Annotated in this window: 112 protein-coding genes, 2 tRNA genes and 1 pseudogene (2 of these 115 running past the window's edge); 70 read left to right on the top strand and 45 right to left on the bottom strand. The window is 59.8% G+C overall.

The genetic code is table 11. From position 1 onward, the window contains the following. Positions 1–337, bottom strand: partial view of a YchJ family protein gene (locus ACYQ6M_RS25155; RefSeq protein ID WP_023002792.1) — the 5' portion only. 62 nt of this gene lie to the left of the window's left edge; 337 of the gene's 399 nt are visible here — the first part of the coding sequence; its start codon is at positions 335–337; the stop codon falls past the left edge of the window. Between the two features lie 109 nt (positions 338–446). On the opposite strand from ACYQ6M_RS25155, the gene ACYQ6M_RS25150 reads away from it, so the two are divergent. After that, on the top strand, positions 447–1,418 hold the full coding sequence (locus tag ACYQ6M_RS25150) for an endonuclease/exonuclease/phosphatase family protein (RefSeq protein WP_228870919.1): 972 nt from the start codon (positions 447–449) through the stop codon (positions 1,416–1,418). A 119-nt stretch (positions 1,419–1,537) separates the two neighbouring features. On the opposite strand, the gene ACYQ6M_RS25145 is transcribed toward ACYQ6M_RS25150, so the two are convergent. Next, positions 1,538–1,903: a c-type cytochrome gene (locus tag ACYQ6M_RS25145; protein WP_023002790.1), complete on the bottom strand. Its 366-nt coding sequence runs from the start codon at positions 1,901–1,903 to the stop codon at positions 1,538–1,540. 188 nt (positions 1,904–2,091) lie between these two features. Here ACYQ6M_RS25145 and ggt point away from each other — a divergent pair, with 188 nt between their 5' ends. Continuing rightward, positions 2,092–3,837 carry a gamma-glutamyltransferase gene (ggt, locus tag ACYQ6M_RS25140; RefSeq protein ID WP_062486562.1) on the top strand — a complete coding sequence of 582 codons (1,746 nt, stop codon included), beginning with the start codon at positions 2,092–2,094 and terminating at the stop codon, positions 3,835–3,837. A 74-nt stretch (positions 3,838–3,911) separates the two neighbouring features. Here the strand turns inward: ggt and ACYQ6M_RS25135 are convergent, their stop codons facing one another. The 3 genes and pseudogenes from ACYQ6M_RS25135 to ACYQ6M_RS25125 form a co-directional block, all read right to left on the bottom strand. Continuing rightward, positions 3,912–4,301: a hypothetical protein gene (locus tag ACYQ6M_RS25135; RefSeq protein ID WP_228932394.1), complete on the bottom strand. Its 390-nt coding sequence runs from the start codon at positions 4,299–4,301 to the stop codon at positions 3,912–3,914. A gap of 12 nt (positions 4,302–4,313) precedes the next feature. Next, positions 4,314–4,427: pseudogene (locus tag ACYQ6M_RS25130) on the bottom strand (TetR family transcriptional regulator); the annotation flags it as partial. Positions 4,428–4,470: 43 nt separating this feature from the next. Beyond that, positions 4,471–4,851 (bottom strand): hypothetical protein, encoded by a 381-nt coding sequence (locus ACYQ6M_RS25125; RefSeq protein WP_152505303.1) that lies wholly within the window; start codon positions 4,849–4,851, stop codon positions 4,471–4,473. Positions 4,852–5,216: 365 nt separating this feature from the next. Between ACYQ6M_RS25125 and ACYQ6M_RS25120 the strand changes: the two genes are divergently transcribed. Both ACYQ6M_RS25120 and ACYQ6M_RS25115 read left to right on the top strand, forming a co-directional pair. Continuing rightward, positions 5,217–6,002, top strand: coding sequence for a ThuA domain-containing protein (locus ACYQ6M_RS25120; RefSeq protein ID WP_023002786.1), 786 nt, complete (start codon positions 5,217–5,219; stop codon positions 6,000–6,002). 70 nt (positions 6,003–6,072) lie between these two features. Continuing rightward, positions 6,073–7,140, top strand: coding sequence for a Gfo/Idh/MocA family protein (locus tag ACYQ6M_RS25115; RefSeq protein WP_460076247.1), 1,068 nt, complete (start codon positions 6,073–6,075; stop codon positions 7,138–7,140). Positions 7,141–7,372: 232 nt separating this feature from the next. Here the strand turns inward: ACYQ6M_RS25115 and ACYQ6M_RS25110 are convergent, their stop codons facing one another. From ACYQ6M_RS25110 to ACYQ6M_RS25100, 3 genes are all read right to left on the bottom strand, one after another. Next, positions 7,373–8,431 carry an urea transporter gene (locus ACYQ6M_RS25110; protein ID WP_460076245.1) on the bottom strand — a complete coding sequence of 353 codons (1,059 nt, stop codon included), beginning with the start codon at positions 8,429–8,431 and terminating at the stop codon, positions 7,373–7,375. 460 nt (positions 8,432–8,891) lie between these two features. Further along, the gene (locus ACYQ6M_RS25105) at positions 8,892–9,110 is read right to left on the bottom strand and encodes an excalibur calcium-binding domain-containing protein (RefSeq protein WP_209171105.1); all 219 of its coding nucleotides are present in this window, start codon (positions 9,108–9,110) and stop codon (positions 8,892–8,894) included. 354 nt (positions 9,111–9,464) lie between these two features. Further along, a tRNA-Gly gene (locus tag ACYQ6M_RS25100) sits at positions 9,465–9,539 on the bottom strand. A gap of 244 nt (positions 9,540–9,783) precedes the next feature. On the opposite strand from ACYQ6M_RS25100, the gene ACYQ6M_RS25095 reads away from it, so the two are divergent. The 5 genes from ACYQ6M_RS25095 to ACYQ6M_RS25075 all read left to right on the top strand — a co-directional run bounded on the left by ACYQ6M_RS25095 (position 9,784) and on the right by ACYQ6M_RS25075 (position 14,256). Then, the gene (locus ACYQ6M_RS25095) at positions 9,784–10,305 is read left to right on the top strand and encodes a prolyl-tRNA synthetase associated domain-containing protein (protein WP_023002782.1); all 522 of its coding nucleotides are present in this window, start codon (positions 9,784–9,786) and stop codon (positions 10,303–10,305) included. A gap of 139 nt (positions 10,306–10,444) precedes the next feature. Then, on the top strand, positions 10,445–11,446 hold the full coding sequence (gene trxA, locus ACYQ6M_RS25090) for a thioredoxin (RefSeq protein WP_205838627.1): 1,002 nt from the start codon (positions 10,445–10,447) through the stop codon (positions 11,444–11,446). An 84-nt stretch (positions 11,447–11,530) separates the two neighbouring features. After that, complete coding sequence (locus ACYQ6M_RS25085) at positions 11,531–12,208, top strand: LON peptidase substrate-binding domain-containing protein (RefSeq protein WP_023002780.1); 678 nt, start codon at positions 11,531–11,533, stop codon at positions 12,206–12,208. 41 nt (positions 12,209–12,249) lie between these two features. Next, a complete protein-coding gene (locus tag ACYQ6M_RS25080; RefSeq protein WP_031270137.1) occupies positions 12,250–12,441 on the top strand; it encodes a Trm112 family protein in 192 nt (63 codons plus the stop codon). 435 nt (positions 12,442–12,876) lie between these two features. Then, positions 12,877–14,256, top strand: a complete 1,380-nt coding sequence (locus ACYQ6M_RS25075) for a DUF5624 domain-containing protein (protein ID WP_460076242.1) — start codon at positions 12,877–12,879, stop codon at positions 14,254–14,256. Positions 14,257–14,641: 385 nt separating this feature from the next. Here ACYQ6M_RS25075 and ACYQ6M_RS25070 read toward each other — a convergent pair whose 3' ends face one another. The 3 genes from ACYQ6M_RS25070 to tmpA are packed head-to-tail and all read right to left on the bottom strand — an operon-like array spanning position 14,642 to position 17,222. Beyond that, positions 14,642–15,487, bottom strand: a complete 846-nt coding sequence (locus tag ACYQ6M_RS25070; protein ID WP_055659861.1) for an alkaline phosphatase family protein — start codon at positions 15,485–15,487, stop codon at positions 14,642–14,644. Beyond that, entirely contained in the window at positions 15,484–16,077 is a 594-nt protein-coding gene (tmpB, locus tag ACYQ6M_RS25065) for a (R)-1-hydroxy-2-trimethylaminoethylphosphonate oxygenase (protein WP_055659863.1), read from the bottom strand. The genes ACYQ6M_RS25070 and tmpB overlap by 4 nt, the downstream gene beginning before the upstream one ends. Continuing rightward, complete coding sequence (gene tmpA / locus ACYQ6M_RS25060) at positions 16,074–17,222, bottom strand: 2-trimethylaminoethylphosphonate dioxygenase (protein WP_023000310.1); 1,149 nt, start codon at positions 17,220–17,222, stop codon at positions 16,074–16,076. Before tmpA ends, tmpB begins: the two co-directional genes overlap by 4 nt. Positions 17,223–17,320: 98 nt before the next feature. On the opposite strand from tmpA, the gene ACYQ6M_RS25055 reads away from it, so the two are divergent. Then, entirely contained in the window at positions 17,321–18,175 is an 855-nt protein-coding gene (locus ACYQ6M_RS25055) for a LysR family transcriptional regulator (protein WP_055659865.1), read from the top strand. Between the two features lie 332 nt (positions 18,176–18,507). Here ACYQ6M_RS25055 and ACYQ6M_RS25050 read toward each other — a convergent pair whose 3' ends face one another. Next, positions 18,508–18,804 (bottom strand): YggT family protein, encoded by a 297-nt coding sequence (locus ACYQ6M_RS25050; RefSeq protein WP_023002770.1) that lies wholly within the window; start codon positions 18,802–18,804, stop codon positions 18,508–18,510. A 228-nt stretch (positions 18,805–19,032) separates the two neighbouring features. On the opposite strand from ACYQ6M_RS25050, the gene ACYQ6M_RS25045 reads away from it, so the two are divergent. After that, the gene (locus ACYQ6M_RS25045) at positions 19,033–19,833 is read left to right on the top strand and encodes a MipA/OmpV family protein (RefSeq protein ID WP_023002769.1); all 801 of its coding nucleotides are present in this window, start codon (positions 19,033–19,035) and stop codon (positions 19,831–19,833) included. A gap of 259 nt (positions 19,834–20,092) precedes the next feature. On the opposite strand, the gene ACYQ6M_RS25040 is transcribed toward ACYQ6M_RS25045, so the two are convergent. From ACYQ6M_RS25040 to ACYQ6M_RS25020, 5 genes are all read right to left on the bottom strand, one after another. Continuing rightward, positions 20,093–20,923, bottom strand: coding sequence for a pentapeptide repeat-containing protein (locus ACYQ6M_RS25040; RefSeq protein ID WP_023002768.1), 831 nt, complete (start codon positions 20,921–20,923; stop codon positions 20,093–20,095). A 439-nt stretch (positions 20,924–21,362) separates the two neighbouring features. Then, positions 21,363–22,376, bottom strand: a complete 1,014-nt coding sequence (locus ACYQ6M_RS25035) for a patatin-like phospholipase family protein (RefSeq protein ID WP_031270129.1) — start codon at positions 22,374–22,376, stop codon at positions 21,363–21,365. A 72-nt stretch (positions 22,377–22,448) separates the two neighbouring features. After that, positions 22,449–23,231 (bottom strand): 3-hydroxybutyrate dehydrogenase, encoded by a 783-nt coding sequence (locus tag ACYQ6M_RS25030; RefSeq protein ID WP_023002766.1) that lies wholly within the window; start codon positions 23,229–23,231, stop codon positions 22,449–22,451. Between the two features lie 198 nt (positions 23,232–23,429). Continuing rightward, positions 23,430–24,317: a 4-hydroxy-3-methylbut-2-en-1-yl diphosphate synthase gene (locus ACYQ6M_RS25025; RefSeq protein WP_460076238.1), complete on the bottom strand. Its 888-nt coding sequence runs from the start codon at positions 24,315–24,317 to the stop codon at positions 23,430–23,432. Positions 24,318–24,358: 41 nt separating this feature from the next. Beyond that, the gene (locus ACYQ6M_RS25020; RefSeq protein WP_460076236.1) at positions 24,359–25,144 is read right to left on the bottom strand and encodes a hypothetical protein; all 786 of its coding nucleotides are present in this window, start codon (positions 25,142–25,144) and stop codon (positions 24,359–24,361) included. A gap of 223 nt (positions 25,145–25,367) precedes the next feature. Between ACYQ6M_RS25020 and ispG the strand changes: the two genes are divergently transcribed. Genes ispG through ACYQ6M_RS25005 form a run of 3 tightly spaced genes read left to right on the top strand, consistent with a single transcriptional unit; the run spans position 25,368 to position 28,275 of the window. Further along, the gene (gene ispG, locus ACYQ6M_RS25015) at positions 25,368–26,627 is read left to right on the top strand and encodes a flavodoxin-dependent (E)-4-hydroxy-3-methylbut-2-enyl-diphosphate synthase (protein ID WP_075284112.1); all 1,260 of its coding nucleotides are present in this window, start codon (positions 25,368–25,370) and stop codon (positions 26,625–26,627) included. 21 nt (positions 26,628–26,648) lie between these two features. Next, positions 26,649–27,545: a pyridoxal kinase gene (gene pdxY, locus ACYQ6M_RS25010; RefSeq protein WP_460076234.1), complete on the top strand. Its 897-nt coding sequence runs from the start codon at positions 26,649–26,651 to the stop codon at positions 27,543–27,545. Next, a complete protein-coding gene (locus ACYQ6M_RS25005; protein WP_460076231.1) occupies positions 27,538–28,275 on the top strand; it encodes a DUF429 domain-containing protein in 738 nt (245 codons plus the stop codon). The genes pdxY and ACYQ6M_RS25005 overlap by 8 nt, the downstream gene beginning before the upstream one ends. Before the next feature lie 26 nt (positions 28,276–28,301). On the opposite strand, the gene ACYQ6M_RS25000 is transcribed toward ACYQ6M_RS25005, so the two are convergent. Then, positions 28,302–30,113 carry a hypothetical protein gene (locus ACYQ6M_RS25000; protein WP_460076229.1) on the bottom strand — a complete coding sequence of 604 codons (1,812 nt, stop codon included), beginning with the start codon at positions 30,111–30,113 and terminating at the stop codon, positions 28,302–28,304. A gap of 247 nt (positions 30,114–30,360) precedes the next feature. On the opposite strand from ACYQ6M_RS25000, the gene queC reads away from it, so the two are divergent. The 4 genes from queC to queF all read left to right on the top strand — a co-directional run bounded on the left by queC (position 30,361) and on the right by queF (position 32,998). After that, positions 30,361–31,050, top strand: a complete 690-nt coding sequence (queC, locus tag ACYQ6M_RS24995; RefSeq protein ID WP_077291507.1) for a 7-cyano-7-deazaguanine synthase QueC — start codon at positions 30,361–30,363, stop codon at positions 31,048–31,050. Beyond that, the gene (gene queD / locus ACYQ6M_RS24990; protein ID WP_023002759.1) at positions 31,043–31,426 is read left to right on the top strand and encodes a 6-carboxytetrahydropterin synthase QueD; all 384 of its coding nucleotides are present in this window, start codon (positions 31,043–31,045) and stop codon (positions 31,424–31,426) included. Before queC ends, queD begins: the two co-directional genes overlap by 8 nt. Next, positions 31,423–32,151, top strand: a complete 729-nt coding sequence (gene queE / locus ACYQ6M_RS24985; protein WP_152509195.1) for a 7-carboxy-7-deazaguanine synthase QueE — start codon at positions 31,423–31,425, stop codon at positions 32,149–32,151. The genes queD and queE overlap by 4 nt, the downstream gene beginning before the upstream one ends. A gap of 379 nt (positions 32,152–32,530) precedes the next feature. Beyond that, on the top strand, positions 32,531–32,998 hold the full coding sequence (queF, locus tag ACYQ6M_RS24980) for a preQ(1) synthase (RefSeq protein ID WP_006937960.1): 468 nt from the start codon (positions 32,531–32,533) through the stop codon (positions 32,996–32,998). A 361-nt stretch (positions 32,999–33,359) separates the two neighbouring features. Here the strand turns inward: queF and ACYQ6M_RS24975 are convergent, their stop codons facing one another. Then, entirely contained in the window at positions 33,360–33,959 is a 600-nt protein-coding gene (locus tag ACYQ6M_RS24975; RefSeq protein ID WP_460076225.1) for a hypothetical protein, read from the bottom strand. Positions 33,960–34,159: 200 nt separating this feature from the next. Then, positions 34,160–36,952 carry a bifunctional aconitate hydratase 2/2-methylisocitrate dehydratase gene (locus ACYQ6M_RS24970; RefSeq protein ID WP_460076223.1) on the bottom strand — a complete coding sequence of 931 codons (2,793 nt, stop codon included), beginning with the start codon at positions 36,950–36,952 and terminating at the stop codon, positions 34,160–34,162. A gap of 489 nt (positions 36,953–37,441) precedes the next feature. On the opposite strand from ACYQ6M_RS24970, the gene acnA reads away from it, so the two are divergent. The 23 genes from acnA (at position 37,442) to ACYQ6M_RS24855 (ending at position 60,983) form a co-directional block, all read left to right on the top strand. Then, positions 37,442–40,117: an aconitate hydratase AcnA gene (acnA, locus tag ACYQ6M_RS24965; protein ID WP_023002755.1), complete on the top strand. Its 2,676-nt coding sequence runs from the start codon at positions 37,442–37,444 to the stop codon at positions 40,115–40,117. A 368-nt stretch (positions 40,118–40,485) separates the two neighbouring features. After that, positions 40,486–40,875, top strand: a complete 390-nt coding sequence (locus tag ACYQ6M_RS24960) for a bleomycin resistance protein (protein ID WP_460076220.1) — start codon at positions 40,486–40,488, stop codon at positions 40,873–40,875. Between the two features lie 142 nt (positions 40,876–41,017). Then, positions 41,018–41,674: a DUF4129 domain-containing protein gene (locus tag ACYQ6M_RS24955; protein WP_062486494.1), complete on the top strand. Its 657-nt coding sequence runs from the start codon at positions 41,018–41,020 to the stop codon at positions 41,672–41,674. Continuing rightward, positions 41,671–42,993 carry a hypothetical protein gene (locus tag ACYQ6M_RS24950; protein WP_460076217.1) on the top strand — a complete coding sequence of 441 codons (1,323 nt, stop codon included), beginning with the start codon at positions 41,671–41,673 and terminating at the stop codon, positions 42,991–42,993. The genes ACYQ6M_RS24955 and ACYQ6M_RS24950 overlap by 4 nt, the downstream gene beginning before the upstream one ends. Further along, positions 42,983–43,939: an AAA family ATPase gene (locus ACYQ6M_RS24945; RefSeq protein ID WP_023002751.1), complete on the top strand. Its 957-nt coding sequence runs from the start codon at positions 42,983–42,985 to the stop codon at positions 43,937–43,939. The genes ACYQ6M_RS24950 and ACYQ6M_RS24945 overlap by 11 nt, the downstream gene beginning before the upstream one ends. Before the next feature lie 53 nt (positions 43,940–43,992). After that, a complete protein-coding gene (locus ACYQ6M_RS24940) occupies positions 43,993–45,234 on the top strand; it encodes a DUF58 domain-containing protein (RefSeq protein ID WP_460076215.1) in 1,242 nt (413 codons plus the stop codon). Continuing rightward, the gene (locus tag ACYQ6M_RS24935; RefSeq protein WP_023002749.1) at positions 45,234–46,229 is read left to right on the top strand and encodes a stage II sporulation protein M; all 996 of its coding nucleotides are present in this window, start codon (positions 45,234–45,236) and stop codon (positions 46,227–46,229) included. Before ACYQ6M_RS24940 ends, ACYQ6M_RS24935 begins: the two co-directional genes overlap by 1 nt. A gap of 2 nt (positions 46,230–46,231) precedes the next feature. Next, on the top strand, positions 46,232–47,149 hold the full coding sequence (locus ACYQ6M_RS24930; protein ID WP_460076213.1) for an RDD family protein: 918 nt from the start codon (positions 46,232–46,234) through the stop codon (positions 47,147–47,149). Positions 47,150–47,194: 45 nt separating this feature from the next. Next, entirely contained in the window at positions 47,195–48,085 is an 891-nt protein-coding gene (locus ACYQ6M_RS24925) for a hypothetical protein (protein WP_460076211.1), read from the top strand. A gap of 267 nt (positions 48,086–48,352) precedes the next feature. After that, on the top strand, positions 48,353–49,135 hold the full coding sequence (locus tag ACYQ6M_RS24920; protein WP_023002746.1) for a hypothetical protein: 783 nt from the start codon (positions 48,353–48,355) through the stop codon (positions 49,133–49,135). 190 nt (positions 49,136–49,325) lie between these two features. Beyond that, positions 49,326–49,988: a heme ABC exporter ATP-binding protein CcmA gene (ccmA, locus tag ACYQ6M_RS24915; RefSeq protein ID WP_460076452.1), complete on the top strand. Its 663-nt coding sequence runs from the start codon at positions 49,326–49,328 to the stop codon at positions 49,986–49,988. Beyond that, positions 49,985–50,656 (top strand): heme exporter protein CcmB, encoded by a 672-nt coding sequence (gene ccmB, locus ACYQ6M_RS24910; RefSeq protein ID WP_023002744.1) that lies wholly within the window; start codon positions 49,985–49,987, stop codon positions 50,654–50,656. Before ccmA ends, ccmB begins: the two co-directional genes overlap by 4 nt. Positions 50,657–50,736: 80 nt before the next feature. Then, positions 50,737–51,504, top strand: a complete 768-nt coding sequence (locus ACYQ6M_RS24905) for a heme ABC transporter permease (RefSeq protein WP_023002743.1) — start codon at positions 50,737–50,739, stop codon at positions 51,502–51,504. Between the two features lie 5 nt (positions 51,505–51,509). Next, positions 51,510–51,692, top strand: a complete 183-nt coding sequence (gene ccmD, locus ACYQ6M_RS24900) for a heme exporter protein CcmD (RefSeq protein WP_023002742.1) — start codon at positions 51,510–51,512, stop codon at positions 51,690–51,692. Next, positions 51,689–52,309: a DsbE family thiol:disulfide interchange protein gene (locus ACYQ6M_RS24895; RefSeq protein ID WP_460076207.1), complete on the top strand. Its 621-nt coding sequence runs from the start codon at positions 51,689–51,691 to the stop codon at positions 52,307–52,309. The genes ccmD and ACYQ6M_RS24895 overlap by 4 nt, the downstream gene beginning before the upstream one ends. Before the next feature lie 163 nt (positions 52,310–52,472). Beyond that, positions 52,473–53,393 (top strand): NAD-dependent epimerase/dehydratase family protein, encoded by a 921-nt coding sequence (locus tag ACYQ6M_RS24890; protein WP_370199277.1) that lies wholly within the window; start codon positions 52,473–52,475, stop codon positions 53,391–53,393. A gap of 158 nt (positions 53,394–53,551) precedes the next feature. Next, positions 53,552–54,670 carry an acyltransferase family protein gene (locus ACYQ6M_RS24885; RefSeq protein WP_055659908.1) on the top strand — a complete coding sequence of 373 codons (1,119 nt, stop codon included), beginning with the start codon at positions 53,552–53,554 and terminating at the stop codon, positions 54,668–54,670. A 142-nt stretch (positions 54,671–54,812) separates the two neighbouring features. Beyond that, positions 54,813–55,442, top strand: coding sequence for a DUF6962 family protein (locus tag ACYQ6M_RS24880; protein ID WP_139314085.1), 630 nt, complete (start codon positions 54,813–54,815; stop codon positions 55,440–55,442). 9 nt (positions 55,443–55,451) lie between these two features. Then, complete coding sequence (locus ACYQ6M_RS24875) at positions 55,452–56,591, top strand: cyclic nucleotide-binding domain-containing protein (RefSeq protein WP_460076206.1); 1,140 nt, start codon at positions 55,452–55,454, stop codon at positions 56,589–56,591. A 57-nt stretch (positions 56,592–56,648) separates the two neighbouring features. Continuing rightward, on the top strand, positions 56,649–57,584 hold the full coding sequence (locus tag ACYQ6M_RS24870) for a fatty acid desaturase family protein (protein ID WP_055659916.1): 936 nt from the start codon (positions 56,649–56,651) through the stop codon (positions 57,582–57,584). Between the two features lie 16 nt (positions 57,585–57,600). Next, on the top strand, positions 57,601–58,833 hold the full coding sequence (locus ACYQ6M_RS24865) for an SAM-dependent methyltransferase (RefSeq protein ID WP_023002735.1): 1,233 nt from the start codon (positions 57,601–57,603) through the stop codon (positions 58,831–58,833). Beyond that, entirely contained in the window at positions 58,830–60,047 is a 1,218-nt protein-coding gene (locus ACYQ6M_RS24860) for a glycosyltransferase (RefSeq protein WP_460076203.1), read from the top strand. The genes ACYQ6M_RS24865 and ACYQ6M_RS24860 overlap by 4 nt, the downstream gene beginning before the upstream one ends. 3 nt (positions 60,048–60,050) lie before the next feature. After that, positions 60,051–60,983 (top strand): diacylglycerol/lipid kinase family protein, encoded by a 933-nt coding sequence (locus tag ACYQ6M_RS24855; protein ID WP_460076201.1) that lies wholly within the window; start codon positions 60,051–60,053, stop codon positions 60,981–60,983. A gap of 15 nt (positions 60,984–60,998) precedes the next feature. Here the strand turns inward: ACYQ6M_RS24855 and ACYQ6M_RS24850 are convergent, their stop codons facing one another. Continuing rightward, positions 60,999–62,165: a hypothetical protein gene (locus tag ACYQ6M_RS24850; protein WP_460076199.1), complete on the bottom strand. Its 1,167-nt coding sequence runs from the start codon at positions 62,163–62,165 to the stop codon at positions 60,999–61,001. 327 nt (positions 62,166–62,492) lie between these two features. On the opposite strand from ACYQ6M_RS24850, the gene ACYQ6M_RS24845 reads away from it, so the two are divergent. Continuing rightward, on the top strand, positions 62,493–63,266 hold the full coding sequence (locus tag ACYQ6M_RS24845; RefSeq protein ID WP_023002731.1) for a DUF1223 domain-containing protein: 774 nt from the start codon (positions 62,493–62,495) through the stop codon (positions 63,264–63,266). A 228-nt stretch (positions 63,267–63,494) separates the two neighbouring features. Next, on the top strand, positions 63,495–64,382 hold the full coding sequence (locus tag ACYQ6M_RS24840; RefSeq protein WP_035907938.1) for a cation diffusion facilitator family transporter: 888 nt from the start codon (positions 63,495–63,497) through the stop codon (positions 64,380–64,382). 23 nt (positions 64,383–64,405) lie between these two features. On the opposite strand, the gene ACYQ6M_RS24835 is transcribed toward ACYQ6M_RS24840, so the two are convergent. Beyond that, on the bottom strand, positions 64,406–64,891 hold the full coding sequence (locus ACYQ6M_RS24835; protein ID WP_023002729.1) for a hypothetical protein: 486 nt from the start codon (positions 64,889–64,891) through the stop codon (positions 64,406–64,408). 445 nt (positions 64,892–65,336) lie between these two features. On the opposite strand from ACYQ6M_RS24835, the gene ACYQ6M_RS24830 reads away from it, so the two are divergent. After that, positions 65,337–66,161, top strand: coding sequence for a carbohydrate ABC transporter permease (locus tag ACYQ6M_RS24830; RefSeq protein WP_023002728.1), 825 nt, complete (start codon positions 65,337–65,339; stop codon positions 66,159–66,161). A 70-nt stretch (positions 66,162–66,231) separates the two neighbouring features. Further along, entirely contained in the window at positions 66,232–66,915 is a 684-nt protein-coding gene (locus ACYQ6M_RS24825) for an HAD family hydrolase (RefSeq protein ID WP_055659927.1), read from the top strand. An 88-nt stretch (positions 66,916–67,003) separates the two neighbouring features. Here the strand turns inward: ACYQ6M_RS24825 and ACYQ6M_RS24820 are convergent, their stop codons facing one another. From ACYQ6M_RS24820 to ACYQ6M_RS24810, 3 genes are all read right to left on the bottom strand, one after another. Beyond that, complete coding sequence (locus ACYQ6M_RS24820; RefSeq protein WP_055660490.1) at positions 67,004–68,224, bottom strand: ammonium transporter; 1,221 nt, start codon at positions 68,222–68,224, stop codon at positions 67,004–67,006. 307 nt (positions 68,225–68,531) lie between these two features. Then, the gene (locus tag ACYQ6M_RS24815) at positions 68,532–69,896 is read right to left on the bottom strand and encodes an ammonium transporter family protein (RefSeq protein ID WP_055659930.1); all 1,365 of its coding nucleotides are present in this window, start codon (positions 69,894–69,896) and stop codon (positions 68,532–68,534) included. A gap of 20 nt (positions 69,897–69,916) precedes the next feature. After that, positions 69,917–70,255 carry a P-II family nitrogen regulator gene (locus ACYQ6M_RS24810; RefSeq protein ID WP_006938248.1) on the bottom strand — a complete coding sequence of 113 codons (339 nt, stop codon included), beginning with the start codon at positions 70,253–70,255 and terminating at the stop codon, positions 69,917–69,919. Positions 70,256–70,933: 678 nt separating this feature from the next. Between ACYQ6M_RS24810 and ACYQ6M_RS24805 the strand changes: the two genes are divergently transcribed. Further along, on the top strand, positions 70,934–71,536 hold the full coding sequence (locus ACYQ6M_RS24805) for an amidohydrolase family protein (RefSeq protein WP_460076193.1): 603 nt from the start codon (positions 70,934–70,936) through the stop codon (positions 71,534–71,536). Positions 71,537–71,636: 100 nt separating this feature from the next. Here ACYQ6M_RS24805 and ACYQ6M_RS24800 read toward each other — a convergent pair whose 3' ends face one another. Both ACYQ6M_RS24800 and ACYQ6M_RS24795 read right to left on the bottom strand, forming a co-directional pair. Next, positions 71,637–72,188 carry a DUF924 family protein gene (locus ACYQ6M_RS24800; protein WP_077291489.1) on the bottom strand — a complete coding sequence of 184 codons (552 nt, stop codon included), beginning with the start codon at positions 72,186–72,188 and terminating at the stop codon, positions 71,637–71,639. 56 nt (positions 72,189–72,244) lie between these two features. Next, positions 72,245–73,042: a substrate-binding periplasmic protein gene (locus ACYQ6M_RS24795; RefSeq protein WP_460076190.1), complete on the bottom strand. Its 798-nt coding sequence runs from the start codon at positions 73,040–73,042 to the stop codon at positions 72,245–72,247. Between the two features lie 286 nt (positions 73,043–73,328). Between ACYQ6M_RS24795 and ACYQ6M_RS24790 the strand changes: the two genes are divergently transcribed. Further along, positions 73,329–73,562 (top strand): sulfurtransferase TusA family protein, encoded by a 234-nt coding sequence (locus tag ACYQ6M_RS24790; RefSeq protein ID WP_055660494.1) that lies wholly within the window; start codon positions 73,329–73,331, stop codon positions 73,560–73,562. A gap of 32 nt (positions 73,563–73,594) precedes the next feature. On the opposite strand, the gene ACYQ6M_RS24785 is transcribed toward ACYQ6M_RS24790, so the two are convergent. After that, entirely contained in the window at positions 73,595–73,894 is a 300-nt protein-coding gene (locus tag ACYQ6M_RS24785) for a 4a-hydroxytetrahydrobiopterin dehydratase (RefSeq protein WP_023002719.1), read from the bottom strand. Positions 73,895–74,028: 134 nt separating this feature from the next. Between ACYQ6M_RS24785 and ACYQ6M_RS24780 the strand changes: the two genes are divergently transcribed. Together ACYQ6M_RS24780 and ACYQ6M_RS24775 are read left to right on the top strand one after the other, a co-directional pair. Further along, positions 74,029–74,487 (top strand): low molecular weight protein-tyrosine-phosphatase, encoded by a 459-nt coding sequence (locus ACYQ6M_RS24780; protein WP_168687393.1) that lies wholly within the window; start codon positions 74,029–74,031, stop codon positions 74,485–74,487. A gap of 120 nt (positions 74,488–74,607) precedes the next feature. Beyond that, positions 74,608–74,868 carry a hypothetical protein gene (locus ACYQ6M_RS24775; RefSeq protein ID WP_023002717.1) on the top strand — a complete coding sequence of 87 codons (261 nt, stop codon included), beginning with the start codon at positions 74,608–74,610 and terminating at the stop codon, positions 74,866–74,868. An 8-nt stretch (positions 74,869–74,876) separates the two neighbouring features. On the opposite strand, the gene ACYQ6M_RS24770 is transcribed toward ACYQ6M_RS24775, so the two are convergent. Further along, positions 74,877–75,737 carry a phosphatase PAP2 family protein gene (locus ACYQ6M_RS24770; protein ID WP_460076186.1) on the bottom strand — a complete coding sequence of 287 codons (861 nt, stop codon included), beginning with the start codon at positions 75,735–75,737 and terminating at the stop codon, positions 74,877–74,879. Between the two features lie 81 nt (positions 75,738–75,818). Here ACYQ6M_RS24770 and ACYQ6M_RS24765 point away from each other — a divergent pair, with 81 nt between their 5' ends. The 3 genes from ACYQ6M_RS24765 (at position 75,819) to map (ending at position 77,592) form a co-directional block, all read left to right on the top strand. Then, positions 75,819–76,496: a DsbA family protein gene (locus ACYQ6M_RS24765; protein ID WP_460076185.1), complete on the top strand. Its 678-nt coding sequence runs from the start codon at positions 75,819–75,821 to the stop codon at positions 76,494–76,496. 117 nt (positions 76,497–76,613) lie between these two features. Beyond that, the gene (locus tag ACYQ6M_RS24760) at positions 76,614–76,820 is read left to right on the top strand and encodes a ParD-like family protein (RefSeq protein WP_055659940.1); all 207 of its coding nucleotides are present in this window, start codon (positions 76,614–76,616) and stop codon (positions 76,818–76,820) included. A 1-nt stretch (position 76,821) separates the two neighbouring features. Further along, positions 76,822–77,592 (top strand): type I methionyl aminopeptidase, encoded by a 771-nt coding sequence (gene map, locus ACYQ6M_RS24755; protein WP_055659942.1) that lies wholly within the window; start codon positions 76,822–76,824, stop codon positions 77,590–77,592. 19 nt (positions 77,593–77,611) lie between these two features. Here the strand turns inward: map and ACYQ6M_RS24750 are convergent, their stop codons facing one another. After that, entirely contained in the window at positions 77,612–78,775 is a 1,164-nt protein-coding gene (locus ACYQ6M_RS24750; protein WP_460076183.1) for a hybrid sensor histidine kinase/response regulator, read from the bottom strand. Between the two features lie 176 nt (positions 78,776–78,951). Here ACYQ6M_RS24750 and ACYQ6M_RS24745 point away from each other — a divergent pair, with 176 nt between their 5' ends. Beyond that, positions 78,952–79,926, top strand: a complete 975-nt coding sequence (locus tag ACYQ6M_RS24745; RefSeq protein WP_023002711.1) for an AEC family transporter — start codon at positions 78,952–78,954, stop codon at positions 79,924–79,926. A gap of 12 nt (positions 79,927–79,938) precedes the next feature. Here ACYQ6M_RS24745 and gluQRS read toward each other — a convergent pair whose 3' ends face one another. After that, complete coding sequence (gluQRS, locus tag ACYQ6M_RS24740; protein WP_460076181.1) at positions 79,939–80,823, bottom strand: tRNA glutamyl-Q(34) synthetase GluQRS; 885 nt, start codon at positions 80,821–80,823, stop codon at positions 79,939–79,941. Between the two features lie 127 nt (positions 80,824–80,950). Here gluQRS and ACYQ6M_RS24735 point away from each other — a divergent pair, with 127 nt between their 5' ends. Further along, positions 80,951–81,592, top strand: coding sequence for a DNA-3-methyladenine glycosylase family protein (locus tag ACYQ6M_RS24735; protein WP_460076179.1), 642 nt, complete (start codon positions 80,951–80,953; stop codon positions 81,590–81,592). A gap of 10 nt (positions 81,593–81,602) precedes the next feature. Here the strand turns inward: ACYQ6M_RS24735 and ACYQ6M_RS24730 are convergent, their stop codons facing one another. After that, positions 81,603–82,388, bottom strand: coding sequence for an alpha/beta hydrolase (locus tag ACYQ6M_RS24730; RefSeq protein WP_460076177.1), 786 nt, complete (start codon positions 82,386–82,388; stop codon positions 81,603–81,605). An 86-nt stretch (positions 82,389–82,474) separates the two neighbouring features. On the opposite strand from ACYQ6M_RS24730, the gene ACYQ6M_RS24725 reads away from it, so the two are divergent. Further along, positions 82,475–83,650: a glycosyltransferase family 4 protein gene (locus ACYQ6M_RS24725; protein WP_460076175.1), complete on the top strand. Its 1,176-nt coding sequence runs from the start codon at positions 82,475–82,477 to the stop codon at positions 83,648–83,650. 2 nt (positions 83,651–83,652) lie between these two features. Here the strand turns inward: ACYQ6M_RS24725 and ACYQ6M_RS24720 are convergent, their stop codons facing one another. From ACYQ6M_RS24720 to ACYQ6M_RS24705, 4 genes are all read right to left on the bottom strand, one after another. After that, entirely contained in the window at positions 83,653–85,617 is a 1,965-nt protein-coding gene (locus ACYQ6M_RS24720) for a methyl-accepting chemotaxis protein (protein WP_370197366.1), read from the bottom strand. 431 nt (positions 85,618–86,048) lie between these two features. Next, positions 86,049–86,585, bottom strand: a complete 537-nt coding sequence (gene thpR, locus ACYQ6M_RS24715; protein WP_023002705.1) for an RNA 2',3'-cyclic phosphodiesterase — start codon at positions 86,583–86,585, stop codon at positions 86,049–86,051. 200 nt (positions 86,586–86,785) lie between these two features. Then, positions 86,786–87,838, bottom strand: coding sequence for an NADP(H)-dependent aldo-keto reductase (locus tag ACYQ6M_RS24710; protein WP_460076172.1), 1,053 nt, complete (start codon positions 87,836–87,838; stop codon positions 86,786–86,788). A 78-nt stretch (positions 87,839–87,916) separates the two neighbouring features. Then, complete coding sequence (locus tag ACYQ6M_RS24705) at positions 87,917–88,543, bottom strand: arylesterase (protein ID WP_460076170.1); 627 nt, start codon at positions 88,541–88,543, stop codon at positions 87,917–87,919. A gap of 123 nt (positions 88,544–88,666) precedes the next feature. On the opposite strand from ACYQ6M_RS24705, the gene ACYQ6M_RS24700 reads away from it, so the two are divergent. From ACYQ6M_RS24700 to ACYQ6M_RS24685, 4 genes are all read left to right on the top strand, one after another. Beyond that, positions 88,667–89,377, top strand: a complete 711-nt coding sequence (locus ACYQ6M_RS24700; RefSeq protein WP_023002702.1) for an ABC transporter ATP-binding protein — start codon at positions 88,667–88,669, stop codon at positions 89,375–89,377. After that, positions 89,374–91,956, top strand: a complete 2,583-nt coding sequence (locus ACYQ6M_RS24695) for an ABC transporter permease (RefSeq protein ID WP_460076168.1) — start codon at positions 89,374–89,376, stop codon at positions 91,954–91,956. Before ACYQ6M_RS24700 ends, ACYQ6M_RS24695 begins: the two co-directional genes overlap by 4 nt. Before the next feature lie 329 nt (positions 91,957–92,285). Then, positions 92,286–93,059, top strand: a complete 774-nt coding sequence (locus ACYQ6M_RS24690; protein ID WP_228870837.1) for a hypothetical protein — start codon at positions 92,286–92,288, stop codon at positions 93,057–93,059. Between the two features lie 182 nt (positions 93,060–93,241). Continuing rightward, a complete protein-coding gene (locus ACYQ6M_RS24685) occupies positions 93,242–94,024 on the top strand; it encodes a Bax inhibitor-1/YccA family protein (protein ID WP_023002698.1) in 783 nt (260 codons plus the stop codon). 315 nt (positions 94,025–94,339) lie between these two features. Here the strand turns inward: ACYQ6M_RS24685 and ACYQ6M_RS24680 are convergent, their stop codons facing one another. Together ACYQ6M_RS24680 and ACYQ6M_RS24675 are read right to left on the bottom strand one after the other, a co-directional pair. Then, positions 94,340–94,729 carry a DUF2794 domain-containing protein gene (locus tag ACYQ6M_RS24680; RefSeq protein ID WP_023002696.1) on the bottom strand — a complete coding sequence of 130 codons (390 nt, stop codon included), beginning with the start codon at positions 94,727–94,729 and terminating at the stop codon, positions 94,340–94,342. 464 nt (positions 94,730–95,193) lie between these two features. Beyond that, positions 95,194–96,591, bottom strand: a complete 1,398-nt coding sequence (locus ACYQ6M_RS24675) for an aminotransferase-like domain-containing protein (RefSeq protein WP_023002694.1) — start codon at positions 96,589–96,591, stop codon at positions 95,194–95,196. Positions 96,592–96,718: 127 nt separating this feature from the next. Between ACYQ6M_RS24675 and dctP the strand changes: the two genes are divergently transcribed. From dctP to ACYQ6M_RS24650, 5 genes are all read left to right on the top strand, one after another. Beyond that, positions 96,719–97,750, top strand: coding sequence for a TRAP transporter substrate-binding protein DctP (gene dctP / locus ACYQ6M_RS24670; protein WP_023002693.1), 1,032 nt, complete (start codon positions 96,719–96,721; stop codon positions 97,748–97,750). 83 nt (positions 97,751–97,833) lie between these two features. Further along, a complete protein-coding gene (locus tag ACYQ6M_RS24665; RefSeq protein WP_460076164.1) occupies positions 97,834–98,340 on the top strand; it encodes a TRAP transporter small permease subunit in 507 nt (168 codons plus the stop codon). Continuing rightward, entirely contained in the window at positions 98,337–99,650 is a 1,314-nt protein-coding gene (locus tag ACYQ6M_RS24660) for a TRAP transporter large permease (protein ID WP_075282177.1), read from the top strand. The genes ACYQ6M_RS24665 and ACYQ6M_RS24660 overlap by 4 nt, the downstream gene beginning before the upstream one ends. Before the next feature lie 17 nt (positions 99,651–99,667). Continuing rightward, positions 99,668–100,951, top strand: a complete 1,284-nt coding sequence (locus ACYQ6M_RS24655) for a hydroxymethylglutaryl-CoA reductase, degradative (RefSeq protein ID WP_023002690.1) — start codon at positions 99,668–99,670, stop codon at positions 100,949–100,951. A gap of 148 nt (positions 100,952–101,099) precedes the next feature. Then, a complete protein-coding gene (locus ACYQ6M_RS24650; protein ID WP_208992223.1) occupies positions 101,100–101,636 on the top strand; it encodes a GNAT family N-acetyltransferase in 537 nt (178 codons plus the stop codon). Positions 101,637–101,652: 16 nt separating this feature from the next. Here the strand turns inward: ACYQ6M_RS24650 and ACYQ6M_RS24645 are convergent, their stop codons facing one another. Next, complete coding sequence (locus ACYQ6M_RS24645; RefSeq protein WP_023002688.1) at positions 101,653–102,219, bottom strand: hypothetical protein; 567 nt, start codon at positions 102,217–102,219, stop codon at positions 101,653–101,655. A gap of 134 nt (positions 102,220–102,353) precedes the next feature. Here ACYQ6M_RS24645 and ppa point away from each other — a divergent pair, with 134 nt between their 5' ends. Beyond that, entirely contained in the window at positions 102,354–102,893 is a 540-nt protein-coding gene (ppa, locus tag ACYQ6M_RS24640; RefSeq protein WP_023002687.1) for an inorganic diphosphatase, read from the top strand. 81 nt (positions 102,894–102,974) lie between these two features. On the opposite strand, the gene ACYQ6M_RS24635 is transcribed toward ppa, so the two are convergent. Genes ACYQ6M_RS24635 through ACYQ6M_RS24620 form a run of 4 tightly spaced genes read right to left on the bottom strand, consistent with a single transcriptional unit; the run spans position 102,975 to position 104,818 of the window. After that, positions 102,975–103,409 (bottom strand): metallopeptidase family protein, encoded by a 435-nt coding sequence (locus ACYQ6M_RS24635; RefSeq protein WP_031270101.1) that lies wholly within the window; start codon positions 103,407–103,409, stop codon positions 102,975–102,977. Between the two features lie 27 nt (positions 103,410–103,436). Next, positions 103,437–103,703, bottom strand: a complete 267-nt coding sequence (locus tag ACYQ6M_RS24630) for a hypothetical protein (RefSeq protein ID WP_447239200.1) — start codon at positions 103,701–103,703, stop codon at positions 103,437–103,439. Further along, the gene (locus ACYQ6M_RS24625; protein ID WP_460076160.1) at positions 103,700–104,224 is read right to left on the bottom strand and encodes a disulfide bond formation protein B; all 525 of its coding nucleotides are present in this window, start codon (positions 104,222–104,224) and stop codon (positions 103,700–103,702) included. Before ACYQ6M_RS24625 ends, ACYQ6M_RS24630 begins: the two co-directional genes overlap by 4 nt. A gap of 15 nt (positions 104,225–104,239) precedes the next feature. Then, a complete protein-coding gene (locus ACYQ6M_RS24620) occupies positions 104,240–104,818 on the bottom strand; it encodes a YqaA family protein (protein WP_023002683.1) in 579 nt (192 codons plus the stop codon). Positions 104,819–105,027: 209 nt separating this feature from the next. Here ACYQ6M_RS24620 and ACYQ6M_RS24615 point away from each other — a divergent pair, with 209 nt between their 5' ends. Beyond that, positions 105,028–105,705, top strand: a complete 678-nt coding sequence (locus tag ACYQ6M_RS24615) for a hypothetical protein (RefSeq protein WP_460076158.1) — start codon at positions 105,028–105,030, stop codon at positions 105,703–105,705. A gap of 76 nt (positions 105,706–105,781) precedes the next feature. Here the strand turns inward: ACYQ6M_RS24615 and ACYQ6M_RS24610 are convergent. Then, positions 105,782–105,866, bottom strand: a tRNA-Leu gene (locus ACYQ6M_RS24610). Positions 105,867–106,122: 256 nt separating this feature from the next. On the opposite strand from ACYQ6M_RS24610, the gene ACYQ6M_RS24605 reads away from it, so the two are divergent. Both ACYQ6M_RS24605 and ACYQ6M_RS24600 read left to right on the top strand, forming a co-directional pair. Next, complete coding sequence (locus ACYQ6M_RS24605) at positions 106,123–106,617, top strand: cupin domain-containing protein (protein WP_055659979.1); 495 nt, start codon at positions 106,123–106,125, stop codon at positions 106,615–106,617. A 144-nt stretch (positions 106,618–106,761) separates the two neighbouring features. Continuing rightward, positions 106,762–108,327 carry a CYTH and CHAD domain-containing protein gene (locus tag ACYQ6M_RS24600; RefSeq protein WP_460076155.1) on the top strand — a complete coding sequence of 522 codons (1,566 nt, stop codon included), beginning with the start codon at positions 106,762–106,764 and terminating at the stop codon, positions 108,325–108,327. A 6-nt stretch (positions 108,328–108,333) separates the two neighbouring features. On the opposite strand, the gene ACYQ6M_RS24595 is transcribed toward ACYQ6M_RS24600, so the two are convergent. Further along, the gene (locus ACYQ6M_RS24595) at positions 108,334–109,074 is read right to left on the bottom strand and encodes a helix-turn-helix domain-containing protein (RefSeq protein WP_023002679.1); all 741 of its coding nucleotides are present in this window, start codon (positions 109,072–109,074) and stop codon (positions 108,334–108,336) included. Positions 109,075–109,194: 120 nt separating this feature from the next. On the opposite strand from ACYQ6M_RS24595, the gene ACYQ6M_RS24590 reads away from it, so the two are divergent. Together ACYQ6M_RS24590 and ACYQ6M_RS24585 are read left to right on the top strand one after the other, a co-directional pair. Continuing rightward, on the top strand, positions 109,195–110,040 hold the full coding sequence (locus ACYQ6M_RS24590; protein ID WP_460076153.1) for a YncE family protein: 846 nt from the start codon (positions 109,195–109,197) through the stop codon (positions 110,038–110,040). A 245-nt stretch (positions 110,041–110,285) separates the two neighbouring features. Further along, positions 110,286–110,413 carry the 5' portion of a pyridoxamine 5'-phosphate oxidase family protein gene (locus ACYQ6M_RS24585; RefSeq protein WP_460076151.1) on the top strand. Its footprint extends 520 nt past the window's final position, so 128 of the gene's 648 nt are visible here — the first part of the coding sequence; it begins with the start codon at positions 110,286–110,288; its stop codon lies off the right edge, out of view.

Genomic DNA, 110,413 nt, shown 5'->3' with positions numbered 1-110,413 from the left:
CGCGGTGCACGTGAAGCTTGCCGGCGGACAGGTATTTTGCCTCGAAAAGAACGGTGCCGTCCCTGTCGGCAGGCCCGCCCTTGTCGGTGGCCAACACACTGAGGCCCGTCCAGTGGCTTTCCGCTGCCCAGCGCGCCGTGCCTTGCGCATCGAAACTCGGCTGATACTTCGGCCAGAGCGTTTCCTTCAGATACGGAATGAGTTGCCGGACGTAAGCACTGTAACGCGAGCGCATCAAGGCCTCTGCGGTTTCGGGCAGGGCCTTTCCGGCAAGATAAGGTTCACAGCACAGATCGAACCCCTTGCCGCTGCCACAGGGGCATCCCTCTCCGCTCATTTGCCTCTCCCCGTCTTTGGTCGGCTCATTCCTGCATCTGCGCTCTCTACCACTTGGCCCGATGCGCGGCTATGGTTTCAGGTACGCTTTCCAGCTTCGGGCCTGCTGAATGAGACTTGCCACTTTCAACATGGAATCCTTTGGTGCGGACCGGCATGATCCGGACGCACTGACACCCCGGCTGGACGCGCTTCGGCCAAAGATTCTGGAGCTTGAGGCCGACATCCTTTGTCTGCAGGAAGTCAACGCGCAGAAACGGAAAGGTGTCTCAGCACGGCAGTTCCAGGCGCTGGAACTTCTTCTGGAGGGAACGCCGTACGAGAAATTTCACCGGGCAACCAGCGAACGACCTTCGGGGAAAGGTCCCGGCGACCGCCATAACCTGGTGGTTCTCTCGCGCTTTCCGATAACCAGGTGCTTAAGTCTTTACCAGGCACATGCCCACCCGCCGCACTGGCAGCCCAAAACCGCTGTACCGGCCTATCGCAGCCCGCAGACGATCCTGTTCGACAGGCCCGTTCTGCAGGTGGAAATCGACATCGGCACCGGCCGCCCCCTGCACGTCTTCTGCGTTCATTTGCGGGCGCCTATCGCCGCGATGATACGCGGTGGCAAGGCAGAGGACCGCACGTGGACATCCGTTTCCGCATGGGCGGAAGGGTATCAGCTATCAGTGTTGAAACAGACCGCCCAGGCACTCGAACTGCGCCTTGCGGTGGAAGACCTTTTCGATGCAAACGAGGATAGCCAGATCGTCCTGGCGGGTGATTTCAACGCGACCGGGGAAACCGGAACCTTGAGGCTGCTGCGCGCCGACCCGGACGACACCTGTTCGCCGCAACTTGCCGCGCGCCGCCTCTACCAGCTGGACGCTTCATTGCCGCCGGAAAAGCGCCAGACCGTCATTCACAAGGGCAAGGGACAGGCTCTGGACCACATTCTGGCCAGCGCATCCGTCGCCCACCGAACGGTTGACTTCAAGGTGTTCAATGTCGGTCTTCCGGATGAAGTCTTCGACGCGGATGAAGACGCCTATGCCGGATCCTTCCACGCCGCGATGCTGGCCGAGTTCGAGTTTTAAGGGACCAGTGGCAAATCTTGCGGTGCCCTTAGACCACGTCCTGACGAGGCACGAGTGTGCAGTCTCGAAGGACGGGCTTCGTGCCCCCCTCGCAACGAGGTCTGGTGTAGCGAAGAACCTCAGGGCGCCAGGGATTCGATGTAGCTGGCGAGATTGGCGATTTCGATGTTGCCGAGGGTCATGTTCGGCATTTGCGGATGGGGATCGGCAAGGAAGGTCGCAAGTTTTTCTTCCGTCCAGCCGGGATCCTTCGCAATGTCATAAAAGCTTGGCAGCGACGCGCTGGAGGCGCGATCCTGGTCTTCAGACACGAGGTGGCAGGCAGAGCACCATTGCAGCGCCAGCGCTTTGCCGGCAGCAGCATCGCCCGCCTCGGCAGCACTCGCACCGGAGAGGGCGGCGACGGCCATCAGGGTGACCCCACCCAGGAATGATCGCACACCCGAATGGAGACGCGGTTTCGAAACGGCAATTGCCTTGCTCATGAATCCTCCTTCAACCAGTCGCGTTCTGGCCCACGTGCAGCTTGTCCCTTCAAGACTGCAGCCTATCTCATCATCTAGCCTTGCGCTGAATCAAGAACGACTTAAAGTTGTCGGACAGAGCGCCACGCCCGTTGCGCGTCCTGCCCTCCACTTGCCAACTCCCGCCATCCAGGCGACCGGAGAGACACATGAAACATCTTCTCAAATCCAGCTTTGCCGCGGTTTCCCTGGCGACCGCCCTTGTTGTCGGCATCGCGGCACCTCTCGCCGCGCAGGATTCGCCGATCTATTCGCTGAAAGACCGCTTCCAGCCTGAAACGGCGCAGAACGGCATGGTTGCCAGCCAGGAAGCCGTCGCAAGCCGCGTCGGTGTCGACATCCTGAAGAAAGGTGGCAACGCAGTCGATGCCGCCATAGCCACCGGCTTCGCGCTTGCCGTCACGCTGCCGCGCGCCGGCAACCTGGGGGGCGGTGGTTTCATGATGATCCACCTGGCGGACAGCGGCGACACCAAGGCGCTCGACTATCGGGAAATGGCACCTGCCGCAGCCTTCAAGGATATGTTCCTGGGAGAAGACGGCGAACCCGATAACCAGAAATCCCGCTTTTCCGGTCTTGCTGTCGGTGTGCCGGGCACGGTCGCCGGCTTTGCCGAAGCCTTTGAAAAACACGGCAGCGGCAAGCTGACCTGGGCAGAGTTGGTCGCACCTGCCATTGACCTTGCGGAAAACGGCATCGAAGTGACACCGGATCTCGCGGCATCGCTGACCGCATCCGCAAAGCGCCTTCTTCAGGACCCGGCCACCGCCGCGATCTTCTACAAGACCGGCGGCCTGCCGTTCGTACCGGGCGAGACACTCAAGCAGACGGATCTTGCCGCAACGCTGAAACTGATCGCCGACAAGGGGGCAGCCGGGTTCTACACCGGTGAAGTTGCCGAAAAGATCGCACAGAAGGTGACTGCCTCCGGAGGCGGCATGACCACGGAAGACCTGGCCGGATACAAACCGGTCTGGCGCGACCCCGTCGTGGGCAGCTACCACGGCTATGAAATCGCATCGATGCCCCCACCGTCTTCCGGCGGCGTGCACATCGTGCAGATCCTCAACATGCTGCAGGGCTATCCGCTTGCCGAATATGGTCCGAACTCTGCAGACAGCATCCACGTGATGGCCGAAACCATGCGGCGCGCCTACGCGGACCGCTCCAAGTATCTGGGCGACCCGGATTTTGTCGATGTTCCGGTAAAGGGTTTGACCGATCCGGCTTATGCCGCTGAACTGGTGAAATCCATCAAGATGGATGTGGCAACGCCTTCCGAAGAGGTGAAGCCCGGCGATCCTTTCCCCTATGAAAGCAACCAGACCACGCATTATTCCGTTGTCGACAAGGACGGCAATGCGGTCTCCAACACCTACACGCTGAACTTCTCCTACGGCGTCGGCCTGACCGCCGATGGTACGGGGGTCTTGCTCAACAATGAACTGGACGACTTTTCCGCAAAGCCCGGCGTGCCCAACGCCTATGGCCTCATCGGCGGAACGGCCAACGCGGTTGAGGGCGGCAAGCGGCCACTTTCGTCCATGAGCCCGACGTTGGTGTTCAAGGACGGCAAGCTGTTCCTTGCCACCGGTTCGCCAGGCGGCAGCCGTATCATCACCACCACGCTGCAGATCATCCTCAACGTTGTCGATCACGGCATGAACATCGCCGAGGCGACGGCTGCTCCGCGCATCCACAATCAGTGGCTGCCGGATGAAATCCGCATCGAGGAAGGTCTTTCTCCGGACACGATCCGCTTGCTGGAAGCCCGTGGGCACAAGGTGGAAGTCAAGAACGCCATGGGGTCGACCCAGTCGATCATGCTCGTTGACGGTGTTCTGGCGGGGGCTTCCGACCCGCGGCGCCCCGGCGCGCTTTCCGCCGGCTACTGAGGCACCAACAGCCTCCACATTACCCCGGGCGCGCTAGGAGCGCCCGGATTTTTTTATGGCTCTCCGGTCGAGGATTACTTTCTCGACCCTGTTTCTGTCGCCATTGCAACCAGCTGCGCAAAGCGCCGATCGAGGGCAACACGCTCATCTGCCGGCATATCCGGCCAGACAATCTGGCTGCCGACAAAAGCCGCGTATTCGATTTTGGCAACATCTGCTGCAAGCGCAGGCTCCATCCCTCCGGCTTCGTAAAGCCGCGCGACAAACCCGGTTCGCAAATCATCGACGTCTCGGACGATCTCCTGCGCCCGAAGGTCTGATTGCGCGAATTGGCGCACGGCCTGCTCCAGCCGGTGGTCCAGACGATTGGCGAGATCCGACAGCTTCTGCGCCCGCAGATCCCCTTTTTCGGCCAGCGCCTGTTCGGCAATGTCGAGCGTGTGCCGCTGTTTCCAGGCAAGCATCAGGGCTTCGACGAAAGCCCCGTGATCCTGAAAATGGTGATAGAACGAGCCGCGCGTGCGGTCTGCTGCGGTGCAGAGAGCCTCGATGGTCAGTCCCGCCGGCCCATCCTTTGCAAGCTGTGTCAGACCGAGATCAAGCCAGTCCGATTTTCCGAAACGCTTCCTCAGATCAACTCACTCCGCCCAGAATACCAAGACCACCCAGCAGGACAATCGGCAGAAACAGCCAGCCCTGCGGCATCTGGCTGTATTTCTGCTTCTTCAGCGGTGGCACTGCAAGGCCCAGCAGACAGAAAGAAGCTGTCAACACGGTCGCCACCAAGCCGAGATCGAGGCTTTCAGCCCGCACACCCGCGACGGCAAACATGACGGCAATCATTGCCAGAACGATTGTCACGATATGCCAGCAGTAATAGGCGACATATTTCGGCACCGGGTGGAGATCCGACGCTTTCAGCAGCGGTACGGCGATCGTCCGCCCCCCTGCGAATGTATGCAGCAGACAGACGGCAGCCGAAAGACCCGCGGCTGCAAGCAATAGACCATTCATTTCACCACTCCTCCAAAACAAACCATAACATATGGTATGTTTTCATGAACTGACCTGACTGGAAATGCGGCGGTGGGTCACAGCCCCAGGCTTCTCGTTCCGATCGGCTCCTTCTTTGCCTCGGCAGTGTCCGCCCCTGAGGCCCCGCCCTGAACGACGGACATCTGTCGACGACGCGGAGCGTACCGGCCGGAGAGCAACCGGCGAGAACTGTGATCGAATATTACAGCCCCTCCGATTGACAGCACAAAACCTCGGTGCTAGCGCTATCCAAAGCGCTTTGGAGGAACTTTTCAAAAGAAAGCGCTTTCTATCCTTAGCTCGCCAACAATTCTGCCAACATCTGAAGAACGGGAGAGGCTGAAATGCCGATCAGAGCCGTGGTCTGGGGCGAAAACGTCCATGAACAGCACAACAAGATCGTCGCGGGTGTCTATCCGGACGGCATGCACCAGTGCATTGCCGATACGCTGAACACCGATCCCGAAATCACCGCCACCACCGCTACCTTGCAGGAACCCGAACACGGTTTGACGAAGGAACGCCTTGCCGAAACGGATGTGCTGTTGTGGTGGGGTCACGCCGCCCATGGCGACGTTTCCGATGAAGTGGTGGAGCGCGTCTGCGACGCCGTCTGGTCCGGCATGGGCATGGTGTTTCTGCATTCGGCCCATTTCGCCAAGCCGTTCAAACGCTTGATGGGCAGCCCGTGCAATCTCACCTGGCGCGAGGCCGGGGAGCGCGAGCGCCTGTGGGTGACCAGCCGCAACCATCCGATCACCAACGGTCTTCCCGACAGCTTCGAGCTGGAGATGGAAGAAATGTACGGTGAGCCCTTCGGTGTGCCGGAACCGCTGGAGACGGTCTTCATCAGCTGGTTCCAGGGCGGCGAGGTCTTCCGCTCGGGCCTCACCTACAAGCGCGGCGCGGGCAACGTCTTCTACTTCCGCCCGGGGCACGAAACCTATCCGACCTATCACAATACCCATGTGCAGACGGTGCTGAAGAACGGCGTCAAATGGGCGTTCAACCCGATGGCCCGGATCGCCGATCCGAACATTGCACCCAATGTTCCGGTGGAAGCGGCTCCCGAAAAGATCGAGGAACGCGGCCCGAAGCTGCACGCCGACGGCGAAGAAGGTTTCCGCTGATCCACTTTCCCTTCCGGACCGGCAGACTTTCGCCGGTCCGTCCTGCCCTCAAACGCTGAGGAAGATCCCCGTGACCTCTGCTGCACACCCTCTCCGGATCCTGATAGTCGGCACCGGCAACATGGCGCGTACCCATGCGGATGCCTTTTCAACGATCGACGGCGTTGAAATCGTCGGCGGCGTCGACCAGCGCCCGGACGTGCTCACCCAGTTCTGCGACACCTTTGCCATTCCGAACCGCTTCGCAACGCTGGAAGAGGCAATTGCCTGGGGCGAATTTGACGCTGCGGCAAACGTGACGCCGGACGCGGCGCACCATCCGACCACGATGGCCCTGATGACCGCGGGCAAGCACGTTTTGTGTGAAAAGCCGCTGGCGACCAACGCTGCCGACGCCCGGGAGATGGCGGATCTCGCCCACGCGAAGAAGCTGATCGGCATGGTCAACCTGAGCTATCGCAATGTTGCCGTGCTGCAAAAGGCCGCCGAGCTGGTTGCGGGTGGCGCCATCGGTGCGCTTCGTCACTTCGAGGCTTCCTACCTGCAAAGCTGGCTGACGCAGCCGGCGTGGGGGGACTGGAAGACCGAGAGCCAGTGGCTCTGGCGCCTGTCGAGCGCGCACGGTTCCAAGGGCGTTCTCGGCGATGTCGGCATCCATATCCTCGACTTCGTCATCTTCGCCGCCGGCAGCCCGGTGAGCGAACTTTCCTGCCGGCTGAAGACCTTTGACAAGGCAGAGGGCGGCAGGATCGGCGAATACACGCTCGATGCCAACGACAGCGCCACCCTGCAGGCCGAGCTTGAAAACGGCGCGCTCGGCACGATCAGCGCCACCAGGTTTGCCTCCGGCCATCTGAACGACCTGCGCCTGCGCCTTTATGGCGACAAGGGCGGCCTGGAAGTGCGTTTCGAGAAGGGCATCGAAGGCCTGCGCATCTGCCAGGGCGAAGATCTTTCTTCTGCGACCTGGACTGACATCGAGGTTGGCGCTGTTCCGACAGTCTACCAGCGGTTTGCCGCCGCTATCCTGACCGGAGCCCCGGCCGACCCCGATTTCGACCACGGCGCCCGGCTTCAGGTCGCCCTCGACCTTGCCGAACGCTCCCACACGGAGAACGGCTGTTTTCTGAAAGTCTGAGGCTGACGTCATGAGAAATGTGAGCGGAGCCACTCAATAAAGCCCCGCTCACACGCCTCCCTCTCGATCGTCATCCCGGACGCAGCGACGCGAATTTTCGGGATCGGAGAGCCCCAAATAGGCAGCATCAAGAAACTGGAGGGGCTAGAGAAGGATGACAGGCTGGTCGGAGGTATCAACCTATCCAAGCCCAGCCCTCTCGGCCTGCATGGAGCCTGACCTGTCTGCCGGTTCAGCCTTCCCGCAACCCCTTAAAATAACGCCTGCGGTTGGCCTCTGGCGTAACGGCGTCAGCCGGAGCAACTGGAACAAGGGCCGCAAATCCGTTGACGCCGATCAGCATCAGCCAGGTCACGATCACGAAGGTCGAGGTGAGCACCGGCATGCCGATGGGCTCCAGAAAGATCGCGACGGACGCCCAGAGCCAGGTCGACACAACAACGCCAAACAGCGTGTAGAGGGCAGAGGCTGGCGTCAGCACCAGAAAGAAGCCCCCGAGCGCGATCGCCGTCAGGGCCGCGTTATAGCCGAAGAGACCGTCACTGATCGCCCCTTCCGGCGCACCGTAAACAACGGCAACAAAGGCTGCCACATTGGCCCCGAGCAGCGCCATGATCGCGCTGATGCGCGAATTCAACGCAATGCCGAGCACGATCAGATATCCGCTGATCCAGTTGTCCTGAAAGAAGATCTGGCCGATGGCATTACCGATGCCCTTGTACCAGGTCGCGAGAGTGTACTGGACCGTGCCGTCATACTGGGTGGGCGAGACGGGCTTGGCGAGTGGGCCGGCATCGATGCTGTGGAACTTCAGGACGGCAAACAGGAACAGCCAGCCGACCAGCACGAACGGCATTGTCAGCGGCGCGACCCTATGCGGGCCAAGCAGGTTTGCAAGACTGGTGAAGACCATGGCCGTCATGGCGGAACCGAACGCGATATAGACCGTCAGATAAACGGACGGAACAGCGCCGTAGTGAAAATCCTCGCTTGTAAACGCAATCAGCGCCAGCGCGACAAGCGCTCCGTTGAAGCCGAACAGCCCGTCGCGGATCAGCCCCTTGTCCGCCTGCAGCAGAACCGCCGTCGCGGTGGAGATGACCACTCCGAAAACGGCAATGGCGCCATAGATCGGCGAATTGAAGAAAAGCGCGCCCAGGATGATCAGGCCCGAGACCGGATTGTTCTGAAACACGACCTGCCCGATGCCACGCAGGCACCAGTCGACAAAACCGAAAACCGGATGTTCCTTCAATGCGTTCAATGCCTTCCCCCCGACTGCAAGCGGCATCCGGGCACGGTAACACGGCCGGGCAGAAGGCGCGGAACTATTGACCGCGGTGCGATCATTTTTTTGAAACGCGACCAGACGTGCCGGACAGCCGGTTCCGGGCGTGTCTCTTTGGGCCCGAAAAGCTTCGGGTGTGCCAGGCAGGATCTGGATGGATCGGCGCGAGACGCCAAGCGCTGGCAGGCACTGGAACTGCAGCGGAACCGAATGGTTCCACTGCAGCCAAGTTGGGTACTTGAGGCAAAGCAAAAGACGGAGACAACCGGTATCCGGCTTCTCCGCATAATGCTCGCTGACATTACTCCCTGGCCCCTGCAACATCGTTCAGGTTGGGAGCCGGGTTTGTATCAATGTTTAGACGAACCTTGAAATACTGCCGAAAAACATGGACTTTTGCCGCGACAGGGACTGAATTTGACTATGACAGCAAGCCCCAAAAAACCTTGAACTGCCTCGACATCTAACGCGGCCATGGTTCACAAGCGATCCCGTCATTGTCAGCATCGTGTTTCGGCCAATACCCAGGTTCGCCACGATTTGCCGGTGCCAAGCCAACTGAACGTGCTGCAACGCAATTCGGAGCAGATGCAAGATGCAGCAAGGTAACGCTTCGGGACCAGGGACTGAAGAATGGCAGAGCCCAATATGTGAGCGAAAGAAACGCCAGAACAAATGCCATTGCCAACAAGGGGGTCCAGGCTCTGAAAGCCTCCGAAGAACGACCCCGAAAGCTTTTGGACGACACTTCACGGAACCGATTTTTAAGCCGCAAAGCTTTTTCGTCTGCCGTGTTGCGGTCGGCCACTCGCATGTTGCGCAAGATCTTGCTCATGTCACATCGAATTTGTTTTCGACAACATCAACATACTAGGTAGAATATGATTTAGTTCCGATTGAGCTTTTCGTTCGATTTTTAGCGGATCCGGGTCGCAGGTCCGATGATCTGACGGCTGCACGGAAATTCATTTAGGATCAAGAAACAAAAAAACCAGCATTCTTTCGATTGCTGGTTTCCTGGACCTTTCGGTCGAATTGGAGCGGGCGATGGGATTCGAACCCACGACCCCAACCTTGGCAAGGTTGTGCTCTACCCCTGAGCTACGCCCGCATAGCGTCCCTGGTCCGTGGCGGTGACCGCCTCGGCGTCGGTGGCGCAGTATATGAACTATGCTGAGACGGATTGCAACACCGAAATTGAAGAAATTTTTTTAGCCGTCGATTTGTGGATTTCCTGTGAAATCAAAGCCGGAAAATCGCAGATTTCTGCCGCTTTTTCTACCCTTCACCTCTTGTGGCCGGCAGCCAAATCGCGTTAGACAGCGCAAAAGCTCTCAAAATTCTCAGGAAAACCCATGCCGGCAACACGCGACGACCTACTGGCCTATTTCGAGGAACTCGGGATCCCTGTCACGACGGTGGATCACGAGCCCGTCTTTACAGTTGCCGAGTCCGGCGACCTGCATGACCGCATTCCCGGTGGCCACACCAAGAACCTGTTCGTGAAGGACAAGAAGGGACGGCTGTTTCTGATCGTTGCCCTGCACGACGCGGAAATCGACCTGAAGAAAGTGCACCAGATCATCGGCGCTCAAGGGCGCGTATCTTTCGGCAATGCCGATCTTCTGATGGAGGTGCTGGGCGTGGAACCGGGTTCGGTGACCCCCTTCTCGCTGATCAACGACCGCGAAGCCCAAAGGGTCACGCCCGTGTTCGACGCAGCCATGATGCAACATGAAGTGCTGAATTATCACCCGTTGAAGAACAACGCGACGACGGCGATCTCCGCAGCCGACCTTCTGAAATTCGCCTCTGCTTGCGGCCACACGGCGCAGGTTCTGGCGGTCAGCGAAGAGGCCAAGGCAGCCGGCCTGTAACGGTCACCTACTTTCGGCAGGCGAAGGCGTTTGTATTTCGCGCGCAGTGGCTCCATGTTATGGGCCAAATCAACCCTTCAACGGCATTCACTTTGAGCCGGCAGGCCCCAGGCACCGGCAGGAAAATTCGAGGCGGCACATGAGCAACGGCAATTACAGCATCGGCGGCCAGGTCGGCGGCGGCTTTGGCGCCAGCATGGGTGGCGGTTATGGCGGCCAAATGGGCGGTGGCGGCATGGGCGGCGGCAACGGTGGTGGCGACGCCCCTGCAGGCGACCTCATTTTTGACGTCACGACGCAGACCTTCATGGCCGATGTCATGGAAGCTTCCCGCCAGCAACCGGTTCTGGTTGATTTCTGGGCACCCTGGTGCGGTCCGTGCAAGCAGCTCACACCGATCATCGAAGCTGCGGTGAAAGCCGCTGGCGGCCGCGTAAAGCTGGCCAAGATGAACATTGACGACCATCCGGAAATTGCCGGCCAGATGGGTATCCAGTCGATCCCGGCCGTGGTGGCCTTCAAGGATGGCCAGCCGGTGGACGGTTTCATGGGCGCACAGCCTGAAAGCCAGATCCAGGCATTTATCGAGCGCGTTGCCGGCCCTGCACCGGTCAGCCAGACCGACACCTTCCTGGAGCAGGGCGCAGAGCTACTGCTGGCCAAGGATTATGGTCAGGCTGCCCAGCTTTTCGGCGCCGTGATGCAGATGGAACCGGACAACGTGACCGCGATTGCCGGCCTGGCACAGTGTTATATCGGTGCTGACGATCTGGAGCGGGCCAAGCAGGCATTGGAACTGGTTCCGGAAGAAAAACACTCCGACGAAGCCTATGTCGCCGCCAAGGCCGCGGTGGAGCTGGCCGAACAGGCAGCATCCCTCGGCGACCTTGCCGAGCTTCAGGATCGCATTGCCAAGGATCCGCTTGATCTGCAGGCCCGCTTCGACCTGGCTCTTGGCCTCAACGGCAAGGGCAACAAGGAAGGCGCAGTCGACGAACTGATCGAGATCGTTCGCCGCGACCGCGAGTGGAACGAGGACGGCGCGCGCAAGCAGCTGCTGCAATTCTTCGAAGCCTGGGGCTTCAAGGATCCGGCCAGCGCCTACGGCCGTCGCAAGCTTTCCTCCGTGCTGTTTTCTTGACGACCGCCGCAACTGACACACATTTAGGAAACAGCACGAAGCTGGCAGTCATGCTGCGATAACGAAAACAAAGAAGGCATTGGAATGCAGGCGGGAAATGCCATTTACGAGACCATCGCGGATCTGCCGCCGGTCCTGCCCGTGTTTCCGCTTGCCGGTGCGTTGCTGTTGCCCCGCACACAGCTGCCGCTGAACATCTTCGAGCAGCGCTATATCGACATGGTGGATGCCGCATTGGCCGGCAACCGCCTGATCGGCATGGTGCAGCCTTCACCCGACCGTCATTCGGACGATCCGGACAATCCGGCTCTTGCCAGCGTCGGCTGCGTCGGAAGGCTCACCAGCTTTCAGGAAACCGGCGACGGGCGATACCTGATCACGCTGCAGGGCATCACCAGGTTTGCCGTTGGGCGCGAGCTTGAGGACTACAGCAGGTTCCGCCAGATCGAGTGCGATTTCTCCGCCTTTGCACATGACCTCAAGTGCGGCCAGGGCGAGGAGGAAGTCGACCGGACGAGCCTTCTGAGAACCTTGCGCGACTATCTGGACGCCAACAACCTGGAAGCCGACTGGCAAAGCGTGTCGGAAGCCGAAACCGAGGTGCTGGTCAACGCCCTGTGCATGATGTGCCCCTACGGCCCGCAGGAAAAGCAGGCCCTTCTGGAAGCCCGCGACCTGAAGACCCGTGCCGAAACCCTGATTGCCATCACCGAGATGGACATAGCCCGCTCGCAGAATGACGGCGGCACCACCTTGCAGTGAGTGCTCCGAACATGGCGCTCCAACCTGAAAGACACTCCCAGATGACAGAACCGACCGAACGCCCGGTTGACCGCAAGCTGCTGGAACTGCTGGTCTGCCCCGTGACCAAGACCACGCTGGAATATGACGCGGACGCCAAGGAGCTGATTTCGCGCACCGCCAAGCTTGCCTACCCGATCCGCAACGGCATCCCGATCATGCTGCCCGATGAGGCGCGCAAGCTGGAAGGCTGAAGCCACCGGCCAGCAATAAAGCCCGGGCGACTGACTCCGGCCCCTAACCCAAAAGTGGGCTTAGACGAAAAGCTTAAGCCGAACCCCTTGGTCCAGCAGGGCTTTCAGGGTTCGGACATGCTTTGAAAATCTGAAACAAGCAAGAAACTGCGACTTGTCCGGCCCTGCGCTGGCAGGAACGCAAATCGCCCGCTTCGCGCCAGCAAATTGGTCATTCACCAGCGCCCGGCCTTGTCCTGAAAACCGCCGTTCGTTGCACGGGAACCGGACTTTCGTCGCGACATGAACGAACGGCAGCAGAGCTGGACAAAGCGGACCTGGGGTCAGAACGCAAGCAAGCCTGATGTGAAGTCAACATAAGGGAACGACTGGGTTTACCATACTCCGGAGACAACTTTGTGTGGTCTTCCCATGCCAACTCAATCTTGAGTGTGTATGATTACGCGCATAGTCAGCCAAAGGGGTTTTGATATGCGTCTGTATTCGGTTCCCGTGCTCGCTCTCGTTTTAATCCTTGGCCTGGCCCTGCCGCTCAGGGCGCAAAGCACCGATCCTTGTGCCGCTCCGCCAAGCGTGGATTCCACGTTCACCTGCCTTTTCAACATCTTCCCTCGCAGCCAAGGCAGTGCAGACAGCCCCAGCATCGGCTGGGCATTGGCGCAGGTGGTGGCCAAGAACGGCGGGGCAGGCCCTATTGCCTCCGATGGTCCCTTGGTCATCGTGAATGGCTACGGTGTATTTGTTTATGACGGCAAACAGGCCTCCGCTGGCAAGCTGCTGGACCATGTGCTCACCCGCAACGACCCGGCCACAGGTTTCGTGCAGGCGACGGCGCTGTCGCACATTGGCCCCGCCCTGGCCTATCTTGCGGCGCTGAAGGCCGACAACTCTCCGCTCTTTGAAAAGTTGTTGTCGGACCTGGAGTCCCGCATCGCCCATGCTGCATCGCAGCTGAAGCTTAACCCTGACTGGATCAGCAAGCTGGAGGCGCCCTCCTGGAAGGAACGCCCGGACGAGATCAACGCCATGATGACCTATGGGATGTGGATGGCGCTGGATTATGTCCAACGTGTCCGTGCCGGGAAGGTGAAGAATTTTGACGCCAAGTCGGTCGCGGAAGATTTCTACAATGGCGGTGACAAGCGCTATGAAGTGCCGTTCAACAACGTGATGATCGGCACCTTCATGCTGGCGGCACTCAACAGTGTCCAGGAGTTGCAAATGATGATCGCCAACAACACCGACACAATCAACTGGGCTGACGCCCGTGTTGTGGTGCACATGCCCATCGGCACCAATTATGGGGCGGGGCTGACCTTGTCGACCAACCAGCTTGCGGCGGCCCTGCCTGTCTTGAGCGACGGCAAGATCGGGTCAGAGAACATCCTGATCATGCCCTATGCGGTGGCCCCCTGCACGAAGGTTTCGGTGATCACACAGTGCCCGCTTGAAGTGTTTACCAGTGATCTCAATGCTGCGACTTATGGCTTTTATTCGCAGACCGCTTGGCTGGGTGTCTACAATCGCACCCAGATCGCGCGGAATGCGTTCTACAACGTCGACGACATTGAAACGGTGTTATCGAAGCAAATCCCCGGAGATTACCCGTTGACCTCGGCGGATGACATCGATGCCTTCATGATGCGGCTCAAGTATTCGCTGATCAACGGTGACCAGCTGCTGTCCAACTCGGTTGGGTTCTGGCTGCCGGGCGCGCTGAAAGCCAACGGGTGGGACACCAGCACGCTGAAAATTCCCGGCGTGAACGCGGGGTTCCCGAAGGGTGTCAAGCGATACCCCAAGCCGAAAAGCTAGAGCATCCTGCGGTCAAGGGAACTGCGGTGAATGCCATAACCGTCATCGCTGCAGTCGATTTGTATCGGTCTGCAGTACCGCGCAGACTGCACCGCCGATCTTGATCCTCCAATTGCCGTACGGAGTGGTTTCAGCATAACAGGGAGCCGTGGACTAATAAATCCACTCCGAAGCCCTTGAATGGCAACTGAGCGGACTTTGTTGCCTTTCGACTACGTTGCCTCAGTGTCCGCTGTCAGTCCTTTTTTGGTCGCGCTGAAAAGCAGCAATTACTAGCAGCGGATGTTCGCCGCGTTTGCCAAAAAGCCCAGGCAATCTGCGACGACCGCGGCTCGTCTTATTGGAACGGATGCGAAAAAAATTTGATCGGGACAAGTTTGGGAAGTCACTTGGTATGTGGTAGTGGCATGAGAAAAGCATTGCCCATGCCCTCCCCTGGCGTGATACCGATAAGCGCCAGAACCGAGGCAGCGATGCCCAGTTGGGACAGCTCCTCTCCCTGTTCAGGGCCTTCAGCGTCAGAAAACAAATAGAACGGAACTTCGGTTGCGGCCAGTGCCGTTCCACCGTGCCAGTGGTCTGATGTCATGCCGTGGTCTGCGGTGACGATGACATCGTAGCCAAGATCGCGCCACACTGGGATCGATCGCGACAGCGCATTGTCGATTTGCCAAATCTGGCGGCGATATTCTTTGCTGTCACCGCCAAACGTATGTCCCAGCGTGTCGGCGGAGCAGGAATGCAGCAGCATGTAGTCGGGAGCATGCCATTCCATCATCAGCGTCGCCTGTGCGCAAAGATCGATTTCGGCGGGGGCACAGGCGTTCATCGGGCCGTAGCCCTCCATCGAATAAAACCGGGCGGCTTGGATATCCGCATTCTTATCCAGATGCTCGATGGAGCGCAAAGGATCCCACGGTTGTCCGACGTAGAGATGGTGAAAGTAGGCTTGCGCCACCGCGCCCGTGCGCTTGCCGGCCGCGCGGGTCAGAGAAAAAACGTTGGGTGAGGAGGATGCGCGCATCCCGTCATTAGAGACGATACCATGCTGATGCGGCCAGAGGCCGGTGTGAATGGTTTCGTACATTGGCCCCGAAAGACTGGGCAGCGCTGTGCGCATCTTCCACCGGCGTGCCTGCCCAAGCGCGACAGCCCCTTCGAGCCAGCCGCATTCGGAAAGGGCCGCGTCGTAGCCAGCACCGTCCATGATGACAAGTAGAACGCGGGTCATGCACCGCGCCCGCAACGTATGTCGACCAGCCGCTGCACCATGGGTGCGAAATGCCAGAAGTCGGGTGTTTCCATCCCCGCGACCTTCCCAGCCTCGTCGAGATATCGAACGGCGATGATCTGCTTGAGGTTCGGGTTCTTCTCGAACTCGGCCACTTCCTCGCGCGACATCGGGCCGCCCTGCAGATTCAGCGAATGGATCGAGGCCTCGGACAAGCGCTTGAAATACTCGGGGCGCGTCGCGCAGAGGTAACGCTTTGCCGCGACGTGGTAGCGGCAGCAATCGGTCACGACGGACGGAAAGAACCGCTCGAGCACCTCGGCGCCTGCGTCTTCGTGGTGCCGGTCCTCGGTATCGTCCATGGTGAAGGTGCCGAACTCGCTGGTGAAATGGCCGATGTCGTGCAGCAGCGCGCCGACGATGATTTCTTCGGGCTGACCGTTACGTTCGGCGATCGTGGCGCCTTGCAGCATGTGTTCGCCCATTGTCACGGGCTCGCCCAGGTATTCCTCACCGCCGCGCCGATCGAAGATGGAGCCGATGAAGGCGACAATTGTCTCGGCCGTCAAAGTGTCGATATCTGGCCTCATTCCGCGGCCTCCAGCACACCTTCACGGCACATCGCGTCATGAGCGGACCGCAGCCCGTCCTTGTCGGCGTAGCAGCCTTGCAGCCAGCGCGTCCCTTCACCGGAATAGCCTTTGCGCGCGTGCAGCACGCGGGTGTTGTCGACGACAAAGGCTTCGCCCGGCTCCAACCGGAACGTCAGCTCCATGGCCGTGTCGTCGATGATCTCGCCCAGACGGCGATAGGCGGCGTAATAGGCCTCCATCTTGTCGAAGGGTACCTCCGTGATGGCCGCGCATGAGCGGTTGTTGAAACGGATGCCGGTCAGCTCGCCGTCAGGTGCCAGTTCGATCATCGGCCGACGCGAGGTCAGGCAAACGCCCGCCTCGCCGGCATATTCGAACCGTGCGCAATGATCGGCCAGCAGGTCGAACTCCTCGGGGTTTTCCTCGCGCAGGCGCAAGGCCGCAGCGAACCCGTCGACCACCATGTTCTCGCCCCCCGCAGCAGAGCTCTCGAGGCAGTAGAGAACCTGGATCGTCGGCACCGGGTCGCGATAGGGATTGTCGGTATGCGCCTGAAGCCCAAGACCGGTGAAGGCGAGGTTGGTCGGGTTCACCTCGGTCCGAACCTCAAAGTGGCGGCCATAGTTCGTCTCGCGCACAAAGCCGAAAAGATCGACGATCCGGAACAGCGCCCCGGGTTCGACCGGCGCGTTCACCACCTTGGCAAACCCAAAGCGGACGATCTGGCCCAGCCAGTCGCGCAAAGGGGCTCCGCCTTGTTGCAACTGGGCAAAATCACCGCAGGGCACGGCAGCCATCAGCCCTGCATCCCACGCCTGGATCCCGTCAGGCAGCCAGCCGCGCGCGGTTGGTGCCGCATGGTCATAGGCATGCGCTGCAAGCCATGCGGGATCAAAACGAACGGTCTTGTCCTCCGGCATGAAACGCACCTGAAGCGCGCCATCCGGGGCGATCTCGGCCGCCGCTATCCGGGTGTCGGCCGGGATGTCGCGCAGGGCGATCAACCGCTGCCCGTTGCCCGGGGCGCGTGTTTCGGCATCCTGCGCGTTGTCCCGCAGCCAGATCGCATGAAACCGCTGCGGGCCAGCGGTGGATTCCAGCGTCAGAAAGGTTCCGGACGGATCGAGTGTGACGGACAGCATGAGATTTCCCAAGAGTTGATTGCGACTTGGCTGGAGTTTCGCAAGCGCAATGGATAACTTCAAATCAGGAATTTATGGCCTGAGGCATCGTTTGACTTATGAAAAGGGATCGTCTTCCTCCGCTCGAATGGATCCGCGCCTTTGAGGCAGCGGCGCGGCTTGGCAGCTTTACCGCCGCCGCCGAAGATGTCGGCCTGACGCAGGCCGCGGTCAGCCAGCGGATCGGACAGTTGGAGAAACACCTCGGCACACCCCTGTTCGACCGTCGGGCGCGGGCCATCTCTCTGACCGTCGAGGGCGAGGCCTGGTTGCCCCACGTCCGCCTTGCGCTGGAAGGGCTGCGCGACAGCACCGAAGCGGTTTTCGGCACCGGACACCGACACCTGACACTGTCCGCCAGCCAGACCATCATCGACCTGTGGTTGCTCCCCAGGCTGGGTCATCTGCAAACCCTGACAAAAGCCGAACTCTCGATTCAGTCGATGGTTGTCGGCACACATGACGCCCCGCAGGATGACGTCATTCGCATCCGTTATGGGACAGGCGACTGGCCGCACCCTTATCGCGCCCGGCTCTATGCCGAACAAATCGCCCCGGTGGCGGCGCCCTCTCTGGTTGCCCGCCCGGAGCATTGGACAACGTTACCACGCATCGCTTGCGCCGGTCAGCGACCCGGCTGGCACGCCTGGGCAGCCGCGTTCGGCATCCCGACCACCCCATTGCCCGACCTGCGCTTTGATACCCATCTGTCGGCACTTGGCGCGGCCAAGGCGGGGTTGGGCGTTTTTCTGGCATCGCTGCCTTTGTGCGCGGAGGCCTTATCAACGGGAGCGTTGGTGCGCTTGGACCCCGGGTCTCTTTCTCATCACCAAAGCTATTGGCTGCTCGCCAGCCCACAAGCGGTGTCGCGGGACCAATGGCAGGCGATTACAACGGCAATCATCGATATCTGATTGGGAAATCTTGGTAGAGCAGACATTCGTCGGAACATCAGTATCGAGTGGTTTGGCCTCCAGGCAGACCTTCGCAGTAGACTGATCGAACGTCCCGTTGGGCCGGAAAGCGCCTGCGAGCCTATCTGGCGCGAATGTCTGCTTCGCCAAACGCTGGAGCCGTTTTACTTGCAACCACACTTAGGCTTAGAGGCCCGGCGATTGCCCCGGGCTTTTTTATAACCTGTTGCGACCCGCCATCCCGATGCAAATGCCCGAAGCATTTGGGACGAGGAAGCCGGAGCAACCGTTTGAAGCCCGGCAAATCGGCCGGGCCCTTCATGGTGAGGGCGTCAGTAGCCGCGGAACATCGGCAGGATGTTCAGGATGATCAGCTGGCGGACAAAGATGATCGCCAGCAGCAGGATCACCGGAGAAATGTCGACACCGCCGAGATCGGGCAGGAACCGCCGGATCGGCCTGAGCGCGGGCTCCGTCAGATTGTAGAGAACCCGGCCAATGGAATTGATGATCTGATTGCTCGAATTGACGATGTTGAAGGCATAGAGCCAGGAGAAGATCGCGCTGGCGATGATCACATACGTGTAGAGTTCCAGGGCGAGCAGTATCACGTTGAAGAGTGCGGTCATGGTCCGGTCCGTTGCCGTTCGAAATCTGGTCTTGCCCTCATGTAGCTTCCTGACAGCCCTGCTGCAAGACGGCAGCGTCACCGACATTTGATTGTGCTTAAGCTTCGCACCAGCCACAGGGCGGTGCGGAAATGCAACAGTCCGGCAAAACCCTCTCAGCTTAGGGTTTGTGTAAGCCCTTCTCGTGCTATCTTCCTGCCAACGGAATTCCTTGTCGGATGGGGTTGAATGTTCAAGTTGATGACGCGCGCCGCGCTGGCGCTTGCTCTAAGCGCTGTGTCTGGAGCCGCTCTGGCGCAGAGTGGAGACCTGTCTGAGCAGGATGCGAACCGCCAGTTCGTGGTTGACCTCGGTGTCGGCGCCATTGTCCAGCCGCGTTACGAGGCTGCAGACTCCTATCTGGTCTACCCCTTCCCGATCGTTTCGGTCGGCCGCTTCTACTTCCCCGGCCTTGGCCAGGTTGTCGACGGCCGCCGCAAGTCCGGTGTGTTCTTCTACCCGTCGTTCAACTTCATCGGCGAGCGCAAGGCCAGCGACAGCACCGATCTGACCGGCACCAACACCATCGACTGGGCGCTTGAACTCGGTCTCGGCGGTGGTTTCCGCACCGAGCATTTCCGCGCTTTCGCCGAACTGCGTCAGGGCATCAACGGGCACACGGGCCAGGTTGGTCAGCTCGGCCTCGACGGCATCGTCTATCCCGCTGAAAAGTGGGAAGTCAGCTTCGGTCCGCGTGCGGGCTTTGCTTCTGACGAATACATGGACACCTATTTCGGCGTGAGCTCGACCGAAGCAGCCAACAGTGGTGGCCGCCTGACGAAGTTCAACCCGAGCGCCGGCTTCAAGAGTGTCGGCCTGGCGGCCCGCGCCAGCTATGATTTCAACGACGACGTCCGCCTGCACCTGCAAGGTGGCTATGACCGGCTGGTTGGCGACGCGGCGGACAGCCCGATCGCCAAGAACGGCAGCGAAAACCAGTTCAGCATCGGTGCCGGCGTCACCTACCGTTTCGCCTTCGACCTGTTCTAGGAAACCCGTTTCCGCAATGTTCAAGATGCTGCCGCACCACGTGTGGCAGCATTTTTTGTTTCTGGTCGACCGACACGCCGGTTGATCCGCCTGTTCGGGACATACATCCCGGGAGCGCATGGAAGTTCTTCAGTTCAAGCCGGCTTGACCTGTCCTGCAGGCACGATCATTGCGCAACCCGTGCACGCGTTTCGGCAAAGCCGAAACGCTCACTTTGCGAAGTGGCAAGTCGGATGGACGGAGAACCGCTCGGACGCACTTAGTAGGCGCAGGGGACGAGCTTGATGCCGTTCGGCAGCTTGGTGTTCTCGTCGCCGCAAGCACCGAGGATGCGGCTGGGGTCGAGATTATAGGCACCCGACAGATCCGCCCCGGCGAGACGCGTACGGCGCAGAAGAGCACCATCGAAATCAACACCCTTCAGATTTGCGCCCGTCAGGTCCGAACTGACCAGCCGCACGCCTGTGAAATCCGCCCCTGAAAAATTGGCGTTATGAGCCTTGACCCTGTCGAGCTTGGCCTGGCGCATGCGGGCATCCTGGAAGTTGGCGCCATTCAGGTCCACGCGCTCCAGGTTGGCATCATCCATCTTGGCACCCTTGAAGGAAGCCGCGTCCGCAATCGACCGGGTCAACAGGACATTGCGCATGTCCGCGCCGTCGAAAACGGCTCCATTTGCCTCAACCGTGTTCAGGTCCGCGTCCCGAAGGTCCGCATCCTGGAAATTCGATTTGTTCAGATTGGCTTTTTCAAGATCGACGGAGCGCATGTTCGCACCGGAAAAATCGCTGCCGGAGAAATCCGCCCGCTCGGCTTCCGTCCGCCGGAAATCGGAGCCCTTGAAATTCGCGTCTTTCAACAGGGCTTCCTTGAGGTCGACTTCCCGCAGATTGGCACGGCCAAAATCACCGTTTTCAAGAACCAGACCACGAAGTTCCGCCAGCCGAAGATCGCAACCGGGGCAACCGCCCTTTTCCTTGATCTCGGCCATGCGCTCTTGATCACTGCCAGCCTGTGCTCCACCGGCTGCCACCAGCAGGGCCATGGCGCCAACGCAGCCTGCAAGAACCCGGGTCACCCTGTTTTTCATCGCGAATCCCTTTGCCAATCTCCACCTAAAGATAGGTCGCACTTGTGGCGGTTGAAGGACTGTATCCGATCAGAAGATTGAAAAAGTGAGAAAATGAGGCAGATCCGCTTCACATCGTGGCGATCCTTTGCCGCAGGGCGGGCATCATCGCCGGGAAGCAAGGGAGGGAGGGAAGAAGCAGGCGGGGTCGCGAGTGCCCACTCCTTCCGTCCATCTAAGCGCTGACGACGCACTACCTGACAATCAGCGTGCCAATCAAAACGCAAAAGCCTTGCCAATTTGTTTTCAAAGCCATTCAAACCAGATCTGGTTCAGCTAAAATCGCCTGACACAAGATGCTGATTCCGTTTAGACTTTCTTCACATCTGCTGCATTGCAAATTGCAACGCCACCTGCAAACACGGCTAACAAAAGGTTAAGAAATTGAGCTGTCCTTCCGTCAGGAAATCTCTTCCTTGACGTCGATGGTCGAGCGCTTGCCGATGTCGTCATAGTGCCGCTCGAGCCATTCCTGCGCGGTCTTGCGCCCAAGGTCCTTGAGATCGGTGAGAAACGCCCATTCGGCGTTGAGTTTCGATGAGGCCTGCAGCGGCTTCAGCTCCCCGGCGGAGATCCTGTGCATGTTGACCTTCATGTATTCCTCGCTCGACAGCTTGCCTTCCTCGATCAGGCGCGTGACGAAGTCGATGGCCCGGAGTTCGCGAAGGAGCGTGGAATTGAAGGTAATCTCGTTGAGCCGGTTGACGATCTCCCGCGCGGTCTTCGGTACCTTGCGCCGTTCGATCGGGTTGATCTGGATGAGCATCACATCCGGCGTGTCGGTGTCGTAGAACAGCGGATAGAGCGGCGGATTGCCCATGTAGCCGCCATCCCAATATGGCTCGCCCTCGATTTCCACTGCCTGGAACACCTGCGGCAGACACGCGGATGCCATCACCGCATCCAGCGTGACTTCCTTTTCGCTGAACACCCGGATCTTGCCGGTGAAGACGTTGGTTGCCGAAACGAAGATCTTCATGTGTTCGCATTGGTGAACACGGTCGAAATCGACGGTTTTTTCCAGAACATCGCGCAGCGGATTGGCGTTGAGCGGATTGAATTCGTAAGGCGACGCAAACCGCGTCAGCACATCGAAGAACAGATAGCTGGGGGAATGATCAAGGCTCCACTCCCCCAGGAACACGTCCAGCGGCGAACGCTGGATCGGGCTGTATTTGGCCTGTCGGCTGACCTCGTACCAGAAAGCTTCAAGGCGCTCTCTCGCACCGTCTTCGCCGCCGTCCTGCATGCCGCCGGCAAGCACCACCGCATTCATGGCACCGGCCGACGTGCCGCTGATGGCGTCGATCTTCAGCCGCTTGTCTTCCAGGAACCAGTCCAGAACGCCCCAGGTGAAGGCGCCGTGTGCGCCGCCACCTTGAAGGGCAAGGTTGATCTTCTTAGGCGCGGCCATGACGGCTCCCTTGTTCCGGTGGTTCGGCGATGGTCGCGGGCGGGCATCAGCCCGCACCGCGAGCAGCATGGATCAGTGTGCGGTCCAGCCGCCATCGATGGGCAGGATCGAACCGGTGATCGATGATGCCGTATCGGAGCACAGGAACACCGCATAGCCCGCCACCTGTTCGATGGTCACGAACTGCTTCGTCGGCTGCGCGGCCAGCATGACGTCGTTCTTGACCTGCTCTTCGGTCATGTTGCGCGCCTTCATTGTGTCGGGGATCTGCGCTTCCACCAGCGGTGTCCAGACATAGCCCGGGCAGATGGCGTTGACGGTGATGCCCTGCTGGGCAACTTCCAGCGCCACGGTCTTGGTGAGACCGGCAATGCCGTGCTTGGCGGCCACATAGGCGGACTTGTAGGGTGAGGCGACCAGCGCGTGGGCGGAAGCCGTGTTGATGATCCGTCCCCAGCCCTTGGACTTCATGCCGGGCAGCGCGGCGCGGATCGCATGGAAGGCGGACGTCAGGTTGATGGCGATGATGGCATCCCACTTGTCGACCGGGAATTCATCGACCGGCGACACGAACTGGATGCCGGCATTGTTGACCAGGATATCGACACCGCCGAATTCCTTTTCCGCATCGGCGATCATGCCGGCGATCTCGTCGCCCTTCAGCATGTTCGCCGGCGAATAGGTGCAGCGCACCCCGAAATCCGCCTCGATGGCGGCCCGGGTCTTTTCGATCTCATCGGCATCACCCAACCCGTTGATCACGACATTGGCGCCTTTTTCCGCGAAGGCGCGGGCGCAGCCGAGCCCGATGCCCGAAGTGGATCCGGTGATGACGGCGGTTTTGTTGGCAAGCATTTGGGATCTCCCTTGATCGGCGGATCATCGGCCGGGAGTGTCCGGCCATCCGGAAACGGATCGTTGAAAGGCTTGGCCTCGTTCTGCCTTCCACGAAAGGCAACAAGGCGTCAGAACAGAAAATTTCAGGCACACATTCGACCAGTTATCGCCGCACTGCAACATCGGAATGATGAAATTTGATCCATGTTGCCTTCATCAACGCCGGTTTATGCGCTGCGCCCCTTCAAGCGCCTTGCGTGCACGGGCCCTGGCGGCATCCCGCGTTTCCTCCACTTTGGAAAGATCTTCCTGTCGAAGCCCGAGTTGCGCGGCAAAGCGTTCGCGGATCAGGCCGTAGAAGGTCGCGTGCAGGCTGGCAAACGCCCAGACCAGGATCAGCATGGTGCCCATCGGAAAGATCGCAGAGCGGATCTGCTGCCACAAGACGCTGGCAGGCATCAATCCATCGCTAACGCCAAGAACGACCGCCCAGATGCCGACCAGGAAACCTGCAAGCAGGCTCATCACCAGCGCCGCAAAGGCCATGGCCCAGCCAAGCCCGGACGTTGCCCGCCAGCTTTCCTTGAGCGTCAGCGGATCGTCCACCGCCGATGCCGGCAGCACGACGGAAAAGCGTTGCACCACCATCAGCGCAACGAACGGTGCCAGAAACAGGAGCAGCAGTCCGATGCCCGCCGTGACCGCGGCCAGCAGCAGGGAAACAATCACCAGCGGTATCAGTGACAGGGCGCCGATCAGGCTGAGGACGATCTGGTTGAGAATGACGCGTATGTTGCGCGCCCCGAAGGTGACCGGAAAATCCCGCGCGTCGATCAAGATGCGCCGCACATAGGCAATGGCGATGGAAAAGCCGACCAGCAGGTTGGCAATGGCTGCCAGCGCCCTGAGCGCGCCTTCGTCGGCAGCGGCCACCGGCTCGGTCATGTAGGAAACGGTCTTGAAGCCGCTTTCCGGCATCAGCGATCCGCCAATGGCGAAATTCAGGGCGACCAGAAGCAGGATATAGGCCCAGCCGGTTTTCAGAAGCGTCCCGAAATTGTGCTGCGCCAACGACAGCGAACGTTCCAGAACGGTGAAAAACATGGTCTGCTCCGGTTGCTTGCAACGGCCGCAGGATACGCGATTCAGGCCGGCGCACCAGCCCCCTCCGGCCGTTCCATCGCGATCCGGTAACCTGCCGTCAGGATCGAGATTCCCAGCACCGTGACGATGATCTGCACCAGCACGTTGAGCACGAGGATCTTCATCTGGATGAGGGCTGCCGGCAGGCCGCCGGACAGAAGACCAAGAAGATACTGCAGCCCCTCGCCAACGGCGACAAACGGCAGGATCAGGATGAGCGCAGCCAGGAACATCGGCATGCCGAGGCCTTTTCCGAACTGAAGCATCTGACTGAAGCCGAGCGGTCGCTCAACGGCAACGGCCGGCAGGCTGAGGTTCAGGCGGAACAGGAACGGGGCGAGAATGAATAACGCGACGATCCACAAAACCACCGTCATGGCGGTGCTGTTGAACAGGCTCGACAGCACACCAATCACCAGCCCTGCAGGCAGCACGACAACGACCGCGGCCAGCGACAACAAAAGCATTTGCCCGATGAAACGGAACTCGACAGCGCCAACGCGAAAGTGCAGCGGTCCCGGCCGCTCGTTCAGCAGACCGAACCGGTGCCAGGCGACCGAAATGGATGCGGACGACAGCAGCGCAATCACCATGGTCGTCAGCAGCAGCAGGACCGTCGTTCCGGAGATATCTTCAGGCGCGGTCGCCTCATCGATCTGCGCGCCATTCGCCAGAATGAAGAGAGACAGCACGAACTGCAGGAGAAACCAGCCACCGCAAACCTTGAACACGGTTTCCAGATTGCCAAAAACAATGGAAACAGAGTCCGTCAGCATCCGTTTCAACATGCAGCACCCTCCACAACAAGACGGCCGACGGTTAGGGTCGGCTCATGCAAGCTCATAGCGGGCTGAAAACCATGTGGCAACGTCCGTGAGCCCCAAGATCGACCTGCCTTTGCCGCGGCTCTGCCATTGCCCTTTTTTGCCGCACGCCCTAATCATGCGCTGGAAAGTCGGCCCCAGTTCCCTCATATGAGGGGCAAACGCTCAAAACCCGTTGGTTCCTGTGATGATCGATGATTTCGCGAAAGCCCTGCCCCGCCGCTCCTCCGTCGGTGTGAAGGTCGGCAATGTGATGGTTGGCGGTGATGCGCCTATCGTGGTGCAATCCATGACCAACACCGACACGGCAGATGCCGATGCGACCGTCGCGCAGGTGGCGGCACTCGCCCGTGCCGGGTCTGAAATCGTGCGCATCACAGTGGACCGTGCGGAAGCCGCGGCCCAGGTGCCACGGATCAAGGAGCGGCTGGAACGGATCGGCATTACGGTGCCGCTCGTCGGCGACTTCCACTACATCGGCCACAAGCTGCTGACCGACTATCCCGATTGCGCCGCAGCACTCGACAAGTACCGCATCAACCCGGGCAACGTCGGTTTCAAGGCCAAGCGCGACACGCAATTCTCGCAGATCATCGACATCGCACAGAAGCACGACAAGGCCGTCCGCATTGGCGTCAACTGGGGTTCACTCGACCAGGAGCTTCTGACGAAGCTGATGGACGAGAATGCCGAAAGTGCAAATCCGGTTTCGGCGGCGGCCGTCATGCGCGAAGCGATTATCCAGTCCGGGCTTCTGTCCGCCGAACGCGCCGAAGGCCTCGGCATGGGCCGCGACAAGATCATCCTCTCGGCCAAGGTCAGCCAGGTGCAGGACCTGATCGCCGTTTATGCCGATCTCGCCCGTCGCTGCGACTATGCTCTGCATCTCGGCCTCACCGAAGCAGGCATGGGCACCAAGGGCATCGTTTCCTCCGCCGCTTCCATGGGCATCCTTCTGCAGCAGGGCATTGGCGATACCATCCGTGTGTCGCTGACACCGGAACCGGGCGGCGACCGCACCCGCGAGGTGCAAGTGGCTCAGGAGCTTTTGCAGGTGATGGGTTTCCGCGCCTTCGTGCCGGTGGTTGCCGCCTGCCCGGGCTGTGGCCGCACCACTTCCACGGTTTTCCAGGAACTGGCCCAGGACATTCAGGACCACATCCGTGTTTCCATGCCCAAGTGGCGTGAACAATATCCGGGCGTTGAAAGCCTCAACGTCGCCGTGATGGGCTGCATCGTCAATGGCCCGGGCGAATCCAAACATGCCGATATCGGCATTTCCCTCCCCGGCACCGGAGAGACCCCCTCAGCCCCCGTTTTCATCGACGGCGAGAAGGTCATGACCCTGCGCGGGCCCGGCATTGCCGACGAGTTCAAGCAGATGGTTCTGGACTATATCGAAAAGCGCTACGGCACCGGCAGCAAGTCGTCTTCCGACGCTGCCTGACCCCGGAAGGAACACCATCCCATGATGCAGCCGGGCGCTCCCGAGCCACAGAAAAAGCCGGTTCTGGTGATCACCTCCCAGGTGGTCCGTGGCGGTATCAGCGGTCGCGGTCTGACCTTCGCACTTGAACGGATCGGCCACGATGTCTGGTTTCTGCCGACCATCCTGCTGCCCTGGCATCCGGGACAGGGCAAGGGCACTCGCATCGTCGCCCCTGCAGCAGATTTCACTGCCATTGTTGAGGATCTTGCGGCATCCCCGAAACTGGCCGAAGTCGGCGCGGTGATTTCCGGCTATCTCGGCAATCCGGAACAGGCGGCCGCCATCGCGTCACTTGTGAAGGCGGTCAAGACCCACAATCCGGATGCGCCATACCTGTGCGATCCGGTCATGGGCGACCAGCACGACGGCAGCGGCAACCTTTATGTGCCCACGGCAACGGCCGAGGCAATCCGGGACCAGCTGGTGCCCCTGGCCGATGTCGTCACGCCCAACGCCTTTGAACTCGGCTGGCTGACGGGCCGCGAGATCGACAGCGAAATGCAGGCTCTCGCCGCCGCCCGGGTTCTCGGCAACGAGCGAGTGATGGTGACCTCCTCGCCAGCCCTGCGCCGCAATGCCATTGCCAACCTTCTGGCAGGCCCGCGTGGCGCCGTTGCCGCCGAACATGCTTCCATCGCGAATCCACCGCACGGCACCGGAGACCTGATCGCGGGCCTGTTCCTGTCCAACCTTCTGGCCGGTCAAAACGACGAGGAAGCGCTGAAACGTGCGTCGGCCTCCGTTTTTGAGCTGGTTGCCCGCAGCGTGCGCAAGGGCGCGGACGAATTGCTGTTTGCCGAGGAGCAGAACTCCGTGGTGAAGGCAATGGCCCTCGTCACCTCGCGCCGGGTTCTGGAAGCAAAGGCCCGTGCCTGACGGGGCAGGCACAAGGGTTGCCGGCGTCGACGGCTGCAAGGCCGGTTGGGTTGCGGTCATCCGCAATCTGGAAGACCCCGCCGATCTGGATCTGATCGTCTTTCCGACCTTCGCGGATATTGTCGGACACACCCCGCATCTTGCCATTGTCGCTGTCGACATGCCCATAGGCTTGCCGGATCGCATCGGCCCCGGCGGCCGCGGCCCGGAGAAGGCCGCCCGCAAACACCTGGGCATGCGCCAATCCTCGGTGTTTACCGTGCCCGCCCGCCTCGCGGTTTATGAAGACGATTACCTGAAGGCCTGCAACACGGCACTCGCCACGTCCGACCCGCCGAAAAAAGTCTCCAAGCAGTGTTTCTTCCTGTTCCCGAAAATGCGGGAAATCGACGCCCTGATGACACCGGAGCTGGAGACACGCGTCCATGAGGTGCACCCGGAACTTGCCTTCTGGCGCCTCAACGGCGGAGCGGAAATGAGCCTGCCCAAGAAGGTCAAGAGCCGCGCCAACTCGGCAGGCCTCGACCAGCGGCGGGACCTTCTCGTCTCCAAGGGGTTGCCCGGAGAGTTTCTCGACCAGAAGCCCCCGCGCGGCTGCGGACGCGACGACCTTCTGGACGCCGCCGCCAACAGCCTGATTGCCGAGCGGATCTTTCGGGGAGAAGCGGAACCGTTTCCGAAGGACTTCCGCCGCGATGAGCGCGGCCTGAGGATGGCGATCTGGGCGTGATGATTTTCATCACATCTATAGAAATTTCATTTCACTTTATTATTAAGATTGGTCCAAATGTTTTTTGCACGATAATTAGGCGGTGTCCAAATCACTCGACCTGCAGTCCGCACCTCAAAAATATCTAGTGCCTTTATGTCCGAAATGTATTGCTCATAAAGAACTTCGGCGAAGTTAAATGCATCGACATAATTATCATAACCAGACTCTCCGCTACACAAAGATCCAATTATTTCAAAAACTTGATCAAAATAATCGTGGGCATTTGATAGCAAATTCACCGCGTTTGGCGGGTTTGCTCCACTATGAACAATCTCGTTCCTTGCACGATAAATACGGTGTATTTGCCACGCCACTCTTTTCTGATGCTGCTCAATAAAGTTAAGACAAGAATTCGGCGTCTTAAAAATCTCATGCAGGTTATAAGCTCGGTTCCTTAACAATTCGAAATTCTTCAAGTCTGAAAATAGCTTTGCTAAAGAAGGTTCGTTCTCCTTCAAGATCACTAGGCAAAACACCTTTTCAACAAGATTTGCATCATCAGGAGCCGATATATTCTGAAGACAATTAGAAAGCGCCCTGCGATCCCACCTGAAAAAATCAAATGAAAGTGTACGGAATAGCCTATTTATGTAATTTAATCCAATAACTGGCAATGAACCAGAAACGACAGAGTCAACAATAGTCTTATTAGGCCGTGAAGGAAGCATAGTTTCCAAAGCGGTCCAAACATTTACTATCTGAGTTTCCGTGCTGCTAGTTTGTCCGCCTAAACCATGAAAACCAATTACTCTAAAAAATTTATCAGCCTCCTCACCTCGCGCCAACTGCAGGACTCTAATGAACTTTTCTAATTTTTTAGCAGCATCTTCTGGCTTATTATCAATCGTATTCTGCATTGCATTGACGTTCACCTTCACTTTTCCAATCTCGTTATCGCAACAAGCCTGGATAGTGTGAGCAATATCATCGATTCGATAAGTATCTTTGTGATGAAATATTGCAAACAAATCATGTACTTTTTGAATATAACCTTTAGCCTCCTGAATTGCTGAGTATTTATCAGGAGCGAACACTTTTTCTGCTAGTAGATAATTTTCTGTCCCTTTAAGATTTCTAATATTATTGCCCGATCCGTTTGACTTGAATATTTGCGGCTTCTTTTTTAGGAGCTTTAAGTCATAGATTCCGAAAACTTCTTTCGACATAACTACAGCCGGGGTATCTATGATAAAACACACAGTAAAATTATGATGATGAGGAAAAATCTCAACAAAAAAATCATTCAATATTTCACAGCTGTCGACTTTATTTCCTTTAAAAAATTTTGAAACAACCGAATGATTAATATGTTCCATACTTACGCCAAAGTTTCTCAACGAGGTAACCACCTCCTTCGCAACAAATTCAATATTTTTAAGCTCATTTTGTAAGCAAAATTTCTGAGAAAGTTCGAAACATTTAAATATATATTCCCTTTGAGAAATTTCCTTCTCTAGCAATCGTAACTTCTTTTCAATATCTTCAAGAGAACTTCGATCATATCTCAAGTGATAATTTAGCCTGAGTTGCAACATCTCACGCACGATTACATTATTTCTCAATCGAGATTCGAGCTCGTCAAGCATGTGCTCAATAGATGCTGTAGATTTATTTAAAGATTTTAAAATACTTAACTCATCCAAGCACTCAGCAACCAAAGATGGTGGATTCATGGTTGGAGCTCGATAACTATCGATAGTATATGTGAATGTAAGCTCCTCTATACGCTGAGCAAAATACAACAACCCTTTTAAACTTTCTGGATCTTTCCAATTATCAATATTCCTGAATCGCATCTTTTGCCTACATTCTGTCTAAATCTCTCATGTGATTATGCTAACAACATTCTTTTGCTTCGGAAAAGAAAAAGTCTTGAGGCAAGTGAAACTTCGACTTCTTGATAATCGCAATACACGACTTGCTATTGCAGTAGAGACCCACCCTTCCCTTTTCGCGAAAACCTGCTAAAACGCGCGCCGTTCCCCAAAAGGGAACCACCGGTCGCAGCCTACCCGGTGCCAGCGAAAACAAGGGACCACATCGTTGAAAACACTTGTCATCTGTTCCGGCGGAATGGATTCCGTCACCCTTGCGCACAAGGTTGCGCGGGAACACGAGCTGATCGGCCTCGTATCTTTCGACTATGGCCAGCGCCACAAGAAGGAGCTGGACTACGCGAAGGCCTGTGCCGATGAGCTGAACACCGAGCATATCCTGATCGACATTTCCAATATCGGCCGCCAGCTGACCGGCTCGGCGCTGACCGACGATCTGGACGTACCGGACGGGCATTATGCCGAGGAAACCATGAAGATCACCGTTGTGCCGAACCGCAACGCGATCATGCTTTCCATTGCCTTCGGCATTGCCAGCGCGCGCGGTGCCGAAGCGGTCGCGACCGCCGTCCACGGCGGCGACCACTTCATCTATCCGGACTGCCGTCCGGCCTTCACCGAAAGCTTCGAGACCATGCAGCGCCATGCGCTGGAAGGCATGGGCGAGATCAGCCTCTTCACGCCTTACGTCCACACCTCCAAGGCGGACATCGCCGCCGAGGGACTGAGGCTTGGCGTCGACTATCGCAAGACATGGTCCTGCTACAAGGGCGGCGAGGTTCACTGCGGGCGCTGCGGCACCTGCGTGGAACGGCGCGAAGCCTTTCACCTGGCCGGCGGCATCGACCCGACGGTCTACGCAGACGAAGCGTTCTGGAAGGAGGCGTGCAATGTTTAGGATCACCAAGGAATTCCACTTCTCCGCCAGCCACCAGATCCTTGGCCTGGGAGAAGACCACCCCTGCGCCCGCCTGCATGGCCACAACTATGTGGTCGAGGTGGAGCTGATGTCGGAAGAGCTGAACGGCATCGGCTTCGTGCGCGATTACCGCGAACTGTCCGAATTCAAGCGCTTCATCGACGACACGCTCGACCACCGGCACCTGAATGACGTGCTGGGCGATGATTGCGTGACCGCCGAGACCATGGCGCGCTATTTCTACAACTGGTGCCGCCAGCGCTGGCCGGAAACCTCGGCCGTTCGCGTGAAGGAAACGCCGAAGACCTGCGCCGAATTCCGTCCCCTCGTCTATCCGGGGGCGCGTGCGGCATGAGTATCGAACAGATCCGGGTCAGCGAAATATTTGGCCCCACCATTCAGGGCGAAGGCGCCCTGATTGGCCAACCCACCGTGTTCGTGCGCACCGGCGGCTGCGATTACCGCTGCTCCTGGTGCGACACGCTGCATGCGGTCGACAGCGCCCATCGGGACGAATGGTGCCCGATGACGCCGGAAGCCATCCTGATGCAGGTGGAGATCCTGTCCGGCGGCAATCCGCTGACAGTGTCGCTTTCCGGTGGCAATCCGGCGATCCAGCCGCTTGGAGGCCTGATCGAGCTCGGCCGGAAAGAGGGCTACCGTTTCGCGCTGGAAACGCAGGGCAGCCTCGCCAAGGACTGGTTTGCCGATCTCGACGTCCTGACGCTGAGCCCGAAACCGCCTTCCTCGGGCATGGTCACCGACTGGCAGCGCCTGGCGGAATGCGTCGAGGCCGCAGGGCCTGAGACGCAGACCGTCCTGAAGGTCGTTGTCTTCGACGAGGCGGACTATGCCTTCGCACGGGACGTCTCAGACCGCTACCCGCATCTCAGCTGCTTCCTGCAGCCGGGCAACCACACCCCGCCGGCGGCAGCCGACACCGACGCCACCATCGACATGGCCGGCATCATGGAGCGCATGCGCTGGCTTGTGGACCGGGTTACCTCCGACAGATGGTATGCAGCCACCGTCCTGCCGCAGCTTCACACGATGATCTGGGGCAATTTGCGCGGGGTTTAGGAACCGGCCTCTCCGGCGTCATCCCGGCCGAGCGTAGCGCGAGCCGGGACCGGGAAGACAACGGTGTCGCGAGCAGAATCGACAGGCCTTCGCCTCTCCGATCCCGGATCTTCGTCCGGGATGACAACGGAGAGGAAGCTTTTCAAAACTGCTCCCTCATCCTGAGGAGCTGCTCCAGCGGCGTCTCGAAGGATGGGCGGCACGCACAGAACGAGCGACCCATCCTTCGAGACGGACCTGACGGTCCTCCTCAGGATCAGGGCACAGGGAAGCGAAAGCCCAATTTTGGGTCTTTGCGAGTTCATTCAGGAACACGAATCCCACCCACCGACAGCGCAAAAGCGTGTCCCCGGAACGGGCTCAAAATCAGGAGACAGTCATGTCCGACAAGAGCATCTACGAGAACCTGACCCAGCTCGGGTCTTCCACCGAACTTCCCGACGATCCCGACAAGGCGGTTCTGGAAAAAGTGCCGAACCCGCAGGCTGGCACAGGCTACATGGTCCGCTTCGTCGCCCCGGAATTCACCTCGCTGTGCCCGATCACCGGCGCGCCGGACTTCGCTCATCTGGTGATCGACTATGTGCCGCGTGATTTCCTGGTCGAGAGCAAGTCGCTGAAACTGTTCCTCGGCTCCTTCCGCAACCACGGCGCCTTCCACGAGGACTGCACGGTTTCCATAGGCAAGCGCCTGGTCGACCTCCTCGATCCCGAGTGGCTTCGCATCGGCGGCTATTGGTATCCGCGCGGCGGCATCCCGATCGACGTCTTCTACCAGACCGGCCCAGCTCCGGACGGCGTCTGGATCCCCGACCAGGGCGTTGCCCCCTATCGCGGACGCGGCTAAGGCAAACGGACTGCCTTCGCGGATACGATGATCCCAAGGTTTGGGCAGGAAATCGGAACCATCGATCAACGCCAGGCCGCACCCCACCCGGAAGTGTCACCCCGGGCTTGATCCGGGGCCCACTCATTTCCAGAGCCTCAAGACTTGCCCAAGGCTCAAAGCGACTGCCTGAACGCAATAGAGATTTCCGAGCTCGCCGTGATGGGGATTGGATCCCGGGTCAAGCCCGGGATGACATCTGAGGGTGGGGCGAGCCTCGCTTGCCATCCGCTTACCAGAAACACCTGTTGTTCCGCGCAAGAGACCGCGCAATCGGTACACCCGCCGTCCGCCCCGCGATCCTTCCGCCTGGCTGGCTGCCTTACTCCGGCACCGGCAGGTTCAGGCCAGGGGCTTTTTCGATCACCTGGGTGGTCACCATCTCGAAAGACGGGGCCTTGCTGTCGTAGATCGCCTTGACGATGAAATCGTCACTGCGGCGGACATAGTAGGTGTAGCGGTTTTCCGTGACCATGCCCTGGCTGACGGTAATATCCGCTGCGACCACCTCCACGGCCTCACCCTCCAGCTCCTCCTCACCACAGGCCGCGTTGCGGATTGTGGCTGCGTTCGTTTCCTTGTCGGCACGTGCCTGATCCGCGTTCTGTCCGGTGTCCATCTCGCGGATCTTTTCCCAGGTCGACCCCTGGTCCGCGGATTGATAGAGCACGTTGCCGTAGCCAAGCACCCACGGGCCTTCCGGTGAGGTCGGCACGGTCAGATAGTGATCCTGCGACAGGTAGAAAAAGTCATTGGTGGTCGGCGGCGCGCCCTTGAAGGCGGTGGTCACCTGGGTCTTGGTCGGCGTCGTCTGATCGAGTTGCAGATAGAGTTCCGTGAAACGATCCTGACACGGGTCAGCCAGTGCGCTCTGTATAGAGCCGGCAAGAAGAAAAAGAACTGCGGGCACGCGGTATTTCATGAAAGCCCCCATGGAAATGAATTTAAGAAATTGGCCAAAATCACCGGCCATTCCCATGGAACACTTTTTCCTGCCGCCAAACAATCACCTCGTTGGCTTCAACGTCCCGTCCTGACCCTCAAATGCAGCAGGGCCGCCCGATCGGCATCGATCGGGCGGCCCCAGATTGCGTCTGTGTTCTGAATGAACGCAGCTTGCTCTTAGAAATGAACCGACCGTGCGTCGAGCGGCTTCTGGTTCGGCGGAGCGAACTTGGTCAGATCGATCCCTTCGACAGCTGCCTTGTACTCGTCGAGGCTCGGCGTGCGGCCGAGGATGGCCGACAGAACCACGACCGGCGTCGAGGCCAGCAGGGACTCACCCTTCTTGTCGGAGGAATCTTCCACGACGCGGCCCTTGAAGAGACGCGTGGAGGTTGCCAGAACCGTGTCGCCCTTGGCGGCCTTTTCCTGGTTGCCCATGCAAAGGTTACAGCCCGGACGCTCAAGGTAGAGAATGTTCTCGTATTCGGTGCGGGCGGTGTTCTTCGGCGAGTTGTCGTCGAATTCGAAACCGGAGTATTTCTGCAGAATGCTCCAGTCGCCTTCTTCCTTCAGCTCGTCGATGATGTTGTAGGTCGGCGCAGCCACCACGAGCGGTGCCTTGAACTCGACTTTCTCGTTGGTCTTTTCGAGGTTCTTGAGCATCTGGGCGACGATCTTCATGTCGCCCTTGTGCACCATGCACGAACCGACGAAACCCAGATCGACCTTCTTCTCGCCGCGATAATAGGAAACCGGGCGGATCGTGTCGTGGGTGTAACGCTTGGAGACATCCTCGTTGTTCACGTCCGGGTCGGCGATCATCGGCTCGTCGATCAGGTCCAGATCCACCACGACTTCCGCGAAATACTTCGCGCTGTCGTCCGGCGTCAGGGCCGGCTTCGCGCCGGAGCGGATTTCGGCAATGCGCTTGTCTGCCTTGTCGATCAGGCCCTGCAGAACCTTGTTGGCGTTGTCCATGCCCTTGTCGATCATGATCTGGATACGGCTCTTGGCGATTTCCAGGGATTCGATCAGGGTGTCGTCGTTGGAGATGCAGATGGAGGCCTTGGCCTTCATTTCCGCGGTCCAGTCGGTGAAGGTGAACGCCTGGTCGGCGAGCAGCGTGCCAATGTGCACTTCGATGATGCGACCCTGGAAGACGTTGTCGCCGAACTGCTTCAGCATCTGTGCCTGGGTGGCATGAACGACGTCACGGAAGTCCATATGATCCTTCATGGTGCCCTTGAAGGTCACTTTCACCGATTCCGGGATCGGCATGGTTGCTTCGCCCGTGGCCAGCGCCAGCGCAACCGTGCCCGAATCCGCGCCGAAGGCAACGCCCTTGGACATGCGGGTATGGCTGTCGCCGCCGATGATGATTGCCCAGTCGTCGACGGTAATGTCGTTCAGCACCTTGTGGATCACGTCCGTCAGCGGGTGATAGACGTCCTTGGGATCGCGTGCGGTGATGAGGCCGAACTTGTTCATGAAGCTCATCAGCTTCGGAATGTTGGCCTGTGCCTTCAGATCCCAGACCGAAGCCGTGTGACAGCCGGACTGGTAGGCGCCGTCGACGGTCGGTGCGATCACCGTTGCCGCCATGGCTTCCAGTTCCTGGGAAGTCATCAGGCCGGTCGTGTCCTGCGAGCCGACGATGTTGACCTTCACACGAACGTCGGAACCGGCATGCAGCACCTTCCCTTCCGCAACGCCGACAGCGTTCCGGTTGAAGATCTTCTCGACCGCCGTCAGGCCCTGGCCTTCGTGCGACACTTCCTTGTTGGGTGCGAACACCGGCGGCGTCTCGATGCCGAGGGTTTCTGCGGCAAAGCTCTGCAGCTTCTTGCCGAAGACGATGGCGTAGGAACCACCAGCCTTCATGAACTCGACCTTCTGCGGGGTCAGCGCGGAAGCGACATCGGCCAGTTCTTCGTCACCGGCGTCGTTGTAGAGCTTCTTGGTCTTGGTGTTGATGGTCAGCACCGTGCCGGTCTCGACGGAATACTTCTGTTCCAGAACCGGGCTGTCGTCATTGTTCAGGATCGGCTTGCCGTTTTCGTCCAGCTTCTTGACCCAGTTTTTCAGGTCAATGCCGATGCCGCCGGTCACGCCGACGGTGGTCAGGAAGATCGGTGAAATGCCGTTGGTGCCGGCAACGACCGGGGCAATGTTCACGAACGGAACATAGGGGCTGGCTTGTTTGCCGGTCCACAGGGCGACGTTGTTGACGCCGGACATGCGGGACGACCCCACACCCATGGTGCCCTTTTCGGCAATCAGCATGACGCGCTTGCCCGGATGCTGCAGCTTGAGCGCCTCGATTTCCTTCTGGGCCGCTTCGGAGATCATGCACTTGCCGTGCAGCTCGCGGTCGGAACGCGAATGCGCCTGGTTGCCGGGGGACAGAAGGTCGGTGGAAATGTCGCCTTCGGCGGCGACATAGGTGACGACCTTTATTTCCTCGTCGATGTCCGGAAGCTTGGTGAAGAACTCGGCCTGAGCGTAGCTTTCCAGAACGTCCTTGGCGATTTCGTTGCCGGCCTCATAGGCGGCCTTCAACCGGTCCGTATCGGCATCGTAGAGGAAAACCTGCGTCTTCAGGACTTCAGCCGCATCCCTGGCGATCTGGGCATCGTCGCCAAGAGCCAGGTCCAGCAGAACCTCGACGGAAGGGCCTCCCTTCATGTGGGACAGAAGCTCGAAGGCAAACGCCGGGGTGATCTCATCAACAACAGACGTGCCGAGGATGATTTCCTTCAGGAACTTCGCCTTCGCGCCGGCAGCGCTCGTGGTGCCCGGCAGCGTGTTGTAGATGAAGAACTTGAGCGACTCTTGCCGGTGCTGATTACCGGTATCCTTGATCTGCGCAACGATCTCTTCAACGAGAGCAGCGTCTTCGATGGGCTTGGGATGCAGACCCTGGCCTTTGCGCGTTTCGATCTCTTTCAGGTAGTCTTCATACAAGCTCATGATGATCCCGGCGTCCTGGTGTTGTTTGAAGCCTGGCTTCCGGATCGCCGTGAGGTCTGGCGGGCCGGGACAGGCTAGCTGAGCGGCGTTTTAATTCAGTATACAATGGTATGCAATATCTTCCCATCCAATAAATGATGTCTATATACCGGTTGGCGCATCTGCATGCACCCAAGATCGCATTTTCGAATTTCCGAAGGTGTTTTCTGGCTTCGATTTCCGGACGACGCCGTTTCAAGAGGCTGAAACTTCAACCGAAGTCTCGACAACGGCGACGGCGTCGTGTCTGGTGGTCGTAGCCAAAGATTGCTATAGGTGCGGCGCATCAATTTGCGGCGGCGACTGAGGGAGAGGCTCTCATCGTATCCGCGCGGAAGGATGCCGGATGACAGAGCGCTGCAGCTCCGTTTCCGGAGCCTTGAGAGAGTATGCCAGGCACCGGTGCACACACGGCCCGGGCCTTTTGGACAATAAAGGAGATCGCGCGTCGTGACCCAGTCCCTCGACAGCTTCAAGTGTAAGAAAACACTGACCGCCGGCGGCAAGACCTACACCTATTTTTCCATTCCCGAAGCGGAGAAGAACGGCCTCGAAGGTGTTTCCAGGCTGCCGTTCTCGCTGAAGGTGGTGCTTGAGAACCTGCTGCGCTTCGAAGACGGCCGCACGGTGACCAAGGCAGATATCCTTGCCTGCGCCGAATGGCTGAAGACCCGCAAGTCCGATCACGAGATCTCCTATCGCCCGGCCCGCGTGCTGATGCAGGACTTCACCGGTGTTCCGGCCGTGGTCGACCTTGCCGCCATGCGCGATGCTGCCGTGAAGCTCGGCGGCGACCCGGAGAAGGTCAACCCGCTGGTTCCGGTCGACCTTGTCATCGACCACTCGGTGATGATCGACTATTTCGGCACCAAGGACGCCTTCAGGCAGAACGTCGAACTGGAATACGAGCGCAACCGCGAGCGCTACGAGTTCCTGCGCTGGGGCCAGTCCGCCTTCAACAATTTCCGTGCCGTCCCCCCGGGAACCGGCATCTGCCACCAGGTGAACCTGGAGTATCTGGCCCAGACCGTCTGGACCAGGGACGAGGACGGTGAAACCGTCGCCTATCCCGACACGCTGGTCGGCACCGACAGCCACACCACCATGGTCAACGGCCTGGCGGTTCTGGGCTGGGGCGTCGGCGGCATCGAGGCGGAAGCCGCCATGCTCGGCCAGCCGATCTCCATGCTGATCCCGGAAGTCGTCGGCTTCAAGCTGACCGGCAAGCTGAACGAGGGCATCACCGCGACCGACCTCGTGCTGCGCGTCGTGGAAATGCTGCGCCAGAAGGGCGTCGTCGGCAAATTCGTCGAGTTCTATGGCCCCGGCCTCGACAACCTGTCGCTGGAAGATGCGGCCACCATTGCCAATATGGCGCCGGAATATGGCGCGACCTGCGGCTTCTTCCCGGTCGACAAGGAAACCCTGAAGTACCTGGAAGCCACCGGCCGCGACAAGGACCGCGTCGCCCTAGTTGCCGAATACTCCAAGGCACAAGGCATGTACCGCTCCGGCGGCGAGGAGCCGGTCTTCACCGACACGCTGGAACTCGACATTTCCACCGTCGTTCCGTCGATTTCCGGACCGAAGCGTCCGCAGGACCGTATCAATCTTGCCGATGCCGCAGCCGGTTTCGCCAAGACCATGACGGACGAATTCAAGAAGGCGGGCGAGCTGTCCAAGCGCGTTGCCGTTGAAGGCAAGGACTACGACATCGGCAACGGCGACGTTGTGATCGCTGCCATCACGTCCTGCACCAACACCTCCAACCCGTCCGTTCTGATCGGCGCCGGCCTCGTGGCCCGCAACGCGCTGAAGAAGGGCCTGAAGGTGAAGCCATGGGTGAAAACCTCCCTGGCGCCCGGGTCCCAGGTCGTGACCGACTACCTCGAAAAGGCCGGCGTTCAGGACGATCTCGACGCGCTCGGCTTCACGCTGGCCGGCTACGGCTGCACCACCTGTATCGGCAACTCCGGTCCGCTGGACCCGGCGATCTCCAAGGCAGTCAACGACAACGACCTGATTGCCTGCTCGGTGCTGTCCGGCAATCGCAACTTCGAAGGTCGCGTCAATCCGGACGTGCGCGCCAACTACCTGGCCTCGCCGCCGCTGGTGGTCGCCTATGCCCTTGCCGGCAACCTGAACATCAACATCACCGAGGATCCCCTCGGCGAGGATCAGGACGGCAACCCGGTCTACCTGAAGGACATCTGGCCAACCACGGAAGAGATCACCGACCTCATCCGCGCCTCGATCAACGAGGAGATGTTCCGCACCCGCTATTCCGACGTCTTCAAGGGCGACGAGCACTGGCAGGGCATCAAGGTGGAAGGCGGCCTGACCTACTCCTGGCCGGTGTCCTCGACCTACGTCCAGAACCCGCCCTACTTCGAAGGCATGACCATGGAGCCGAAGCCGCTTCAGGACATCGAGAATGCGGCGGTCATGGGCCTGTTCCTGGATTCGATCACCACCGACCACATTTCACCGGCCGGCTCGATCAAGCTGGACAGCCCGGCCGGCAAATACCTGTCCGAGCATCAGGTTGCCCAGAAGGACTTCAACTCCTACGGCTCGCGCCGGGGCAACCATGAAGTCATGATGCGCGGCACCTTTGCCAACATCCGCATCAAGAACCAGATGGTTCCGGGTGTCGAAGGCGGCGTTACCATGAAGGACGGCAAGAAGGAATGGATCTACGACGCCTGCATGGAATACAAGGAAGCAGGTGTTCCGCTGGTCATTTTCGCCGGCAAGGAATACGGCACGGGCTCGTCCCGTGACTGGGCCGCGAAGGGCACCAACCTCCTTGGCGTGCGTGCGGTCATCGCTCAGTCCTTCGAGCGTATCCACCGCTCCAACCTGGTCGGCATGGGCGTCATCCCGCTCACCTTCAAGGAAGGCGAAAGCTGGCAGTCGCATAACATCACCGGCAAGGAACGCGTGACCATCAAGGGCATCGCCGACATCCAGCCACGCCAGATGATGGACGTGGAAGTCACCTATGAGGACGGCACCACCAAGACCATCGAATGCCTGTGCCGTGTCGATACGCTGGACGAGCTGGAATACATCAAGGCCGGCGGCATCCTGCACTACGTGCTCAGGAACCTCGTGACGAGCTGAGGGTCGGCTTTTCAAGTCAGGTGAGATCGAAGCGGGCCCTGAGGGGCCCGTTTTTTTTTGGATACCCCCCGGTGGGTCATTCCGGACAAGTGCAGCGAAGCTGCGCGCTGATCCGGAACCCAGCGCATGCTTCGCGCCGCAGGCGCGTCTTTTTTTAAGTGTCGGATGCTTGTTTGAGTTTGCGCTCGCTTTCGCTCACGCTGATTCACTGGATTCCGGATCGGGCCATGCAGCTGCGCTGCAGACCGTCCGGAATGACCAGCCGAGAGTTAGTCGCCCAGCCACGGACCCTGCAGGGCGCTTTTGTTATTTGCCACTGGTGGAAAAGTCCGTCAGGCTCAACCTCAGGCAGTTCCGGAGGTTTCCTCATGCCAGATACCAAACCACCGCATCTCTCCAATATCGCTCCGGTCTTTCCGGTTTCCGACCTGAAGGCCGCCGTCGCCTATTACCGGAACAGGCTCCTGTTCGAGAGCCGGTTCGAATGGGCGGATACGGAGGCCGAGCCCGTCCGCTATGCCATTTTGTGCCGGGACCATGTCGAATTGCATCTGTCGGCCGGGGCCGGACGGCATCCGGCGACGGCCTACTGCTTCGTGGCCGGGATCGACGGCTATTACACCTCGGTGACAGAAGCGGGCGCCGATATCGCGGAGGCGATCACCGACCGGCCCTGGGACATGCGCGAATTCGGTGCAAGGGACCCGGACGGGAACATGCTCTATTTCGGCGAGCATCTGGAGCGGATCGGGCAGTGAATGCCCTGAGCAAAAACGGGGAGCGAGATCCTAACGGAACTCTGGCAGCAGCTGTCGGTTGCGAAGCTCAGACCGAGCCGCTAATAAACCCGTCATGCGCCGATTTTTGATCGTCTGTTTTTTATTGATCCTTTCAGGGACTTTGCTCCCCTCATATGCACAAGAAGCCGTTCAGGAACCGCTTGAAATCGGCGACTCGGGCACGGAGTACCTGCGTGCAATCCGTCTGCGCGGGATCGATACGGACGTGGCCTATTTCGACCCCTCCGCACCGCCACCCAAACTGGACACCACCCAGGAGCCGCCGAAACCTGCGGCGGATCAGGCAGACCCGACCATCGACAACCGCTGGATTCCGGGCCTGATCGTAGGGGGCATCCTTGTTGCCGTTGCCTATTTCTTCCTGCGCTTCGGTGGACGGTTCACGGTGTCGCTAGGCCGGGAGGCCGGCAACCCCGACAGCACCCGCCCCCGGATCCGCGGACAGGCCCCGATCTGGGCGGAAAAGCTCGCCCCGCTTGACGAGATCCTGCGCATGGAAGACCGGCAGAGGGCCCTTGTGCTGCTGACGCAAAAGGTGCTGGCCACCGCCATTGCAGCCAACGGCATCCTGATGCAGCGCAGCTGGACGGCACGCGACGCCTTGCGCCAGTTGCCCGAAAGCCAGGCGAGGGAACTGCTGCGCAAGCTCGTAACCATGGCCGAACGGGTGCAATTCGGCGGCAGGAACGTCAGCGAAGACGAGTTCAACGACCACGTTGCAAACTGTCGCTACCTGCTGGGTCCGGAGGCGGCATGAGCGAGAGCGCTGCAAATACGCGGCCGAAGGGCCCGAGCCTTGAAACCGCCGTCATCGCACTGATCTGCGTCGCGGTTCTGATTGCCGGCTGGTACATCCTGTCCCAGCGCCAACAGGTCTTGCGCCGCTCGCCCGCCGGGCTGGACGGCCTGCAGGTCTGGCTGGCGACAAATGGGGCCAGTGCGCAGAATTTTGCCGGCGGCTGGCTGATGGACCAGACAGCGGTCGGCCTGCTTGTGGTACCGCTTTACGATACGCTGCCGGACAGCGAACGCAGCAACCCCCGTACCAAGGAAGAACTGCTGCTGCAGCAGGACGAATACGATCTGGCGACCGCCGTCGTCCTGGAAAAGGCCGAGCGCGTTCCAACCCTGCTTGTGCTGCCGAAATGGCGTAGCGGCATGCGCCTGACCGGCCTTGCCCACCCTTTCCTGAAGGTTGAGGCGGACCGTCTTCAGACAATCGTCAACAAGGTGACCGGCACCAGCGGCACGAAAATTGCCGCTGCAAGTCGGCCCTTCTCCGACTTCCGGTACCAGTCACAGCAAGGCGAGCCCTTGCGGGCGGAGGTCTATGCCGCCCAGACCTTCGCCAACGAGGCCTGCCGCCCGATCGTCGGTGACACCGGCGCAATGCTGCTGGCTGATTGCCCGCTCGCCAATGCCGGTGACGGTGAGCAGGAGCGCATTCTGGTGCTGTCCGATCCGGACCTGATCAACAACCACGGCCTGCGATTGGGCAACAATGCCGGCATTGCCCTTGATGTCCTGACCGAAAAGGCCGGCAACCGGAATATCGTCATCGACTACAGCCGCTCCTCTTGGCTGCGCGATCCCGTGAGCGAACCCAAGCGCGAGCGCACCTGGGAAGATCTGCTCCGTTTCTTCGGACCGCCCTTCCTGACCCTGTGGCTCGGCACAGCACTGTTGCTGGGGCTGGCGCTCTGGCGCAGCTTCATCCGCTACGGCCCCATCCGCGATGAAGAGGCGGGACCTGGCGCCGGCAAGGATCTGGCGGTCCAGGCGCGCGCAAGGCTGATGCGGCTATCCGGGCAGGATGGCGCTCTCATTCGCGAATATGCGACCGCCCGTATTTCGGCGACGGCCTCTGCGCTGTTCGGTCCGGCCCATGCCCGCCACTATGCCGGGGAAGACGCCTTCCTGACCTACACCGAACGCCGGCATCCGGCCCTTGCACCGCGCCTGCGCGCGATCCTGGCCGACATACGAAAACTGCCTGCCCGGCTTCCGGCCACGGAAGCCATCCAGCAAATCGACCAATTGGAACAGGTATTGGAGCAAATAACCCATGACGCTTGAAGCGCTGCGCGAACGGACCGATGCCTTGCGGACGGAGATCGGCCGGACCGTACTCGGTCAGGACGACATCATCGATCTGTTGCTGATCGCCTTGTTTGCCCGCGGCCACGTGCTGCTGGAAGGCCCTCCCGGCACCGCCAAGACGCTGCTTGCCCGCAGTTTCTCGGCGGCTCTGGCACTCGATTTCGGCCGTATCCAGTTCACGCCGGACCTGATGCCCGGCGACGTGCTCGGCACCTCGATCTTCGATTTCCGCACCAACGCCTTCGTGCTGACCAAGGGACCCGTATTCTCGCAAGTGCTGCTGGCCGACGAAATCAACCGCGCCCCGCCCAAGACCCAGGCCGCCCTGCTGCAGGCCATGAGCGAACGCATGGTCAGCATTGACGGCACGGATCATTCCCTCGGACGGGAATTCATTGTCGTGGCAACGCAGAACCCCATCGAGCAGCAGGGCACCTATCCCCTGCCGGAAGCCCAGCTCGACCGGTTCCTGTTCAAGCTGGTGATCGACTTCCCGCCCGAAGACATCGAGATGGCGATCCTGCGCCAGCACGCGGACAAGCCGCTGGAAGCCGGCATGGAAACCGCCACGCTGTCCAAGGTGCTCGATTCCACCACCCTTGAGGAAACAAGGGCGCTGGTTGACAGCATCATCCTGAAGGATGACATCCTTGCCTATATCCTGCGCCTGATCCGCGCGACCCGCCAAAGTTCCGAAATCGCCTTCGGTGCCTCGACCCGCGCGGCCGACGCGCTGGCAAGTGCGGCACGGGCAACGGCGGCGCTCAACGGACGCGATTACGCCATTCCCGACGACGTCAAACGCCTCTTCGTGCCGGCCCTCCGTCACAGGATCGTTCTCGGCCCGGCGGCGGAAATCGAAGGCCGCAGCCCGGCGCAGGTCCTGGAAAACATCCTCAACCAGATCGAGGCTCCCCGCTGATCCGGCCGTCCAAACGACTGCTCGCCTTTGGCGCATTGGCTCTGGCCATCTCGGTGATCACGGTTGTCACCGGGGGCGCTGCGCGTGAAATCGGCGCGGTTCCCTGGATCGTGCTCGTGCTTCTGGTCGTCATCGACATGGCCATGTCACTCCGGCGACCGCAGAACCTGACGTTCGAGGCTCCGGCGGAGGTATTTGTCGGCGAGACGGCAAAGCTTCAACTGGAACTTGCCCAGGCGCCCTTGGCCCTGCGAGCGAAACTGGACTGGCCGGAAGGCCTCGGCGGCGACGCGGAGTTCGCGTTTGCCCCGGCAGCGGACGGCAGCTCGCGGGCGGAGGTTGCCTGCCGGGCGATCCGGCGCGGCGTCTGGCGCGTGGACCGTCTCTGGCTTTCCTGGCACTCGCGTCTCAAACTGCTGGAGTTCGTGCCGAAACTGGCCGTCGGGGCAGAAATCCGCGTGGTCCCGAACATCCGCATGGTCCAGTCCGGGCAGATCACCACCACCGTTCTTTCGACGCTTTACGGCGTGAAGGAAAACCGCGCTGTCGGTGAAGGATCGGAATTCCAGCAACTGCGGGATTTCGTCCAGGGCATGGACATCAAGACGATCGACTGGAAGCGGTCGGCCCGACGGCGATCTCTGGTCGCCAAGGAATTGCGCGCCGAGCGCAATCACCATGTCATTGTCGCACTCGACAACGGCTATCTGATGCGCGAGGAGATCGGCGGCCTGCCGAAGATCGACCACGCCGTGACCGCAGCGCTGGCGACCGCCTGGGCGGCTGCCATTGGCGGTGATCTGGTCGGCTATTATTCCTACGACGTCAAACCGCGCACCTTCTCCGCACCCGCTCCGGGCAGGACGGCGTTTGCACGGCTGCGCAGCTGGACGGCGGAGCTTTCCTATGTCAGCCGCGAAACCAACCACACCCTCGCGCTCACCGAATTGAACGCCCGGACGCCCAAACGCAGCCTGCTGATCATCTTCACTGATTTCGTCGACACCACATCGGCCGAATTGCTGGTGGAAAACATCGGCATCCTGGCCAAGCGGCACCTGCTGATTTTCGTCGCAATCCGCGATCCCGACCTTGAGAAGCTGGTGGAAACAGCGCCGGGAGATCTCGATGGCGCAGCCACGCTTGTCGCCGCCAACCAGGCACTCAATGAACGCCGCCTGGTGTTCGAAAAACTGTCCCGAATGGGCGTTACCATCGTCGACGCCAAACCGAATGCCGTGACCGCGCGGCTGATTTCCGCCTATCTTGAAATCAAGGCCCGGGAGCTGATCTGATGGACACACAGGATCTGATGCGCTCCGCCCGGTTCCGAAAGGAGCGGGAAGCCGACTGGCAGAGGCTGGAAACCCTGGTTCGCAAGGCCGAAGGCCAGGGCCTTCAGCATATGGAATTCGCGGAGACCCGAGATCTTGCCTCTCTTTACCGGCAGGCGACGACCTCGCTCGCGATTGCCCGCGAAATCTCGCTCGACAAGGCCCTGCTCGGCTATCTGGAAGCGCTCACGGCCCGTGCATATCTGTGCGTCTATGCCCCGCAGGAACGGCTTGGGGGCCTGCTGGAGCATTTCCTGAGGGAAGGCGCGCCTCGGGCGATGCGCCGGTCCTGGTTCTACATTCTGATCGGGTTCCTGTGCATGGCGCTCGGAGCCCTCACGGGTTATCTGCTCTATTTCGAGAACAACGACTGGTTCTACGTGATGATGCCGGCCGAACTTGCCGGCAACCGTGGGCCGGACGCGACCACGGAATCCCTGCGCTCGGTCATCTACGGCACCGACCAGGCAAGCGGGCTCGGTGCCTTCGCGACCTATCTGTTTTCCCACAACACCCGCATCGCGATCTTCGTTTTCGGTCTTGGTGTCTTTGCCTGCGCCCCTGCCGTCTTGCTGACATTCTATAACGGCCTATCGCTCGGTGCCTTCCTCGCCCTTCACGTCGACCGGGGCCTGGGTCTCGATCTCGTCGGCTGGCTATCGATCCATGGCGTCACCGAGATCTCTGCCATCTGCATTGCCTGCGGCGGCGGGTTGCAACTGGGGGCCGCAGTGCTTTTTCCGGGTGACAGATCGCGCAGCGTTGCCTTGCGCGAAGCCGGTCGCGATGCCGTGAAACTGGCGATTGTCGCAGCCATCATGCTGGTGGCAGCCGCACTTCTGGAAGGCTTCGGCCGGCAACTGGTGCAAAGTCTTGACGCCCGGTTGATCATCGGTTGGGGGATCGGTGCGCTCTGGCTGTCCTGGTTCCTGTTGGGAGGCCGGAGCCGGCGATGAGAATGCGTTTCTGGAAACGAACCAAGACCGACCGGCCACCGGCTTCAACGCTTGTGCCGCCGGAGGGCGTTGCACTGACGCTGCCCATCGCGGGTGTTGGGGTGCGCTTTTCTGCCCAGCTCATCGATATCACCCTGACCGCGATTGCCGCGACCTGCCTGGTGATCCTGCTCGCTCTGATCAACCTTACGACACCGCAGACACTGATGGCCATCGCCGCCCTGCTGTTCTTCCTGATCCGGGTTCCCTACTATGTGCTGGCCGAACTGGCCTGGAACGGCCAGACCCTCGGCAAACGGCTGATGAAGATCAAGGTGGTTTCCCATGACGGCGGACCACTGACCGCCCGCGCGCTTGTCCTGCGCAACCTGATGAAGGAGGCGGAGATCTTCCTGCCCGGGACGCTTCTGCTGACGCTGGATTCGGCAACGCCGCTTGCCTCGCTCGCCGCTTTTGCCTGGGTTGCCATGTCGCTGATGATCCCCCTGTTCAACCGCTACCGGCGCCGGCTTGGCGACATGATGGCAGGCACCCATGTCATCCACCTGCCGGTGCCGGTGCTTTTGAAGGATCTGGCCAGCGAGACGGTCGCGACCGGGACAGCACGCAAGAAATTCGTCTTCCTGTCCCATCAGCTCGACCACTACGGCGCCTTCGAACTGCAGACACTGGAAACGCTGCTGCGTGGCCAGAATACACCGTCCGGAGCCGAAGCTGCCCACCAGCGGAACGCCACCCTGGAAGCCATCGTGGAAAAGATCCGCAAGAAGATCGGCTATGCCGCTCCGGTGCCTCCGGTGGATCGTTTGCCGTTCCTGCAGGCGTTCTACAACGCCCAGCGGGAACATCTCGAGCAACGCCAGCTGTTCGGCGACAAGCGGGAAAACAAGCACTACGCCCAATCCGGCGAGGAAAAATAGACCTTTCGCCCTCTCCGGCTCCAGTCATCAAGTGGATCAGCCAGATTGCAGAAACAGGACAATCATAGCCTCAGAGCCTATTTCCTTGATCGGGTTGGCCAGTCCGGGGGGCCGCAGGGGCGCCATGTCCGGCAGTCACTTGGGATCGGCGCGCTGATAGGAAGCAGTTTTTCCATCACGATCCGGAATCTTGTGCCGGTCCTTGCGATCGGTTTTGTAGTCAGCCTCCTGGGCGCTCTGCTGGCTGGATCGCTTGTCGGCGTCGATGCCGCGCTCAATTTGGAAACGGACGACACCAGCGACCTGGCCGGCCTCGTCGACCTTGCGACGGCCTTTGTCGATGTGATCGTTTTTGCCGTGACTGCGGCCTTTCTCGCCCAGCTGACCTATGATGCCCGGTTGAACCGCCCGGTCTCGATTGCCCGCTATTTGCTGCCGGCCCTCAAGGCCAGCGCACCGATCTGCCTGCAAAACGGGTTGTTGGTCGTCATCTTCGTGTGCATTGCGCTGCCGCTGGTCTTCATTGCAATCTTCGTGAATACGACCCTGATTTCCATCACGGCGCTTGCGGTTCTTCCTTTTGTCGCCCTGTGGGGATGTTCGGTCTTCTCGGTTCTGGCCCCCGCTGTCGTCATTGAACGGATTGGCTTCAGCGGCATGAGCCGCAGCTGGGCGCTGACGAAAACCTATCGTTGGCAGATTGCCGGCGCACTGCTGCCGGTCTGGCTTTGCTCGCTGGCCGTCACGATTGCCGGCGCCTTTCCAGTGGAGCTTCTCGCCCGTGAGGGAAGTTACGTCTGGGCCCTGCCCGTCTTTGCCGCAACCAACGCGCTGGCAAGCGGACCGTTGGCAATTCTTGCCACGTTGGTTTACGCGCGACTGCGCGAAATCAAGGAAGGTATCAGCGTTGACCAGGTCGCCGATGTCTTCGAGTGAGTGTCAGGAGGGTTGAACTTCCGCGCAAGGCCCGGCTTGTGACCTGCTGCAGAAGGATTTATGGTGAAAAATCGCAAGAGTGACTGTCTTCAGCAGAGGGCGGGCAAGATGCTCATGCGATCGGGATCTACCGGTTTTCGGACAGTCCACGGCTTCAGGCGGATGATCGTCGCTCCTCCCGTTTGGCGGGCAGCGTTCGTTGGTATGTGGGCTGGAATTAGATAACCACTTTTGAAAAAACTATTGGAAGTTTTACGGAGCAATTGAATGACCGACACGACCCTAAGCCAGCCCACGGCCTCCCTTGGCGTTGGCTCCATCATCGGCGAGAGCTTCTCGATCCTCCTCAAGCATTTCATTCAGGTCGTCATCGTCGGCTTCGTGCCGAACCTGATCGGCTTCCTGATTTCCGGCCTGCTGGTCGGCTTCGGCGCCGCACTCGGCATCCAGCCGCAGGAGTTCACCGGCCCCGGCAGCGCTGTTGCCAACGTGCTGTCGATCCTCGTCAGCATGGTGGTCTATTCCATCACCACCGCACTTCTGGTGCAGCTTGCCTATGACGCGAAGCTGTCGCGCCCGGTACAGCTTGGCCGTTACTTCGGTCCGGCCCTGAGTGCTGTCGTGCCGCTGGCGATTCTCTCGATCGTCGTCTCGATCCTGGTTGGTATCGGCCTGGTCCTGCTGGTCGTTCCTGGCCTCTGGGTCTATGCGGTATTCGCCGTCATGGCACCGGCCGTGGTGATCGAACGCGCCGGCTTCGGCGGTCTTGGCCGCAGCAAGTATCTTACCAAGGAATACCGCTGGCCGATCCTGGGTGCGCTGGTACTGGCCATCATCTGTGCCACCATCATCAACATCGTCGCTCTGTTCGTCGTCGGCCTCGTGGCCTCGGCCGGCAGCATCGGCATGGTCATCGGCATCATCCTGTTCGCTGCCATTTCCACAGTCGGCGCAGGTTTCCTGAGTATCCTTGTCGCACTGATTTATGCGCGCCTGCGTGAAATCAAGGAAGGCGTCAGCGTTGACCAGATCGCATCTGTGTTCGACTGATCGCCCAGCAACGCGGGCAAACCCCGCTGCTTTTTGAAATTGTCCGGCAAGCGGGTCCGGACACCAGAGCACCCGGGGCAAGCCTCGGGTGTTTTGTCTTTGAGCAAAGACAAGGCGGGGAATTTTCCTTGCATCATAACAGTGCGGCCAACTAACAAGGTTCAACCCAACCTGCCGCCGGAGCATTCCCCTGAGACTGATTGCCGAAAACCTGACCATCGATCGCGGCGGACGCCGGGTGTTTCAGGACCTGTCCTTTGATCTTCCCTCCGGCACGGCGCTGGTCGTGACGGGCGCGAACGGCATCGGCAAGTCGTCGCTGCTGCGGACGCTGGCAGGTCTAGTCGCGCTGGCTGGCGGCACGCTTCGGCTGGAACAGGGAGAAGCCGACCGGTCGCCAGCTGAACACGCCCATTATTTCGGCCATCAGAACGCAGTCAAGGCAGCGCTTTCCGTGCTGGAGAACCTGACGTTCTGGCAAGGCTTCACCTCACCGGTTTCGGCATCCGTCTTTGGCGCAACGGCAATGTCTCCCGAGGAAGCGCTTGATCTCCTCGGCATAAGCCACACGACAGACCTGCCGGCAGGATTTCTCTCCGCCGGTCAGACGAGGCGCCTGGCCCTTGCCCGGCTTCTGGTCACGCCCCGGCCGATCTGGCTGATGGATGAGCCGACGTCGGCGCTGGACAAGGCATCGGAAGGCCAGCTTCTGGACCTGATGAACGGACATCTGACCGCCGGCGGCATGATCATAACTGCTACCCACACCGATCTGGCCCTTGCCAATACCAAGATCCTGCATCTGCGCACCGCTGAACCCGTTTCGCTGCACGAGGAGGATCTGCCCGCATGAGTTCCTGGGCTGTTGTGCTGTTTCGGCGGGATCTTCGGCTGTCTGTGCGCGTCGGCGGCAGCGCGCTTGTCGGTGTGCTGTTCTTCCTGGCCGTTGTCACCGTCATTCCCTTCGGCGTCGGTCCGGATCTGAACCTGCTTTCCCGCATTGGTCCTGCCATCTTGTGGATCGGTGCACTTCTGGCGACACTCCTCGGACTGGACAGGCTGTTTCAGGCTGATCGGGAGGACGGCACGCTGGACCTGATGCTGATGGCCGGACGGTCGCTGGAACTGCTTGTGCTGATCAAGTGCCTGGCGCACTGGGTCGCAACGGGCCTGCCGCTGGTGATCGCCGCACCTCTGCTGGGCATCTTTCTCAATCTCGACCCCGTCGCCACGGGAGCCGTCACGCTCACGCTGCTGGTCGGCACACCGGCCCTGACGCTGATCGGCGCCATCGGTGCGGCCCTCACTGTCTCGTTGCGCCGAGGCGGTCTTCTGCTGGCCGTGCTGGTGATACCGCTGGCTATTCCCGTGCTGATTTTCGGCGTCAGTGCCGCGGATGCCGCTATTCATGATCCCGTGCCGTTTCTGACGCCATTCCTGATCCTGTGTTCGCTGTCGCTGATTGCGGCGGTGATCGGCCCGCTTGCCGCTGCCGCGGCGCTCAGGTTTGCAGGAGATTGACGGCAATTTGACACCGCGCAATGCACCCTGCGGCATACTCGTCCATTGAAGCGGACAACGCTCTAGATTAGAACGGTTCCATGGCAATTTGGGATTATGCAAATCCGACGCGATTTTTGAGGCTGGTCCAGGTGGTTCTGCCCTGGCTTATCGGCTTGTGCGTCATTGCGTTCGCCGCCGGGCTCTACATGAGCTTCTTCGTTGCGCCTGAAGACTATCAGCAGGGCGACACCGTGCGGATCATGTATATCCACGTGCCGGCCGCCTGGCTCAGCATGATGTGCTATTCCGTGATGGCGCTGTCCTCACTTGGCACCCTTGTGTGGAAACACCCGCTGGCGGATGTTTCCGCCAAGAGCGCGGCCCCCATCGGCGCGGCCTTCACCTTCATGGCACTCGTGACCGGTTCGCTCTGGGGCAAGCCTATGTGGGGCACCTATTGGGTCTGGGACGCGCGACTGACGTCGGTCCTGGTCCTCCTGATCATGTATCTCGGCCTGATGACGCTCTGGCGGACGATGGAAGATCCGATCAAGGCCGGCAAGGCGGCAGCCGTGCTGACGCTCGTCGGCGCGCTGAACCTGCCGATCATCAAGTTTTCGGTCGACTGGTGGAATACGCTTCACCAGCCGGCAAGCGTCATGCGCATGGACGGCCCGACCATTCATCCGGACATTCTCTGGCCGCTGCTGGTCATGGCGATCGCCTTTACGCTGCTGTTCTTCGTGTTGCATCTGATGGCAATGCGTAACGAGATCCTGCGCCGCCGCGTGCGTGCCCTGCGCCTGCGCGCAGCCAGCGCTGCCCAGCCGGGCACTGCGGCAGCCACGGCTCAGCCTGCGGAGTAATTCTCATGGATCTAGGCCCACACGCTGGCTTCATCTGGGCGTCCTACGGCCTTTGCCTCTTCACGGTCATCGGACTGATCGCCTGGGTGCGCATCGACAAGGCCCAACAGGAAAAAGCCCTCAAGGACCTGGCAGCCCGGGGCATTTCCCGCGCCCGGCCGGCCGGTGAAGGAAAAGCAAGCTCATGACGTCCCACGATACTGGTGCCGGCCGACACGGGCAGCAGACTGCCAAACGTGGTTTCCCGGTTCTGGTGCTGCTGCCCTTGGTGGTGTTCGCAGCGCTCGCCGCCCTGTTCCTGTTTCAGCTGACCCTCGGCGGCGATCCGCAGAAAATTCCCTCTGCGCTGATCAACAAGCCGGCGCCGGAATTCGACCTGCCGCCGGTTGAAGGCCTCACCGATGGTGACACCGCCGTTGCCGGGTTTTCCCGTCAGGATCTCATCGACAAGGTTTCCGTCGTCAATGTGTTTGCATCCTGGTGCGTGCCCTGCCGCCAGGAGCACCCGCTTCTGGAAGAGCTGGCAAAGGTCGAGGGCATCCAGCTTCTCGGTATCAACTACAAGGACAAGCCGGAAAACGCGCGCCGCTTCCTGGGCAGTCTTGGCAATCCGTATCAGCGCGTCGGCGCTGATACCGGTGGCCGCACAGCGATCGAATGGGGTGTCTACGGTGTGCCGGAAACCTTCGTCGTCGATGGCGAAGGCACGATCCGGTACAAGTTCATCGGTCCGCTGAGCCCCGAAAGCTATTACGACGTCTTCCTGCCGGAACTGCAGAAGATCATGGACGGCAACAAATCCTGATCTTGCCAACCTTGTGGTGCCTGCCTGTCACCTGCGCAGGCCGTTGTCCCCGCTGATTGTTTGCGGTGACAACGGCGAACCGGCCAAGCCCCATTTACAAATCGCCATGGGGCCGTTCTAAAGTCCGGATCATCTTTTTCAGCCGATTCCGGAGAGGCCCGTCTTGAAAGTACTTGTGATCGGTGGCTGCGGGTTCATCGGGTCTCATGTCGTGGACAAGTGCCTTCAGCAAGGCCTGTCGGTGCGGGTCATGGACACCCGGCCGGAACTTTACCGGCCGCCGCTTCCCGGTGTCGACTACGTCTTCCACAGCCTGTCCGATCATCACCGGCTCGCCGACACTCTGTCCGGTGTGGATGCGGTGGTGCATCTGGCCAGCACGACCGTTCCCTCGACCTCGAACCTCGATCCGGCCGCCGACATCTCCGGCAACCTCGTTCCCACGGTTCGCCTTCTGGAAGCCATGCGGGCAAGCGGAACGAGGAAACTCGTCTTCTTTTCCTCCGGTGGCACAGTCTATGGCATCCCGACAAAGGATCCGGTGCCGGAAGATCATCCGCTGAACCCGATCTCATCCTACGGCATCGTCAAGCTGGCGATCGAACAGTACCTGCGCATGGAACAACAGCTCCACGGGCTCGAGTTCGTCGCCCTTCGTCCGGCGAACATCTATGGACCGCGCCAGGCACAGGTCGGCCTTCTGGGCGTGATCGGAACCTATCTGCGCAAGGTGGCGGAGGACGCCCCCATCGAAATCTGGGGGGACGGCAGCGTCGTGCGCGACTTCGTTCACGTCGAAGACATTGCCGACCTGTGCCATCGCGCCCTGACCTCCGGCGCGTCCGGCAGCTTCAACGCCGGAAGTGGCGAAGGCACGTCCATCTCGCAGATCGTCGACATCATCGGCCAGACCACAGGGCGCACCCTGGAACCGGTCTACAAGCCGGGCCGCAACTTCGATGTGCCACGGGTCGTGCTGGATATTGCCAGGGCACGAGCGACATTCGGCTGGCAGCCTGCCGTTCCCTTGCGGCGCGGCATCGGAGAAACGTGGGAATGGGTGAAGCAGCACAGCGCACCTTGATGTGCCGTTAGCGCTGGAACCTGCAGAAAATCGGCGACTGACTGAATTGGACCCGCCGCATCAGTTCATTTACCCATAATAAAATCGACGCTGGCATAGATTTCCCGGAAGCCTGCGGGCATTAGTGTCCCTGGGTCAATCGAGGGGATGATTTGCGCATGAACGTGACCGACAGCGCGGCAAAGGTTCGACTGGAACAACTGACCGGACTGCGCTTCTTCGCAGCTTTGCTGGTGTTTGGCGTTCATTTCCGCTGGGATACCAGCGGCGACTTCGTCAAGACGATCGCCGAACAGGGCTATGTCGGCGTCTCTTTCTTCTTCATCCTGTCCGGCTTCGTGCTGACGCAGTCCTACAAGACGAGGATCCTTGCCGGCACGATGTCCTTTCGCGACTACTTCCTGCTGCGCATTGCCCGTCTGACGCCGCTGCATTTCCTCACCGGATTGCCGTTTCTCTATTTCTCGATCATGCAGGTCGAGGCGATCTACTCGGAAGAATTCAGCGTCATCAAGACGGTTCTGAACCTGACCTACCTGCAGAGCTGGATTCCGGTTTCCTCGATCTATTTCTCTCTCAACGCACCGTCCTGGTCGCTGTCGGATGAAATGTTCTTCTATGTGTGCTTCTTCGGCCTGGTCGCGTTTTCACCGCGAAAGCTAGTGGCGGTGACCCTGGGGCTCGGTGTGGTGGTGTTCGTTTCCGCCCTGCTGGTTCAGGTATTCCTGGGCGATGTGATCTTCTTCGGCAAATACCCGTTCTCGCATTGGCTGTTCTATGTCTTTCCCGGCTTCCGCATTCTGGAGTTTCTGGTCGGCATGGTTCTGCATGAGGTCTGGCGTCGCGGCGTCCGGCTGCCCGGCGCAGTGCAGCCACTCAGCTATCTTCTTCTGTTCCTGGCGATGTGGCTGGCACCGGATGTCCCGGATCCCTTCCGCTATTCCCTGTTCTATCTGCCGGTCATCACACTGTTCTTCTATGCACATCTGACGGAAGGCGCCGCACTCACACGGGTGTTTGCAACCCGCCCGCTCGTGCTTCTCGGCAATGCCTCTTTCGCCTTCTATCTTGTGCACCAGCCGTCGCTTCACCTGATGAACATCTTCCTGAGGCCGTCCATCCCGGCGGATATCGTTTTCTTTCCGGTATCGCTGTGCATCACGGCAGCGTTTTCGATCTTCCTCTACCGCATTTATGAGATGCCGGCGGAGCGGGCGCTGAAATCATGGGTCAAGGGAAAGCGGTCCGCACAAACACCGAACGAGGCAACATCCTGACGCGTCGAATTCCGTGTCTCGCTGCGGCGAGCCGCTTAACATAATCTCAATGCTGACGGCGGATTATTGCGGCGAACCGGCCAATTTCAGGCCGGATACCGCCAGCCGCCACCGGTCAGATTGGCGCCAACCATGAGTATTCTTGTTGCTTTCCGAACTCGTCCTTTCAGCCCTGACTGATGTGATCCTTGCCTGCGAGCTATTTTTTCTCGCCGGCCTGAGCCTGCGTCCGGGCATTCAGACCTTCTCACCTGCCTGGATCTGGAGCCTGACACTGGCATTGATCGGGCTTGCCTCGATGCTGGGTGCCATTGACCACGGGTTCTTCGAAACAATCGGTCACGAAGCGCACCGTCCGCTTGTGATCGCAACGCGCATCGTCATCGTTCTGGGCAGTCTCAGCATGATCGTCGCGGCCAGCTTTCAGTATCTGTCCTCGCCGCTGCGCCAGGGATTTGTGGCTGCCGGCGTCCTGGGTGCACTCTGGCCGGTCTTCATGATCCTGACTTCCGACGATTTTCTGTCCGTGATCCTCTATTATTCCGTCGGCCTGATATTCCTGCTGGTGCTGAGCGTTGTCCGGTTCCGCCAGAACAAGGGAACGCTGCCGATGATCGCCGGCATTCTTCTCACGCTGGGTGTATCAGCGATGATCCCGATGCAGAGCCCGGGGTTCTGGGGTCTTGGCCTCTATGGAAGCTATCACGTCCTGCTGATGCCGATCGTCGTGCTTCTGTATTTCGGCGGCCGCTGGTTCAGGACCACGAGGTAGGGTAACCCCATGCGCACGGCTTCCATCCCCGTTGAAGAAAAGGTCCAGGAAACGGAAGATCTTGAAACGATCTTTCATCGGATGACGGAGTTCATGCCACAGCGGGTCGCCGATGCGGTACGGGCGGCCTCGCGCAGGGTGCCGGTGGCGCCACATCAGGACGTCATCGTCGAGGGCGAGACAAGCGACGGGCTCTACATCGTTCTGGAAGGCACCTTCGGCATCTATCGCAAGGGTGACGGCACGGCCTCGGACCACCGTGTTGCGGAAATTGGGCTGGGGCAGCCTTTCGGTGAAATGGCGCTTCTCGACGGTGAACCACGCTCGGCAACCGTGCGTGCTGAAACAGCCGGTGCCGTGCTTGAAATCGAGCCGGAACGGATCCTCGAACTGGCTGATGGCGAAGCCAGACTTGCAGAATTCAAGGGGGCACTGGCGTCCTTCGTGACACGGCGCATGCGCGCCTCCACGCAGGAGCATGTCGCAGCCCTGCAGCGTGAACTGGACCTCCGGAACGAACAGCAGCAGTTCGGCAAGTTTTTCGTCTATTCGCTGATCATGATGTCCATCGGCACGCTGGTGAACAACGTCCTGGCGCGGACGATCGTCAACGTCGACGTCTACACCGAAGTCTTCGCCTGGCAGTATCTCGCCATCCTGATGGTGCCAAGCCTCTTTGTCATCCGGCACATGGGCATTTCGATTTCGGCGCTCGGACTGACAACCGTCGGCCTGAAGAAATCCCTGATCGAGGGCGCGATCATTTCGGTCGGGCTCTGCATCTTTGCCTGGGGACTGGCGGCCGTGCTCAAATATTTCGACGCGCTGCCCGGCAAGCCACTGCCCTTCAACCTGCTGGGAACACTGAGCTACTTTCTTCACAGCGCCTTGCAGGAAATCATCGCCAGGGGCTTTCTGCAGTCTTCCTTCCAGCGTTTCCTGGGAGACCAGGGCAAATGGCGGTCGGTCCTTCTAGCCTCGGTGCTGTTCGGAATGTTCCACCTTCATTTCGGCATTCCGGCCGTGCTGATGACAATCGGCACCGGATTTATCTTCGGCTGGATCTACATCAGGCATCAGAACATCGCCGGTGTAATCCTGATTCACTACATGATGGGTGTCGCGGCCTTCAATACAGGCTTGATCTGAGACGCAAGCCTAAGCTAGTGCTGCTTGCTCGACCCTATCGCTGAAGGTTGGAACGACATGATTGCCCGTGACTATTTCATACCGCGACCAGCCATCTACTATCGCGATTTCTGCTTTTATCTGGCGCTTTTTGTCGTTGGGTTTGCGTGGGGTCTGAACGCCTCCTGGCCGATGGTTATCCTGCCCTGGCTGCTCGCGACATTCGGCCTGCACCGCGCAGGACTTTTCTGCCACGAAATCGTACACATCAAGGACGACAAGCTGCGCGGTTTCCGGGCGCTCTACACCTGGACCGTGGCGCTCATCGTGATGGTTCCGCCGCTGCGGTTTCAACTGCCGCATCTGGCCCATCATCGGCTCGGGATTTTCGGAACGCCCGAGGATCCGCAATACCCGCTCGTGCGCGGCAATGCGTTTGCCATGGCCATGGTTCTGCTCGTGATCCCCTTTGTGGTGCCCTTTACCAACCTTCTGATGACGGTGACCGCCGCGCTCGGTGCGTTCCGGGTCGAAGCTGCGCTCGATCGCTGGGCGACGGAGAAGCTCGGCTTTTCGCTCAGCTCCGCCCTGACACCGGAACAGCAGGCCGAAGTGACCCGGCACGCCCGGGTTACGCTCGCGCTCTTCATTGCGGCAATCATCTTCTTCCCCGCGGCGCTGCCTTTCTATTATGCCGTCCTGGTTCTGGGCTGGGCGCTTTTGACCGCGCGTATTCCGCTGGAACATGAACTGGAACGCCTTGCCGAAACCTCCGGACGGGAAGACCAGATGATCGACAGCTTCACGATCGAGTCTCCGCTGGCCCTGATCGTGCAGCCGGTCGGCTTCCGCTTTCATACGGCGCATCACATGTATCCCGGGGTGCCCTATCACAATCTGCCCGCACTCCACGAGGAGCTGAAGCGCACCATTCCCGAGTACCGGGACAGCATCATTTCGCTCTGGACCGCGATCAGCGGCCCCAAACGCCGTCCTGCAAATTCTCTTCATTGATTTAGAAAGCCCGCCGATGAAAGACGTTATTCGCCAGCTCGCAGAAGCCATGTCTGCGGCCTCTCCCGATGCGCAGTTCGAGGTCCGCTACTGGGACGGAACCGGCTTCTCCATCGGGACCGAGCCAGAGTTCATTCTGCATTTCAAGAACGAGCGGGCTCTCTCCAGGGTGCTTTCGGATGCCTTCATGGGCTTTGGCGAGAGCTACATGCTGGGCGATATCGAGGTGGAAGGCGACATCAAGAAGCTCTTCTACCTGGGCTTTGCCATCGATTTCGCGGAACGGCCCATGTCGTTGATGCTGCGGATCAAACTGGCCTTCCACTTCTTGCGCGCACGCAACACCATTGCCCGCTCGCGCGAGAACATTTCCTTCAGCTACGACATCGGCAACGATTTTTACGAGATCCTGCTCGGAAAGGGCATGATCTACACCTGTGCCTATTTCACCTCGCCCGACAACACGCTGGATGAAGCACAGAACAACAAGCTCGAACTGGTATGCCGCAAGCTGTGCCTGAAGCCGGGCGAACATGTTGCCGATCTCGGTTGCGGCTGGGGCGGCTTCCTGATGTATGCCGCCGAAAACTACGGCATCACGGGCGTAGGCTTCACCATTTCGGCAGAACAGCGCGACTATGCGATTCAGAAGATCGCCGAGCGCGGCCTCTCCGACAAGATCGAGATCCGCCTGCAGGACGCTCGCGAAGCGGACGGCCTTTACGACAAGGTTGCCTCGATCGGCATGGTCGAACACATGGGCAATGCCCAGATCGCACCGGTCTTCGAACGGATCGCACACATTCTCAAGCCACAGGGCCTTGCCTTCGTCCACACGATCGGCAACGAAATCCCCCGGCCGATCGACCCCTGGATCGACAAATACATCTTCCCGGGAACTCAGGCATCGCCGCTGACGACCATGGTCGAGGCTGCCGGCAACAATGATCTCTACATGATCGACCTTGAGAACATCCGGCTGCACTATCCGCCGACGGTCAAATACTGGCTCGCCAATTTCGACGCCAATATCGACCGTATCCGCGAAATGTATGACGACACCTTCGTCAGAAGCTTCCGGCTGTATCTGGAAGTCGCAAGTTCCTCCTTCAGCTGGGGCGACAACCGGCTTTACCATCTGCTGATGACCAGGGGCCTGAAAAACGATGTCCCGATGACCCGGGAGCATCTGGTCCTGCCGAAGTCCGGCACTTCCCCGGCCGGTACATCTTCAGAAGGTGGTGCATGACGGAACCCGTCCATGTGGCAGTGATCTATACGGACGCAGGCGGTGGCCACAGGGCCAGCGCCTTCGCCCTGAAAGCATGCCTCGAAGGGTCCGGCAGATACCGGGTCAGCCTGATAAATCCCTATACCTCGCTGATCCCGCATCTCGACCTCTTCAGCCGCTTCGGATCACGCACAGGCGAGAATATCTACAACGAGGTCATCTTGCGTCAGGGACGTACCGGCCTCACCTGCTGGCTGTTTTATGCAGCCTTGCGTCTGAACTACGTCTTCTGCGAACCGCCGGCCATCAGTATTCTTTCCCGGCATTTCGAGGACATTCGCCCGGACATCGTGCTGTCGGTCATGCCGCTCGGCAACCGGGTGATGCTGGAGGCGCTGAAACGCTACCGCGCTGGCATAACGGAAGGCCCGCTGCCGGAAGGCGCCGTCATGATCACGGACTGGGCGGAACTGGCGAAGGGTGTCTGGTTTCTCAATCGAGCCGACTACCACGCAATTTGCGGCACGCAGGACGCCCTGCGAAATGCCGAAAAACTGCCAAAGCTTTCCGGCAAGATCCATGCGATGGGCGGCTTGCTGATCCGGCCGGAATTCACCGACCCCGCCCAACGCTCCAGCCGGGAAGCGCTGAATCTCGATCCTTCCAGACCTGTCGTGACCGTGCTCTATGGTGCCCAGGGCAGCATGCGCATGATCGAACTGGCAACCGCGATGCGCGACATTCCGCATAACGCCCAGGTGGTGTTTCTTTGCGGCCGGAACGAAGCGCTTGCCGATCAGCTGCGCGCCATGGACCTGCCTTTTCCGGTCCAGGTTCTCGGGTTTACCGACAGGGTCGCCCAGTATCTTTCCGCCAGCGATCTCTTCATCGGCAAGCCGGGTCCGGGCAGCACCAGCGAAGCCATGGCACTTGGCGTATCCATGCTGCTCGACAAAAGCCTGGCGCTGCCGCAGGAAGCTGCGGTCCTGCGCCACGTGACGAAGACGGGAGCCGGACTGGCCTTTTCGACGTCTTCCGATTTCAGCGAGAGCTTCAAGGCGGCCATGTCCGCCATCGAGCGCGGCCAGGCGCGGCAACCGGTTGCCGCCAACACATCGCCCGCCGACATTCTTGAGATCATGGACCGCATCGCCGCTTCCCGTGTTCCGTCGGCAGGCTCCTTGCAGCCGGCCGGTGAATTGCCGCACGCTCGGCACGTGTCCAGAGCCTGAGCGATGCCTGAGGACGACCAGGGCCCCGCGACGGGCGGCAGCCGCCCTCAAGAGCACAGCCTGAAGATCAGGGTCATCTACAATCCCCGCACAGGTCACAAGCGCGAGAAGCGTTTCAAGGCGGTATTGGCGCTGCTCGAGGCACGCGGTCACACGTGCGAAATCCTGATCACGACCAAGGCGGGCGATGCCGCCGGTTTCGTTCGGGAAACCACATCAGACGACGTCGATATCCTGGCAATCGCCGGCGGCGATGGCACGATCAACGATGCAATCCAGGGAGCCGGCCCGCAGACGCCGCCTCTGGGGCTCATACCGCTCGGCACGGCGAATGTGCTGGCGCACGAGCTCGGCATCGGCACGGATCCACACCGGATTGCAAACTGCCTTGTGGAAGCGCGCATCCTTAAGATCCGGCCAGGCCAGGTCAACGGGCACCGCTTCATGATGATGGCCGGCATCGGGCTGGACGCGCAGGTGGTTTCGGATCTCAGCCGCGCCACCAAGACCCGCTTCGGCAAAGCCGCCTATCTGATCGAAGTTTTCCGGACACTGCGGCGATGGACCTGCCCGCGGGTGGACGTCCGGCTGGACGGTGAGCCCGAAAAGGCAGCGACGCTGATCGTCAGCCGTGGCAAACGGTATGGCGGGACATTTGTCCTCGCACCGAAATGCGACCTCGCCAACCCGTCTTTTTGCGCAACGATATTTCCTCCAGGCAGCGCTCTGTCTGTCTTCGGACGTTTTCTGCTGATACCGGCAGGCCTGCTCCTGCGGCATGGTCTCATTGCCCAACAGCCGGCCAGAACAGTCGAAATCCTGGGTCCCCTGGGCGACCCGATACAGGCCGACGGCGATATCGTCGCGCATGCGCCTGCGCAGATCTCGGTTTGCGAGCAGCCGATACGCCTGTGCGTTCCGATGTCCCGGCGATAACACGAGCCAGGAAGATCAATCTTCGCTTTCCAGCCCGGCAAGATGGGCCAGCCGGCGGCATGCGCTCATCCAGTCGAAGTCTTCGCGCGCGGCAATGGGCGGCTCCGGCACAGTCGTCAACGCATACTCCAGCGCCTCGAGAGCCCCTTCCAGTTCCGTGTAGAAATGGGCGTTGGGATAGGCCTTGTAGGGAAGGTTGCCCGGACAGTCCGGCAGGATGACATGTCGGCCGGCAACCAGCGCATCGGCGGTTGCCGTGCACAGGATTTCGCTGCGCGAAGGGTTCACCATGACCCGGTATCGTCCGATATCGGACCAGAACCGCCGGTTCGGTCCGAAGAACCGTAAATCCGCGCCTTCCTCTCGTGCGAAGGCGCGAAACTCTGCTTCATCGCGCCCCCCGCCAATGACATCGATGGGCCTTTTGGCACGGGCAGCGATGCGGGCAAGGTCGTCCAGGCCTTTTTCCCAGAGGAAAGCTCCGAGAAAATAGATCCCTTCGGTTTCCTGCGTAACGAGAGGCACCTGCGCGTAACCGGGCATGACACCGGTCACCCGTTCCACAGGCATCGTGATGCCCGGCAGGGTGAGGGCGGGCGACAGGCTGAGGGGCAGATCGATGCGCAGCCGCAGGGCGCGGCCGTGCAGATAAGATACCAGCCGGGCGAGGCTGTTTGGAAACGGCAGCCCGGACATACGGATATAGGTTTCATAATCCGTCATGCTAAGACCGATCGTCTTGTCCGCGCGGATGCCTCTGCGCCCGGTCGTTACCGGATACCAGCACAGATGCTCCGGCTCGCTCGCGATCAGGCACCGGGCCGGCGGCGCGGCGCGGTAGACGTCTTCCATCGGCACGATCGACCCCATGCCTGCCACAAACCTTGCCCGATAAGGCCGGCATTCCGGAAATTTGTAGGGTCCGAAGGCTTCAAGTTCCGTCTGGAGCCAGTCGACCTGCTCGTCAAAATCGACGAAACGGGTCTCGCCCCACAGCCGTTGCTGTGAAACCTCATCCAGCCAGGGAAGAACATAGACAACCCGATAGCCAAGCGTTGCCAACCCGCAGGCGTGCCACAGCGAGATGAAGGACGGTCCGGTCATCCACGGCAGGGCGGCACTCGTCAGAACCGCAAAGTCATGGATCTCTTGACCTTTGGTACGTTCGCCAGACAGGGGCACTTGTCTCCAGTTTCAACAGCCAGAACCACGGGCAACGATCGGCCAGCGCCCTGAAGCGAAGGAGGCGACAGGCTGGCGCGAGACACCAGAACACATGATTCTCCGCGCGAGACAATCCACCATCACAGGTCCGGAAAGCCAGACAGGCCAGAACGCTAACGCCCGTTTCGACCTGTATTTTCCACAAGACGCCTGACACGCCAAATGGTGAGGCCTTGTCACAAACGCGCGAATGAGGCCGTCTAAGACGAAAGTCACCCGCTCGTGACTTTCGGTTGAGTGCTCCATTGCATATTTTAGGGGCAATCGAACAAGGAATTGAGCCAAATGGTGGGATCGTTTTCCCGGAAGGCCGGCAAGGCCCTCCGCACCGCGCTTATTGTAACCGGCGGAATAGTTGCCCTGGCCGCGCCAATCAACGGCGCGCAGGCGCAACCCGAAAAAGTCATCGAACTGTTTACCAGCCAGGGCTGCTCCTCGTGCCCGCCGGCCGATCGGCTGGCGGAAAAGCTGGTGCAGGAAGATAACAACGTCCTGACCATGGTGATGCCCGTCGACTACTGGGATTATCTCGGCTGGAAGGACACGCTGGCAAGTCCCGTCAACTCGCAGCGTCAGCGGGCCTATGCCGCGCGGCGCGGCGACCGGTCGGTCTACACCCCGCAAATGGTGATCAACGGCGAGGAGCACGTCGTCGGCAGCCGCGAAGGCGATGTAAGGGCCGCGCTGGCACGTACCGACCCCTTTACCGCGACAATCGACCTGAAGATTACTGACATGGTCGTCCAGGCAACGGTGAAAGGCTCCCTGCCCAAGGGCTTCAACATGGCGACCGTCTATTTCCTGCGCATGCAGGATGAAGCCCTCGTTGATATCGGCCGCGGCGAAAACGCGGGCCGCAAGGTGCGTTACGTCAACGTGGTGCGCAATCTGCAGCCGATGGGAATGTGGTCCGGCGGCCAGGAGACATTCCGCATGCCGAAGTCCAAACTGATGCTGAAAGGCGACGCCCGCTGCGCAGTTGTCGTGCAGCTTGAAAATCCCGACGGCCCCGGCCGGATCATCGGCGCGGCAACCATGAACAAGAGCGGCGGTCTGTGAACAGCCGCTGTGGTGTGACCAAATATCAATTCCCTCTGAAAAACGAGCCCACCGGCCTCGAAGCCGGGTTGTAACCCCCGAGAAAACTGCTACCCCTTGCCCCGTTCGACCCGCCTCGGGATCGTAAACGCCCAAAGCACGGGCAATTTGCGAAACGCAGTGGCCGGTCAGGTTCTCTGCTTTGCCGGCGTCTGGTGAAGCAAATCGGTCCTGGGGGAACGCATGAAGTTGAAGCGCAGGCTTCAGATAGCCTTTTTGAGCATCGTTTTCGGCGTGGTCGTTCTCGGTCTCAAGATCGGCGCCTACCTGTTGACCGGCTCCATAGCGCTTTATTCAGACGCGTTGGAAACGACGGTCAATATCGCGTCCGCTATCGCTACGCTTGCAGCCGTCTGGTTCGCCGCCAAACCCGCCGACAGCAACCACCCCTACGGCCACGACAAGGTTGAGTATTTCGCGGCGGTTCTCGTCGGTGTGATGATCGTGCTTGCCGCCCTGTCGATTTTCCGCGCGGCTTGGCTTGGCTTCATCAGTGGCGACAGTCCGGAATATTCGCCAGCCGGTATCGGCATGAACCTGCTTGCCGCCGTCATCAACGGCGCCTGGGCGCGGTACCTGATGAGATATGGCAAACACGCAAGATCACCTGCCCTTGTTGCGGACGGCAAGCATCTGATGACCGATGTGGTCAGCTCCGTCGGGGTTTTGGGCGGTGTTGTGCTGGTGATGCTCACCGGCTGGAAAGTCATGGATCCCGCGCTTGCGGTTCTTGTCGGCCTCACCGTTCTCTGGTCCGGCTGGGGCCTCGTCAAGGAATCCGTCGGCGGACTGATGGACGAAGCCGCCTCGCACGACACATTGGACAAGATCCGTGTTCTGATTTCCGAACATGGCGAAGGCGCCCTGGAGGCACACGACCTGCGCACTCGCATTGCCGGCAAATCCACCTTCATCGATTTTCACCTGGTGGTGCCGGGCGAAATGTCCGTCGACAAGGCACATGAGATCTGCGACCGGATCGAGATTGCCATTGTCGAAGATGTCCCCGGAGCCCGGATCACCATTCACGTCGAACCGGAACACAAGGCCAAGCATTCCGGCATTGTGGTGCTCTAGGGGGTGGCCCGAACCCTCTGGTCTTAAAAATAGTAGGGATAACCGCGCATGAGCGAGGCGTTGTTATACTCGAAGACACCGGAGGTCTGGTCGCCCAGCCCACCGCAAACCCGCTTGCCACCACCGATGGCGCGGCAGAGATGCCGAAGCAGGTGCCCGCCGGCGCGCCCCTCCGCGATCGAACAGGCATTGAGGGAAAGAACGCCGCCAGGGCGGATATACTGGCCCAGCGTTCTCCAGAAGTTCTCCATCCCGGAACTGTGAGACACCATCCCGACCGGACTGGCCGCCGTGAATCCGCCTACGCAGTCTGCATCCAGAAGGGTCACCTGACCGGGAACGCCGCTGTGAAAGACCAGCTCGACCACGCCGAAGCCACCCGATGGCGCGTTTTGAACCAGATGACCCAGAATTTCATCGGTCGAGGAATAGCTGTAACCGGAATGCGCGGCCATATATCCCCGCGTCAAAAAATCAAGCTCACCATTATAAAGAAGTATCCGTGTCATATCGCGCCCCCCGGCACCAAATGTGCAACATGGCTTTCAGGATGAAGAAAGTCTCGTAATACCGAGAAATATTGCCTGAAGAACTGCTCCCTGTCACTCAAGGGACAGGATCGGGGTAAAATCTACTTCCAGAACGCCCCCTTAAAATGGCAGCACTTTCGGAACGCTACGTCATCGGACGAGGTCTTTTCCGGCCCGGCCAACCAGCCTGTCTCCCGCCGGCTGCACCTGCAGGCAGACCGAATTGCGTCTTGCCCTCGCCCGTCACAATCCATAATACTCTGCACCCGGCGATCCTCGCCGCCGTCTCACCGACGGGTCTGAACCGGGCATTTGCTCACTGCGGAACTGTCTTGGCGCCTGCCCCGGCAACGCCGAAATTTCCCCGCTCCGTCCTCGCAGCACGCCCCGGTTACTTCGGAACGATTTGAGGAACCAGTCTCATATGCCCAACTGGCGGCGCTGGCAGGCCCAGCTTCTTGATCATCTGATCCTGATCGGCGGCGCGCTTGTGATGACGCTGCCTGTCTATTCGATCTTCGCCGCAACCACCCATGAGGGCGGAAGGGTCCGGCCAAGGCTCGATCTGGGCAGTGGCACGCTGGAAAACTACGGACACTTTCTGCAGACCGGCGCGGGCTTTTCCGGTGACGTCACAGCATTGTCGATGATGTGGAATTCCTTCCTGCTGGGCGCTGGATTTGCGACCCTGAAGGTCGTTCTGTCCCTCATGACAGCCTATGCACTGATCTATTTTCGGGTTCGCTTTGCCAGCGCCATCTTCGCCGTGCTTCTGCTGACCCTGTTGCTGCCTCTGGAATCCCGGTTCCTGCCGACCTATGCCGTGACCGTCGAACTTGGCCTCGTCAACACGCGTGCGGGCCTCATCCTGCCGCTGGTCGCCTCCGGCCTTGGGACGCTGTTCTTCCGCCAGTTCCTCATGACGGTTCCGGATGCGCTGCTGGAATCGGCCAGGATCGACGGCGCTGGTCCGCTGAAGTTCTTCAAGGACATTCTGGTTCCCCTGTCGGCGCCGACAGCGGCCGCGCTGTTCCTGGTCATGTTTGTCAACGGCTGGAACCAGTATCTGTGGCCGGTAATGGTCACCTCGGAGGAAAGCACCTACACCTTGGTGCGCGGCATGCAGTTTTTCGGCAATTCCAGCCTGCGCGGACTGATGCTGGCGGTACTCGCGTTCGTGCCTCCGGCCCTGCTTGTCATATTGTTTCAACGACAAGTCGTTAAAGGCCTGTTCGACGGCTCACACTGACGACATCCGGCATTGAAACCGGCGGTCCCTGCCCCAATTTTTCCAGAACGACCCGAAAGGCACCTCATCCATGGCATTTGAAGCGATCCTGTTCGACTGTGACGGCGTTCTGGTGGATTCGGAAATCATCTATGTCGATGTCGAACGCGAACATCTGGCCCGGATCGGCCTGAAGTACGAGCTTCATGAGTATATGGACCGGTTCCAGGGCCTGGGCAGCACGGATTTCTGGGCGGCGCTCGACGCGGATTACCAGACCCTCGGCAAGGGACCGCTGCCTGAAACATTCGGACCGGATCTGGACGCTGCCACCCAGGCGCGGATCGACCGCGAACTGGCGGAAATCAAGGGCATCAAACAGCTGCTGGCAGCCCATGACGGCCCACGTGCCGTCGCCTCCTCCTCCCGCCTGCACCGGCTGACCCACAAGCTTCAGCACACAGGGCTCTTCCCTTATTTCGAGCCGCATATCTATTCAGGCGAACAGGTGACCAACGGCAAACCCGCGCCCGATCTGTTTTTGTTCGCGGCGGATAAGCTGGGTGTGGACCCGAAAGCCGCGCTTGTCGTGGAAGACAGTGTCAACGGCGTGAAGGCGGGCCTTGCCGCCGGCATGACGGTTTGGGGTTTTGTCGGTGGCGGTCATTGTCACGATGGCCACGCGGAACAGCTGCTTGCGGCCGGTGCACATCGGGTTGTCGACAGCCATGACAACCTGGCCGCTCTGCTGATCAGTGAAAGCACAGCAGCCTGAGACTGTTTTGGGTCGATCCAAAAATCTGACAGAACCCGAATGCTCCTGAGAGATCCGCGCGCCGCTACCCGGCGCGCGGCAGGCCGTTCTAGCGCCCGAGATCGTGTTCCGGATTTGCGCTGATCTTGTGGATCGAAAGATCCGCTCCGCGGTGCTCGTCTTCCTGAGATAGCCTCAGACCCATCGTCGCTTTCAGGATACCGTAGACGGCTAGACCCGCCCCAAGGGCGTAGACCGCCCCCAGAACCGTACCGATAACCTGCGAAACGGGAGACACACCGCCAAGGCCGCCCAGGGCCTCGAGCCCGAAGAAACCAGCGGCGATACCACCCCACGCTCCGCAGATGCCATGCAGCGGCCAGACACCCAGAACGTCGTCGATTTTCAACTTGTTCTGGCAGATCTCGAAACCGATTACGAAGACGCCGCCGGCGACACCCCCGACAATCAGGCTGCCGATCGGGTGCATGACGTCCGAACCGGCACAGACGGCAACGAGACCGGCCAGCGCACCGTTGTGCACGAAGCCAGGATCATTCCGGCCGACGACCAGCGCCACAAGAATGCCGCCAACCATGGCCATCAACGAGTTGATCGCCACAAGACCGGAAATGCTCTCAAGAGAGGCAGCCGTCATCACGTTGAAACCGAACCAGCCGACACAAAGCATCCAGGATCCCATGGCGAGCCAGGGCAGCGATGAGGGCGGAATACCGATGGGACGGCCGTTGCGGTCGTAACGGCCCATGCGGGCACCCAGCAGCAGAACGGCGCCGAGCGCGATCCAGCCGCCGACCGCATGCACCACCACAGAGCCTGCAAAGTCATGGAACGGCGCGCCGAAGGTCGCTTCCAGCCAGCCCTGGAACCCGAAATTGCCGTTCCAGACCAGACCCTCGAACAACGGATAGACGATACCGACCAGGGCAACGGTGGCCAGGCATTGCGGCCAGAACTTCATGCGTTCCGCGATGCCGCCGGAGATGATCGCCGGAATTGCGGCGGCAAATGTTGTGAGGAAGAAGAACTTCACCAGGCTCAGACCCTGAAGTTCGAAGCCTTCACCACCACCTGACAAGGTCGCCGCGTTCACCAGGAACGTGGTGCCGTAGGCAACCGCATATCCGACGAAGAAATACGCCACTGTCGACAGGGCAAAGTCGACAAGGATTTTTACCAGCGCGTTGACCTGGTTCTTTTGACGGACGGTGCCGACTTCCAGAAAAGCGAAGCCGCCGTGCATGGCGAAAACGAGAATAGCTCCCACAAGGACGAAAAAGACGTCCGCCCCGACCCCGGTTTCATTCATTTTGACCCCCAGATAGGCAATTTGCCATTTGTTTTTGCGTTTCGGAGCGCACAGCATTCAAACTGCATGCCAAACGGGCAAAAGCTCAAAAAAGACCCGGAAATCAGCCGATTTTTTAATCGAAACCTTGAGAGGCCCCACCAAAGGGAACGTGTGGATCGATTATTTTGTAATCATTCGCAATTTTTTTAGGCAAAAACAGAAACTCAGGGCAACCAACCAAAAAAGAGCCCGGGGTTGCCCCCGGGCTTTCCAAGTTTGCGGTCTGAGCCAATAGACCGCCTGGGAGATTTTTGTCGGCGCCGCCTTAGAGGCGGCCGGAGCCGGTTCCGAATTCCGGATAGGCTTCCACACCGATTTCGACCTTGTCGAGACCAAGGGCCTCTTCTTCCTCGGACACCCGGATACCCATGGTGGCCTTGAGGACGAACCAGATCACCGAGCTTACGACCAGGGTGAACGCACCGATGGAAACGATACCGATCAGCTGGGTGACGTAGGAAGCGTCGGAGTTGGACAGCGGTACGATGAGCGTGCCCCAGATACCTGCCAGCAGGTGAACCGGGATGGCGCCAACGACGTCGTCGATTTTCAGCTTGTCGAGCATCGGAACCGCGAAGACCACGATCACGCCACCGACACCGCCGACGAAGACGGAAACCCACACGCTCGGTGCAAGCGGTTCTGCGGTGATGGCAACCAGACCTGCCAGAGCGCCGTTCAGAGCCATGGTCACGTCGACCTTCTTGTAGAGGATCTGGGTGAGAACAACCGCGACGACGACACCGGCAGCAGCAGCCATGTTGGTGTTGGCGAAGATGCGGGAGATGTCGGAGACGTCACCTATGGAACCCATGGCGAGCTGGGACGCACCGTTGAAGCCGAACCAACCCAGCCACAGGATGAACGTGCCGAGGGTTGCGAGCGGCATGGAGGAACCCGGGAACGGGTGCACGGAGCCATCCGCACCATACTTGCCTTTACGGGCACCGAGGATAACCGCACCGGCCAGAGCAGCCCAGCCACCGACGGAGTGAACCAGAGTGGAACCGGCAAAGTCGGAGAACTCAGCGCCGCCGATAGCCTTCACGGCTTCGCCGTTGAGCCAGCCGCCGCCCCATTCCCAGGAACCGGTGATCGGGTAGATGATGCCCGTCAGGACAACGGTGAATGCCAGGAAAGGCCACAGCTTGATGCGCTCGGCGAGCGTACCGGACACGATCGACGCGGTGGTCGCACAGAAGACCATCTGGAAGAACCAGTCGGACGCCGTGGAGTAACCGGTGTCGAGTGCGTCGCCGCCGACGGCGTCAAACGCGTAAGGGCCGAAGGAACCCATGAAACCGCCGTCAACGCCGGTGTACATCAGGTTGTAACCGGTGATCCAGAACATCAGGCCAGCGATGGCGTAGAGCGTAATGTTCTTCAGGCACTGCATCGAAACGTTCTTGGAGCGGACGAGACCAGCTTCAAGCATTGCGAAGCCGGCGGCCATCCACATGACCAGGAAACCACCGATGAGGAACAGCAGCGTATTGAAGATATAGGCAACCTCGGGAGAGACTGCGGCTGGAGCTGCAGCGGCAGCCTCGGTATCCTGCGCAAGCACCGGCAGAGCCGTAAGGCTCAGCAGAGCCAGCGCCGTCGCGCCCTTAGCGACTAGTTTTTTCATGATACGTTTCCTTACCTAAATCACAGAGCTTCGGCGTCGGTTTCGCCGGTACGGATGCGCACGACCTGATCGATCGAATGAACGAAGATCTTCCCATCCCCGATCTGGCCGGTCTTGGCAGCGCCGGAAATCACTTCGACGACCTTGTCGACGGAGGCGGCATCCACAGCGACTTCAATCTTCAGCTTCGGCAGGAAGCTGACGGCATACTCGGTGCCGCGATAGATTTCGGTGTGCCCCTTCTGGCGGCCATAGCCCTTCACTTCAGTCACCGTCAGCCCCTGGATGCCGATGCTGGTCAAGGCATCGCGCACTTCGTCGAGCTTGAACGGCTTGATGATGGCCATCACTATTTTCATTGCTCGTTCCATTCCCCTTCTTAGCGCCCCTTCCCGTCGAAGAAGCTCGGCCTACCACCCCGGAAACTGCGCCTGGTTCTGTCCCCCTCTGGAAGGATCTTCTCAGGTCTTCGGCTTCACCACGTGTCGTGGCCCCGGGCCGGTGTCGGCTCTTACTAATCAAGGACCGTGCCAACTTGGCTTTTTCGGAGAGTCTTTCGCGGAATCCCGCGGTTTTGCAGTGCAAAAAACGCCAGAGCCAACTTTGTGGCATAAATGGGATGACGGCTTTTCAGGCAGTTTTTCTGCCTATTTTTTACACAAAGCACACTTTCGAGGTTAAAAATTGTGCACAAAAGACCGGCAATCACCCCTCGCATAAAAATGCGGCACCTGAACCGGTCAACAAAGTTACGGCAGTGCAAACGGACGTGCCTCGCCACTGCGGCGACAGCCCGCCGCGAAAGCAGCTACCGCCTCGGTACGGAGGCACAATCCGTATCTCAGGTTCCAGGTGGAGGACTGGCGCTGCACGCCTGTTTACGAAACCGTCAGAGAAAGGGCCGCCACATCGAATAAGTTCGAGCTTGTTCGGGATCCTGGAGTATACTTTTCAGAAGTAATCCCGGCAGATGCAGCCATTAGTTGCTCTGCCTTTTCAACGCCCCCATCCCAACGGACCAACCGGCAGAGGTTGAAATGAGACACAGTGCCAAGCTAGCGGCCATCGCCCTTTCGTTCTTGCCGGGTCTTGCGAACGCGCAGGACGTGGCCGACACCATCTATTCCGGCGGCCCCATCCTGACCATCAATGACGGCCAGTCGAAGGTTGAAGCCGTCGCGGTGAAAGACGGGCGAATACTGGCGGCAGGAACGTTGGCCGATATTTCGACCTTTAAGGGCGAAACGACGGAGGCGTTCGATTTGAACGGCCGGACGATGCTACCGGGGTTCGTAGATAGCCACGGACACGTGGTCATGGGCGGAATTCAGGCCCTTTCGGCGAACTTGCTTGCGCCGCCGGACGGGGAAGTCACGGATATCGCCAGCTTGCAGGCAACGCTGAAAGCCTGGGCGGAAAAGAATTCTGCGACAGTCGACAAGGGGTCGATCGAAGTCGGCAAGCTGGCCGGGATAAAGATCGAAGGGACAGTGAAAGGCGGCAATCTGGTCTATGACGCACAGAAAGACAGCCGTCGGGGCGACCTCTCCCCGCAATTTCCGGTCTTCGGCAATCCGGAAGCAGCGCATCATCTGATGCATGCAATGTATGACGGCTTGAGCGGCGCTTCCAATCAGTAAGCAGACCGCATGCTGCGTTGGGACGGCCTCCGAAGGCCGTCCTGAAGACAGGGCAACTCGGTCAATGCCTCGACCGCAGAAGCAGCTCCCGGGCAGATCCTCAGGCTGAGAAGCCGCCGCTTTCCAGATAGGCGATTTCTTCCGGTGTCGATTGCCGGCCGAGAACGGCATTGCGATGCGGAAAGCGGCCGAAGCGGCGGATGACGTCGAGGTGGATCAGCGCGTAGTGATAAAGTTCCGTGTCACCAAGGACGCGGCACAGGTCAACAGACCTTTCCTGGTGCGCCATGTCCTCTGCGTGCTCGAACGGCAGGTAGAAAAAGCCGCGCGCCTCTTTGGGAAACGCCCTGTCAAAACCACGATCAAGCGCTTTTTCGGCGACCTCTACGGCCTTCGGGTCCGCCCGGAAAGCCTTGGGGCTGCCGCGGAAGACATTGCGCGGGAACTGGTCAAGCAGGATCAGGAGCGCGAGCGCACCATCGGCCGTATCCGCCCAGCCATCGAGCTTGCCCTCAGCCGCATCCTCGATAGCGGCCAGGAACCTGTCCCGGCACAACTTGTCGAACTTGTCGTCCTTTGCGAACCATTTCGCCGGCCCGGCGTTCCACCAGAAATCGAGAACGTCGAGGGAGGTGATCGGCTGGTCTGTCATGGCGGCAATTTCCGGAGATGAAGGAGTGGAAGGGGTGCGATCCGTTCCTGCCAGCTTCACTTGCCCGCTGTCAACGCGCCGCAGGCCAATGTCTGCCAGTTGACCTGGTGTGCTCGGGTCTGGGCGTCCAGAAAGCCGCTGTCCTTCAGGGCGGACATTTCCTGCCTGAACGCCTCGACCAGCGCGGGATCCGTTCCCTGGCTGAACACGGCCCACAGCGGGTCGGCAAGTGCTTCGACAAAAACCACCGGCTGCAGGAGGCTGCCGTCATATCCCTGCTTGCAGGCGCTGGCCTCAGCCAGGAACCCAGTCAGCGGCAGCACATCGATCCGCTCCAGATAGAGCATCTCGATACCTTGGTGAAAATCGGTGATCGGCACCAGGTTCCCGGTTTTCTCGAACCCGAGCTGATTGAGGTGGGACAGAAGATTGGAGCCGTCCTGAACACCGATCCGCACCTTCTGATCACGCAGGTCCTCGACCGTGTCGGCTTCGATCTTCGGTCTGGTCGAGAGCTGGTAGAAATTCTGCCCATAGGGCGAGACTTCGCCCAGCCAGATGAATTTATCTTCCCGCTCCGGCGTTCGCGACAGCGAGAAAAAAAGCACATTCGGCATGGTTTCGGCCAGGAGCATTGCCCGCTTCCAAGGCAGGAATTCGTAAGCGCCGATCTTCAGCGGGATTGTTTCCCCGACCCGTCTGGCAACTTCGAGCATATAGGCCGTGACATAACCGTCCGGCTTGCCCGCGTTGTCCCATTGCAGCGGTGCGAAACTCTGGGTGACGATCTGGATTTCGGCTGGGTCTGCCTTTGCCGGGCCGGCAACAAGCGAAAGGGCCGCGGCCGCAAGCATGATTGCGCTCCGGAGTCCTGCTTTCATTCCTGCACCATGCAATCGTCCCGCACCTTTGAAGAAGCTCTTTCTCGCAGTTAAACCCTGCCGGCGGATTGCGGGTGCGCCTTTGCGACGGCCGTCAATCCGGAACCGGACCTACTTGGCCTCAAGTCTGGGACGGTTTTCATCCCTGTTCCCCGATGACACCGGCAAATCAGGCTAGTTTTGACTTCCTAATCTTGTATGAATGGCCAACAAAGGGAAGAAATTTCGACCCGCCACCGGCGCCCCTGAAACGGAGACTTTGTTGACGACCGGAACGACACTCGATCTGAAGGGCCTGAAATGCCCGCTGCCCGTGCTAAAGACCCGCAAGGCCCTCACCCGGTTATCCAGCGGCGAGCAACTGACGGTTTTGACCACGGACCCGATGGCGGAAATCGACATTCCCCATTTCTGCAACGAGCAGGGCCATACCCTGCTGGAAGCAGAGCGCATAGAGGGCGGCCACCGGTTCGTGCTGACCAAGGGCGGCTAGATCAACAAACGATCAGCACCCGGCTTGAAGCGTCACTGCATCTTGCCGGCAATCTTGTCGATATCCGCCGCAAGCTGGAGGTCCAGTTTGCTGAGACCGCCAACGTCATGGGTCGACAGGGTGATATCGACACTGCGATAGACATTGAACCATTCGGGATGGTGGTTCATCTTTTCCGCCACCAGCGCGATCTGGGTCATGAAGGCAAAGGCTTCGCGGAAGTTGTGAAACTTGAAGGATTTCGATATCGCCTCCCGGTCTTCGCACATGTGCCAGCCCGGCAGATCGTTCAATCCGGCGGCGCGGTCTTCCGGCTTCAGTCGTTCAACCATCTGGTCCTCCTGTTTTGCGTAACGGCCCGGCTCGAAAACGAGCCGTCTGCCTGCCGTGCACCTAATCCAGTTCTGTGTCAGCCCAATGGCGGGCTGCCAGCATCCACTTGGCGCCTGTTTCAAGGATAACCCGCTTGCCCCACGCCGTCCTCTTCGTTTGCCTTGGCAACATCTGCCGGTCGCCACTTGCGGAAGGCGTCTTCCGGGACATCGTGCAGGAGGCAGGACTGGCAGACAGTTTCGTGGTCGATAGCGCGGGAACCGGTGCCTGGCACATCGGCAATCCACCGGACCCACGCTCCATCGAGATAGCCTCGCGGCATGAGGTCGATATCTCCGCCCAACGGGCACGGCAGGTGCGGGCAGATGATTTCCGCCGCTTCGACACCATCGTCGCCATGGACAGGGACAATCTCGCTGCCCTCAAGCGCATGGGCGGAGCGAGCAGCCCCCGGCTACGATTGCTTTTGAACAGACCGCCGCAGGATGTTCCCGATCCCTACTACGGCGGCCCGGACGGCTTTGAACAGGTGTACCAGCTCGTGCGCACTGGTGGTCAACGTCTCTTTCAGGACCTGATGACGAGTGCCTGACAAAGCCAGGCACGCTGCTTGACCATACGACAAGCCGGGGATTGCCGGGCACGGGTTCATAAATCCGTCTCAGACACCGGTGTATGGGTGTCTGATCTGCACGACTTCCTTGGCACCAAAATGAAAATTCTGTGGTGGTCGCTTGCGGCTGCGCTGATCCTGGCCGGGCTGGTAACGGTCTGGCTGCCGATCCCGACCGGCGTCCCCCTGCTTGCACTCGGCATGATTGTCATTGTCGGCACGAACCGGAGCGCGGCACGCATGCTGCGCAGCCGAAGACGCAAGACGCCGCCGCTCAATGATGCCATTACCTGGGTGGAAGACCGCTCGCCCTTGCGCTTTGCCCGCATCCTGAAACGCACAAGACCACGCAAGAAGTAGGGTGTTTGTCAGCGTTCGGCAAAAACGCGACCGATGCCGCGAAGTGCCCGTCGGACCCGAACCGCCAGCCGTTGCAACACCCGCTGCAAGCGCCGCCCCTTCACGGTGAACCACTCGTCAAGCTGGCGATCGCTCACCAGCGGTGGGGTCTTGCGATAAAGCAGATGGTGGATCGCCAGGATCAGGAGCAGCGTCACGCCCCAGGACAACAGCGTATCGGACAGGAAGTGCCCGCCGAAAGCCACCCGGTTGGCTGACAGGATCAGGCCGAGCGGGATCAGAAAGACGAGAGCGCCCTTGCGCCAGGTTGCTGGCACAAGCAAGGTAATTGCCGCCACCAGCCACATGGCAGCCGACCCTTCCCCGGACACGAACGAACAGTTGCTGTCGCAATAGTTCGAGATTTTCCAGACCGGCTGGTACGGCAGATCCCCACCGAAGATCTCGACATTGCGGGGCCGCGGGCGGCCCCAGTTGTCTTTCAGGATCAGATTGACCAGAACCCCCGGTCCAAGGATCAGCGTCGAAAGCAGGAACACCGGCTGACGCAGTGGCATCAGCGGCTGACGGCCGGGCACCAGCAGCTTGATGAGCAGAACCGCCACGCAGACGATGGCGATTACCCGGGCAAGAAACGGTCCCAAGTGACGGACATCGCGCAAGAACGCGACGTTCTCGGCCTTGAAGCCCTCATCGCCAAAATGGAAAAGCCCGCTCGCCCAGAGATCGACGCCGGGAAAGGCCAGAAAGAACAGGGACACAAGGCAGATATAGAGCCCAACGCACACCATCGAATGGTTAATGCACCAGATGGATAGTTTGCTCAGTCCGGTCTTGGGATTATGCTGCTGGGGCTGGGTTTGCGTCATGGCTGCTCTTTAACGCATCCAATTGCCCGATCCAATCCCTTCCTGAAACCGGCCGGTTCAGATTTTGCGGAGATGCGGAATGTGAAAAACAGTCAGCCGCCTGCGGCCCCTACCGGCACGAATATAGTGTCATTGCGGCAGGACCGGAAACCGGTGGTGGAATTCTGGTACGAATTTGCATCCACCTACAGCTATCTCTCGGCCATGCGGATCGAAACGCTTGCAAGCGACTATGGCGTTGAGATCGCCTGGCGGCCATTTTTGCTCGGTCCGATCTTCAAGAAACAGGGCTGGCCAACCTCTCCCTTCAACCTGTATCCCGCCAAGGGCCACTACATGTGGCGCGACATGGAACGGCTTTGCAGACAATACGGCCTGCCGTTCACCTTGCCGTCTCCCTTTCCCCAGGACGCGCTGCTGGCCGCCAGGATCGCACACGCAGCACAGAACCAGCTCTGGATAGGGGCCTTTACCCGTGCGGTCTTCATCGCTGAATTCGGACAGGGACTGAACATCGCCGACGAAAGCCTGATGGCTGAACTGCTGCTGGAAATCGGCGCTCCGGCCCGGACGGCCCTGTCGACCGCCCACAGCCGGGAAAACAAGATAAGCCTGCGCGCGGCCGTTACCGAAGCCGAAAAACTCGGCATCTTCGGCGCACCGAGTTTCGTCATTCCAGGCGGAGACCTCTACTGGGGCGACGACCGGCTGGAACAGGCCCTCGAGGCAGCCGGGAACCTGGTTGAAACAGACGCCTGAAGACAGCATCGCGTTCATCCGACATTCCAACACAGAACCCGGCTTGCGGGACCCGAGATCGAAGGCTATATACGAAACATATACGTTTCATATAACCAGCCATTTCGGGAGACAGTCATGGGCATCGTCAAGATCGACGAGGGTCTGCACGAGGAAATCCGCCGTGCCAGCACCGTCATGTGCCGCTCCATCAATGCGCAGGCCGAATTCTGGATGAAGATCGGCATGCTGGCCGAGGCCAACCCAACCCTGTCCTTCAGCGACATCATCAAGATGCAGCTCGACGCAGCGCAGGCTCCCTCAGCAGATGCGGCGGTTGCCTGACATGGTCAAGACCCCGGAAGAACTGGAACTCATGCGCAACTCGGGCAGGTTGCTCGCCTCTGTCTTCGAAATGCTCGATGGCGTTGACCTTGCCGGAATGTCGACACTCGCTGTCAACGACATGGTGGAGCGTTTCATAACCGAAGACCTTGCCGCCCGTCCGGCCAGCAAGGGTCAATACGGCTTTGAATTTGTGCTGAATTGCTCGATCAACCAGGTCGTCTGCCACGGCATTCCGGACCGGAACGAGATCATCCGCGACGGCGACATCATCAATCTGGATATCACGCTCGAAAAGGACGGCTTCATTGCCGATTCCAGCAAGACCTATGTCGTCGGAAACGCCAGTGCGGCCGCAAGGCGGCTGGTGCGTGTTGCCCAGAAAGCGATGTGGAAAGGGATCGAGCAGGTAAAGCCGGGCGCCTATCTGGGCGATATCGGCCATGCAATCGAAAAACACGCCAAGAAGAACGGCTACTCGGTGGTGCGCGACTATTGCGGGCACGGCATCGGCCGTGAAATGCACGAGGAGCCCAACGTGCTGAATTTCGGACGGCGCGGAACGGGCATGAGATTGCGCGAAGGCATGGTCTTCACCGTCGAGCCGATGATCAACCAGGGCACCAGCCGGGTTTCAACCGAAGAGGACGGCTGGAAGGTTGTGACCAAAGACGGCAAGCTGTCGGCGCAGTTCGAACACACGGTCGCCGTTACCGCCGATGGTGTCGAGGTTCTGACCCTGCGCCGAGATGAAACAGCCCTGACAGGATAGAGGCCGTAAGGTGTGGCCCTCAGCCCGCTCTGCGTCCGCTCGCCAGTTTCATCGCCTCGAAAAGGGCGGCAGGTGACAGGGGTTTTGTCAGGATTTCCCGGAACCCCGCATCCCGCAAACGCGTGTCGCCAACAGACTCCAGAGCCGCCGTCACGGCGATCAGCGGCAGATCCGGGCGCAGAGAGCCGAGCGCCTCGGCCGTTTCGACACCGCTCATGCCGGGCATGTGCAGATCGAGCAACGCGGCATCGAAGTCGCTCTTTTGAACGAGACCGACAGCCTGCTCGCCCGATCTGGCGGCCTCCGACGAAATGCCGAAGGATTCCAGCAGCGCTGCCAGCAGACGGCAATTGGTCTCGTTGTCATCAACAATAAGCACATGCGCCGACAAGGGCCCGGTGACAGACGCATCTTCGGATGTTTCCGACGTTCCATGCTGGTCTGCCTCGGCCTGCAACAGGCCGTCATCGCCCTCGCCGAGCGGAATTTCCACATTGAACCGGCTGCCGCCGGTCTCGGAACGCGCCAGTGTCAACCGGCCATTCATGTCCCGGACGAACTGCGCCGTCCCCCAGAGACCAAGACCCGTTCCGGGCGCGGTTTCCCGGCCGTGCCGGCCCCGGACAAAGGGCCGGAACAGCCGTGCACCTTCTTCGGGCTCGATGCCGGGGCCGCTGTCTGCAACGGAAATCAGGAGGGAGGAAGGTTTGCCCTGACCGGATGCATCCTCCGATTTGAAGCCGGCTGCGCGAACCTCAACCGTGACCCCGCCCTCAGCAGTGTATTTGACGGCATTGTCCAGCAATGTCGTGATCACCCGGCGCAGTGTCCCACCACTCGATGTAACCGCCTCGCGGGCCTCGTCGTCTATTTTCAGCGTCAAGGTCAGGTTTTTTGCTTCGGCTGCGACCTGGAAAAGGTCGGCGATTTCCGAAACGACATCTGCGATCCGACTGGGTCTTGTTTCCGCTTGCGATCCCGGTTCGGCAGCCGTGACAAGCTCGCCCGTCATCTGCGTAAGTGCATCGATGGAGCGAATGAGGATCGACAGTTGATCTTTTTGTGTCCCGTTCAACGGACCAGTGCCGATCAGCTCTGCCGTCAGGCGCATGGCGGCAAGCGGCGTTCTGAGATCGTGGGCCAGAAGCGCAAGTTTGACGCTGTCCTCGTCATGATTTGCCATGCGGCCGGAGATCCTTCGCCTGAATGGGTCTCAACCGGGCTTGCCAGACACGCGCCAAAAAGCCAAGTTGGTCGAAATTCTGCTTACCTTGCCGTGTGGCCGCTGTCCATCCAGACCGGCATCCACCTGCACCCAGTCCCAAATCAACCGGAAACAGCCTTTGGGTTGCCGCATAGATGCTTGCTCAAACACTTACGATCGTCGCCCCGGTTTTCCTGCTGATCGGCATTGGCTACTGTCTCGCCAAAACCCGCATTCTGAACCAGAGCATCAGCGAAGCACTCGGGCAGTTTGTCTATATCGTGGCGATCCCGGTGCTGATCTTCCGATCGCTGATCGGCGCTGACCTCAGCGCGGGTGTTCCGCTGGCGCTCTGGGCAACCTACTTTATCGGCGTCGGCTTTGCCTGGCTGCTCGGATCGCTGATCATTCGCAAGGGCTTCGGCCGCGATGCCCGGGCTAGCGCGATCGGCGGGATATCCGCCGCCTTCGCCAACACGATTCTGGTCGGACTGCCGCTGGTCGCCTCGGTATACGGCGACGAAGGCCTGGCCCCGCTGCTGCTGATCATCTCGATCCACCTGGCCACGATGACAGTGCTGATGGCGGTGATGATGGAGCGGGCAGCTGCGATCGACAACGGCACGGCCTCCCCTCCCATTTCCCAACTGTTGATGGGAGCCGGAAAAAGCCTGGTGAAGAACCCCCTCGTCGTCACCATCGTCGCCGCCTTTATCTGGCGGCAGACAGGCCTGGAGCTGCCGGAGATCGGTCTCGACGTTATCAGCCGCATCGCCGCCACGGCACTGCCTCTGTCACTGCTGTCACTGGGCATGAGCCTCGTGCAATACGGCATGCGCGGCAATATCGTGCCAGGACTGATCCTCAGCATCATCAAGATGCTGCTCATGCCGATCGTCGTTTTTAGTTTCGGGGCTTTCGTGTTCCACCTGCCACCTCTGTGGACAGCCGTTGCGACCTTGACGGCCAGCTGCCCGACAGGTGTCAACGCCTATATTTTCGCCAACCGCTACGGCACTGGCCATTCCATGTCCGCAAATGCGATTACCATGACCACGCTCTGCGCCATCGTTACAGCCAGCTTGTGGATCTGGTTCCTGGATCATTGGTTCGGCATGAGCCTGCGCTAATCCCTGAACGCGCTAGAGCCCGATCCTCTTGCGCAGTTCGGCATGGGTCATGCCGGCCTCACGCAACGACCGGAGACTGGTGTCCTTGCTGGACTTCGAGAGCTTGCGTCCGTCCGCCCCCAGGACGAGCCTATGATGCCGGTAGACCGGTGACGGCAGGCCGAGCAGTTCCTGCAGGACCCTGTGCACACTGGTTGCGTGATAAAGGTCCTGTCCGCGCAGCACATCGGTGATGCCCTGCCTGGCATCATCGACCACCACCGACAGATGATAACTCGTCGGCGTGTCCTTGCGGGCAAGGATCACATCACCCCACGCTGCCGCCTCGACAGGCACCGCGACAGGTTCGGCAAACAGGCTTTCGCCTTCCGCCCCCGTTTCCTGCCACGACAGCGCCCTTCCGATCTGCGCGAGGGCGAATTGCATGTCGAGACGCAGTGAGAACGGCGCATCGCTGGCCGCCCGGCTCTTGAGCTCTTCCGCCGAAAGAACCGCGGCATCGCCAGGATAAAGCGGCGCACCGTCAGGATCCCGCGGCCAGCTTTCTCCATTAGCTTCCTTGGCAGAAACGAACGCCTTGATTTCAGCACGGGTCAGATAGGCGGGATATACCAGGCCCATGTCCTGCAACTTTTCCAGGGCTGCCCGGTATTGCGGAAAATTTTCCGATTGGCGCAACACGGGCTCATCGAGCGGCACGCCCAACCAGGCGAGATCCTCGAACATCTCCCGTTCCAGGTCCGGCGTGCACCGGGTCTGGTCGATGTCTTCCACCCGCACGAAAAACCGGCCACTGAGCGCAACAGCTGCACGCGCATTCAGGAGAGCCGAAAGCGCATGCCCCAGATGCAAGTGCCCATTGGGCGAAGGAGCAAAGCGGAACACGGGCTGGGTCATGAGATCGGCAAAGGCTGTTGACGCGGATCGGGCTGATGAGTGAAGTCCTACCTATCATTCCCCAGCCGCCGCGCAAGAGACAGTATCGCCCGGCAGTGCAAGACATCTCCGGACAAGCCCCGCCGACATGACCCCGATTACCACCGAAGAAGACATCGAAGCCGGTCTCAAGGCGCTGATCCGTCTCGACCCGCGCCTGCAGGAAATTGCAGGAACAGCAGGCCCGATCCCCTTGCGCCGTCGCGCAGCCGATTTTGAAGGTCTTGCACAGATTGTCACCGGACAGCAGGTGTCGGTTGCCAGCGCGGCTGCCATCTTCGCACGCCTTCAGGTGCTGATTGCGCCGCTGACGGCAGAAAACCTGGCAACCTTCACCGACGAGCAACTGGCAGGCGCCGGCCTGTCCCGACCGAAAATCCGGACCTTGCGCGCGCTGACGCAAGCATGCGGCAATGGTCTCGACCTTGCTCATCTGGCACAGGCGCCGGCCGATGAAGCCCACCGCGCATTATGCGAGATAAAGGGCATCGGCCGCTGGACCTCGGATATCTTCCTGCTGTTCTGCGCGGGACATCCTGATGTCTTCCCGAGCGGTGACCTGGCCTTGCAAGTCGCGGTTCAGGAGTCCCTCGGCTTGGCAGAACGTCCGGCACCAAAAGAGCTCGACGTCATCGCCGAGGCCTGGACACCGCACCGAGCTGTCGCCGCCCGTCTCTTCTGGGCTTGGTACAAGGTGAAAAAACAGGGCCGGGAAACCCTGCCGGTCTAGAGTGTGGTCCCTATCGAGCCGACATGCCCGCAACGGCCCGCAACAGAAGATCGATGTCCTCCGGCCGGGACAGACGATGATCGCCATCCGGCACCAGCGAAAAAGTGACATCGTCCAGCGGCAAGGCCTCAACCAGTCGGCGTGCATGACTTTCCGGCACATCCGGGTCCTGCGCGCCCTGCAGGATCGTAACGGGAGCACCGAGATGAAGCGGCGCCCCTAAAAGAAGGTGATTGCGGCCATCTTCGATCAGCTTGCGCGTGATCACATAGGGCGCGTCGCTATAGGCTGAAGGCTGTTCCCAGCGGCCATCGGCAAGAATAGCGGCACGGATCTCATCGCTGAAGCGCTGCTTCCACATCAACTCTTCGGTAAAATCAACCGCGGGAGCAATCAGAACCAGCCCCTTGATACGGCCAGAGTCCTTGCGGGCGAGCGCCAGCAACAAGGCGAGCCAGCCGCCCATGGAGGAGCCGACCAATACGGTTTCGCCCGGGCAACAAGCATCGAAAACAGCAAGCGCCTCCTCCAGCCAGTCGGAAACGCAAGCATCTTCGAAATCGCCGCCCGACAGGCCATGGCCGGAATAGTCGAACCGCACCACACCCTGCCCGTTTCGTGCCCCTTCCTCGGCCAATGCCTCGGCTTTTGTGCCGGACATGTCCGACTTGAACCCGGACAACCACAAGATGCCGGGTAACGAACTTGCCCCGGAACCCGGCGCGTTCCGCACGGCAATCCGGCGTTTCACGTCGTTTTTTCCGATCTGGATGAATTGCGGTTCGGAATCACCCATATTAAGGCTCTCGTTCTGATAGATGTTTTCTGTTCATGCCATTTGGCACAGACGCCCCGCCTTGACCAGTTCACCGGAGATCCGATTTGGTTCATCTGCCTTCTGAGACCACGATTTTGCAAGTGATCCCGGATCTCAACTCCGGTGGCGCCGAGCGCACGACGCTGGACGTTGCCAAAGCTGTGGTGGAAGCCGGCGGAAAGGCTCTCGTTGCAAGCCAGGGCGGCCAGATGGTGCCGGAACTGGAAGCCCTTGGCGCGGAGCACATTGTGCTGCCCGTCAAGTCGAAGAACCCGGCAACCCTCTGGAAGAATGCAGCCAGGCTGGCGGACATCGTGACCACACGCAAGGTCAGCCTGCTTCACGCTCGCAGCCGGGCTCCGGCATGGTCGTGCCTTTGGGCCGCAAGGCGCACCAGAACCCCTTTCGTGACCACCTACCACGGCACCTATAACCAGTCGAATGCACTGAAGAGCTGGTACAATTCGGTCATGGCGCGGGGGGATGCGGTGATTGCCAATTCGCATTTCATATGCGGGCTGATCGAAGACCGGCACCCGTTCGCAAAAGGCAAGATCACCGTCATCCAGCGCGGATCCGATCTGAAAGGCCTGCTACCCGACAATGTCAGCGCTCTGCGGCTGCAGGCATTGAAGGACCAGTGGGGCATCCCGACGGGACGACCGATACTCCTCAACATGGCCCGACTGACCGCCTGGAAGGGACAGCGCGTCGTGATCGAGGCAATGGCGCTTCTGCAAGACAGGCTGCCGTCCGACCCGATCGCCATTCTGGCGGGCGATGCCCAGGGGCGTGACGGATATCTGGCGGAGTTGAAAAAGCTGATTGCAGACAACGGCTTGCAGGACAAGGTCCGGATCGTCGGTCACTGCGCCGACGTTCCCGCCGCCATGGCATTGGCCGATGTTGCGATTGTTGCTTCTGTCGAACCGGAAGCCTTCGGCCGGGCGGCAGTTGAAGCACAGGCCGCAAGGGTGCCTGTGATCGTCTCCAACCTCGGGGCGGTACCTGAAACCGTCCTCTCCCCGCCCGATACGGCCGAAAGCGAACGCACCGGCTGGCGGGTGGCACCGGGCGACCCTCAGGCTCTGGCGGATGCCATTGTCCGTGTGTTGGGCCAGGACGTGGACGAGAAAAACAAAATGGCGGACCGGGCTCTCGCCCATGTCCGCCAGAATTTCTCGGTCGAAACCATGTGCACCCGCACGCTCGGTGTTTATGCCGGCCTGCTGGGCACCTGATCTCAGCCGGCGCGTACGCGTGCCAGGAAGCCGTCGACCTCCGCCTGAAGCGCCCGTGCATTGCTCGCAAGCGTGCCGGAGGCCGCCTGCAGCTCTTCCGCCGCATGCCCCGACTGGGTGGCTGCTTCGCTGACGCTGCTGATGTTGCGGGTCACATCGCGTGTACCGGTGGAAGCTTCGTGCACATTGCGCGCGATCTCGGTGGTTGCCGCGCCCTGCTCTTCGACAGCTGCCGCGATCCCGCCGGCAATCTCGTTGATCTCGAAGATCGTCTTGGTGATGCCGTCGATGGCAGAGACCGCGTCACGGGTCGCCGACTGGACACCGGAAATCTGCTGGGAGATTTCCTCGGTCGCCTTGGTCGTCTGGCTGGCCAGTTCCTTCACTTCCGACGCAACGACGGCAAATCCCTTGCCGGCCTCGCCCGCACGGGCCGCTTCAATGGTGGCATTGAGCGCCAGTAGATTGGTCTGCTCGGCGATATCGGAAATAAGCTTCACCACTTCACCGATGCGCGAAGCGGCTTCGGCGAGCCCCTGAACCTGGTCGTTGGTTTTTTTGGCTTCCGCCGTTGCCGTGGCAGCAACATTTGAAGACTGCGCGACCTGTCGGGAAATTTCCGAAACCGTCGACGACAGCTCTTCGGCTGCGGAGGCAACGGTCTGAACGTTGGCAGATGCCTGCTCGGCTGCCGCGGCAACGTTCGAAGATTGTTGCTGGGTCTGCTCGGCGGTGGCGCTCATGGAGCTTGCGCTCGATTCCAGCTGGGACGACGAGGACGATACCGCCTGGACGATTTCACCAACGGAGCTTTCGAAACTATCGGCAAGCTCCATCATCATCCGCTTCTGCTCGGCGGCGGTTCTTGCTGCCTGTTCCTTCTGTTCCGCTTCCAGTTCGCGGGTCCGGACGGCATTGGCGCGGAAAACTTCCACGGCGCGGGCCATGCTGCCGATCTCGCTTTTGCGGTCGGTGTACTGGACGTCGATGTCGATGGATCCGCCAGCGAGCGTTCCCATGGTTCCGGTAAGCGTTTTCACCGGCCTGGTAATGCTGCGGCCGATCAGCCAGCCAAGCCCGATGGACAGCACCAGCGCGATGGCGGAGACGGTCAGGAATGTTGTTTTGGAGAAGGCCTGGGCAGTGTCCAGCGTTTCCCCGGCGGCCAGCTTGCCCGCATAGGCAGCTTCAGACATCACCGCCCATTCCGGAGCGACCTGGGCGTAGATTGCCTCGATCTCGGCCAGGTCGGCAGCAATCTTCAGGGACAATTCGGCATAAGCCTGGAAGGAGGCCTGGTAGGTATCCAGCAGCTTGCCGATTTCAGCCTGTTCGGCGTCGGGCAACCCGCTTTTCGGCAGCAGATCTGCGAATTCAGCCCGCCGTTCGCTGATCCTGCCGATATATTTCTCGTCACCGCGCAGCATGAAATCTTTTTCATGACGGCGCATCATCAGCATCTTGACGGTCAAGGCATCCAGATTGGCGGCATCCAGCTTGCTTTCCACGTCATGCACGGCAGTGCGCAGAGACCCCTGCAGCCCGGTGCTTTCATCAAGCCCCATTCGGGTAAGCTCACTGGTCAGAGCGTCGAACTTTGCCTTGTGCTGGTCAAGAACATCGCGAAGCTTGGCGATGTTATCCTTGATGGAAGCCGATTGCGGCTTCGTATCGACATCGTTCAGGTTGCTCTGGGCTTTCTCGAACTCGGCTTTGTATTCCTCGACAAAGGCCATGTCCTTGTTCAAAAGAAAGTCCTTCTGGCTGCGCTGCATGTTCTGCGCATGAGCCTGAACCTGCGACACTTTGAAGTCCATTTGCGAATATTCAGCCAGATTGTCGATTTCGTGCGACACGATTTGCTGGCTGTAAAGCGCCGTGCCAAGCAATACGCCAATGGCAACCACGGCGATTGCGGACAGCGCTCCGACACGCACCGCGATGGGCAGATCTGCAAAGAACTTCATAATGGTCTCGTTTTTTTGGGGCAGCTCTTGTCGAGCCTTGCACAGTGTGCCCAGAAAACGCTCAAGCCATTAATTTTCCTTTACGCAACTTGAATACTGAGCCGACTAATCTTCTAAACCAGAGGTTTATACTTCTACGCACTCAATCATTCAGAGAATTCAATCAACTTATTATTTAGGCAAAACAGCCTTTTTCACTGCCCTGGAATTCCGGCCTGCCCAAAAACCGCACAGTTTCTCGGCCCCCTCCTGTCACTTTTGACCATCACGAAAGGAGCGCGGACGCCAGTGTGCGTCATTTTTTCGCGTCGGGTCGGTGCAATCTTTTTCAGGGTTTCAGCCAAAAATGACCCCAAACCGGCAAAGGCTTGGGTTCATTCTGCCGATACGCAAATCCTGTGGTCTCGCTGCACGCCATCAGAATGCGGGCGTCACGCGGCCAGCGGATAGGCCTCTTCCACCAGATAGGGGCCGCCACCGACACTTGATTTCGCCGAGAACAGCACAAAACGTCCGGCAATGAAGGGCTGCGCCTGGAAGTTGCCGCGCTCGCTCAGCCACTTGGCCACGTCCTCGTTGGTCGAGGTCCTGCAACGGGCAAGGGTGACATGCGGAACATACTTGCGCCGCTCAGCCGGCAGATGCAGACGCTGGATGATGCGTTCCTGCTCGGCCTGCAATTCGGCAAGTTGAGCGGTTGGCTCAACCCGGGCCCAGACTGCATGCGGCTTGCCGTTGCCGAAAGAACCAAGACCGTTGAGGCGGATTTCCACCGGATCCCTGCGGACACGATCAAGCGCGGCGGCGATCTCGTCGGCCGTACGGTCGTCGATGTCGCCAATGAAGCGCAAGGTGATGTGGTAGTTCTCCGGATCAATCCAGCGGGCGCCCCGAAGGCCTCCCCGGAGCATCGAAAGCATGAGTGCCGTCTGGGACGGAATCTCAAGGCCTGTAAATAGGCGCGGCATGGGTGTTCCCTCCGCTGTCGCTGATGAATCCCATGAGGAATCAACTTCATGAAAATCGCAAGACAAAAAGCTAAGTTTTTGAGCGCGTTCAAAAATTCAGCGCCGCACTCAAATGAAAACCGGGCTGGTTCATAACCAGCCCGGCCTCCGATCTGCAGATGATTCTCTAAAAAGATTTATCGATCAGGAAGTTACACCCGTTACGGCGCTGGATTGCCGAATTCCTGATGCAGCGCATCGATTTTCTCCAGAACATCGGCACTCAGCGTAACGTCCGCAGCTCCGATGTCGGTATCCAGCTGCTCAATGGTCGTCGCACCCAGGATGACCGAGGTCATGAAAGACCGCGACATGGCAAAGGCAAGTGCCATCTGCGACGGATCAAGTCCTGCCTCCTGCGCCAGGTCCAGATAGGCATCGACCGCCTCGATGGCGCGCGGGCGCTCATAGCGCTGCAGGCGGTTGAACAGCGTCTTGCGGGCACCTGCCGGAAGGGCGCCATTGCGGTATTTGCCCGTCAGATATCCCTGGGCCAGTGCCGAATATCCCAGAAGACCGACATCTTCCCGGCGGGCAACTTCCGCAAGGCCGGTTTCGAAGGTCCGGTTGACCAGGGAATAGGCGTTCTGGATCGAGACGACCCGCGGCACGTCATACATCTCGGACGCGGCGACGTAGCGCATCGTGCCCCAGGCACTTTCGTTGGAGACACCGACGTGACGGATTTTGCCGGCCTTGACCAGATCCCCAAGGATTTCCAGCGTCGACTGGATGCTGTTTTCGTCCGGAGCCGGTTCGACATCCGCCCAGCGCGTCGGGTTTGAACCGAAGCCGCCGACGTTCCGGTCCGGCCAGTGGATCTGGTAGAGGTCGATATAGTCTGTTTCCAGGTTCTTCAGGCTGCGGTCGACCGCAAATTCGATCTCTTCGCGAACCAGTTTCGCCTTCGCACCGTTTTCACGGAACCAGTCCATGTCGGTCCGCCCGACCACCTTGGTGGCCATGACGATCTTGTCCCGCATGCCGGTTTTCTTGAACCACGTGCCGATGATGCGCTCGGTCCGGCCCTGGGTCTCTTTCTTCGGCGGGATCGGATAAAGTTCTGCCGCGTCAAAGAAATTGATGCCCTTTTCCACGGCGTGGTCCATCTGGGCGTGACCTTCCGCCTCGGAGTTCTGCTCCCCGAAGGTCATGGTACCGAGGCAAAGGGCGCTGACCTGTATATCCGTGCGGCCAAGACGGCGCTTTTCCATAAGACTATCCTTCAAATTTTGAAATCGGGGCGTCCCGGAAGCCGGATCGGCTTCCACCCCAGGTCCAGAGCAAAGCCCCTAGGATCGGGCTTTGGCCAAAAGCTCTTCCACTTTCGGCAGAATGTTTTCGACGATGACTTCCACCCCTTTGGCGTTGGGATGCATACCGTCGGAAAGGTTGAGATCGGGATTGAGGGCGGCACCCTCGAGGAAGAAGGGATAAAACAACGCATCGTGCGCCTTGGCAACATCGGAGTAGATCGGATCGAATGCCTCGGCATATTCCGGCCCAAGATTGCGCGGAGCCAGCATGCCCGCGACAAGCACGGCAACGCTGCGTTCCGTCAGGCGCCGGACGATTTCGTCGATATTCTTGCGCGTCAGCTCCGGAGAGATCCCCCGCAACGCGTCGTTTGCCCCAAGCTCCACGATGACGGCACTGGTGTCCGGCCCCACCGACCAGTCCAGCCGCGACAGCCCGCCGCTTGACGTGTCGCCAGACACGCCGGCATTGACGACCTCGACCGATTGCCCCTTCGCATCAAGCGCTTTCTGGAGCTGATCCGTGAAGCCCTCTCCTGCCGACAGCTGATAGCCGGCGGACAGACTGTCCCCCAGCACCACCAGTTTCAGATCGGCCGACTGGGCGGCCATTGGCAGGAAAGACAGGATGATTATCGTCAGGCAGGCAATAAACCGGTTCACGTGAACACTCTTTTGGGACTGGAAGACGCTCTTCAACAGGCCCATATGGTCGCAGAGCGTCCAATTGTCGAGGGCTTGTGACTGTCAGGAAGACGATCACACGCCCATTGTAAAGGCCAGAGAATGACAAATTCGCCCGCGATCGCCCTGAAAGACGTCCACCTGACCCTCGGCGAAGGCGCCGGGCGGGTGCATATCCTGAAGGGGATCGACCTTCAGATCGAGAAAGGGGCCTCCGTCGGCCTTGTCGGCCCGTCAGGGTCCGGAAAATCGACATTGCTGATGGTCATGGCGGGGCTGGAACGCGCCGATGAAGGCTCGGTCAACGTGGCCGGATCCGAACTCGGCCCCCTGTCCGAAGACCAGCTGGCCCGGTTTCGCGGCCGCAATGTCGGGATCATTTTCCAGTCATTTCACCTTGTTCCCAACATGACCGCTTTGGAAAACGTGGCCGTGCCGCTGGAACTTGCTGGGGATACCGCCGCCTTCGACAAGGCCAAGGCGGAGCTGGATGCCGTCGGGCTCGGACACCGCATGCACCACTACCCGGCGCAACTGTCCGGCGGCGAACAGCAGCGTGTCGCCGTGGCAAGGGCGCTGGTCGTCGAACCGGCGATCCTGATCGCAGACGAACCGACTGGCAACCTCGATGAAAGCACCGGCGCACAGATTGTCGACCTGATGTTCACCGCCCAGAAGAACCGGGGCACGACGCTGGTTCTGGTCACCCACGACCCGAGCCTTGCCGCCCGCTGCGACCGCATGATCCGCGTTCGCTCCGGAGAAATCGAAGAAGAAACGTCTGACCGCGCCCGCCGCGAGGTGTCTGCATGAGCGCGTTTGTCCCGGGCAGCACACCGGCAAACCACCAGACGATGCGCCTTGCAGCCCGGTTCGCCTTTCGTGAACTGCGCGGCGGCCTCAATGGCTTTTACATTTTCATTGCCTGTATCGCGCTCGGCGTAGCGGCAATCGCAGGCGTCACGTCTGTCTCACGGGCTCTGACAGAAGGGATTTCGCGCGAAGGTCAGTCCATCCTGGGCGGTGATCTCGATTTTTCCCTGATCCACCGGCAGGCCGACGCCGATCAACTTGCTTATCTGAACGGCCTTGGTGACCTGTCCCGCGTTGCGACCACGCGGGCAATGGCAAGAAGACCTGAGACCGGCGATCAGGCATTGGTAGAGCTGAAAGCCGTCGACGGTCCCTATCCCCTTTACGGTACATTTGAACTTGCCTCCGGAGAGGCCCTGGAAACGGCCCTTGCCCGGAAAGACGGGACCTGGGGCGCCGTTGTGGACCCTTCTCTTCTGGCGCGGCTTGGCGCGAATGTCGGAGATACGCTCTCCCTCGGGCGAGCCACCATCCGAATTGCCGACACCATTGCCAACGAACCTGACAAACTGGCCGGGGGCATGGAATTCGGTCCACGCCTTCTGATTTCCGATGCCGCCCTGCCTGAAACCGGCCTGATCCAGCCCGGCAGCCTGGTCCGCTGGCATTACCGCGTTCGAATGGCCCCGGCTCCCAATCTGGAAGCAATGGAAGGGATCGTCGAAGAGGCCAAATCCGCCCAACCCGACGCGGGATGGCGTATCCGCTCCCGCGCCAATGCGTCCCCAGGCCTTCAACGCAGCATTGATCGCTTCGCACAATTCCTGACACTGGTCGGCCTCACCGCGCTGGTGGTTGGGGGTGTTGGCGTGGCCAATGCCATCCGCGCCTATCTGGAAACCAAGCGCGAGGTTATCGCCAGCTTCAAGTGCCTGGGCTCGACGGGCGGGTTCGTCTTCAAGATCTATCTGGTTCAGATGCTGGTGCTTGCGCTGCTCGGCATCGTCGTCGGCCTCGTGCTGGGTGCCCTGATCCCCTTTGCCGCAGCTGCCGCACTGGCGCCGGTTCTGCCGGTCAAGCTCGCGGCCAGCATCTATCCGACCGAGCTTGCCCTTGGCCTCGTCTACGGCCTCCTGACCGCTCTTGCCTTTGCAATCTGGCCGTTGGGGCGGGCTCATGACGTACCGCCGACGGCCCTTTTCCGGGATATCGTAACCGGTGGTGCCAAGCTGCCGCGCAAACGCTATCTGTTTGCCACCGCGGCAACAGTGCTTGCCCTTGCCGCCATCGCCATTCTGCTTGCCCACGACCAGCGCATGGCCGGCACCTACATCGCCGCATCCGCCGGTGCGTTCGTTTTGCTGGTGCTGGTCGCACGCGGGATCATGGCCATAGCCAGGCGCCTGCCCAGTGTCCGCTCGACCGAGCTCAGGCTGGCGATTGCAAACATTCACCGTCCCGGAGCGCTGACCCCGTCAGTCGTGTTGTCGCTGGGACTTGGCCTGTCGCTGCTGGTCGCGCTTGCCCTCATCGACGGAAACCTGCGGCGCGAGCTGACCGCAACCATTGCCGACAAGGCTCCGAGCTTCTTCTTCATCGATATCCAGAGCCATGAACGCGATGCCTTCGAGGCCTTGCTGAATGCTGAAGCATCCGACGCCAACCTGCAAAGCGTCCCGATGCTGCGCGGGCGCATTGTCTCGCTGAACGGTATTGCAGCCGACAAGTTCGTCCCCGCCCAGGAAGGCTCTGGCTGGGTGCTGCGCGGTGACCGCGGCATTACCTATGACGCAAGCTTGCCCAAGAACTCGAAGCTGGAAGAAGGCTCCTGGTGGCCGGAGGACTACACAGGCATTCCTCTGGTGTCCTTCGATGAAGAGGCCGCCACCGATCTCGGCCTCAAGATCGGAGACCGGATCACGGTCAATGTGCTCGGCAGGGAAATCACGGCGGAAATTGCCAACACGCGTACGGTGGAATGGCAGTCCCTCGCGATCAATTTCGTAATGGTGTTTTCTCCGAACACTTTTGCCGGTGCCCCGCATGCCCATCTGATGACCCTTGGCTGGGACGACGATGTGCCGGAAGAGACGGAACTTGCCTTGTTGAAGACTGTCTCGAACGCCTTTCCGACAGTGACGGCAATCCGGGTGAAGGACGCGATCTCTCAGGTCAACGATCTGGTGGCACAGCTTGCCTGGGCCATCCGCGGCGCAAGCTCGATCACGCTGATCGCCAGCGTTCTGGTTCTGGCAGGTGCACTTGCCGCCGGTCATCGCAGCCGGATCTACGATGCGGTCATTCTGAAAACCATTGGTGCGACGCGGGCTCGCCTGATCTTCGCCTATGCACTCGAATACGCCATTTTGGGCCTTGCAACGGCGGTGTTCGCCCTGCTGGCCGGAGGGGTCGCCGCCTGGTACGTGATAACGCAGATCATGGATGGGTCGTTCGTGATGATGCCGGTGACCGCAGCAGGTGCCGCGCTCATCGCGCTGGTGCTGACGGTGGGTTTCGGCCTCATCGGCACATGGCGAGTGCTGGGTGAAAAGCCCGCACCTGTCCTGCGAAATCTCTAGCGCAAAATGCGGTCAGCTGCTGTAGCGGCCAACGTGCGCACAGGAAATAGCTGATCAAAGGACGTTTGCCGGCTTCGGTCGTGCCTCCTTTGATCAGCAAGGCTATTTCCGGTGAACCGGTAGACTTCCGAAAACAAGATCGAACGAATTCTTGGCAGGCGCTGATCTATTTCGATCCGGCGCCCACAGCTCTTGGCAAACTTCGTTCAGGAAAAAATCCTGAAATACAACCAAATCGCGACAAACTTCAGCTCCACACAACTTGCATACTGAATTGATCTTGGCTATCCGGTTCAGCTCCGGGCAGTTTGTTAAGAAGGGGCCATTCCATGTTCAAGTTTCTCCCGAAAATTCGTTTGAAGACCATTGCCGGGGCCGCAGCCCTGTCCGCAGTTGCCGCTATGGCTTTCGCCCCTGCCGCGTCGGCGGAAAGCCCGTTTCATACCGGGGTCTGGCAGTTGAACACGCCGGAAGGCCCGCGCGGTCTCGTCGTCAGTGACTGGCTGGTCTTCGAAAACGGTTTGCCGAAGCGCTGGCTCTATCGCCGGGCCGGCACCAACGACGCCAACCAGTTCGATTTCTTCACCCGTTCGATGAACGATTCCGGCTATACGCCGGTCGGCATCCGGGTGTACCGGACCGGCGACAACGCGATGAAATACACGCTGGCGCCCAAGGGCGAGGATCCGATCGAGGTTTCCGCCGTCCGTCTTTCCATCCCGAATTTCGAGAACTCCTGCCTTTCCGTCGAGAAAAAAGGCAAGCGCTTCTACGGTAACTGGGTCGGCACTGAAGGTTCCAAGCTGAAGAAACTGAACGTGTCGAAAAACCGGCTGACCATCGACGGCGAAGCGCGCAAGGTATCGATTGCGGAAGTCCGCGTCGGCCGCATGGGCATCACCGAAAATGGCAAGCCGATCGCTTTCCTCACCGATGCCGGCGGCGACTATGCGGTTCTGCAGTGGTTCAAACCCGGTGTGACTGTCGAGCAGATGCAAGATCCGGACAAGGAAATCCTCGATTTCGCGTCGGAAGAAATCGTTCGCAACCCCGGCGGCACCTGCGACCGGCAAATCGAATCCCGACTGAAAGCCATGAAATAATACGACTGAATCTGAGCCAGTTTTTAAGGATAGGTTCAAATAATACGTCCTGAGCGCAAAGATTACGAATTTTTCATCGAATTCGACTTGTGCTCGGGATAGGCTTTTCCCATATGTTGAGGGAGTTGTGTTGCATGCGCGATTGCATGCGCACGTCTATCTAGAAGGGGATTTTTACGACCATGTCGACCTATGACCGTCAATCTCAAGGCGCGTATACCGTCGCCGGCGCACGCGCCGAGGCCGGCATCGATCAGGGCCTGCGCTCCTACATGCTGGGCGTCTATAACTACATGACCATCGGCCTTGCGCTGACCGGCTTTCTTGCGCTGGCAACGGTCATGCTTGCAACGACCACCGATCCGAACTCTGCTGTCGCCAGCCTTGGCAACGGCCGCATGCTCACCCAGCTGGGTGTTGCCATCTACGGCAGCCCGCTGAAATGGGTTGTCATGCTCGCACCGCTCGGAATGGTGTTCTGGCTGTCCTTCCGCATTCAGTCCATGAGTGCCGGCGCAGCGCGGACCCTTTTCCTGGTCTACGCATCCGTAATGGGTATCTCCCTGTCCTCGATCTTCCTGGTCTACACCCCGGGCTCGATCGCTCAGGTCTTCTTCATCACCGCCGGTACCTTCGGGGCGCTGAGCCTGTTCGGCTACACCACGAAGAAGGACCTGTCCGGCTGGGGCTCGTTCCTGTTCATCGGCCTGATCGGTATCGTGATCGCGTCGCTGGTCAACATCTTCATGGCATCTTCCGCCCTGCAGTTCGCCATCTCCGTGATCGGTGTTCTGGTGTTCGCCGGCCTGACCGCCTACGACACCCAGCAGATCAAGGAAATGTACTACGAAGGCGACAGCGGTGAAGTCGCTACGAAGAAGTCCGTCATGGGCGCGCTGCGTCTGTACCTCGACTTCATCAACCTGTTCATCATGCTGCTGCAGCTGTTCGGCAACCGCGACTAAGCGCAGCCAAACTGAACAAACGGAAAAGCCCGGCCTTGTGCCGGGCTTTTTTGTGGCCGCACGACTATCCGACACATCGCTTGCTTACACTTGCGTCAATGGGCGTCAACGCCAGCCTTGCGCAAATCAATGGAATGAAGCGGCAGAACACTGCGCTGCCAGGTTTGGTCGAACCAATCGTCCGGTCCGCGGCCAGCCGGTAACCGACCAGCATTGGCCGGTCATTGACGCCACCATCAAGGAAATACCTGTGACCGGATCAACGCAGGGGAAATGAACCTCACCCGGCCATCAGCTGACTGACCGGATGCCTGGTCAGGCGTCGACCACCCGAAGATGTTTTTTCTTCTCCAGAACCCTCAACACCTGCGCCAGATCGTGGCCACGCTTCAGGATCATGCCCCCGGTCGCCACGACCGAATAAGCGCCCTGGCGGCGGGCCAGCTTCGGGTCCTTCTCGATCCTGTAAAGCGGCATTTCGGAAGATCTGCGAAACACGGAGAAGATTGCCCGGTCCTTCAGGAGGTCGATGGCATAGTCTCGCCACTCGCCGTCGGCGACCATGCGCCCGTAGAGCCTCAGAATGACATCGAGTTCGCGCCTGTTGAATGCAACAATGGGTTTGGGAGGGGGAGCCGGTTGATGTTGTGGCGACGGGCTTGCACCCGCACCACGCTGAAACGCGCTGTCGTCGGCTTCGCTCATTCCGCCTCCATTCCGTTCGCGGTTTCGCTGCTGACAGGTAACCGACAAGAGAATCGTCGGGAGACGCCTGTCACCTGGCTGTCATGATGCGTCTTCTTTAGCCATTCTGGCAAGCCCGCAACGTCATATTGACAGACAGAGGTCCGAAACCAGAGTAATTTTGCCAATAAGTTTTACGGGAAGAAGTGCAAAAACGAACGCAACGGCACTTTGCCAAGAAAGAATGCATAAATTTCCTTGATTTTGCCGCATTCCAGCCCTTGGCCAGCCATTTTAGACACCCATATTAGGATCATACCCTGATGGGTATGGCCCGTAGAAGCCGCGGAATGCATTAGCCCCCCAGCCCCCCGGGGTTTTTACTGGCCAACCAGATTTAGTGAGTCAAACATCAGGGCAACTGAAGGGCCGGCATTATGCCGGCCCTTTTCATTTGTGGACCTGCCTGTTCTTCTGCTTTCAAACTACTTCAGAAAATCCCTGAGGAACGACAGGAACCGCGCATCGGTTCCATAGGCCACATTGACCCGCATTGCCGGTTTCTGCCGGGTCTCGCGGTTCGGATAGAAGACGGCGCCCGGCGCAATGAAGATACTTTGCTTGCTGGCAGCGGCGCACAGTTCCCTTTCATCCACATCATCGGGAAACTCCACCCAGAGATAGAACCCGGGTATGGAGCACTCCCGCACAGACAACCCGATCGCCTCCAGTGTCCCGAAGGATGCCTTGTAGGCATCTTCCACTCGGCTCCTGAGACGCCGCAGATGTCTCAGATAATGGCCGGCCTGCATCAGATTGAACACGAAGCGTTCGACGTGGTCGGATGAATTGACCACCGTCAGCATCTTGATATCGGCAAGCTGGCGGATGATGTCCGGATTTCCAGCCACGTAACCGCATCTGAGACTGGCCGACAGTGTCTTGGAAAAGGTGCCGAGATAAAGCACTCGCTCCAGCTGGTCCAGCGCCGCCAGCCTTGGCAGCGTGGCCGGAAGAATATCGGCAAGCGCATCGTTTTCAACGAGGAGGAACCCCCAGCGCTCGGCAAGCTGCATCAACCCGAATGACCGCGAAGGTGACAGGGAACCGCCGGTCGGATTGTGGCCGTGGGACTGGGTGACAAACATCTTCGGCCGGTAAAGAGCGAGTTTGGCGGTCAGGTCTTCCAGGTCCGGACCGTCCCTGTCCCGCCGAATACCGACAATCTGCACCTTGGCGAAGGTCAGCTTGGAAAAGAGCGGATAATAGCCCGGCTCATCGACAAAAACCGTATCGCCAGGCTCCGTCAGATGCCGGATGATCAGATCCAGGCCATGGTTGACGCCATGGGTCAAAAGAAGTCCTTGCGGATCGGCCGGGATCGACCGCTCCAGCAACTGCATCCGCAGCCGGTCCCTCAACGGACCATATCCCCACGAACTGCCGTAGCCGAATTCGATCGCTTCGGGAAAAGGCGTCTTGGCGTTGGCGAAATGGCGGCGCAGCTCCGCCCCCTCCATCCACGACGGCGGCGGGCGCCCATCTCCCGGACGCACTTCATAATGCTGTTCCAACTGCTCCCGCAGCAACGACATGCCGTCAACCGCAGCCGTGACATGTGGCGCTGGCGGGGTCTTGGAAGCCGGTCCGACCTGTGACATGTAGTATCCGGAGCCGGCCCGCGCTTCCAGTAGCCCCCGGGCGACCAGCCGGTCGTAAGCTTCCGCCATCGTGTTTTTCGAAACGCCGTTCTCCCGCGCGGCCTGACGAATGGAAGGCAACCGCTCAAACGTCTTGTATGCCCCTGCCTCCAGCATCAGCGCGACTTTCTCGACGATCTGATCGACGCGAGACAGTTTCCGACCGCTACCCGTAACCCTCATTGTCCCTCAAAATTTACTGGGACAGTGCTGCCCATAAATCCGACAACTGTCCCTTGATTGTCCCAATCATTTTTATGACAGTTTGCCCCATTACGCCAGCAAATGGCAATTTCCTTGGGAGGGAAAAATGACCAAAGTAAGTAGACGCAGCCTTCTTGCAGGTGCAGCCGTTGGCGGCACCGCCCTCGCAGCACCGATTGCGGCCAAGGCACAGGATGCGGTTGAGTGGCGCATGCAGGCTCTCTGGGACGCCGGCACCACACCTTTCGAATTCGAGAAGAAGTTTGTCGAGCGCGTCAGCGAACTGACCGACGGCAACTTCAAGATCACGCTGTTCTCCGCCGGCCAGCTCGTGCCTGCCAACCAGGCATTCGATGCCGTTCGCGCCGGCGCCTTCCAGCTGATGAAGACCTTCGACGGCTACGAAGCCGGCAAGATCCCGGCATTTGCCTTCACGTCCACCATCCCGTTCGGCTTCCCCGAGTCCGACCAGTATGAAGCCTGGTTCTACGAAAAGGGTGGTCTGGATCTCGCCCGCGAAGCCTATGCAAGGGCCGGTCTCTTCTACATTGCCCCCACCGTCTATGGCGAAGAGCCGATCCACTCGACCGTCAAGATGGAAACCATCGCCGACATGGCCGGCAAGAAGGGTCGCTTTGTCGGGCTCGCTTCCGCGGTCATGGCCGACCAGGGCGTTTCCGTGACCCCGCTGCCGACGGCGGAAGTCTATACGGCGCTGGAAAAAGGCCTGATCGATTTTGCCGACCGCGGCGATCTCACCGCCAACTACGAAGCAGGCCTTGGCGAAGTCGCCAAGTTCATCATCCTGCCGGGCGTGCACCAGCCGACCACCGCCACCAGCTATGTCGCCAACCAGGGCGCCTATGACGCGCTGCCGGACGACTACAAGGCAGCGCTTGCCGTTGCGGCTCGGGAGATCTCCGGATCGCTGCGCCAGCATATCATGGTGCAGAATGTCGATGTCCTGAAGAAATACGGCGAACAAGGCGTCGAGATCATCCAGCTCGACCCGGCCGATGTCGCGGCCAACCGGTCCAAGGCTGTCGAGTCCTGGAAAAAGGCTACCAAGGAAGACGATCTGGCGAATCGCGTGCTCGCGAGCCAGATTGAGTTCATGACAGCCCTCGGGCTGATCTGACCCTTCCTCCCACCGGACGGTAGACGGCACCTCCCTGCCGTCTGCCGTCCGGTCGTCCTTTCGATCGGCAAATGCTCAGCTTCATGAAATCCGTCAGTTCCATCGTCACCGGCGTCAACCGGTTGTTCTTCCTCCTTGCGGCGGCGCTCATCTTCGCGGTGGTGCCGATCCTGCTTTTCGAAGTGGTCGCAAGATACCTGTTCGATGCGCCGACGGTGTGGGCCATGGAAGCCAGCACGCTGATCTTCGGCCCGCATTTCATGCTGGCCGGACCTTACCTTCTGCACCTGAAGGGCCACGTCGCCGTCGACATCTTCAGCGAAAAACTGACGGGATTGCCAAAAGTGGTTCTCGACGTGTTCTCCTATGCCGTCATTGCTGTGTTTGCAGGCGTTTTTGCCTGGGTCAGCTGGCCGCTTGCAATCAACGCCTACTCCCTCGGCGAAACCAGCTTTTCCGCCTGGAACCCACCCGTCTGGTGGCTGAAATTCGTCGTGCCGCTGTCCTTTGCGCTCCTGTTTTTGCAGGCCCTTGTTGAAGCCTACAACGCAACGCGCCCGGCGCGGGACCAGACGGGAGCAAGCGCATGAGCTCCGAATTCGTTCTTGCCATCATGTTCGCCAGCCTGGTGGGCCTGCTGCTCACCGGCCTGCCGCTTGCCTTCACGCTTGGCGCACTTGCGCTCGTTTTCACGCTAACGCTGTGGGGCCCCGCCGCCCTCTCCGTTACCGTCCTCAACCTCTATTCCACCATGACGTCGGAATCGCTCCTCGCGATCCCGCTCTATGTGATGATGGCCAGTATCCTTCAGCGTTCCGGCGTCATCGAAAGCCTTTACCGGGCCATGGAGCTCTGGTCGCGGCGGTTGCCGGGTGGCCTGGCGGTAGGCACCATCGCCATCTGCACGATCATCGCCGCCATGACGGGCATCGTCGGTGCCGCGGTTGCCGCCATGGGCATGCTGGCCCTGCCCTCCATGCTGAAGCGCAAGTATAGTCCGGAGCTCGCGATCGGCACGATCTGTGCCGGCGGAACGCTCGGCATCCTGATCCCGCCCTCGGTGATCACCATCGTCTATGCCGTGACCGCACAGGCCTCTATCGGCCAGATGTTCATCGCCGGCGTGGTGCCGGGCCTGCTGCTCGCCTCGCTCTATATCGGCTATATCGTTCTGCGGTCCGCGCTCAACCCATCCATCGCCCCGCGTCCGGACAGTGACGCCCCGGCCACCTGGGAAGAGCGCATTGCCTCGCTGAAATCCCTCATCCTGCCGCTGCTGATCATCGTCGGCGTCCTGGGCACGATCTACATGGGTATCGCAACACCCACGGAAGCAGCCGCCGTCGGCGTCTTCCTGGCGTTCCTGTCGTCGCTCATCGAGCGCCGGTTCGGCTGGGAGCTCATATCCGGCGTTGCCCTCGACGTGGTCAAGGTGACCGCCATGATCCTCTGGATCACCATCGGTGCGCGGGCCTTCGTGGCAATCTTCACCGGCACCGGCGGCGCGGACTTCCTCCTCTCCTTCATTCAGGATCTCGATGCCAACCGCTGGATCGTTCTCGCCATCATGCTGGGCATTCTGTTCTTCCTCGGCATGTTCCTGGACGAAATGGGCATCATCCTCTTGTGCGTGCCCGTCTTCCTGCCGGTGATCGACTTCCTGGAGTTCGACCGGCTCTGGTTCGGCATCCTGTTCCTCGTTTCGGCGCAGATGGCCTACATCTCCCCGCCCTTCGGCTACACGCTCTTCTACATGAAGGGCGTCCTGCCCGCCGGCATCGGCATGGGCACGGTCTACCGTGCCATCGTTCCCTTCATCCTGCTGCAAGCCATCGGTATCTTCATCTGCGCCCTGTTTCCGGAGCTGGTGTTGTGGCTGCCGCAATCCATGATCAATTGACAGACAGGTTTCCCCCGATGAGTGACGTCACTTCGTCCCGTATAGAAGGTTTTCACAAGCTGGACCCGGCCGGCCGACTCCAGGCGGTCCAGCGCCAGGCGAATCTCGACAACAAGTCCGTTTCCGACCTTGTGGAAGCGGCATCCGGAAACATCGAACTGGCCGACCGCCTTGTCGAAAACGCCATTTCTTCCATGTCCATTCCTGTCGGTATCGCGACCAACATGACCGTGGACGGACGGGACGTTCTGGTGCCGATGGCCAGCGAGGAATCCTCCGTCATCGCCGCCGTATGCAACTCGGCCAAGCGCTGCCGGCCGACCGGTGGCTTCAAGACCTCCACAAGCGGCCCGCTGATGGCAGCCCAGATCCAGCTTCTGGGCGCCAGCGACCCTGAAAACGTCCGCCTGCAGGTTTTTGAACGCATCGACGACATCCGAACCATCTGCGAAGAGATCGATCCGCTTCTGGTGAAGCTTGGCGGCGGCTTCCGTGACCTCGACATAAGGGTCATCGACACTGCCGAAGGACCGATGACCATCGTTCACATCATCGTCGACACGCGCGACGCGATGGGCGCCAACGCCGTCAACAGCATGGCCGAGGCCCTTGCACCCAAGCTGGAGGAATGGACCGGTGCCCGCAGTCTCCTGCGGATCCTGACCAACCTCGCCGACCGCCGCGTCGCACGCGTGCGGGCTGTCTGGCCGCTGGAGGAAATCGGAGGCGAAAAGGTTCGGGACGACATGTTGTCGGCCTATCACTTTGCCGATGCCGACCCCTATCGGGCAGCCACCCATAACAAGGGCATCATGAACGGCATCAGCGCGGTGGTTCTGGCAACCGGCAACGATACCAGAGCCGTGGAGGCAGGTGCCCATGCCTTCGCGTCGAAAGACGGCCGCTACCGCTCGATGTCCCGCTGGGAAAAGGACGGCGACGGCAATCTTGTCGGCATCCTGGAACTGCCGATGGCTGTCGGACTGGTCGGTGGCGCAACCAAGATTCACCCCACAGCGCAGGCCAACTTGAAAATTCTCGGCGTGACCACGGCAGACGAACTGGCCCGGATCATCGTTGCCGTCGGCCTGGCGCAGAATTTCGGTGCATTGCGCGCGCTTGCCACCACCGGCATCCAGAAAGGCCACATGGCCCTGCACGCCCAGAACGTTGCCCTGATGGTGGGCGCGACCGGCGAGGAAATCGACCTGGTGGCCAACGAGCTGAAATCGCTTGGCAAGGTTCGGCAGGATCTGGCCGAGGAGATTCTCGCCCGGCTGCGGCAGGGCGCCAACGCCTGAGGCCTTTTGACAAGGTTCGACCGGAGGGGGCTCAGCACTATTACCGTGTTGCCCCTCCGGCCGATCAACTCCCGGATGCCGAACGCAATGAAATCGGCATAATTGGCGTTTCTACGACGCGATTGCCTCTTTTCCGTCGGATTGCTTGTTGTATCTTTCTAAAAGCATGACAACCGACCTGATAGATCTGCGCGCGGCCCGGACCGCCGATTGTGAGGCACTCGCCGGCATCCATAGCGAAGCCTGGCTGGGCGCCTATCGCGGAGTCTTGCACGGTGTCGATCTTCAGAAGATGATTTCGCGCCGAGGCAGCAGCTGGTGGCGTGGTGCCCTTGCCAGGGGTGTCGACATCAAGATCCTCAGCATTGCCGAAATTCCCGCCGGTTACGCGACCTATGGGCCGTGCCGACTGCGGGACACCGGCATGGATGGCGAAATCTACGAGCTTTACCTGAAGCCGGAATATCAGGGCCTCGGTTTCGGCCGGGCCCTTTTCCAGAATGTGCGGGAAACGCTGTCGGCGAAGAGCATGCCCGGTGTCGCCGTGCAGGTATTGAGCGCCAACGAGCCCGCGCGCTCATTCTACAAGGCCGTCGGTGGCAAACTTGCGGCAAAGTCCTGGTACAGGATCGGCGGCCGCAGGCTGGAGCTCAGCATCTACGCCTGGCCGCAAATCAGCACCTGAGCCACAGGGCACTTGCCTAATAGAGAATTCCGGGATTGCCGATGATCTGCGGGGGCTGCGTGCAGTCGAAAGAACCGGCCATGGTATCAGCGGCCTGGCGCGCCAAATCGTTGGCGTTCTTGTTGGCCTGGGCATCGATCCGGGCAATCTGGCAGGTACCGCCACCGGGCTGCAATTGGGTCACGATCAGCACGCTGCCGGTCTTGGACCCCTCATCGAGGCTCGGAAACCAGCGCAGGATGGTCGCAAACGGAACACCACCCCTGAGGCGCCATTCCAGTGTTTCGTTGACCGTGTTGAAATTGGGCAGGGTCTGGCCTGCCGCGGGCTCGTTGGCGGCGTCGGGACCGAAGGAGACGAACATGCGCAGGTCGCCCTCGGCAACATAGACACCCTCTCCCTTGTAGCCGGGGCACTGCCAGGCACCGCCGAAGGTGCCTTCTTCCTCGTCCCCGGCCTCGATCAGCCGGCAGCTGTCCAGCAGGATCTTGGTATAGGCACTGTCGACCGACGCCGCCCCTGCAGCCTGCAGAGACACAAGCAATCCGCCGAGCATCAAAAGGGAAACAGTAAGCCGTTTCATAAATCTATCTCCTCCAGAGCCTGCCGCGCGAATAGACGCATGTTAATCAATTAGGTGCAATGCAAAAATAAAGGACTTGAACTTCTTCGGCGGGATTGCGATAGACGCAGCAACGAATAACAGGAGTTTCCTAAATGCGTATCGACGCTGTGCCGATTGGCAAGAATCCGCCGGAAGACATCAACGTCATTATCGAGGTCTCCGTTGGCGGCGAGCCGATCAAATACGAGATGGATAAAGAAGCCGGTGCGATGTACGTCGACCGCTTCCTGTACACTCCGATGCGGTACCCGGGCAACTACGGCTTCGTTCCCCACACCCTGTGTGGCGATGGCGACCCGATCGACGTGATCGTGGTCAACCAGCGCCCGATCGTTCCGGGCGCCATCATGAGCTGCCGTCCGATCGGTGTTCTGCTGATGGAAGACGAATCAGGCCAGGACGAAAAGATCCTCGCGGTTCCGTCCCACAAGCTCAGCAAGCGCTACGACAACATCAACGACGTGACCGACCTTCCGGAGATCACCGTTGCCCAGGTGAAGCATTTCTTTGAACACTACAAGGATCTGGAGCCGGGCAAGTGGGTGAAGATCACCGGTGTTGAAGGTGTCGAATCCGCAAAGCGGCTGATCGTTGAATCGATCGCACGCGCCCAGAAGGAAGCCGCTGAATAAGCGCTTCCAAACGGACGAAATCAAAAAGGCCTCCCGAGTGTCGCAAGACGCGGGAGGCCTTTTTCATTGCAAGGGTCAGAATTAGCGTTCCGCTGCCGCCTCAATGCGCTCCATATCCTGGTCGGAAAGGCCGAAATGATGCCCGATCTCGTGGATCAGCACATGCGCAACCACATCGCCCAGAGTCTCGTCCATCGCGGCCCAGTAGTCGAGGATCGGCCGGCGGAAGAGCCAGATGCGGTTGGGCATCTGCCCGGTCATCACGGTCTCTTCGCCTTCGCTCAGCCCCTGGCCTTCGAACAGGCCCAGAAGGTCGTGCGGATCCTCGATGCGAAGTTCATCCAGAACGTCGTCGGGCGCATAGTCCGCAAGGCTGATCTGCAGATGACCACAGCGCAGCAGAAGATCATCCGGAAGCCCGGAGAGGATCTCGCTCGCCATCGCCTCGAAGTCTTCCAGGTCAGGTGCTTTGCGTTCGGTCCAGCTGCTGTGGCTGACCGGCCGGACGGATGCCATATCGGTTCCTTTGACGGATCGGTTCATTCAGGTTTTGGGCAGTACGTAGGTGACCAGTAGATAAATCGCCAGTCCGATTGCGAACACAAGCCCGAGACCTCGGCCGATCCGGCTGCCCCAAACCTCGATCCGGTCGTCCTCGTCCTTGTCGGCGGCGCTCAGGTGATCCTTTGCCCGGTCGGCCATGCGGACGAAGGTTGACCCGGCAACGGTCTCGCTCTCCGCATTCACCCGGTCGAGTGTGCGGAGCGCTTCATCGCGCAGTTTTTCCTTCGGGTGCTTGTTCTCGCTCATGCACCTACACTGGCCGTGTTGCCACGGCGTTTCAACCCGAAAGCGGCCAAAAGCGCCAGAAGGGCAAGCCCGCCGGACGCAACCGCGTTCCAGCCGGCAAAGGACAGGCCGAACATGCGCCAGCTGGCCTCGGTGCAGCTGACGACGCGCGTCGATTTCAACGCTTGCAGCATGTTGGCTGCAGACGTTGGTGTCGAGGTACCGCCACCGCAATCGCTCGGGCCGTCCCAGAACTGCCACTCGGCGCCGGACTGATAGATACCGAGGCCAGAACCATAGGCAAACACGACCGCAACGACCAGAAGCAGAGCCAACGCCAACCCGGTCCGCCTGGCCTGCATCAGGAAAAGCGCTAGCAACGCCAAGGGAAGGCCGACGTAATAGGGAATGCGTTGCTCGAGGCACAGCTTGCAGGGCACATAGCCGCCTATCAGCTGAAAGCCCCAGGCGGTCGCAATTGCCGCCAGACCGCTCACCAACAAGAGCCCCGTCAGATTGCGCGAAATCCGGTCGGCTGTCATCTCACCCTCTTATTGTCAGATATACCTAAGCACAACAAATCCGCCGACCAGCAGCACCACAAATATGGTGAACATGAGACCAAGCCGCTTTTCGATGAAATCGCGGATCGGCGGGCCGAACAGATAGAGCAATCCGGCGACGACAAAGAACCGGATCCCCCGAGAAACGATGCTCGCGGCAATGAACACCGGCAGGCTGAGCCCCAGCGCACCGGAGGCAATGGTGATCACCTTGTAGGGAAACGGCGTCAGCCCGGCGATAAAGACGAACCACCAGCCGTACTGATGATAGATGTCTTTGAACTCGTCGACGAACCCCATCTTGCCGTAGAAAGTCAGGATCGGCACCGCCACCTGTTCGAACAGGAAGAGGCCGATCAGATATCCCAGGATACCACCGGCGACCGACGTCAGCGTGCACAGCAGCGCGTACCACCAGGCTTTCTCGCGCCGGGCAATCACCATCGGGATCAGCAGGATGTCCGGCGGGATCGGAAACACCGAGCTTTCGACAAAGGATACGGTGCCGAGTGCGGCAGGCGCACGCGGTCCGGCGGCAAGGGACAAGGTCCAGTCGTAGAGGCGTCTGATCATGGCGCTTCCCTTAGCCGCTGCGCTGCAAAAAGTCACCTGGGGAAATGCGCACCGCCAGCAGCACGTTGTCGCGTAGCCACCGGCACATACGATCCCAGCCTGATGTGAAACCACTTCAAAAACGCGTATCAAGACACTAGGCAGACTTTTCGCCCGTATCTGGTAGCATTGAAACCTCGCCAGGTTTCGCACGACGTTGGGAGGGGGACATGAACGGAACGGCCTCAAGCATCGCCAGACTGGCACTGGTTCTCGCGATGAGCACGCCAGCTGCGGCAGTTGCCCAGCAGGTCGAACTGGAAGGATCGGTCAAGCTGACGCCTTTTGAAGCCCAGGGCGTAACCCTGTCGACGATCTACACGGTGGATGCGGCGTTCGGCGCAAAACACGATGTCGAGGTCCCCGTCCCGTTCAGCCTTGCCGCACCCCGGCGCGAGGCACAGCAAATTCTGGCCCAGGCGAAACCGGCCGGCGGCGGTCCGATCAAGATCTACTTCACCACAGACGACGAAACCAAGCGCATCTATTCGTCCCTTCAGATCGTCACCTACACCATGAAGACCGATGATCCTCAAAAGCGCCTCGAGGTGGGCGACTATATTGCCATCGAGCTCTTGAAACAGCTCGGCACCACAGACGATACACGCCTGAATATCCGCCGCCAGATCACGCTGGGTGATCTGCCTGCATCCGAAATCGTCGGCAACTTCATCAACAAGGAAGGCGACCAGCTCCTCGTGCGGCTGGTCGCGCTGGCAAAGCCCGACAGCCAGAGAGGCATCGTCGGCATTGCAATCGGCCACCCGCGTCAGGGCCGCATCAAGAAAGTGGAAGACATCTACCAGACCAGCGCTTCCCTGGCCTTCGACACGGTGACGCTGAAGTAGCTGGTTACCTGTGCGGGTGGGAGGCAAGCCTCGAACCACTCCGGCGCATTCCTGCAGCAATTCAAACCGCTGGAGATGGTGCCCCCCGCCGGAATCGAACCGGCACTCCCGAAGGAACCGGATTTTGAATCCGGCGCGTCTACCAGTTCCGCCAGGGGGGCAATCCGGTATCGGATTGGGTGCCTATCATGGGGCCTTGTCCGATGCAAGCGGTTCCAGCGCGCCGCAGCTTTCCGCCAGCAAGTGCGGCGGGCGCCGAATTTGATCGAATTTGAGCTTCTCCCTTTACGCTCCCTTAACCCTGGGCTGCGAATTCGCCTGCCACACAGCCTCAGAGGGTGAAATCCGGCGCATATTTAAGCTGTTTGCAACTGCTGCTCGCGCAAGTGGACAGTCAGACAAGTTTGGGAGAAACGGATGACACTGGCTGGCGGCCTTCAAGAGGCGAAACGCACGAAAACTTCTGCTGTGAACGAAGCCGCTCGGCACGGGCAGGCTTTCACACAGTCCTTCGTTGACAAATCACAGTTGATGCCAGCGCCGATCCGACCCGAATGGGTGCTTGAAGGCGACCCGAAAGCCATGTGCGCCGTGCTGGCCAGGCACAAGTTCGGCTGGGGCGATGCCTGCCACTGGTCCTGCACTGCCGGCAAGTTCCGCTGGCACTACGGCTGGGATGAGTCGGTCATGTTTCTGGAAGGCGGAGTCCGGATCACCGACGATGCCGGCCATGTCTATGAAGGCAAGCCCGGCGTGACCCTGTTCTTTCCGGCAGGCACCTCCGCCGTTTGGGAAGTGCCGACCTACATCCGCAAGCTTGCGTTCAATCAGAAGCCGGTTCCCTGGTATCTGCATTATCAGTCCCGCATCCTCGAGAGATTGAAAGGCGTCGGGAAGAAACTTTTCGGCTAAAATATCGGGCTCGCGTTCCTGTATGAGGTCTTGAAAGAAAGGCGCCCTGCGCCTTTCGGCGGGCGAATTTGTTAGCCTGCAAACAAAGGCGCAAATTGTGCGCTTTTTCTGGACAAGCAGAAATGGCTTGGCTAGAAATTCAGCATGAGCAAATCAGGACGTGAAATCGAGCTTAAGCTCGAGCTGGAAACGACGGCACAGGACGCTTTGAAACGCGCCGGTTCCATAGACGGATTCACTGCCAGCCGCGCCGTGAACAAGACGTTGCAGTCGATCTATTTCGACACGCCGGACCAGGCGCTTCGCAAGGCCAGGATTTCCCTTCGCGTGCGCAAGTCCGGCAACAGCTGGGTTCAGACCGTCAAGCTCGGCACGGGCGTCATGGGCGGCCTGTCCTCCCCGGTGGAAGCCGAACATCCGGTCAAGGGCCGTGCGCTCGACTTTTCCGTCATCGAAGACCCCGCCGTCCACGACCGTCTTCTGGAAATCATCGGCGATGCCCCCCTGTCGGAGTGCTTTGAAACGGTGATGAAGCGCACCGTGCGCAATCTGACCCGGGACAGTGACGGCACCTTCATCGAACTCGCCTTCGACAACGGCAATATTCTGGCCGGCAGCGGCAGCCAGCCGCTGACCGAACTCGAAATGGAACTGAAGTCCGGCCCGAGCCTTGCCCTTTTCGAGGCGGCCAAGGCTCTTCTGAAGGACATCCCCTTCCGCTTTTCGCCCTATAGCAAGGCCGAGCGCGGGTACCGTTTTGCCGAGGGTACCGCGCCTGCGGAACGGACACCGTATTTTGCCGAGAATGTTTCCTTCGACAGCGGCATCACCACTGAGCACGCATTTCGCGACGTGCTGCGTTCTTGCCTGACCCAGATTTCCGAAAACCGGCTTGCAGTCCTGTCGTCGGACGATCCGGAAGGCCCGCATCAGCTACGGGTAGGCCTGCGCCGCCTGCGCAGTGCTTTTCGCCTGTTCCGGCCAATCCTGAACCCGGCGACCATGGCACCGCTCGACAGGACCGCGAAGGTCATTGCCACCGAAGCCGGTTCCCTGCGGGATCTCGACGTCCTGGTCGATGAGATCGTTATGCCCCTGGTCGACAGGGCGCCCGGAACCCTGTCCTTTGACGCTCTTCTGGAAAGTCTCAACAGCCTCCGGGACGAAAGCACCCGCACCACGCTGACGGATCACCTGAAATCGGAAGAGGTCAACGGTTTCCTGCTCGACCTTGCAGCCTACACCGAGGGGCGCGGCTGGCTGGACCCGGAAAACTTCGGCCAGACGCAGCTTCTGGCCCAACCTGTGGAGACTCACGCCGGCGAAGCTCTTGCCAAGCAGTGGAAAAAGGTTCTGAAATACGGCAAGCGACTGGAAGAACTTACCGTTCCCGAACGCCACGAAATGCGCAAGGCGATGAAGAAGATGCGCTACGGCATCGAATTTTTCGGCTGCCTCTATCTGAAAGACACCGTGAAGCCCTTCCTGAAGCGGATGAAGAAGCTGCAGGATATCTTCGGCTATCTCAACGATGTCGCCATGGCCGAACAACTGCCGGTGAAATGCAAGGTCAGCGGGGCAAATGCCCTGGCAACCAACCAGGCCATCGGTTTTGTCATCGGCTGGCACGAGGCCCAATGCCAGGCCATGTGGCAGCACGCCAAGGGGTATTGGGAAGCAACCCGGGAAACACCGAAATTCTGGACCTGACGCTTATCACCGGCCCGGTTCGATCGTCAGAATGTCCGGAAAGGAAACGGGGGCGAAGGCTCCGGTCAGCTTGAAGGTGGTCAGGTCTTCCTCGCGCGAGACCAGCTGGTCCTGACGGGCCAGCTCGGCGATGGTCTCCTTCAGAGTTTCGATCTCGCGCAGGATGAACGCCCCCGTGTCCGGCAGCATGCGGCGGGAGAGCGTGAAGAACAGGGACTGGTTGCCACCCGGATTGGCAATCACCTGCCCCAGAAAGCGCATGTTGATTTCCTTCAGCAGCGGGATCAACGGCCCGTCCGGACGGAACCTGAAGGGCTCCTTGCGCGTGATCTTGATGCGGTTGCCTGGATGCACTTCTGCCAGCCCCAGCGCCTCCAGCACCCGGCCCAGTCGGAACATGTCCTCTCCCGAGAGATCAAAACGGCGCTCGATTTCCTGTTGCGGGATCGGCTCACGCAGCAGGATGAAGAGGTAGAACAGCGACGGATCCGCAGCGAGCCGCGCTTCCGTTGCCACCGGCAGGACGCTTGCCTCTTCCGAATTCCGCTCTGCCCGATGCAATACGTCCGCCAGCGGCACCTCCAGAATTTCGCAGATCTCCAGCAACCGGCTTAGCTTGCAATCGTGCCCGGCGAAGATCCGCTTGACCGTCGGCTCCGATATTTCCATCCGGCTTGCGAGATCCGCATAGGTCATGCCACGTGCCTTCAGCACGCCCTGCAAGATCTTGAAGGTATCACCGCGCATATTCCTGATCCCGAATTCGACAGTTTGAGTATCGTTTTTTGATACCAAATCATCATCAATTGCAAGAAAAGTTCGCCTTCTGCAGGAGAGGTCCAGTTCAACTTTGCGAAAGGACTTCCCATGCAGACCTTCAAACCTCTGGCCGCAGCACTGCTGCTCGGCCTTTCAACGCTCCCCTCATCAGCCGGTTCACTCTGGTCAACGGACGGCTTCGACATGCCTGAATCCGTAGCCTTTGACGCTGCGGGCAACCGGCTCATCGTCAGTGTCATGGAAGGCGCGCCGAATGCGGCCGACGGCAACGGCCATCTGGCGCTTCTGTCCACGGACGGGAAAATCATCGACGCCAAATGGGCGACCGGAATGGACGCTCCCAAGGGACTGGCGCTGATGAACGGCAAGGTCTTCGCGGCCGATCTCACCAGTTTGCGGGTTGTCGACGCCCAGACCGGCAAATTGCTGCAGACATTGCCTGCAGAAGGCTCGGTTTTCCTGAACGATGTGACCACCAGCGGCGACGAAATCTTCGTTTCCGACATGATGACGAACACCATCTGGCGCTACGCAGATGGCACTTTTGAAAAATGGCTGGAAAGCCCCGAGCTCAATCACCCCAATGGCCTTTACTGGGACAACGGCCGCCTGCTTGTCGGCGCCTGGGGCAAGGGCCTCAAGAACGATTTCACCACTGAAGCACCCGGCAGCCTGCTTGCCATTGATCCTGCCTCCAAAGCTATCAGCGTCGTGGCGCGGGATATCGGCAACATCGACGGCATCGCACGGCTGAACGGCAAGCTCGTCCTCAACGACTGGATTAACGGCAAGGTCTTCGAGATTGGTTCTGACGGTACACCGAACGAGATCATGAGCGAACCCGCCGGCCTTGCCGATATTTCCACCCACGATGACGTCCTATACCTGCCGCATATGCTGGAAGGCAGGATCGAGGCGGTCAGGCTGGACTAGCACCAGACCCTGCAAACGCTTCATCGCACGGGTCATACGGCAAAAACGGGTTGGGCATCACATGCCCAACCCGCCCCTTACCACCTGACGACGAGCGGACAATCAATTCCTGATGTACGCACCTCAGTTTATGCTACCTTCCACGCAGATTGACCCAGTGTTCGGCAAGTCGAACGCTTGATCAGCCGCCGGGCGAAGACCGGCAGAGCTGGGTCACACAGGGATCAAGGTCGAGGGATAGCGTGATGGAAGCCTACAAGATCAATCCGGAGTTCGTCATTTCGGATGAGGAAACGCTCCGGAGCCACTATTCCGAGCTATCTCCGCTGGCAGCAAAAAAGTGCCTGAGCGCGCTGGACAAGCATGCTCGGGA

It is taken from the genome of Roseibium sp. ROS1 (assembly GCF_054658215.1).
The sequence above is the reverse complement of the archived record's forward strand: the minus strand, read 5'-3'. Positions and strand labels throughout refer to the sequence as shown.

What these genes read in the sequence shown, in the direction of transcription:
- queF (WP_006937960.1), top strand. Translation starts at nt 32,531, where the DNA reads ATGTCCGACAAGAGCATCTACGAGAACCTGACCCAGCTCGGGTCTTCC.
- ACYQ6M_RS25080 (WP_031270137.1), top strand. Translation starts at nt 12,250, where the DNA reads ATGACAGAACCGACCGAACGCCCGGTTGACCGCAAGCTGCTGGAACTG.
- ACYQ6M_RS24710 (WP_460076172.1), bottom strand. Translation starts at nt 87,838, where the DNA reads ATGGAAAAGCGCCGTCTTGGCCGCACGGATATACAGGTCAGCGCCCTT.
- gluQRS (WP_460076181.1), bottom strand. Translation starts at nt 80,823, where the DNA reads ATGACCCAGCCCGTGTTCCGCTTTGCTCCTTCGCCCAATGGGCACTTG.
- ACYQ6M_RS24795 (WP_460076190.1), bottom strand. Translation starts at nt 73,042, where the DNA reads ATGCTTGCGGCCGCGGCCCTTTCGCTTGTTGCCGGCCCGGCAAAGGCA.
- tmpB (WP_055659863.1), bottom strand. Translation starts at nt 16,077, where the DNA reads ATGAGGCCAGATATCGACACTTTGACGGCCGAGACAATTGTCGCCTTC.
- ACYQ6M_RS24690 (WP_228870837.1), top strand. Translation starts at nt 92,286, where the DNA reads ATGTTCAAGTTTCTCCCGAAAATTCGTTTGAAGACCATTGCCGGGGCC.
- ACYQ6M_RS25085 (WP_023002780.1), top strand. Translation starts at nt 11,531, where the DNA reads ATGCAGGCGGGAAATGCCATTTACGAGACCATCGCGGATCTGCCGCCG.
- ACYQ6M_RS24630 (WP_447239200.1), bottom strand. Translation starts at nt 103,703, where the DNA reads ATGAGCGAGAACAAGCACCCGAAGGAAAAACTGCGCGATGAAGCGCTC.
- ACYQ6M_RS24935 (WP_023002749.1), top strand. Translation starts at nt 45,234, where the DNA reads ATGGACACACAGGATCTGATGCGCTCCGCCCGGTTCCGAAAGGAGCGG.
- ACYQ6M_RS24600 (WP_460076155.1), top strand. Translation starts at nt 106,762, where the DNA reads ATGAGCAAATCAGGACGTGAAATCGAGCTTAAGCTCGAGCTGGAAACG.
- queE (WP_152509195.1), top strand. Translation starts at nt 31,423, where the DNA reads ATGAGTATCGAACAGATCCGGGTCAGCGAAATATTTGGCCCCACCATT.
- ACYQ6M_RS24605 (WP_055659979.1), top strand. Translation starts at nt 106,123, where the DNA reads ATGACACTGGCTGGCGGCCTTCAAGAGGCGAAACGCACGAAAACTTCT.
- ACYQ6M_RS25125 (WP_152505303.1), bottom strand. Translation starts at nt 4,851, where the DNA reads ATGAATGGTCTATTGCTTGCAGCCGCGGGTCTTTCGGCTGCCGTCTGT.
- ACYQ6M_RS24860 (WP_460076203.1), top strand. Translation starts at nt 58,830, where the DNA reads ATGACGGAACCCGTCCATGTGGCAGTGATCTATACGGACGCAGGCGGT.
- ACYQ6M_RS25050 (WP_023002770.1), bottom strand. Translation starts at nt 18,804, where the DNA reads ATGACCGCACTCTTCAACGTGATACTGCTCGCCCTGGAACTCTACACG.
- ACYQ6M_RS25030 (WP_023002766.1), bottom strand. Translation starts at nt 23,231, where the DNA reads ATGCTTGCCAACAAAACCGCCGTCATCACCGGATCCACTTCGGGCATC.
- ACYQ6M_RS25135 (WP_228932394.1), bottom strand. Translation starts at nt 4,301, where the DNA reads ATGCTTGCCTGGAAACAGCGGCACACGCTCGACATTGCCGAACAGGCG.
- ACYQ6M_RS24625 (WP_460076160.1), bottom strand. Translation starts at nt 104,224, where the DNA reads ATGACAGCCGACCGGATTTCGCGCAATCTGACGGGGCTCTTGTTGGTG.
- ACYQ6M_RS24590 (WP_460076153.1), top strand. Translation starts at nt 109,195, where the DNA reads ATGCAGACCTTCAAACCTCTGGCCGCAGCACTGCTGCTCGGCCTTTCA.
- ACYQ6M_RS24680 (WP_023002696.1), bottom strand. Translation starts at nt 94,729, where the DNA reads ATGAGCGAAGCCGACGACAGCGCGTTTCAGCGTGGTGCGGGTGCAAGC.
- ACYQ6M_RS25145 (WP_023002790.1), bottom strand. Translation starts at nt 1,903, where the DNA reads ATGAGCAAGGCAATTGCCGTTTCGAAACCGCGTCTCCATTCGGGTGTG.
- ggt (WP_062486562.1), top strand. Translation starts at nt 2,092, where the DNA reads ATGAAACATCTTCTCAAATCCAGCTTTGCCGCGGTTTCCCTGGCGACC.
- ACYQ6M_RS24930 (WP_460076213.1), top strand. Translation starts at nt 46,232, where the DNA reads ATGCGTTTCTGGAAACGAACCAAGACCGACCGGCCACCGGCTTCAACG.
- ACYQ6M_RS24800 (WP_077291489.1), bottom strand. Translation starts at nt 72,188, where the DNA reads ATGACAGACCAGCCGATCACCTCCCTCGACGTTCTCGATTTCTGGTGG.
- ACYQ6M_RS24785 (WP_023002719.1), bottom strand. Translation starts at nt 73,894, where the DNA reads ATGGTTGAACGACTGAAGCCGGAAGACCGCGCCGCCGGATTGAACGAT.
- ACYQ6M_RS24735 (WP_460076179.1), top strand. Translation starts at nt 80,951, where the DNA reads ATGACCCCGATTACCACCGAAGAAGACATCGAAGCCGGTCTCAAGGCG.
- ACYQ6M_RS25025 (WP_460076238.1), bottom strand. Translation starts at nt 24,317, where the DNA reads ATGTTTTTCACCGTTCTGGAACGTTCGCTGTCGTTGGCGCAGCACAAT.
- ACYQ6M_RS24770 (WP_460076186.1), bottom strand. Translation starts at nt 75,737, where the DNA reads ATGACGCAAACCCAGCCCCAGCAGCATAATCCCAAGACCGGACTGAGC.
- ACYQ6M_RS25020 (WP_460076236.1), bottom strand. Translation starts at nt 25,144, where the DNA reads ATGTTGAAACGGATGCTGACGGACTCTGTTTCCATTGTTTTTGGCAAT.
- ACYQ6M_RS25110 (WP_460076245.1), bottom strand. Translation starts at nt 8,431, where the DNA reads ATGCCGCTTGCAGTCGGGGGGAAGGCATTGAACGCATTGAAGGAACAT.
- ACYQ6M_RS24730 (WP_460076177.1), bottom strand. Translation starts at nt 82,388, where the DNA reads ATGGGTGATTCCGAACCGCAATTCATCCAGATCGGAAAAAACGACGTG.
- ACYQ6M_RS24655 (WP_023002690.1), top strand. Translation starts at nt 99,668, where the DNA reads ATGAGTGACGTCACTTCGTCCCGTATAGAAGGTTTTCACAAGCTGGAC.
- ACYQ6M_RS24975 (WP_460076225.1), bottom strand. Translation starts at nt 33,959, where the DNA reads ATGAAATACCGCGTGCCCGCAGTTCTTTTTCTTCTTGCCGGCTCTATA.
- ACYQ6M_RS24895 (WP_460076207.1), top strand. Translation starts at nt 51,689, where the DNA reads ATGACGTCCCACGATACTGGTGCCGGCCGACACGGGCAGCAGACTGCC.
- ACYQ6M_RS24695 (WP_460076168.1), top strand. Translation starts at nt 89,374, where the DNA reads ATGAGCGCGTTTGTCCCGGGCAGCACACCGGCAAACCACCAGACGATG.
- ACYQ6M_RS24970 (WP_460076223.1), bottom strand. Translation starts at nt 36,952, where the DNA reads ATGAGCTTGTATGAAGACTACCTGAAAGAGATCGAAACGCGCAAAGGC.
- ccmB (WP_023002744.1), top strand. Translation starts at nt 49,985, where the DNA reads ATGAGTTCCTGGGCTGTTGTGCTGTTTCGGCGGGATCTTCGGCTGTCT.
- dctP (WP_023002693.1), top strand. Translation starts at nt 96,719, where the DNA reads ATGACCAAAGTAAGTAGACGCAGCCTTCTTGCAGGTGCAGCCGTTGGC.
- ACYQ6M_RS24750 (WP_460076183.1), bottom strand. Translation starts at nt 78,775, where the DNA reads ATGGCAAATCATGACGAGGACAGCGTCAAACTTGCGCTTCTGGCCCAC.
- trxA (WP_205838627.1), top strand. Translation starts at nt 10,445, where the DNA reads ATGAGCAACGGCAATTACAGCATCGGCGGCCAGGTCGGCGGCGGCTTT.
- ACYQ6M_RS24960 (WP_460076220.1), top strand. Translation starts at nt 40,486, where the DNA reads ATGCCAGATACCAAACCACCGCATCTCTCCAATATCGCTCCGGTCTTT.
- queD (WP_023002759.1), top strand. Translation starts at nt 31,043, where the DNA reads ATGTTTAGGATCACCAAGGAATTCCACTTCTCCGCCAGCCACCAGATC.
- ACYQ6M_RS24700 (WP_023002702.1), top strand. Translation starts at nt 88,667, where the DNA reads ATGACAAATTCGCCCGCGATCGCCCTGAAAGACGTCCACCTGACCCTC.
- ccmD (WP_023002742.1), top strand. Translation starts at nt 51,510, where the DNA reads ATGGATCTAGGCCCACACGCTGGCTTCATCTGGGCGTCCTACGGCCTT.
- tmpA (WP_023000310.1), bottom strand. Translation starts at nt 17,222, where the DNA reads ATGCTGTCCGTCACACTCGATCCGTCCGGAACCTTTCTGACGCTGGAA.
- map (WP_055659942.1), top strand. Translation starts at nt 76,822, where the DNA reads ATGGTCAAGACCCCGGAAGAACTGGAACTCATGCGCAACTCGGGCAGG.
- pdxY (WP_460076234.1), top strand. Translation starts at nt 26,649, where the DNA reads ATGATGCAGCCGGGCGCTCCCGAGCCACAGAAAAAGCCGGTTCTGGTG.
- ACYQ6M_RS24720 (WP_370197366.1), bottom strand. Translation starts at nt 85,617, where the DNA reads ATGAAGTTCTTTGCAGATCTGCCCATCGCGGTGCGTGTCGGAGCGCTG.
- ACYQ6M_RS25040 (WP_023002768.1), bottom strand. Translation starts at nt 20,923, where the DNA reads ATGAAAAACAGGGTGACCCGGGTTCTTGCAGGCTGCGTTGGCGCCATG.
- ACYQ6M_RS24635 (WP_031270101.1), bottom strand. Translation starts at nt 103,409, where the DNA reads ATGGCATCCGTCCGGCCGGTCAGCCACAGCAGCTGGACCGAACGCAAA.
- ACYQ6M_RS25120 (WP_023002786.1), top strand. Translation starts at nt 5,217, where the DNA reads ATGCCGATCAGAGCCGTGGTCTGGGGCGAAAACGTCCATGAACAGCAC.
- ACYQ6M_RS24665 (WP_460076164.1), top strand. Translation starts at nt 97,834, where the DNA reads ATGAAATCCGTCAGTTCCATCGTCACCGGCGTCAACCGGTTGTTCTTC.
- ACYQ6M_RS24815 (WP_055659930.1), bottom strand. Translation starts at nt 69,896, where the DNA reads ATGAAAAAACTAGTCGCTAAGGGCGCGACGGCGCTGGCTCTGCTGAGC.
- ACYQ6M_RS25070 (WP_055659861.1), bottom strand. Translation starts at nt 15,487, where the DNA reads ATGACCCGCGTTCTACTTGTCATCATGGACGGTGCTGGCTACGACGCG.
- ACYQ6M_RS25045 (WP_023002769.1), top strand. Translation starts at nt 19,033, where the DNA reads ATGTTCAAGTTGATGACGCGCGCCGCGCTGGCGCTTGCTCTAAGCGCT.
- ACYQ6M_RS25105 (WP_209171105.1), bottom strand. Translation starts at nt 9,110, where the DNA reads ATGGCATTTGTTCTGGCGTTTCTTTCGCTCACATATTGGGCTCTGCCA.
- ACYQ6M_RS24810 (WP_006938248.1), bottom strand. Translation starts at nt 70,255, where the DNA reads ATGAAAATAGTGATGGCCATCATCAAGCCGTTCAAGCTCGACGAAGTG.
- ACYQ6M_RS25075 (WP_460076242.1), top strand. Translation starts at nt 12,877, where the DNA reads ATGATTACGCGCATAGTCAGCCAAAGGGGTTTTGATATGCGTCTGTAT.
- ACYQ6M_RS24950 (WP_460076217.1), top strand. Translation starts at nt 41,671, where the DNA reads ATGAGCGAGAGCGCTGCAAATACGCGGCCGAAGGGCCCGAGCCTTGAA.
- ACYQ6M_RS24675 (WP_023002694.1), bottom strand. Translation starts at nt 96,591, where the DNA reads ATGAGGGTTACGGGTAGCGGTCGGAAACTGTCTCGCGTCGATCAGATC.
- ACYQ6M_RS24865 (WP_023002735.1), top strand. Translation starts at nt 57,601, where the DNA reads ATGAAAGACGTTATTCGCCAGCTCGCAGAAGCCATGTCTGCGGCCTCT.
- ACYQ6M_RS25035 (WP_031270129.1), bottom strand. Translation starts at nt 22,376, where the DNA reads ATGGCCGCGCCTAAGAAGATCAACCTTGCCCTTCAAGGTGGCGGCGCA.
- ACYQ6M_RS24845 (WP_023002731.1), top strand. Translation starts at nt 62,493, where the DNA reads ATGGTGGGATCGTTTTCCCGGAAGGCCGGCAAGGCCCTCCGCACCGCG.
- ACYQ6M_RS24660 (WP_075282177.1), top strand. Translation starts at nt 98,337, where the DNA reads ATGAGCTCCGAATTCGTTCTTGCCATCATGTTCGCCAGCCTGGTGGGC.
- ACYQ6M_RS24615 (WP_460076158.1), top strand. Translation starts at nt 105,028, where the DNA reads ATGAACGGAACGGCCTCAAGCATCGCCAGACTGGCACTGGTTCTCGCG.
- ACYQ6M_RS24825 (WP_055659927.1), top strand. Translation starts at nt 66,232, where the DNA reads ATGGCATTTGAAGCGATCCTGTTCGACTGTGACGGCGTTCTGGTGGAT.
- ACYQ6M_RS24645 (WP_023002688.1), bottom strand. Translation starts at nt 102,219, where the DNA reads ATGAAACGGCTTACTGTTTCCCTTTTGATGCTCGGCGGATTGCTTGTG.
- ACYQ6M_RS24745 (WP_023002711.1), top strand. Translation starts at nt 78,952, where the DNA reads ATGCTTGCTCAAACACTTACGATCGTCGCCCCGGTTTTCCTGCTGATC.
- ACYQ6M_RS24620 (WP_023002683.1), bottom strand. Translation starts at nt 104,818, where the DNA reads ATGATCAGACGCCTCTACGACTGGACCTTGTCCCTTGCCGCCGGACCG.
- ACYQ6M_RS24920 (WP_023002746.1), top strand. Translation starts at nt 48,353, where the DNA reads ATGACCGACACGACCCTAAGCCAGCCCACGGCCTCCCTTGGCGTTGGC.
- ACYQ6M_RS24830 (WP_023002728.1), top strand. Translation starts at nt 65,337, where the DNA reads ATGCCCAACTGGCGGCGCTGGCAGGCCCAGCTTCTTGATCATCTGATC.
- ACYQ6M_RS25150 (WP_228870919.1), top strand. Translation starts at nt 447, where the DNA reads ATGAGACTTGCCACTTTCAACATGGAATCCTTTGGTGCGGACCGGCAT.
- ACYQ6M_RS24835 (WP_023002729.1), bottom strand. Translation starts at nt 64,891, where the DNA reads ATGACACGGATACTTCTTTATAATGGTGAGCTTGATTTTTTGACGCGG.
- ACYQ6M_RS24905 (WP_023002743.1), top strand. Translation starts at nt 50,737, where the DNA reads ATGGCAATTTGGGATTATGCAAATCCGACGCGATTTTTGAGGCTGGTC.
- ACYQ6M_RS24855 (WP_460076201.1), top strand. Translation starts at nt 60,051, where the DNA reads ATGCCTGAGGACGACCAGGGCCCCGCGACGGGCGGCAGCCGCCCTCAA.
- ACYQ6M_RS24870 (WP_055659916.1), top strand. Translation starts at nt 56,649, where the DNA reads ATGATTGCCCGTGACTATTTCATACCGCGACCAGCCATCTACTATCGC.
- ACYQ6M_RS25095 (WP_023002782.1), top strand. Translation starts at nt 9,784, where the DNA reads ATGCCGGCAACACGCGACGACCTACTGGCCTATTTCGAGGAACTCGGG.
- ACYQ6M_RS24760 (WP_055659940.1), top strand. Translation starts at nt 76,614, where the DNA reads ATGGGCATCGTCAAGATCGACGAGGGTCTGCACGAGGAAATCCGCCGT.
- ACYQ6M_RS24945 (WP_023002751.1), top strand. Translation starts at nt 42,983, where the DNA reads ATGACGCTTGAAGCGCTGCGCGAACGGACCGATGCCTTGCGGACGGAG.
- thpR (WP_023002705.1), bottom strand. Translation starts at nt 86,585, where the DNA reads ATGCCGCGCCTATTTACAGGCCTTGAGATTCCGTCCCAGACGGCACTC.
- ACYQ6M_RS25055 (WP_055659865.1), top strand. Translation starts at nt 17,321, where the DNA reads ATGAAAAGGGATCGTCTTCCTCCGCTCGAATGGATCCGCGCCTTTGAG.
- ACYQ6M_RS24820 (WP_055660490.1), bottom strand. Translation starts at nt 68,224, where the DNA reads ATGAATGAAACCGGGGTCGGGGCGGACGTCTTTTTCGTCCTTGTGGGA.
- ispG (WP_075284112.1), top strand. Translation starts at nt 25,368, where the DNA reads ATGATCGATGATTTCGCGAAAGCCCTGCCCCGCCGCTCCTCCGTCGGT.
- ACYQ6M_RS24775 (WP_023002717.1), top strand. Translation starts at nt 74,608, where the DNA reads ATGAAAATTCTGTGGTGGTCGCTTGCGGCTGCGCTGATCCTGGCCGGG.
- ACYQ6M_RS24885 (WP_055659908.1), top strand. Translation starts at nt 53,552, where the DNA reads ATGAACGTGACCGACAGCGCGGCAAAGGTTCGACTGGAACAACTGACC.
- ppa (WP_023002687.1), top strand. Translation starts at nt 102,354, where the DNA reads ATGCGTATCGACGCTGTGCCGATTGGCAAGAATCCGCCGGAAGACATC.
- ACYQ6M_RS24805 (WP_460076193.1), top strand. Translation starts at nt 70,934, where the DNA reads ATGAGACACAGTGCCAAGCTAGCGGCCATCGCCCTTTCGTTCTTGCCG.
- ACYQ6M_RS24875 (WP_460076206.1), top strand. Translation starts at nt 55,452, where the DNA reads ATGCGCACGGCTTCCATCCCCGTTGAAGAAAAGGTCCAGGAAACGGAA.
- ACYQ6M_RS24595 (WP_023002679.1), bottom strand. Translation starts at nt 109,074, where the DNA reads ATGCGCGGTGATACCTTCAAGATCTTGCAGGGCGTGCTGAAGGCACGT.
- ACYQ6M_RS24685 (WP_023002698.1), top strand. Translation starts at nt 93,242, where the DNA reads ATGTCGACCTATGACCGTCAATCTCAAGGCGCGTATACCGTCGCCGGC.
- ACYQ6M_RS25000 (WP_460076229.1), bottom strand. Translation starts at nt 30,113, where the DNA reads ATGCGATTCAGGAATATTGATAATTGGAAAGATCCAGAAAGTTTAAAA.